Source organism: Escherichia sp. HH41S, assembly GCF_009820115.1.
In the GTDB taxonomy this organism is placed as follows: Bacteria; Pseudomonadota; Gammaproteobacteria; order Enterobacterales; family Enterobacteriaceae; genus Escherichia; species Escherichia coli_F.
Genome location: NZ_VNXE01000020.1, coordinates 115,343 through 214,896, shown reverse-complemented (window position 1 = coordinate 214,896; position 99,554 = coordinate 115,343). Strand labels below are relative to the sequence as shown.

The 99,554-nt window shown below is 52.2% G+C and carries 94 protein-coding genes (1 of these 94 cut by a window edge); 42 read left to right on the top strand and 52 right to left on the bottom strand.

Translation table 11 applies throughout. The annotated features are described in order from the left end of the window. Window positions 1-126: 126 nt before the first annotated feature. The 5 genes from FQZ95_RS06110 to FQZ95_RS06090 all read right to left on the bottom strand — a co-directional run bounded on the left by FQZ95_RS06110 (window position 127) and on the right by FQZ95_RS06090 (window position 5,699). Window positions 127-1,011, bottom strand: a complete 885-nt coding sequence (locus FQZ95_RS06110) for a LysR family transcriptional regulator (protein ID WP_032184818.1) — start codon at window positions 1,009-1,011, stop codon at window positions 127-129. Between the two features lie 74 nt (window positions 1,012-1,085). Further along, on the bottom strand, window positions 1,086-2,342 hold the full coding sequence (locus tag FQZ95_RS06105) for a nucleoside permease (RefSeq protein ID WP_105271492.1): 1,257 nt from the start codon (window positions 2,340-2,342) through the stop codon (window positions 1,086-1,088). A 57-nt stretch (window positions 2,343-2,399) separates the two neighbouring features. Beyond that, window positions 2,400-3,233 (bottom strand): xanthosine phosphorylase, encoded by an 834-nt coding sequence (gene xapA / locus FQZ95_RS06100; RefSeq protein ID WP_105271491.1) that lies wholly within the window; start codon window positions 3,231-3,233, stop codon window positions 2,400-2,402. 228 nt (window positions 3,234-3,461) lie between these two features. Further along, window positions 3,462-4,391, bottom strand: a complete 930-nt coding sequence (locus FQZ95_RS06095) for a nucleoside 2-deoxyribosyltransferase (protein WP_000013329.1) — start codon at window positions 4,389-4,391, stop codon at window positions 3,462-3,464. 54 nt (window positions 4,392-4,445) lie between these two features. Next, a complete protein-coding gene (locus FQZ95_RS06090) occupies window positions 4,446-5,699 on the bottom strand; it encodes a nucleoside permease (RefSeq protein WP_021521569.1) in 1,254 nt (417 codons plus the stop codon). A gap of 256 nt (window positions 5,700-5,955) precedes the next feature. Between FQZ95_RS06090 and FQZ95_RS06085 the strand changes: the two genes are divergently transcribed. Together FQZ95_RS06085 and FQZ95_RS06080 are read left to right on the top strand one after the other, a co-directional pair. Next, complete coding sequence (locus FQZ95_RS06085; RefSeq protein WP_160529995.1) at window positions 5,956-6,723, top strand: nucleoside-specific channel-forming Tsx family protein; 768 nt, start codon at window positions 5,956-5,958, stop codon at window positions 6,721-6,723. Between the two features lie 238 nt (window positions 6,724-6,961). Then, on the top strand, window positions 6,962-7,960 hold the full coding sequence (locus FQZ95_RS06080; protein WP_000765604.1) for a bile acid:sodium symporter family protein: 999 nt from the start codon (window positions 6,962-6,964) through the stop codon (window positions 7,958-7,960). On the opposite strand, the gene FQZ95_RS06075 is transcribed toward FQZ95_RS06080, so the two are convergent. The 3 genes from FQZ95_RS06075 to zipA all read right to left on the bottom strand — a co-directional run bounded on the left by FQZ95_RS06075 (window position 7,957) and on the right by zipA (window position 11,261). Further along, window positions 7,957-8,175, bottom strand: a complete 219-nt coding sequence (locus FQZ95_RS06075) for a DUF3820 family protein (protein ID WP_000410201.1) — start codon at window positions 8,173-8,175, stop codon at window positions 7,957-7,959. The two genes, FQZ95_RS06080 and FQZ95_RS06075, sit on opposite strands and share 4 nt — an antisense overlap. 1 nt (window position 8,176) lies before the next feature. Then, entirely contained in the window at window positions 8,177-10,192 is a 2,016-nt protein-coding gene (ligA, locus tag FQZ95_RS06070; RefSeq protein WP_000443686.1) for an NAD-dependent DNA ligase LigA, read from the bottom strand. Between the two features lie 70 nt (window positions 10,193-10,262). Continuing rightward, window positions 10,263-11,261: a cell division protein ZipA gene (gene zipA / locus FQZ95_RS06065; RefSeq protein WP_001353054.1), complete on the bottom strand. Its 999-nt coding sequence runs from the start codon at window positions 11,259-11,261 to the stop codon at window positions 10,263-10,265. 229 nt (window positions 11,262-11,490) lie between these two features. On the opposite strand from zipA, the gene cysZ reads away from it, so the two are divergent. From cysZ to crr, 5 genes are all read left to right on the top strand, one after another. Next, window positions 11,491-12,252, top strand: coding sequence for a sulfate transporter CysZ (gene cysZ, locus FQZ95_RS06060; RefSeq protein WP_000254839.1), 762 nt, complete (start codon window positions 11,491-11,493; stop codon window positions 12,250-12,252). Between the two features lie 184 nt (window positions 12,253-12,436). Beyond that, window positions 12,437-13,408, top strand: coding sequence for a cysteine synthase A (gene cysK, locus FQZ95_RS06055; RefSeq protein WP_000034402.1), 972 nt, complete (start codon window positions 12,437-12,439; stop codon window positions 13,406-13,408). Between the two features lie 383 nt (window positions 13,409-13,791). Beyond that, the gene (gene ptsH / locus FQZ95_RS06050; RefSeq protein ID WP_000487600.1) at window positions 13,792-14,049 is read left to right on the top strand and encodes a phosphocarrier protein Hpr; all 258 of its coding nucleotides are present in this window, start codon (window positions 13,792-13,794) and stop codon (window positions 14,047-14,049) included. 44 nt (window positions 14,050-14,093) lie between these two features. Continuing rightward, the gene (gene ptsI / locus FQZ95_RS06045) at window positions 14,094-15,821 is read left to right on the top strand and encodes a phosphoenolpyruvate-protein phosphotransferase PtsI (protein WP_000623136.1); all 1,728 of its coding nucleotides are present in this window, start codon (window positions 14,094-14,096) and stop codon (window positions 15,819-15,821) included. 40 nt (window positions 15,822-15,861) lie between these two features. After that, window positions 15,862-16,371 (top strand): PTS glucose transporter subunit IIA, encoded by a 510-nt coding sequence (crr, locus tag FQZ95_RS06040; protein ID WP_000522247.1) that lies wholly within the window; start codon window positions 15,862-15,864, stop codon window positions 16,369-16,371. 42 nt (window positions 16,372-16,413) lie between these two features. On the opposite strand, the gene pdxK is transcribed toward crr, so the two are convergent. Further along, the gene (gene pdxK, locus FQZ95_RS06035) at window positions 16,414-17,265 is read right to left on the bottom strand and encodes a pyridoxine/pyridoxal/pyridoxamine kinase (RefSeq protein ID WP_032303495.1); all 852 of its coding nucleotides are present in this window, start codon (window positions 17,263-17,265) and stop codon (window positions 16,414-16,416) included. Window positions 17,266-17,369: 104 nt separating this feature from the next. Between pdxK and FQZ95_RS06030 the strand changes: the two genes are divergently transcribed. After that, the gene (locus FQZ95_RS06030) at window positions 17,370-17,738 is read left to right on the top strand and encodes a YfeK family protein (RefSeq protein ID WP_000719933.1); all 369 of its coding nucleotides are present in this window, start codon (window positions 17,370-17,372) and stop codon (window positions 17,736-17,738) included. A 2-nt stretch (window positions 17,739-17,740) separates the two neighbouring features. Here the strand turns inward: FQZ95_RS06030 and cysM are convergent, their stop codons facing one another. The 7 genes from cysM to murR all read right to left on the bottom strand — a co-directional run bounded on the left by cysM (window position 17,741) and on the right by murR (window position 24,679). Continuing rightward, on the bottom strand, window positions 17,741-18,652 hold the full coding sequence (cysM, locus tag FQZ95_RS06025) for a cysteine synthase B (protein WP_105271485.1): 912 nt from the start codon (window positions 18,650-18,652) through the stop codon (window positions 17,741-17,743). Window positions 18,653-18,786: 134 nt separating this feature from the next. Continuing rightward, window positions 18,787-19,884 carry a sulfate/thiosulfate ABC transporter ATP-binding protein CysA gene (gene cysA / locus FQZ95_RS06020; RefSeq protein ID WP_000021028.1) on the bottom strand — a complete coding sequence of 366 codons (1,098 nt, stop codon included), beginning with the start codon at window positions 19,882-19,884 and terminating at the stop codon, window positions 18,787-18,789. Further along, on the bottom strand, window positions 19,874-20,749 hold the full coding sequence (cysW, locus tag FQZ95_RS06015; RefSeq protein WP_000852696.1) for a sulfate/thiosulfate ABC transporter permease CysW: 876 nt from the start codon (window positions 20,747-20,749) through the stop codon (window positions 19,874-19,876). Before cysW ends, cysA begins: the two co-directional genes overlap by 11 nt. After that, complete coding sequence (gene cysT / locus FQZ95_RS06010; protein ID WP_000458406.1) at window positions 20,749-21,582, bottom strand: sulfate/thiosulfate ABC transporter permease CysT; 834 nt, start codon at window positions 21,580-21,582, stop codon at window positions 20,749-20,751. The genes cysW and cysT overlap by 1 nt, the downstream gene beginning before the upstream one ends. Further along, the gene (cysP, locus tag FQZ95_RS06005) at window positions 21,582-22,598 is read right to left on the bottom strand and encodes a thiosulfate/sulfate ABC transporter substrate-binding protein CysP (protein WP_046081659.1); all 1,017 of its coding nucleotides are present in this window, start codon (window positions 22,596-22,598) and stop codon (window positions 21,582-21,584) included. The genes cysT and cysP overlap by 1 nt, the downstream gene beginning before the upstream one ends. A 303-nt stretch (window positions 22,599-22,901) precedes the next feature. Beyond that, window positions 22,902-23,693, bottom strand: coding sequence for an SDR family oxidoreductase UcpA (gene ucpA / locus FQZ95_RS06000; RefSeq protein ID WP_000517442.1), 792 nt, complete (start codon window positions 23,691-23,693; stop codon window positions 22,902-22,904). Between the two features lie 128 nt (window positions 23,694-23,821). Continuing rightward, a complete protein-coding gene (gene murR / locus FQZ95_RS05995) occupies window positions 23,822-24,679 on the bottom strand; it encodes an HTH-type transcriptional regulator MurR (protein ID WP_032184830.1) in 858 nt (285 codons plus the stop codon). Between the two features lie 163 nt (window positions 24,680-24,842). Here murR and murQ point away from each other — a divergent pair, with 163 nt between their 5' ends. The 3 genes from murQ to pbp4b are packed head-to-tail and all read left to right on the top strand — an operon-like array spanning window position 24,843 to window position 28,474. After that, a complete protein-coding gene (murQ, locus tag FQZ95_RS05990; RefSeq protein WP_160529994.1) occupies window positions 24,843-25,739 on the top strand; it encodes an N-acetylmuramic acid 6-phosphate etherase in 897 nt (298 codons plus the stop codon). A gap of 3 nt (window positions 25,740-25,742) precedes the next feature. Next, window positions 25,743-27,167, top strand: a complete 1,425-nt coding sequence (murP, locus tag FQZ95_RS05985; protein WP_160529993.1) for a PTS N-acetylmuramic acid transporter subunit IIBC — start codon at window positions 25,743-25,745, stop codon at window positions 27,165-27,167. A gap of 2 nt (window positions 27,168-27,169) precedes the next feature. Next, window positions 27,170-28,474 (top strand): penicillin binding protein PBP4B, encoded by a 1,305-nt coding sequence (gene pbp4b, locus FQZ95_RS05980; RefSeq protein WP_160529992.1) that lies wholly within the window; start codon window positions 27,170-27,172, stop codon window positions 28,472-28,474. Between the two features lie 57 nt (window positions 28,475-28,531). Here pbp4b and yfeX read toward each other — a convergent pair whose 3' ends face one another. The 4 genes from yfeX to FQZ95_RS05960 all read right to left on the bottom strand — a co-directional run bounded on the left by yfeX (window position 28,532) and on the right by FQZ95_RS05960 (window position 31,024). After that, a complete protein-coding gene (yfeX, locus tag FQZ95_RS05975; RefSeq protein ID WP_001295462.1) occupies window positions 28,532-29,431 on the bottom strand; it encodes a porphyrinogen peroxidase in 900 nt (299 codons plus the stop codon). 95 nt (window positions 29,432-29,526) lie between these two features. Beyond that, a complete protein-coding gene (locus tag FQZ95_RS05970; protein ID WP_000838945.1) occupies window positions 29,527-30,102 on the bottom strand; it encodes an RpoE-regulated lipoprotein in 576 nt (191 codons plus the stop codon). 60 nt (window positions 30,103-30,162) lie between these two features. Then, a complete protein-coding gene (locus FQZ95_RS05965; RefSeq protein WP_039020930.1) occupies window positions 30,163-30,612 on the bottom strand; it encodes a DUF2919 domain-containing protein in 450 nt (149 codons plus the stop codon). Further along, on the bottom strand, window positions 30,599-31,024 hold the full coding sequence (locus FQZ95_RS05960) for a GNAT family acetyltransferase (RefSeq protein ID WP_105277655.1): 426 nt from the start codon (window positions 31,022-31,024) through the stop codon (window positions 30,599-30,601). The genes FQZ95_RS05965 and FQZ95_RS05960 overlap by 14 nt, the downstream gene beginning before the upstream one ends. Before the next feature lie 213 nt (window positions 31,025-31,237). On the opposite strand from FQZ95_RS05960, the gene amiA reads away from it, so the two are divergent. From amiA to FQZ95_RS05940, 4 genes are all read left to right on the top strand, one after another. Next, entirely contained in the window at window positions 31,238-32,107 is an 870-nt protein-coding gene (gene amiA, locus FQZ95_RS05955; protein ID WP_097483046.1) for an N-acetylmuramoyl-L-alanine amidase AmiA, read from the top strand. Between the two features lie 3 nt (window positions 32,108-32,110). Further along, the gene (gene hemF, locus FQZ95_RS05950; protein ID WP_160529991.1) at window positions 32,111-33,010 is read left to right on the top strand and encodes an oxygen-dependent coproporphyrinogen oxidase; all 900 of its coding nucleotides are present in this window, start codon (window positions 32,111-32,113) and stop codon (window positions 33,008-33,010) included. Window positions 33,011-33,147: 137 nt separating this feature from the next. After that, window positions 33,148-34,410, top strand: coding sequence for a DUF1963 domain-containing protein (locus FQZ95_RS05945; RefSeq protein ID WP_088541231.1), 1,263 nt, complete (start codon window positions 33,148-33,150; stop codon window positions 34,408-34,410). 40 nt (window positions 34,411-34,450) lie between these two features. Then, on the top strand, window positions 34,451-34,768 hold the full coding sequence (locus tag FQZ95_RS05940; RefSeq protein WP_032184838.1) for a hypothetical protein: 318 nt from the start codon (window positions 34,451-34,453) through the stop codon (window positions 34,766-34,768). 76 nt (window positions 34,769-34,844) lie between these two features. Here the strand turns inward: FQZ95_RS05940 and eutR are convergent, their stop codons facing one another. From eutR to maeB, 18 genes are all read right to left on the bottom strand, one after another. Next, complete coding sequence (eutR, locus tag FQZ95_RS05935; RefSeq protein WP_088541229.1) at window positions 34,845-35,897, bottom strand: HTH-type transcriptional regulator EutR; 1,053 nt, start codon at window positions 35,895-35,897, stop codon at window positions 34,845-34,847. A 45-nt stretch (window positions 35,898-35,942) separates the two neighbouring features. Continuing rightward, the gene (gene eutK / locus FQZ95_RS05930) at window positions 35,943-36,443 is read right to left on the bottom strand and encodes an ethanolamine utilization microcompartment protein EutK (protein WP_001295463.1); all 501 of its coding nucleotides are present in this window, start codon (window positions 36,441-36,443) and stop codon (window positions 35,943-35,945) included. A gap of 12 nt (window positions 36,444-36,455) precedes the next feature. Beyond that, complete coding sequence (gene eutL / locus FQZ95_RS05925; RefSeq protein WP_088541228.1) at window positions 36,456-37,115, bottom strand: ethanolamine utilization microcompartment protein EutL; 660 nt, start codon at window positions 37,113-37,115, stop codon at window positions 36,456-36,458. Window positions 37,116-37,124: 9 nt separating this feature from the next. Next, on the bottom strand, window positions 37,125-38,012 hold the full coding sequence (gene eutC / locus FQZ95_RS05920) for an ethanolamine ammonia-lyase subunit beta (RefSeq protein ID WP_032303506.1): 888 nt from the start codon (window positions 38,010-38,012) through the stop codon (window positions 37,125-37,127). A 20-nt stretch (window positions 38,013-38,032) separates the two neighbouring features. After that, window positions 38,033-39,394 carry an ethanolamine ammonia-lyase subunit alpha gene (eutB, locus tag FQZ95_RS05915; RefSeq protein WP_000769961.1) on the bottom strand — a complete coding sequence of 454 codons (1,362 nt, stop codon included), beginning with the start codon at window positions 39,392-39,394 and terminating at the stop codon, window positions 38,033-38,035. A gap of 11 nt (window positions 39,395-39,405) precedes the next feature. Further along, window positions 39,406-40,809 carry an ethanolamine ammonia-lyase reactivating factor EutA gene (gene eutA, locus FQZ95_RS05910; protein WP_088541227.1) on the bottom strand — a complete coding sequence of 468 codons (1,404 nt, stop codon included), beginning with the start codon at window positions 40,807-40,809 and terminating at the stop codon, window positions 39,406-39,408. Beyond that, window positions 40,806-42,032, bottom strand: a complete 1,227-nt coding sequence (gene eutH / locus FQZ95_RS05905; RefSeq protein WP_000512386.1) for an ethanolamine utilization protein EutH — start codon at window positions 42,030-42,032, stop codon at window positions 40,806-40,808. The genes eutA and eutH overlap by 4 nt, the downstream gene beginning before the upstream one ends. Before the next feature lie 416 nt (window positions 42,033-42,448). Next, entirely contained in the window at window positions 42,449-43,636 is a 1,188-nt protein-coding gene (eutG, locus tag FQZ95_RS05900; protein WP_047643791.1) for an ethanolamine utilization ethanol dehydrogenase EutG, read from the bottom strand. Further along, entirely contained in the window at window positions 43,626-44,462 is an 837-nt protein-coding gene (eutJ, locus tag FQZ95_RS05895; RefSeq protein ID WP_088541225.1) for an ethanolamine utilization protein EutJ, read from the bottom strand. Before eutJ ends, eutG begins: the two co-directional genes overlap by 11 nt. A 10-nt stretch (window positions 44,463-44,472) precedes the next feature. Continuing rightward, window positions 44,473-45,876: an aldehyde dehydrogenase family protein gene (locus FQZ95_RS05890; protein WP_160529990.1), complete on the bottom strand. Its 1,404-nt coding sequence runs from the start codon at window positions 45,874-45,876 to the stop codon at window positions 44,473-44,475. An 11-nt stretch (window positions 45,877-45,887) separates the two neighbouring features. After that, complete coding sequence (gene eutN / locus FQZ95_RS05885; protein WP_000762196.1) at window positions 45,888-46,175, bottom strand: ethanolamine utilization microcompartment protein EutN; 288 nt, start codon at window positions 46,173-46,175, stop codon at window positions 45,888-45,890. Between the two features lie 105 nt (window positions 46,176-46,280). Continuing rightward, window positions 46,281-46,574 carry an ethanolamine utilization microcompartment protein EutM gene (gene eutM, locus FQZ95_RS05880; RefSeq protein WP_000387713.1) on the bottom strand — a complete coding sequence of 98 codons (294 nt, stop codon included), beginning with the start codon at window positions 46,572-46,574 and terminating at the stop codon, window positions 46,281-46,283. A gap of 38 nt (window positions 46,575-46,612) precedes the next feature. Continuing rightward, window positions 46,613-47,629 carry a phosphate acetyltransferase gene (pta, locus tag FQZ95_RS05875; RefSeq protein ID WP_160529989.1) on the bottom strand — a complete coding sequence of 339 codons (1,017 nt, stop codon included), beginning with the start codon at window positions 47,627-47,629 and terminating at the stop codon, window positions 46,613-46,615. Then, entirely contained in the window at window positions 47,626-48,429 is an 804-nt protein-coding gene (gene eutT / locus FQZ95_RS05870) for an ethanolamine utilization cob(I)yrinic acid a,c-diamide adenosyltransferase EutT (RefSeq protein ID WP_105271474.1), read from the bottom strand. The genes pta and eutT overlap by 4 nt, the downstream gene beginning before the upstream one ends. Continuing rightward, a complete protein-coding gene (eutQ, locus tag FQZ95_RS05865) occupies window positions 48,426-49,127 on the bottom strand; it encodes an ethanolamine utilization acetate kinase EutQ (protein WP_000733930.1) in 702 nt (233 codons plus the stop codon). The genes eutT and eutQ overlap by 4 nt, the downstream gene beginning before the upstream one ends. Next, window positions 49,102-49,581 (bottom strand): ethanolamine utilization acetate kinase EutP, encoded by a 480-nt coding sequence (gene eutP / locus FQZ95_RS05860; protein ID WP_032184851.1) that lies wholly within the window; start codon window positions 49,579-49,581, stop codon window positions 49,102-49,104. Before eutP ends, eutQ begins: the two co-directional genes overlap by 26 nt. 12 nt (window positions 49,582-49,593) lie before the next feature. Then, window positions 49,594-49,929 (bottom strand): ethanolamine utilization microcompartment protein EutS, encoded by a 336-nt coding sequence (eutS, locus tag FQZ95_RS05855; protein WP_000356956.1) that lies wholly within the window; start codon window positions 49,927-49,929, stop codon window positions 49,594-49,596. Between the two features lie 291 nt (window positions 49,930-50,220). After that, on the bottom strand, window positions 50,221-52,500 hold the full coding sequence (gene maeB, locus FQZ95_RS05850; protein WP_000342645.1) for an NADP-dependent oxaloacetate-decarboxylating malate dehydrogenase: 2,280 nt from the start codon (window positions 52,498-52,500) through the stop codon (window positions 50,221-50,223). A 287-nt stretch (window positions 52,501-52,787) separates the two neighbouring features. On the opposite strand from maeB, the gene tal reads away from it, so the two are divergent. Both tal and tkt read left to right on the top strand, forming a co-directional pair. After that, on the top strand, window positions 52,788-53,738 hold the full coding sequence (gene tal, locus FQZ95_RS05845) for a transaldolase (RefSeq protein ID WP_001003725.1): 951 nt from the start codon (window positions 52,788-52,790) through the stop codon (window positions 53,736-53,738). A gap of 19 nt (window positions 53,739-53,757) precedes the next feature. Then, window positions 53,758-55,761 (top strand): transketolase, encoded by a 2,004-nt coding sequence (gene tkt, locus FQZ95_RS05840; RefSeq protein ID WP_160529988.1) that lies wholly within the window; start codon window positions 53,758-53,760, stop codon window positions 55,759-55,761. 128 nt (window positions 55,762-55,889) lie between these two features. Here tkt and FQZ95_RS05835 read toward each other — a convergent pair whose 3' ends face one another. The 3 genes from FQZ95_RS05835 to aegA form a co-directional block, all read right to left on the bottom strand. Next, the gene (locus FQZ95_RS05835; RefSeq protein WP_115739217.1) at window positions 55,890-56,933 is read right to left on the bottom strand and encodes a DUF1176 domain-containing protein; all 1,044 of its coding nucleotides are present in this window, start codon (window positions 56,931-56,933) and stop codon (window positions 55,890-55,892) included. Between the two features lie 125 nt (window positions 56,934-57,058). Further along, complete coding sequence (nudK, locus tag FQZ95_RS05830) at window positions 57,059-57,634, bottom strand: GDP-mannose pyrophosphatase NudK (RefSeq protein ID WP_160529987.1); 576 nt, start codon at window positions 57,632-57,634, stop codon at window positions 57,059-57,061. Between the two features lie 67 nt (window positions 57,635-57,701). Then, window positions 57,702-59,681 carry a formate-dependent uric acid utilization protein AegA gene (gene aegA, locus FQZ95_RS05825; RefSeq protein ID WP_160529986.1) on the bottom strand — a complete coding sequence of 660 codons (1,980 nt, stop codon included), beginning with the start codon at window positions 59,679-59,681 and terminating at the stop codon, window positions 57,702-57,704. A gap of 205 nt (window positions 59,682-59,886) precedes the next feature. On the opposite strand from aegA, the gene narQ reads away from it, so the two are divergent. Both narQ and acrD read left to right on the top strand, forming a co-directional pair. After that, window positions 59,887-61,587 carry a nitrate/nitrite two-component system sensor histidine kinase NarQ gene (gene narQ / locus FQZ95_RS05820; protein ID WP_160529985.1) on the top strand — a complete coding sequence of 567 codons (1,701 nt, stop codon included), beginning with the start codon at window positions 59,887-59,889 and terminating at the stop codon, window positions 61,585-61,587. Between the two features lie 163 nt (window positions 61,588-61,750). Next, on the top strand, window positions 61,751-64,864 hold the full coding sequence (acrD, locus tag FQZ95_RS05815; RefSeq protein ID WP_160529984.1) for a multidrug efflux RND transporter permease AcrD: 3,114 nt from the start codon (window positions 61,751-61,753) through the stop codon (window positions 64,862-64,864). A 98-nt stretch (window positions 64,865-64,962) separates the two neighbouring features. On the opposite strand, the gene ypfM is transcribed toward acrD, so the two are convergent. Next, entirely contained in the window at window positions 64,963-65,022 is a 60-nt protein-coding gene (ypfM, locus tag FQZ95_RS05810) for a protein YpfM (protein WP_001386977.1), read from the bottom strand. A gap of 380 nt (window positions 65,023-65,402) precedes the next feature. On the opposite strand from ypfM, the gene FQZ95_RS05805 reads away from it, so the two are divergent. The 3 genes from FQZ95_RS05805 to FQZ95_RS05795 are packed head-to-tail and all read left to right on the top strand — an operon-like array spanning window position 65,403 to window position 67,118. Beyond that, window positions 65,403-65,759: an ArsC family reductase gene (locus FQZ95_RS05805; RefSeq protein WP_000258228.1), complete on the top strand. Its 357-nt coding sequence runs from the start codon at window positions 65,403-65,405 to the stop codon at window positions 65,757-65,759. A gap of 3 nt (window positions 65,760-65,762) precedes the next feature. Then, window positions 65,763-66,890 carry a succinyl-diaminopimelate desuccinylase gene (dapE, locus tag FQZ95_RS05800; RefSeq protein WP_001277784.1) on the top strand — a complete coding sequence of 376 codons (1,128 nt, stop codon included), beginning with the start codon at window positions 65,763-65,765 and terminating at the stop codon, window positions 66,888-66,890. Between the two features lie 27 nt (window positions 66,891-66,917). Further along, the gene (locus FQZ95_RS05795; RefSeq protein WP_000383836.1) at window positions 66,918-67,118 is read left to right on the top strand and encodes a YpfN family protein; all 201 of its coding nucleotides are present in this window, start codon (window positions 66,918-66,920) and stop codon (window positions 67,116-67,118) included. Window positions 67,119-67,212: 94 nt separating this feature from the next. On the opposite strand, the gene ypfH is transcribed toward FQZ95_RS05795, so the two are convergent. The 6 genes from ypfH to dapA form a co-directional block, all read right to left on the bottom strand. Further along, entirely contained in the window at window positions 67,213-67,914 is a 702-nt protein-coding gene (gene ypfH, locus FQZ95_RS05790) for an esterase (RefSeq protein ID WP_000679813.1), read from the bottom strand. Between the two features lie 73 nt (window positions 67,915-67,987). Continuing rightward, window positions 67,988-70,003, bottom strand: a complete 2,016-nt coding sequence (gene tmcA, locus FQZ95_RS05785; RefSeq protein WP_160529983.1) for a tRNA cytosine(34) acetyltransferase TmcA — start codon at window positions 70,001-70,003, stop codon at window positions 67,988-67,990. A gap of 14 nt (window positions 70,004-70,017) precedes the next feature. Then, window positions 70,018-70,881 carry a KPN_02809 family neutral zinc metallopeptidase gene (gene ypfJ, locus FQZ95_RS05780; RefSeq protein ID WP_001267498.1) on the bottom strand — a complete coding sequence of 288 codons (864 nt, stop codon included), beginning with the start codon at window positions 70,879-70,881 and terminating at the stop codon, window positions 70,018-70,020. Between the two features lie 167 nt (window positions 70,882-71,048). After that, the gene (gene purC / locus FQZ95_RS05775; protein ID WP_001295467.1) at window positions 71,049-71,762 is read right to left on the bottom strand and encodes a phosphoribosylaminoimidazolesuccinocarboxamide synthase; all 714 of its coding nucleotides are present in this window, start codon (window positions 71,760-71,762) and stop codon (window positions 71,049-71,051) included. A gap of 212 nt (window positions 71,763-71,974) precedes the next feature. Continuing rightward, window positions 71,975-73,009, bottom strand: coding sequence for an outer membrane protein assembly factor BamC (bamC, locus tag FQZ95_RS05770; protein WP_160529982.1), 1,035 nt, complete (start codon window positions 73,007-73,009; stop codon window positions 71,975-71,977). A gap of 16 nt (window positions 73,010-73,025) precedes the next feature. Then, window positions 73,026-73,904, bottom strand: coding sequence for a 4-hydroxy-tetrahydrodipicolinate synthase (dapA, locus tag FQZ95_RS05765; RefSeq protein ID WP_001592471.1), 879 nt, complete (start codon window positions 73,902-73,904; stop codon window positions 73,026-73,028). A 145-nt stretch (window positions 73,905-74,049) separates the two neighbouring features. Between dapA and FQZ95_RS05760 the strand changes: the two genes are divergently transcribed. The 14 genes from FQZ95_RS05760 to focB all read left to right on the top strand — a co-directional run bounded on the left by FQZ95_RS05760 (window position 74,050) and on the right by focB (window position 88,974). Continuing rightward, the gene (locus FQZ95_RS05760) at window positions 74,050-74,622 is read left to right on the top strand and encodes a glycine cleavage system transcriptional repressor (protein WP_000176186.1); all 573 of its coding nucleotides are present in this window, start codon (window positions 74,050-74,052) and stop codon (window positions 74,620-74,622) included. After that, window positions 74,622-75,092 carry a thioredoxin-dependent thiol peroxidase gene (bcp, locus tag FQZ95_RS05755; protein ID WP_001068682.1) on the top strand — a complete coding sequence of 157 codons (471 nt, stop codon included), beginning with the start codon at window positions 74,622-74,624 and terminating at the stop codon, window positions 75,090-75,092. Before FQZ95_RS05760 ends, bcp begins: the two co-directional genes overlap by 1 nt. Window positions 75,093-75,344: 252 nt before the next feature. After that, window positions 75,345-75,962: a hydrogenase 4 subunit HyfA gene (gene hyfA / locus FQZ95_RS05750; protein WP_160529981.1), complete on the top strand. Its 618-nt coding sequence runs from the start codon at window positions 75,345-75,347 to the stop codon at window positions 75,960-75,962. Then, entirely contained in the window at window positions 75,962-77,980 is a 2,019-nt protein-coding gene (gene hyfB, locus FQZ95_RS05745) for a hydrogenase 4 subunit B (protein ID WP_160529980.1), read from the top strand. The genes hyfA and hyfB overlap by 1 nt, the downstream gene beginning before the upstream one ends. 10 nt (window positions 77,981-77,990) lie before the next feature. Further along, window positions 77,991-78,938, top strand: coding sequence for a hydrogenase 4 subunit HyfC (hyfC, locus tag FQZ95_RS05740; protein WP_001354813.1), 948 nt, complete (start codon window positions 77,991-77,993; stop codon window positions 78,936-78,938). 16 nt (window positions 78,939-78,954) lie between these two features. Beyond that, a complete protein-coding gene (gene hyfD, locus FQZ95_RS05735) occupies window positions 78,955-80,394 on the top strand; it encodes a hydrogenase 4 subunit HyfD (RefSeq protein WP_160529979.1) in 1,440 nt (479 codons plus the stop codon). A gap of 11 nt (window positions 80,395-80,405) precedes the next feature. Next, on the top strand, window positions 80,406-81,056 hold the full coding sequence (gene hyfE, locus FQZ95_RS05730) for a hydrogenase 4 membrane subunit (RefSeq protein WP_000147995.1): 651 nt from the start codon (window positions 80,406-80,408) through the stop codon (window positions 81,054-81,056). A gap of 4 nt (window positions 81,057-81,060) precedes the next feature. Then, window positions 81,061-82,641 (top strand): hydrogenase 4 subunit F, encoded by a 1,581-nt coding sequence (hyfF, locus tag FQZ95_RS05725; protein ID WP_032184866.1) that lies wholly within the window; start codon window positions 81,061-81,063, stop codon window positions 82,639-82,641. Next, window positions 82,631-84,346, top strand: a complete 1,716-nt coding sequence (hyfG, locus tag FQZ95_RS05720) for a hydrogenase 4 catalytic subunit HyfG (RefSeq protein ID WP_001102310.1) — start codon at window positions 82,631-82,633, stop codon at window positions 84,344-84,346. The genes hyfF and hyfG overlap by 11 nt, the downstream gene beginning before the upstream one ends. Window positions 84,347-84,355: 9 nt before the next feature. Then, window positions 84,356-84,901: a hydrogenase 4 subunit H gene (gene hyfH / locus FQZ95_RS05715; protein WP_000916074.1), complete on the top strand. Its 546-nt coding sequence runs from the start codon at window positions 84,356-84,358 to the stop codon at window positions 84,899-84,901. Next, window positions 84,898-85,656, top strand: a complete 759-nt coding sequence (gene hyfI / locus FQZ95_RS05710) for a hydrogenase 4 catalytic subunit HyfI (protein ID WP_000075545.1) — start codon at window positions 84,898-84,900, stop codon at window positions 85,654-85,656. Before hyfH ends, hyfI begins: the two co-directional genes overlap by 4 nt. Continuing rightward, on the top strand, window positions 85,649-86,062 hold the full coding sequence (gene hyfJ / locus FQZ95_RS05705; RefSeq protein WP_160529978.1) for a hydrogenase 4 assembly chaperone HyfJ: 414 nt from the start codon (window positions 85,649-85,651) through the stop codon (window positions 86,060-86,062). The genes hyfI and hyfJ overlap by 8 nt, the downstream gene beginning before the upstream one ends. A 29-nt stretch (window positions 86,063-86,091) precedes the next feature. Then, entirely contained in the window at window positions 86,092-88,104 is a 2,013-nt protein-coding gene (gene hyfR / locus FQZ95_RS05700; protein WP_001251517.1) for a DNA-binding transcriptional regulator HyfR, read from the top strand. A 21-nt stretch (window positions 88,105-88,125) separates the two neighbouring features. Then, on the top strand, window positions 88,126-88,974 hold the full coding sequence (focB, locus tag FQZ95_RS05695) for a formate transporter FocB (RefSeq protein WP_105288168.1): 849 nt from the start codon (window positions 88,126-88,128) through the stop codon (window positions 88,972-88,974). Window positions 88,975-89,010: 36 nt separating this feature from the next. Here the strand turns inward: focB and FQZ95_RS05690 are convergent, their stop codons facing one another. Continuing rightward, entirely contained in the window at window positions 89,011-90,072 is a 1,062-nt protein-coding gene (locus tag FQZ95_RS05690; RefSeq protein ID WP_000892044.1) for an AI-2E family transporter, read from the bottom strand. 212 nt (window positions 90,073-90,284) lie between these two features. Between FQZ95_RS05690 and bepA the strand changes: the two genes are divergently transcribed. Both bepA and arsC read left to right on the top strand, forming a co-directional pair. Then, on the top strand, window positions 90,285-91,748 hold the full coding sequence (gene bepA, locus FQZ95_RS05685; protein ID WP_000489665.1) for a beta-barrel assembly-enhancing protease: 1,464 nt from the start codon (window positions 90,285-90,287) through the stop codon (window positions 91,746-91,748). Window positions 91,749-91,768: 20 nt separating this feature from the next. Next, window positions 91,769-92,128, top strand: a complete 360-nt coding sequence (gene arsC / locus FQZ95_RS05680; protein ID WP_073519558.1) for an arsenate reductase (glutaredoxin) — start codon at window positions 91,769-91,771, stop codon at window positions 92,126-92,128. Between the two features lie 105 nt (window positions 92,129-92,233). On the opposite strand, the gene FQZ95_RS05675 is transcribed toward arsC, so the two are convergent. From FQZ95_RS05675 to upp, 3 genes are all read right to left on the bottom strand, one after another. Beyond that, window positions 92,234-92,935, bottom strand: a complete 702-nt coding sequence (locus FQZ95_RS05675) for a DnaA inactivator Hda (RefSeq protein ID WP_001307333.1) — start codon at window positions 92,933-92,935, stop codon at window positions 92,234-92,236. Window positions 92,936-93,029: 94 nt separating this feature from the next. Further along, window positions 93,030-94,319: a uracil permease gene (gene uraA, locus FQZ95_RS05670; protein ID WP_000198328.1), complete on the bottom strand. Its 1,290-nt coding sequence runs from the start codon at window positions 94,317-94,319 to the stop codon at window positions 93,030-93,032. A gap of 85 nt (window positions 94,320-94,404) precedes the next feature. Further along, window positions 94,405-95,031 (bottom strand): uracil phosphoribosyltransferase, encoded by a 627-nt coding sequence (gene upp, locus FQZ95_RS05665; RefSeq protein WP_001295473.1) that lies wholly within the window; start codon window positions 95,029-95,031, stop codon window positions 94,405-94,407. 325 nt (window positions 95,032-95,356) lie between these two features. On the opposite strand from upp, the gene purM reads away from it, so the two are divergent. The 4 genes from purM to ppx form a co-directional block, all read left to right on the top strand. Then, window positions 95,357-96,394, top strand: a complete 1,038-nt coding sequence (gene purM / locus FQZ95_RS05660; RefSeq protein ID WP_001295474.1) for a phosphoribosylformylglycinamidine cyclo-ligase — start codon at window positions 95,357-95,359, stop codon at window positions 96,392-96,394. Next, a complete protein-coding gene (gene purN / locus FQZ95_RS05655; protein WP_088541209.1) occupies window positions 96,394-97,032 on the top strand; it encodes a phosphoribosylglycinamide formyltransferase in 639 nt (212 codons plus the stop codon). The genes purM and purN overlap by 1 nt, the downstream gene beginning before the upstream one ends. A gap of 171 nt (window positions 97,033-97,203) precedes the next feature. Then, on the top strand, window positions 97,204-99,270 hold the full coding sequence (gene ppk1, locus FQZ95_RS05650; RefSeq protein ID WP_000529576.1) for a polyphosphate kinase 1: 2,067 nt from the start codon (window positions 97,204-97,206) through the stop codon (window positions 99,268-99,270). 4 nt (window positions 99,271-99,274) lie between these two features. Then, window positions 99,275-99,554 carry the beginning of an exopolyphosphatase gene (ppx, locus tag FQZ95_RS05645; RefSeq protein WP_032184874.1) on the top strand. The gene runs 1,262 nt beyond the window's last position, so only the first 280 of its 1,542 coding nucleotides appear in the window; its start codon is at window positions 99,275-99,277; its stop codon lies off the right edge, out of view.

The following is a 99,554-nucleotide window of genomic DNA, read 5'->3' as shown; positions in this document are numbered from 1 at the left end:
GGTCGTTAGCTCAGTTGGTAGAGCAGTTGACTTTTAATCAATTGGTCGCAGGTTCGAATCCTGCACGACCCACCAATGTAAAAAAGCGCCCTAAAGGCGCTTTTTTGCTATCTGCGATATTTTCTTTCATGCTATCAAAGCATTAACTAATCTCTCCAGCGCTGGTGTTGCCTGTTGCTGTTCATAAACAATATACAAGTCTGCTGGAATACGTTCCTCGAGTGGACGAAATACCACCCCCGGCCAGCTCATTTGGGCATAGCTATCTGCCATTAATGTTACACCCAGCCCCATACTGATCATCGCCAGTACGGTTTGCGGCTCTACGGCCTCGCGGACGATCATCGGTGAAAACCCCGCCTGCTGACAGACACGCTGTAAAAACGCCCAGTCGGAATGGACCGATGGCAGCGTCACAAAGTATTCATTGCGTAATGCCATTAACGGGATAGCGTTTTCGCAAGCCAGATAATGATCTTCCGGTATTGCCACCAGAAACGATGATTCGTGTAATCGCAGGCTGGTAAATCCTACTGTTGGTTCAATCGCCATCCGCCAGATACCAGCGTCCAGTTCCCGCCGCTCAAGCAACGCCATTTGCATCCCTGGGGATTTTTCACGAAATGAGACATGAACATTAGGGCACTCTTTCAAAAACCGCCGCATTGCCGGACGCATTCGCCCCCACATCGCGGTTCCCACCACGCCCAGCTCAATACGCCCTGCTTCACCACGACCAATCTGTTCTACTCGAGCCAGCGCCTGGCTGGCGTTAGCCAGCAATCGACGTGACTCTTCCAATAAAATTTTTCCTGCATGAGTGAGCGCCACACTGCGCGAATGCCGAACGAACAGCAAAGTGCCCAACTGTTGTTCCAGATCTTTGATATGAATACTTAATGGCGGTTGCGACATATTCAGCCGCGCAGCGGCCCGCCCAAAGTGAAGTTCTTCTGCGACCGCAAGAAAATAGCGCAATAACTTGAGATCAATACGATGTGTACTTTCCATAATTATTGCGCTCCATACGGTATGGGTAAGGCTGCAAACTTAGCACATTGCAATCAAGGAAAACCCTGTTTACATCAGTGAGCCAATGATTTCTGTGCCATTTTTTCAGGTTCATGTTTATAACGGAAGAACAGGGCAAAAATCACCGCCAAGGCCAGTGCATACGCAGCAAATACCAGCCAGATGGTTTGCCAGTCTTTAACACCATCAACCGTGAAATAGTCAACCGCCATGCCACTCAGAAGAGAACCAACCCACGCCCCAACGCCATTGACCATGGTCATAAATAATCCCTGGGCGCTGGCGCGGATCCTGGAGTCCACTTCTTGCTCGACAAACACTGAACCGGAAATATTGAAAAAGTCGAACGCGCAGCCATACACAATCATCGACAGCAGCAATAATACAAAGCCACCTGGTGACGGATCTCCAAAAGCAAAGAATCCAAAACGTAATGTCCACGCTACCATACTCATCAACATGACGGTTTTGATGCCAAAACGCTTCAGAAAGAAAGGAATAGTCAGAATGAAGCCGACTTCCGCCATTTGTGATACCGAGAGCAGAATGGAAGGATATTTCACCACGAAGCTATCAGCAAACTCAGGGTTGCGGGCAAAATCATGCAGAAAAGGATTACCAAAAACGTTAGTAATTTGCAGGACCGCCCCTAATAACATGGCAAATAAAAAGAAAATCGCCATACGTGGATTTTTAAATAACACAAACGCATCCAGACCTAATTTACTGGAAAGCGTCGTACTGGCCTTATGTTCCGCCACTGGAATTTTCGGTAACGTTAACGCATAGACCGCTAGCACTAGAGATGCTCCGGAGGCGATATACAACTGCACACTGCTTAACTCCAGATGCAATAAACTCACCAGCCACATTGCGACAATAAATCCCACGGTACCATAAACACGGATTGGCGGAAAACTGGTGACCGGATCTAATCCGGCCTGCGCCAAACACGAATAGGAAACACTGTTGGATAACGCAATCGTGGGCATGAAAGCCATCGCGTTAAGCAACATCACCCAGAACATCATATTCGGTTCAGTTACAGAGGCGGCATAAAAAAGCACCCCGGCACAAATTAAGTGACACAGCATATAGGTACGTTCAGCCCGTAACCATTTATCGGCAATAATGCCCATAACGGCTGGCATAATAATGGCCGCAATACCTTTAGAACTGTATGCCATACCGACATCAGCCCCGGTAAAATGTAAGGTGTTTATCATGTAAGAGCCGAGGGTAACTAACCAACTCCCCCAGATAAAGTATTGTAAGAAAGACATTACCTTTAAACGCGTTGCGATATTCATTTTTTATTTCCTTATCGCAGTGAGATGGCCCCATCCGCGAGGCCATTTTTATTGTTTTCAGGCGATTTTGCGTAAGAATCCGCAAATCAGATTAATAAAGTTTTGCCGTGATAACTCCGCTGCAGCCAGGGTTTGGGCATGCGACAATTTCACATCACTTAAGCCTTCTGCCATATTGGTTATTGCGGACACGGCAACGACTTTCATTTCGCAATGACGTGCGCTAATCACTTCAGGCACTACAGACATACCCACAACATCGCCACCAATCAGCTGCATCATGCGAATTTCTGCCGCCGTTTCGAAGTTCGGCCCCGGATAAGAAACAAAAACCCCTTCTGTCAGCGGAAAACCTCCTTCCTGCGCGACGGTTTGTAAAACGGCGCGGTAATCAGCATCGTAAGCATTCGCTAATGAAAAAAAGCGTTCGCCAAAACGCTCATCATTAAGGCCTGTCATCGGTGTGCCTGGCATCGTATTAATGTGATCTTTCAGCGCAACCAGACTACCCGCACCGACTTCTGGACGAAGCGAACCTGCAGCGTTGGTGCAGAACAACAATTCACAGCCCAACAACTTGAACGTGCGAATAGCATCAGTCATGACTGTCATTCCCCGGCCCTCATAAAAATGACCGCGACCTTTCATGCAGGCTACAGGCACACCAGAGAGCACTCCGAGGACCAACTCTCCTGCATGGCCATGTACGGTGCTCACCGGAAACCCCGGCAAATCGCTATAAGAAATGGCAACAGCATCTTCTATTTGTTCAGCTAACGCTCCCAGCCCCGATCCCAAAATAAACACCACGCGTGGGGTAAAATCTGGTTTATGTCGACGAATGATATCTGCGCAATACCACGGGTTTTGTGAAAAATGAGGTTGGGTCATGGAAAGTCCTTATAATATGCATTATTCGTAAGATATGAGTCGCATCTTTTTATAACGAGAAAAAGTCGCGAGTGACCAATACATTTTCCTGTGATATTCAATATGATTTTGAAATCGATCATATCGTTCCCCAGCAGAGAAATATAACGGCCGTATAATTTTCTTTGGAGGTTAACCAAAAGCTGATTATCAGGCAATCACTCACCTGATAATCAGTAAAATTAACTATTATTTTTCTGTGTTACCAATCAATGTTTCAAGCTCCGCAAATGAATGCGCCACCGTTGACGACCAGGTAATCATTAAATTCAAATAATCTGTCGCGAGCGCAGATTGATACTTTTGTTGCTTGCTACAATAAACTATCGATTGCTGTCCTAATGCATAGGCAATACCATTCATAATACCGGTGTCGACATTCGGCTCGAAGGTATCGGAATAAAAGATGGCCTGTCTGGATTTTCTTAAGTTATCAATATCAGTCGCAATATCATTCATATTGTCGCCAACGATGAAAGTCTTACCTGCACTAATGATCGCATCTTTGATTTTCTCCAGTAAGCCCCGAGAGGGTTCGGTATACATAAAGTTAGGATCAAGATAATAGTCATACTCAATCGGCAATGGCGTAATCGGTACAGCGGGAGTAATCGTCGTGCCGAAGTCGGCGATTAAATTTTGTTGAAGAATTTGCAACGCACGCTTGATGATATCGTTGGTTTGTTCACGATAGTTGCTGATGCTAGCATCGGAATCTGACACCGAAACCACTTTTGCCACATAATTCATCAGCTTACTTATAGGGTAAAACTCTGAAGAATTCCCCGCTGCCCATATAAGAAAGTCTGTCGTTACCAAGTGAACAGGCATCCCTAAAGCCCATGCATAGCCTACTTCCCATGCACAACCGGAATCATAGGTTCCACCATCGAAATAACCGATAACCCCAACACTATTGTCCATATTCGCGACATCATTAACAAAAATCTCTTCTTCACTGGAGGCACCGGCATCATCACGATATGGAAGAAAAGTATGGATCAGGGGCGGCAACAGCCCCTCGTCAATCCATTGATCAATGATATCATTTAAATTCAAAGCATCTAATCGCCAGGGTGCACAATAAACCCGACACTGGTTATACAATTGATTTGCCATAATATCCTCCTTTGCTAATCCTATAAAACATTATTAATTTTGATAAATTCCGTATCAGGCGAAATGACCGGATGTTGTCGGGTTACTGTTGTGTTTATATTTAAACAACACCATAAATGCGAGAGCCAGAACCAGTGAATATCCGGCAAATACCAGCCAAATGGTTGACCACTGTGGATTGCCATCCGTTGTTAAATAATCGACGACTTTACCACTGATAAAACCGCCCAGAATACAACCAAAACCATTGGCCATCATCAGGAAAACGCCCTGAGCGCTGTTACGAATCGATGGATCAACTTCTTGTTCAACAAATACCGAGCCAGATATATTGAAGAAGTCAAAAGCACAGCCATAAACAATCATCGAAAGAATTAACAGAATGGTACCGCCGAATGAAGGATCGCCATAAGCGAATAAACCAAAACGCAGCGTCCAGGCCACCATGCTCATCAGCATGACATTTTTGATACCGTATTTTTTCAGGAAAAAGGGAATGGCAAGAATGAAGCAGACTTCGGATATCTGAGAAATTGATAACAAAATAGAAGCATGAGTTACAACAACGCTATTGGCAAACTCTGGAACACTCTCAAAACTGTGGAGAAATGTATTACCAAACATCCCGGTAATTTGTAGTTCTGCCCCAAGCAGCATGGCAAAGATAAAGAAAATCGCCATTTTGCTGTTCTTAAACAGTGCAAATGCACGCAGTCCGAGCACGTCTATCATTCCTTGCGCCTGGTTAGATTTCGCCACTGGTACAGTCGGTAATGTCAACGTGAACAGGCTCAAGCCTAACGAAGCTGCCGCGCCGATATACAATTGCATATGACTTAATTCAAAACCTGCCAAACTCACCGCCCACATCGCGACAATAAATCCAATCGTGCCCCAAATACGGATTGGTGGAAATTCTGTCACAATATCCATCCCCGCAGTTTGTATGCGGTAATAGGAAATTGTATTACTCAAACCGAGCGTTGGCATATACACGAGAGAGTTAAGTAAAATGACAATGAACATTGCCGAAGGCGTGGTAACCGATGCAGCGACAAATAATGTTATCGCGCCAAATAAATGACAAGCGGCATATATCCATTTAGCACTAATCCATTTATCGGCCACGATACCAAATAACGTTGATGTTATTAATGCTGCAATACCCAAGGTACTATAGACTGCACCAATATCCTCGCCTTTAAAACGCAGCGTGATAAACATATAGGAACCGAATGTATTGAGCCAACTTCCCCACAAAAAGAATTGCAGAAATGAAAGTACTTTTAATTGTAGTTTTAGATTCACCATCTTCTCCTTCGACTTTGAGCCCCCTTTAAATAACCGGAAATTCATCACATTTACCAATACTTTTTACCACGGATATCAATTGCAATTTGATATCAATCCTGAACACATTCAGATCGACACCCTATCATTACGTGATAATTATGTATTGGTTAGAGATGTCATAAATCTAATAAAATAGACATGCCAAATAATTACAGCATAAATATGTAAGCATATCACATTCATTAAATTTATTACTTAAGTGGAACATACTATGAAAAAACAGCTTCTTGCATTAAGCCTTGGTCTGGTTCCCATGGCTTTTCCGCAAATGTCTTATGCCGAGTTTAAAGGGGGCTTTGCTGACATTGGTCTGCATTATCTTGACTGGACATCCCGCACGACAGAGAAAACCAGTAATAAGTCCCATAAAGATGATTTTGGCTATCTGGAATTAGAAGGTGGTGCTAACTTTAGTTGGGGAGAAATGTACGGGTTCTTCGATTGGGAGAACTTCTATAATGGCCGACATTCAAAATCTGGCAGTGAACAACGTTATACTTTTAAAAGTACCAACCGCATTTATCTTGTTGATACAGGACTGAATCTTTATCTTCACGCTTACGGGACTTACGGTTCACCTGAACGTGTTAACTTCTATGATGATACATTCCTTTACGGGCTTGGATACAATTTTACGGGAAATGGTTACTGGTTTAAGCCATTCTTCGCGAAACGTTACACCGATCAAACCTATTATACCGGTGACAATGGCTATGTTTTGGGCTGGGTTGCCGGATACAGTTTCACGCTTGGTAGCGAAAAATTCAGCCTGACTAACTGGAATGAATACGAATTTGACCGCGACGCTACATATGCAGCAGGTAATGGCGGAAAAGAAGGTATAAACGGAGCAGTAGCGTTTTGGTGGAATGCGACACCGCATTTTACGGCAGGGATTCAATATCGCTACGCAGATAATAAACTGGGTGAAGCCTTCCTCCAGGATGGCATTATTTATTCAATAAAATATCAGTTCTAAACCTGCGTTGATAACACTAAAACGGCTACGGTCGTCAGCAATAATATTACAGCGGTCATCAAGCGCACTCATTGACCGCCCTTATTTGATTCGTTCGGATTTGCTTGCCCAACTCAGCCCGCCAGTCGAAGCGAGCCCCCACTCACTCTCCATTATCGCGCACAAATTGTTAAGCAATTCAGTTTTATTTATCAATCAGAAGAACGCACAATGAAAGCATCGTTCATCTGGAGTCTTTATGAAACTTTTTCGTATCCTCGATCCTTTCACCTTAACCCTGATCACGGTGGTGTTGCTGGCCTCTTTCTTTCCGGCCAGGGGCGATTTCGTTCCCTTCTTTGAAAATCTGACTACCGCAGCTATTGCTCTGCTGTTCTTTATGCACGGCGCGAAGTTGTCGCGTGAGGCGATTATTGCTGGCGGTGGTCATTGGCGACTGCATTTATGGGTGATGTGTAGCACCTTCGTGCTGTTCCCAATTTTGGGCGTGCTGTTTGCCTGGTGGAAACCGGTAAATGTCGACCCGATGCTCTACTCCGGTTTTCTCTACTTGTGCATTCTTCCTGCTACCGTGCAGTCTGCAATCGCCTTCACGTCAATGGCGGGCGGTAACGTCGCGGCGGCGGTTTGTTCTGCGTCAGCATCCAGCCTGCTGGGGATTTTCCTTTCACCGTTGCTGGTTGGCCTGGTGATGAATGTTCACGGTGCAGGGGGCAGCCTTGAGCAGGTAGGTAAGATAATGCTGCAACTGCTGCTGCCATTTGTGTTGGGGCATCTTTCCCGGCCGTGGATTGGTGACTGGGTGTCGCGTAATAAAAAATGGATTGCGAAAACTGACCAGACGTCCATTCTGTTGGTGGTTTATACGGCATTCAGCGAAGCCGTCGTTAACGGTATCTGGCACAAAGTTGGCTGGGGATCATTGCTGTTTATCGTGGTGGTCAGTTGCGTTCTTCTGGCTATCGTGATTGTAGTTAACGTCTTTATGGCACGCCGACTAGGCTTCAATAAGGCAGATGAAATTACTATCGTCTTTTGTGGTTCGAAAAAGAGTCTGGCAAATGGCATCCCGATGGCAAACATTCTGTTCCCCACATCGGTGATCGGTATGATGGTGCTGCCTCTGATGATTTTCCATCAGATCCAATTGATGGTCTGTGCGGTGCTGGCGCGTCGATACAAACGCCAGACCGAACAGTTACAGGCGCAGCAGGAAAGCAGCGCCGATAAAGCTTAAAGTGGGCGTTTCAGGGGCTGGACCAGTTGCGTCAGCCCCTCGGTTTTAATCAGCAGCGTGATTTGCATTAGCTCACCGAGCTTCCCTGCCGGGAACTCATCTTTGCGGGCAAACCACAGAAGATACTCCTCCGGCAGGTCGATTAAGCGACGCCCTTTGTATTTGCCAAACGGCATTATCGTATTGGCTATTTCAATCAGCTGCTCTTTTTCCATCTCAGCTACCCAGCAAACGCAGCATTTCCGTTTCGTCGATGACTTCAATGCCCAGTTCCTGCGCCTTCGCCAGTTTAGATCCTGCAGCTTCACCCGCTATCACCAGATCGGTTTTCTTCGACACGCTGCCCGCGACTTTCGCGCCCAGTTCGACCAGTCGAGCTTTAGCGTCATCACGCGACATCTGGCTTAAGCTGCCCGTAAGCACCACGGTTTTACCAGCAAACGGGCTGTCAATCTCTTCCGCGTTAATCACCACCGGCGCAGGCCAGTGAACGCCTTCCGCCAACAGCTCGCTGATGACATTGCGGTTGCTTTCTTCGGCAAAGAAGTTGTGAACGTGGGAGGCAACGACAATGCCAACATCAGGCACCTTTTGCAGCTCTTCAATCGAAGCGGCTTCCAGCGCTTCCAGCGTGCCGAAATATGCCGCCAGACCTGCTGCGGTGGCCTCGCCGACTTCACGGATGCCAAGTGCATAGAGGAAGCGGGCAAAGGTGGTTTCTTTCGCTTTTTCCAGCGCGTTAACCACATTTTGTGCCGATTTCGGCCCCATGCGCTCCAGTCCGGTCAGTTTGCCTGCGGTGAGTTTGAACAGATCCGCCGGGGTATGGACATATTCTTTTTCAACCAGTTGATCGATGATTTTGTCGCCCATACCGTCAACGTCCATCGCACGGCGGGAAACAAAGTGTTTCAGCGACTCTTTACGCTGAGCACCGCAAATCAGGCCACCGGTACAGCGGGCAACCGCTTCACCTTCCACACGCTCGACGTCAGAACCACATACCGGACAATGCGTCGGGAATACAACCTCACGGGTATCTTCCGGGCGTTCAGAAAGCACGACGTTAACCACCTGCGGGATCACGTCGCCAGCGCGGCGAATCACCACTTTATCGCCAATGCGTAAACCAAGACGTTCGATTTCGTCAGCATTATGCAGTGTAGCGTTACTCACCAGCACACCAGCAACATGGACTGGTTCAAGACGCGCAACAGGCGTAATCGCGCCAGTACGCCCAACCTGAAACTCGACGTCACGCACAAAGGTCATCTGTTCCTGCGCCGGGAATTTAAACGCTACCGCCCAGCGCGGGGCTCGCGCGACAAAGCCAAGCTGCTCCTGCTGTGCCAGAGAGTTGACCTTAATTACCACGCCGTCGATATCAAAGCCCAGCGTCGGGCGGTCTTCTTCCACTTTGTGGTAGAACGCCAGCACTTCTTCCGCCGATTCACAAAGCGTTACTCGATCGCTGACCGGCAAACCCCACTTTTTAAATTGCAGTAAACGGCCAAGATGAGTATCCGGCAGCTCGCCACCTTCCAGAACACCGACGCCATAGCAGAAAAAAGTGAGCGGTCGCTTCGCTGTAATACGCGGATCAAGCTGACGCAGTGAACCTGCAGCCGCATTACGCGGGTTAGCAAACACTTTCCCGCCTGTGCGTCGCGCATCTTCGTTGATCTTTTCGAAGCCGGCCTGCGGCAGGAACACTTCACCACGAACTTCCAGACGCGCCGGGATATTCTCGCCGTGAAGCTTCAGCGGAATGGCGCGAATAGTACGCACGTTTGATGTAATGTCTTCGCCGGTAGTGCCATCGCCACGGGTCGCGGCACTGACTAAAACGCCATTTTCATACAGAATGCTGACGGCAAGACCATCCAGTTTCAGCTCACAGCACCAGGTCACTTTTTCGTTGCTTTTCAGACGGTCCTGTACGCGTTTGTTGAAAGCAAGAAAGCTTTCTTCATCAAAGACGTTATCCAGCGACAACATGGGCACTTCATGGCGGATCTGGCTGAAAGCCGCCAGCGGCGCTGCACCTACACGTTGGGTAGGCGAATCAGGCGTAATTAGTTCTGGATGTTTGGTTTCCAGCTCGCGCAGTTCACGCATCAGCCTGTCATATTCAGCGTCGGGAATTTCCGGCGCATCCATCACATGATAAAGATATTCATGATGGCGAAGCGTCGTTCGCAGTTCTGTCAGTTGTTGTTCGATTGATTCCATATCGCACCATCAATGCTAAAAACCCCCGACAAGCGGGGGTTCGAAGAGGAGTTAATTTGCCTTAAGTGTATCAGGCGTTGGCGTCTTTGACTTCGCGGATGATGTCCTGGTACTCGCGCAATTTCTGCGGAGTCATCATACGGCGCTGATCGTCAAGCACTACACCGCCCACTTCATCGGCAATATGCTGCGCAGATTGCAGCATCAGCTTAAAGTTCTGCAGCTCGTCACCGTAAGACGGTACCTGCATAAAGATAGTGACACCCGGAGTAGTGAAATCCTTCATTTCAGGATCGAAGGTGCCCGGTTTCACCATATTCGCCAGGCTGAATAACGCCGGGCCACTTCCATCCGGGCTAAGATGACGATGGTAAATATTCATATCGCCAAAAATGAAGCCCGCTTGTTGAATGCTGTTAAGAAGCAGTTCACCGTTTAGCTCGCTACCGTGATGCGCCGCGACGTTCATGATGATCACTGCTTCTTTGCGCTTCGGCTTATCCACAACTGGAGTCGGTTCCGCGACAGGCTCAGGCTGTGGTGCCGCTACGGGTTCTGCAGGCTGGAAAGCCTGTTGTGCCGGTTGCGGTGCTGAATGCACTGGCTGCGGCGCTGACGCGACCTGTGGCGAAACTGGCTGCTGCAACGGCTGTTCAGGCTGAGGCTGATAGGCAGGCTGCTGCACGGGTTGCTGCACCGGCTGCGTTGGACGCGGAGCATGTTGCGGCGGTACCTGCGCTTCAGGCGGCTGCTGGACCGGTTGACGCGGCTGCGCAGACGCATAAGGCGGTTGGTACTGGTGTTGCGGCGACGGACGAGCAGCCTCATGCTCCTGGGCGTTAGCCGGGGCATGATTCACGCGGTGAACACGAACCTCACCAACGCCCTCATCATCTTCGACATCCTCGTCATAAGAATCGTCGTCACGTTTTGACTTCATTCGTTTTAATGGCCGATCGCGGAACATAGAAGATCGTTCTTTACGGCTGGTCCAGAAACCATGTACCAGTAAAGCGATTATGGCGATCGCGCCAACAATGATTAATATCAGACGCAAATCCTGCATCATTATATTCTCTGTTGTTCTAACACCTTGCCACCACGGCAAACATTTACTCACTAAGAGTATTTGCCGATTACCTCAAGTGCAAGTGCACTATTAACTTTCACAGCACAAAGATAGATGAAATCGTGCTTTTTGCTGTTTTTTCGAACATATCCTAACTGTCCATTGCGCAATTACCCGGTAAAATACGCAGAATTTTCCTGGGATTGGTCAAAAGGAGCTCATCCTGATTATGGTTTCATCATTCACATCTGCCCCACGCAGCGGTTTTTACTATTTTGCGCAAGGCTGGAAGCTCGTCTCGCAACCTGGGATTCGGCGTTTCGTTATTTTACCGCTGCTGGTCAATATTTTGTTGATGGGGGGCGCATTCTGGTGGCTCTTTACGCAACTCGATGTCTGGATCCCGACTCTCATGAGTTATGTTCCGGACTGGTTACAATGGCTGAGCTATCTGTTGTGGCCCCTGGCTGTCATCTCTGTGCTGTTAGTGTTTGGCTATTTCTTCTCAACGATTGCTAACTGGATTGCTGCTCCGTTCAACGGTTTATTGGCTGAACAACTGGAAGCAAGACTGACTGGCGCTACACCGCCAGATACCGGAATTTTCGGTATCATGAAAGATGTGCCGCGAATCATGAAACGCGAATGGCAAAAATTTGCCTGGTATCTGCCGCGCGCAATTGTATTGCTAATTCTTTACTTCATCCCTGGCATTGGGCAAACCGTCGCACCGGTACTGTGGTTCCTGTTTAGCGCCTGGATGTTAGCCATCCAGTATTGCGATTACCCCTTCGATAACCACAAAGTGCCGTTTAAAGAGATGCGCACCGCCCTGCGCACACGCAAAATCACCAATATGCAGTTTGGTGCTTTAACCAGCCTGTTTACGATGATCCCGCTGCTTAATCTGTTCATTATGCCCGTTGCCGTTTGTGGCGCGACGGCGATGTGGGTCGATTGCTATCGCGATAAACACGCGATGTGGCGGTAACAATCTACCGGTTATTTTGTAAACCGTTTGTGTGAAACAGGGGTGGCTTATGCCACCCCTTATTCCATCTTGCATATCATTATTTCCCTTCTGCATATAGATATGCTAAATCCTTACTTCCGCATATTCTCTGAGCGGGTATGCTACCTGTTGTATCCCAATTTCATACAGTTAAGGACAGGCCATGAGTAAGATTTTTGAAGATAACTCGCTGACTATCGGTCACACACCGCTGGTTCGCCTGAATCGCATCGGTAACGGACGCATTCTGGCGAAGGTGGAATCTCGTAACCCCAGCTTCAGCGTTAAGTGCCGTATCGGTGCCAATATGATTTGGGATGCCGAAAAGCGCGGCGTGCTGAAACCAGGCGTTGAACTGGTTGAACCAACCAGCGGTAATACCGGGATTGCACTGGCCTATGTGGCTGCCGCTCGCGGTTACAAACTCACCCTGACCATGCCAGAAACCATGAGTATTGAACGCCGCAAGCTGCTGAAAGCGTTAGGTGCAAACCTGGTGCTGACCGAAGGTGCTAAAGGCATGAAAGGCGCAATCCAAAAAGCAGAAGAAATTGTCGCCAGCAATCCAGAGAAATACCTACTGCTGCAACAATTCAGCAATCCGGCAAACCCTGAAATTCACGAAAAAACCACCGGTCCGGAGATCTGGGAAGATACCGACGGTCAGGTTGATGTATTTATTGCTGGTGTTGGGACTGGCGGTACGCTGACCGGCGTCAGCCGCTACATTAAAGGCACCAAAGGCAAGACCGATCTCATCTCTGTCGCCGTGGAGCCAACCGATTCTCCGGTTATCGCCCAGGCGCTGGCAGGTGAAGAGATTAAACCTGGCCCGCATAAAATTCAGGGGATTGGCGCTGGTTTTATCCCGGCTAACCTTGATCTCAAGCTGGTCGATAAAGTCATTGGCATCACCAATGAAGAAGCTATTTCTACCGCGCGTCGTCTGATGGAAGAGGAAGGTATTCTTGCAGGTATCTCTTCTGGAGCGGCTGTTGCTGCAGCGTTGAAACTACAAGAAGATGAAAGCTTTACCAACAAGAATATTGTGGTTATTCTACCGTCATCGGGTGAGCGTTATTTAAGCACCGCATTGTTTGCCGATCTCTTCACTGAGAAAGAATTGCAACAGTAATGCCAGCTTGTTAAAAATGCGTAAAAAAGCACCTTTTCAGGTGCTTTTTTGTGGCCTGCTTCAAACTTTCGCCCCTCCTGGCATTGATTCAGCCTGTCGGAACTGGTATTTAACCAGACTAATTATTTTGATGCGCGAAATTAATCGTTACAGGAAAAGCCATAGCTGAATCGATTTTATGATTTGGTTCAATTCTTCCTTTAGCGGCATAATGTTTAATGACGTACGAAACGTCAGCGGTCAACACCCGCCAGCAAAGGACTGTATTGCGCTCTTCGTGCGTCGCGTCTGTTAAAAACTGGCGCTAACAATACAGGCTAAAGTCGAACCGCCAGGCTAGACTTTAGTTCCACAACACTAAACCTATAAGTTGGGGAAATACAATGTTCCAGCAAGAAGTTACCATTACCGCTCCGAACGGTCTGCACACCCGCCCTGCTGCCCAGTTTGTAAAAGAAGCTAAGGGCTTCACTTCTGAAATTACTGTGACTTCCAACGGCAAAAGCGCCAGCGCGAAAAGCCTGTTTAAACTGCAGACTCTGGGCCTGACTCAAGGTACCGTTGTGACTATCTCCGCAGAAGGCGAAGACGAACAGAAAGCGGTTGAACATCTGGTTAAACTGATGGCGGAACTCGAGTAATTTCCCGGGTTCTTTTAAAAATCAGTCACAAGTAAGGTAGGGTTATGATTTCAGGCATTTTAGCATCCCCGGGTATCGCTTTCGGTAAAGCTCTGCTTCTGAAAGAAGACGAAATTGTCATTGACCGGAAAAAAATTTCTGCCGACCAGGTTGATCAGGAAGTTGAACGTTTTCTGAGCGGTCGTGCCAAGGCATCAGCCCAGCTGGAAACGATCAAAACGAAAGCTGGTGAAACGTTCGGTGAAGAAAAAGAAGCCATCTTTGAAGGGCATATTATGCTGCTCGAAGATGAGGAGCTGGAGCAGGAAATCATAGCCCTGATTAAAGATAAGCACATGACAGCTGACGCAGCTGCTCATGAAGTTATCGAAGGTCAGGCTTCTGCCCTGGAAGAGCTGGATGATGAATACCTGAAAGAGCGTGCGGCTGACGTACGTGATATCGGTAAGCGCCTGCTGCGCAACATCCTGGGCCTGAAGATTATCGACCTGAGCGCCATTCAGGATGAAGTCATTCTGGTTGCCGCTGACCTGACGCCGTCCGAAACCGCACAGCTGAACCTGAAGAAGGTGCTGGGTTTCATCACCGACGCGGGTGGCCGTACTTCCCACACCTCTATCATGGCGCGTTCTCTGGAACTGCCTGCTATCGTGGGTACCGGTAGCGTCACCTCTCAGGTGAAAAATGACGACTATCTGATTCTGGATGCCGTAAATAATCAGGTTTACGTCAATCCAACCAACGAAGTTATTGATAAAATGCGCGCTGTTCAGGAGCAAGTGGCTTCTGAAAAAGCAGAGCTTGCTAAACTGAAAGATCTGCCAGCTATTACGCTGGACGGTCACCAGGTAGAAGTGTGCGCTAACATCGGTACGGTTCGTGACGTTGAAGGTGCTGAGCGTAACGGCGCTGAAGGCGTTGGTCTGTATCGTACTGAGTTCCTGTTCATGGACCGCGACGCGCTGCCCACTGAAGAAGAACAGTTTGCTGCTTACAAAGCAGTAGCTGAAGCGTGTGGCTCACAAGCGGTTATCGTTCGTACCATGGACATCGGCGGCGACAAAGAGCTGCCATACATGAACTTCCCGAAAGAAGAGAACCCGTTCCTCGGCTGGCGCGCTATCCGTATCGCGATGGATCGTAAAGAAATCCTGCGCGATCAGCTCCGCGCTATCCTGCGTGCCTCTGCTTTCGGTAAATTGCGCATCATGTTCCCGATGATCATCTCTGTTGAAGAAGTGCGTGCACTGCGCAAAGAGATCGAAATCTACAAACAGGAACTGCGCGACGAAGGTAAAGCGTTTGACGAGTCAATTGAAATTGGCGTAATGGTGGAAACACCGGCTGCCGCAACAATTGCACGTCATTTAGCCAAAGAAGTTGATTTCTTTAGTATCGGCACCAATGATTTAACGCAGTACACTCTGGCAGTTGACCGTGGTAATGATATGATTTCACACCTTTACCAGCCAATGTCACCGTCCGTGCTGAACTTGATCAAGCAAGTTATTGATGCTTCTCATGCTGAAGGCAAATGGACTGGCATGTGTGGTGAGCTTGCTGGCGATGAACGTGCTACACTTCTGTTGCTGGGGATGGGTCTGGACGAATTCTCTATGAGCGCCATTTCTATCCCGCGCATTAAGAAGATTATCCGTAACACGAACTTCGAAGATGCGAAGGTGTTAGCAGAGCAGGCTCTTGCTCAACCGACAACGGACGAGTTAATGACGCTGGTTAACAAGTTCATTGAAGAAAAAACAATCTGCTAATCCACGAGATGCGGCCCAATTTACTGCTTAGGAGAAGATCATGGGTTTGTTCGATAAACTGAAATCTCTGGTTTCCGACGACAAGAAGGATACCGGAACTATTGAGATCATTGCTCCGCTCTCTGGCGAGATCGTCAATATCGAAGACGTGCCGGATGTCGTTTTTGCGGAAAAAATCGTTGGTGATGGTATTGCTATCAAACCAACTGGTAACAAAATGGTCGCGCCTGTAGACGGCACCATTGGTAAAATCTTTGAAACCAACCACGCGTTCTCTATCGAATCTGATAGCGGCGTTGAGTTGTTCGTTCACTTCGGTATCGACACTGTTGAACTGAAAGGCGAAGGCTTCAAGCGTATTGCTGAAGAAGGTCAGCGCGTGAAAGTTGGCGATACTGTGATTGAATTCGATCTGCCGCTGCTGGAAGAGAAAGCCAAGTCTACCCTGACTCCGGTTGTTATCTCCAACATGGACGAAATCAAAGAACTGATCAAACTGTCCGGTAGCGTGACTGTGGGTGAAACTCCGGTTATTCGCATCAAGAAATAATTCTTGCCGCAGTGAAAAATGGCGCCGATGGGCGCCATTTTTTTATGCTTCCGTCAGGGGCGGCAAAATCAATTCATCACTACCATGCTGCTGGGTATAGCGCATCACCTGCAGCACGCGTAATCCCGCGCTATGTACCGCGTCAGTTAATTCCTTACCTTTCAACAAGCCACTGATAAGCTGGGCGCAAAACAGATCGCCTGTTCCTTTAAGATCCGTCTTTACCCGAGAATGGGAAATGACATTCACGCTGTCGGCACTGACCACCACCACCTGCATCTCCTGATTTTCTTCGTTACCGGAGGCGCTGGTAATGACCACCCATTTTAAGGTGTCTGAAAGCAAACTTTTTGCTGCGGCAATGGCACTGTCGAGATCGCGGCAATCTTTACCGGTCAGGATTTCCAGCTCAAAGATATTAGGCGTAATACCCTGCGCCAGAGGCAGTAAATATTGTCGGTATGCCTCAGGAAGGTCAGGTTTGACATAAATTCCGCTATCAATATCGCCAATCACCGGATCGACCATAATCAATAAGTCAGGATGGTCTTTGCGTAGCGCAGTCAGCCACTCGGCAAGGATTTTGATTTGCGATGCCGTTCCCATATAGCCCGTGGTGACAGCGCGCAGCTGGCGCAGCGCATCACGCTCCTGAAGCGCACGCAAATAACCGCTAAACCATTCGTCCGGAATCGCACCACCGTAGAAAGTGTCATAATGCGGCGTATTGCTCAGCAATACCGTCGGCACGGCAAAGACATTCAGGCCGTTCTGTTTGATAGCAGGCACGGCAATGCTGTTGCCTACGCTGCCGTACACTACCTGCGACTGCACGGCGACGATATCCGCCTGCAATGCCCTGCTCTTATCGTTAAACAACAACAAACTACTCATTTAATTTTTTCTCCTTGCCGATGATCCTCATCGTATTCCAACCGAAACTTTACCTGATTCTGGCAGTCAAATCGGCTATCACAAAACAAGGATAAGGTAATTCAATGAAGAAAATCATTTGTCTTTTAATAACGCTGCTAATGACACTCCCCGCTTACGCGAAGTTAACCGCCCACGAAGAAGCCCGCATCAACGCCATGCTGGAGGGATTAGCACAGAAAAAGGATTTGATATTTGTGCGCAACGGCGATGAACATACCTGCGATGAAGCGGTTTCCCATTTGCGTCTGAAGCTGGGCAATACCCGTAATCGCATTGATACTGCTGAGCAATTTATTGATAAGGTTGCTTCGTCATCATCGATTAGCGGGAAGCCGTATATCGTGAAGATGCCCGGTAAGAGCGATGAAAACGCGCAACCTTTTTTACATGCGTTAATTGCGCAGACGGATAAAACGGTGCCTGCACAATAATCTTAAATCCCCGCCCCCTGACTAAAGTGCTCTTCCCCAAACACCCCGGTAGAAAGGTAGCGATCGCCGCGATCGCAGATGATCGCCACCACTACAGCGCCGGGGTTGGCTTTTGCCACCCGCAGTGCTCCGGCAACCGCGCCACCGGAACTTACACCGCAGAAAATCCCTTCCCGCACTGCCAGTTCGCGCATGGTGTTTTCCGCATCACGCTGATGAATATCCAGAACCTCATCCACCAGCGAAGCGTTGAAGATGCCTGGCAGATATTCCTCAGGCCAGCGACGAATGCCGGGAATGCTGCTGCCCTCTTCCGGCTGCAGACCAACAATGGTCACCAGTTTGGATTGCTCGCGCATAAAGCGCGACACGCCGGTAATCGTACCGGTCGTCCCCATGCTGGAGACAAAATGGGTAATGCGACCGCCGGTTTGCTGCCAGATTTCCGGCCCGGTGGTGGTGTAATGCGCATAAGGATTATCGGGATTATTAAACTGATCGAGCAGCTTGCCTTCGCCACGATTCGCCATCTCCAGCGCCAGATCGCGCGCACCTTCCATGCCCTGCTCTTTGGTGACCAGAATCAGCTCCGCACCGTAGGCACGCATCGCCGCGCGACGCTCCTGGCTCATGTTATCGGGCATCAGCAATTTCATGCGATAGCCTTTTAGCGCAGCGATCATTGCCAGCGCAATCCCGGTGTTACCACTGGTGGCTTCGATTAACACATCACCCGGTTTAATTTCCCCGCGCTTTTCCGCCTCGACGATCATCGAAAGCGCCGCACGATCTTTCACCGAACCGGCCGGATTATTGCCTTCCAGCTTTAACCACACTTCACTGCCGTTATCCGGCCCCATTCGTTGTAATTTCACCAGAGGCGTATTGCCTATTGTTTGTTCTAATGTACTCACGATCTCTGTCCATACGTGGTGTTGCCTGATGCGACGTTTACGCGTCTTATCAGGCCTACAGGTTACAAAACCTTGCCATTAAAAAGCCCGGATCGCGGGAAGCGCCTCCGGGCGTTTAACATTCACTCAACCTATCAGGCGCTTTGTGCGAGGGCAAGTTCCTCATCGCGGGTTTCAATACGCTCGTCGCCGTTATACAGCCGCGCATGTTGCAGCCCGACGAACAAACGATCGCCGCGTACCGGCGCATCATCGCCACGCATCACCACGGTGAGCGGATCTTCATACCACCCCAGCGGCTGCACGACTAATTGGGTGTAGTGGCCTTTCGGGCTGGCTTCCAGCACCTGTACCGGCAGCGGCGAATCGAGGCTGGTGCGGCGGCTGATATCCACTTCCCACGGGCGCAGGAAGAGATCCACCGGCCCCTGGTACGCAGGGGTATATCCCAGCGGCCAGCGATGTGCGCCAACGTGGAACTGCCCGCCGCGAATCGTTCCCTGCAAGCGGTTTACTTCGCCCATAAACTCCAGCACAAAACGGGTCGCCGGTTCGCGCCAGACCTGATCGGGTTCATCAGCCTGTTCGATATTGCCCTGGCTCATCACCACCACACGATTGGCGACTTCCATCGCCTCTTCCTGGTCATGGGTCACGAACACACTGGTGAATTTCAGCTCTTCATGCAACTGACGCAGCCAACGACGCAGCTCTTTACGCACCTGCGCATCCAGCGCGCCAAACGGTTCATCAAGCAGCAGAATTTGCGGTTCCACAGCCAGCGCCCGCGCCAGCGCCACACGCTGTTTCTGACCGCCGGAAAGCTGCGCCGGATAACGATCCGCCAGATGGGCAAGCTGGACCATTTCCAGCAATTTTGTCACTTTCGCTTTGATGGCTGCGGCATTCGGGCGCTCGCGACGCGGCAGCACCGTCAGGCCAAAGGCGATATTGTCGAACACCGTCATATGGCGGAACAGCGCGTAATGCTGAAACACGAAACCGACTTTACGATCGCGTGCATGCAGGCGGCTGACGTCGGTGCCGTGGAAACGAATATGCCCGCTGGTTTGATGCTCCAGCCCGGCGATAATCCGCAGCAGCGTGGTTTTCCCGGAACCGGACGGCCCCAGCAATGCGACCATCTGACCAGAAGGAATATCCAGTGAGATATCGTTCAGCACCTGGGTGCGACCAAACGACTTCTTAATATTGGCAATCTCAATGCTCATGATGCTCCTCCTGTTGCGCGCGTTTTTCCTGATTCTCCAGGCGCCACTGCAACATACTCTTTAAAAACAGGGTGATAATCGCCATCAGCGTCAACAGCGCCGCGGCGGTAAAGGAGCCGACGGTGTTGTAGTCCTGCTCCAGCAATTCAATCTGTAACGGCAGCGAAAGTGTTTCGCCGCGAATCGAGCCGGAAACCACCGACACCGCGCCAAACTCGCCAATCGCGCGGGCGTTGGTCAGCACCACGCCATAAAGCAGCGCCCAGCGGATGTTCGGCAGCGTGACGCGGCGGAACATCTGCCAGCCAGACGCGCCAAGCAAAATCGCCGCTTCGTCTTCCTGGCTTCCCTGACTTAACATCACCGGCACCAGCTCGCGCACCACAAACGGACAGGTCACGAAGATGGTGACCAGCACCATTCCCGGCCAGGAGAACATAATTTGCAGATTATGTTCATCCAGCCAGCCGCCGAGCGGGCCGTTAGAGCCGTAGAAAAGCAGATAGACCAGACCGGCAACCACCGGCGACACGGCAAACGGAATGTCCAGCAGCGTCAGCAGCAACTGGCGTCCGGGGAAGTTAAAGCGCGTCACCAGCCAGGCCAGCAGAATCCCAAACACCAGGTTTACCGGTACGGCAATCAGCGCGATCATCACCGTCAGCCAGATGGCGTGCAGCATGTCCGGGTCGGCCAGATTCTGTAACACCGGCATCAGCCCTTTGCTGAATGCCTGCACGAAAATGTAAATCATCGGCACCAGCAGGATGAACGCCGAAACCAGCATTCCGGTGCCAATCAAAAACCATTTGCCCCAGTTAATCGGGCGCGCGTCATAACGCTTCAACTGTGTCACTTCCGCCATTAATGACCTACCACACGCCGACCAAAGCGACTTTGCAGAGTGTTAATTGAGAACAGCAGCAGCAGGGATGCCGCGAGTATCACCGAAGCAATTGCGCTCGCCGCCGGGTAATCAAACTCCTGTAAGCGAACAAAAATCATCAGCGACGTCACTTCCGTCTTCCAGGCGATGTTCCCGGCGATAAAAATCACCGCACCAAACTCACCGAGACTACGGGTAAACGACAGCGCCACGCCCGCCACCAGCGCCGGAGAAAGCTCCGGCAGCACCACTTTGCAGAAACTCTGCCAGCGCGTTGCGCCGAGCGTTTCCGCCGCTTCTTCATATTCCGGGCCTAACTCTTCCAGCACCGGCTGAACGGTACGCACCACAAATGGAATACTGGTAAAGGCCATCGCCACCGCAATCCCCAGCCAGGTATAGGTGACTTTGATATCAAACTTCGCCAGCCATTCACCGTAAAAACCGTTCACGGAAAAGAGCGAGGCCAGCGTCAAACCGGCGACTGCCGTTGGCAGCGCAAAGGGTAAATCCATCAGCGCATCAAGCAGCGTGCGGCCCGGAAAGCGATAGCGGGTTAAGATCCACGCCATCAGCAAACCGAAAACGCCGTTAAAAATTGATGCCACAAACGCTGACAGCAGCGTCACTTTGTAGGCCGCGACCACCTGCGGGTTGGTGATCACCTCCCAATACTGCGCCCAGCTCATCTGAGCCAGTTGCATCACCAGTGCGGAGAGCGGCAGCAGCAAAATCAGGCACACAAACAGCAGACTGGTGCCGAGGCTTAAGGTAAAGCCCGGCAGCACGCGTCTTGATGAAACTGCAAACATTAATTACGCCCCGCCGCTAACAGCTTGTCTAACTCGCCGCCGCTGGTGAAGTGGGTTTTCATCACTTCCGGCCAGGAGCCAAATTTGTCTTCCACGCGGAACAGTTCGGTCTGCGGGAATTTGTCTTTCAGTTTGTCCATGACTTCCGGGTTATTTACGCGGTAGTAATAGTCGGTGATGATGGTTTGCGCCTGCGGGCTGTAGAGCCAGTTCAGGTAAGCTTTTGCTGCTTTTTCCGTACCGTTGGCCTGCACGTTTTTATCGACCCACGCCACCGGGAATTCCGCCAGAATATTGGTTTTCGGAATCACCACTTCAAAGCCTTGCGCTTCATACTGTTTGCGAATGTTGTTCACTTCCGATTCAAAGCTAATCAGTACATCGCCCAGCCCGCGCTCGGCAAAAGTGGTGGTCGCGCCACGACCGCCGGTGTCGAACACTTCAACGTTTTTCAGGAACTGAGTCATAAACTGTTCGGTTTTGGCTTTATCACCACCGTCAGCTTTATCCGCTGCGCCCCACGCGGCTAGATAGGTGTAACGCGCGTTACCGGAGGTTTTTGGGTTCGGGAAAATCAGCTTCACGTCGGAGCGCACCAGATCGTTCCAGTCGTGGATATTCTTCGGGTTTCCCTTACGCACCAGGAAGCCCATGGTCGAGTAAAACGGCGAGCTGTTATTCGGCAGGCGCGACTGCCAGTCAGCCGGGATCAGCTTGCCTTTATCATGCAGGATCTGCACGTCGGTCACCTGGTTATAAGTGACAACGTCTGCTTTTAAGCCCTGCAAAATCGCCAGCGCCTGTTTTGATGACCCGGCATGAGATTGTTTAATCGTTAGCTTGTCGCCACCGTTATCTTTCGCCCACTGCTGCTCAAACGGGGTATTCAGGGCGGCAAAGAGCTCGCGGGAGACGTCATAAGAACTGTTCAGCAGTTCCGTTGCCTGTACATGGCCCGCCAGCAGCAGAGAAGCGACCAGCGCGAGTGAGTTCTTTTTCAGTAAGTTAACGGCCATTGCGCACCCTTATTAATTAAATGACTTTCTATTAGTCATCATATTTATAACGGACGTGAAAGGAGTAACGGTTTTATATACCGTTTGGTGATTTGGAAGTTGAAAAGGGAATAAGAACTTGGTTCAACAGGCGTAATTGTTGCAGTCAGTTTGGACACGAACAGCGCGGAGAAACCGGAGCGTACACATAGTACGTGAGGATTTCGAGCACTGCCAGGGGCCAAAATGACAAATAAAATAGCCTGGTGAACTTAGTTCAAGACGAAATCCTCCCCACACATGCAGGGAGGAAACAGAGGTGAATCAGATGCCGACGCTAACCGTCTCCGGCAGTGTGCTGCCGCCATCAATCACATTCTGTGTACCGGTTAAATAGCTGGATTCATCGGATGCGAGGAAGGCCGCCAGTTCGCCAACTTCCAGCGGATCGGCGAGGCGACGCAACGGGATTGCTTTCGCCATTTCAGTCAGCACCGATTCCGGATCCTCCGGGTTCGACTGACGCGCGATGCTTTCCGCCATTGGCGTGCGAACATATCCTGGGCAGATGGCGTTAACGCGAATACCAGACTGCGCGTACTCCACCGCCAGCGATTTAGTCAGGCCAACAATCGCCGCTTTCGTTAAGGCATACGCCGTTTCGCCCGGATCGGCCACCATATCGCCAGTGACCGAAGACATCATCACAATGCGACCATCTTTGCGGGCAATCATCTCCGGCAGCACCGCCTTTGTGACGTTCCATACGCCTTTTATATTGATATCAATATGGAAATCGCGATCTTCATCGCTCATATCGAGGAAACTGCCCAGACGACAAACGCCTGCGTTATTCACCAGGATATCAATGCGCCCTTCTTTTTCCTTTGCGCGCTTGATAGCTGCGGCTACCGATGCCGGGTCACGCACATCGGCGACAACCGCCGTACAGCGATGACCACGACCACACAGTTCGTCCGCCAGCTTTTCGATCTCAGGGGAGATATCCAGCAAGATTAGGTTTGCGCCATGACGCGCAAAAGTTCTGGCAATTCCTTCGCCAATTCCCTGCAATGCGCCCGTAATCAGTGCTGTCTTGCCCGTGAGTTTACCCATTTTAATGCTCTCCTTGTTAATACAGAGCGTTACACTCCATTCCCTCTGAAAATACAGGATAAACAAAATATTGCTGCGGATCAGCTCACTAATTCAGGAAAATCTCAATCCAGTCGCTGCTTTATGCATCATTTCAGGCGTTGTGTTAGCTCACTGCTGCGCTCAATCATTTTCAATGACTCGACATCATTAAGTTGTACCAGCCCAACAAACAGTAAATCGGTAACCGAATTTTGCGCCGTGCGGGTGGACATCGACGAGCTACGCCATTCGGTTTCACCAGAAACGGTATCGAGGGTGAAATGTGCCAACCGCCGCAGCGGAGAGTCAGTCAGTGAAGTAATGGCAATCACCGTTGCCCCCTGCTTTCGCGCTGCCTCGGCGCATAGCAAAATCTCTTTTTTACTGCCGCTGTAAGAGATAGCGATTTGTACATCACCTTTTTTCAACGCCTGGGAAACGGTAGCTTGTACGTGCGTGTCGGCTTCACAGGCCACGCGATAACCAATTTTCATCAGTTTGAATGAAAGATCGCGCCCCACCAGCGCCGACCCGCCCAGGCCTGTTATCTGGATAAACGGCGCTTTACTGATGACCTCAATGATTTTTTGCAGCCGCGCGTAATCGAGTAAGGCGCAGGTTTGCTCCAGTGCCAGCTCTTTTTCGCGATTCAGTTTGCGGGCAATCACTTCCAGCGAATCATCACTGGTAATCGAACTATGCAAGTGCAGTGCCGTGGCATTCGTTTTCTCCCGGCTGGCACTGTATTCGCCAATTAACGCCATACGCAATTCAGTAAATCCTTGCGCGCCGAGCTTCTGGGCAAACTTCACAATACTCGACTGGCTGATGCCGAGCTGTTTCGCCATCTTGCGCGAAGAGACGGATTTCAGCTCACTCACTTTAGCCTGCAGAAAGTCAGCTATTTTTTTCTCGTTCTCGGTAAATTCACTTTCTGCATTGCGTATTTTCGTCAGGTACAACATCTTCCACTCTCCTGGGCTGGCAGCAAAAATTCCGCTTAAGTTCTTATGACGCTCTTCACACTCTGCGAGTGTAGACTCAATGATTCCTTTAAGTCTGTCAATTCGGGATATATGATTCCATCCATCTGCAATTATTTGATCGTAAATAGTAAGGTCACCACCGATGCAACTTGAAAAGATGATTACCGAAGGCTCGAATGCCGCTTCGGCTGAAATTGACCGCGTATCAACGCTGGAAATGTGCCGGATTATCAACGATGAAGATAAAACCGTACCACTTGCCGTTGAGCGTGTACTGCCGGATATCGCCGCAGCGATCGATGTTATCCACGCCCAGGTAAGCGGCGGCGGTCGACTGATTTACATCGGTGCGGGGACTTCCGGTCGTCTGGGTATTCTTGATGCCAGCGAATGTCCGCCGACCTACGGCGTCAAACCGGGCCTGGTGGTTGGTTTGATTGCTGGCGGTGAATATGCCATTCAGCACGCGGTGGAAGGCGCAGAAGATAGCCGGGAAGGTGGTGTTAACGATCTAAAAAATATCGGCTTAACCGCACGGGATGTGGTGGTTGGCATTGCTGCCAGTGGTCGCACGCCGTATGTGATTGCCGGGCTGGAATACGCACGCCAACTCGGTTGCCGCACAGTGGGCATTTCCTGTAATCCGGGGAGCGCCGTTTCAACCACCGCTGAGTTTGCTATTACTCCGGTGGTTGGGGCCGAAGTGGTCACTGGTTCTTCGCGAATGAAAGCAGGCACAGCGCAGAAACTGGTGCTCAACATGCTCTCCACCGGGTTGATGATTAAATCCGGCAAAGTGTTCGGTAACCTGATGGTTGATGTCGTCGCCACCAACGAAAAATTGCATGTGCGCCAGGTCAATATCGTTAAAAACGCCACCGGATGTAACGCCGAACAAGCGGAAGCGGCGTTAATTGCCTGCGAGCGCAACTGCAAAACGGCCATTGTGATGGTGCTGAAAAATCTCGATGCCGCAGAAGCAAAAAAACGCCTGGATCAACACGGCGGCTTTATTCGTCAGGCTTTAGACAAGGAATAACCCATGGCCAAAGAGATCAGCAGTGAACTTCTGAACACCATTCTTACCCGTGTCGGCGGACCGGGGAATATCGCCAGTTGTGGTAACTGTATGACGCGCCTGCGTCTGGGTGTACATGACAGTTCACTGGTTGATCCCAATATCAAAACGCTGGAAGGCGTGAAGGGCGTCATTTTGACCAGCGATCAGGTACAGGTCGTTTTTGGACCAGGTAAAGCGCATCGTGCCGCCAAAGCGATGAGCGAACTGCTGGGCGAAGCCCCGGTACAGGATGCCGCAGAAATCGCCGCTCAGAATAAACGCCAGTTAAAAGCCAAACAAACCTCCGGCGTGCAACAGTTTCTTGCCAAATTCGCCACTATCTTCACGCCGCTGATCCCCGGTTTTATTGCTGCGGGTCTGTTGCTGGGGATAGCGACGTTAATTGCCACCGTGATTCACGTTCCGGCAGATGCTCAGGGAACGCTACCCGATGCGCTGAATTTTATGAAGGTGTTCAGCAAAGGTTTGTTCACTTTCCTGGTGATTCTGGTGGGCTATAACGCTGCCCAGGCATTTGGCGGCACGGGCGTCAATGGCGCAATTATCGCCGCGCTCTTTTTGCTCGGTTATAACCCTGCTGCCACCACCGGTTACTACGCCGGTTTTCACGATTTCTTCGGTCTGCCCATCGATCCGCGTGGCAATATTATCGGCGTGTTGATTGCCGCCTGGGCCTGCGCCCGCATCGAAGGCATGGTGCGCCGCTTTATGCCAGACGATCTCGACATGCTGTTGACCTCGTTAATCACTCTGCTGATCACCGCCACACTGGCGTATTTGATCATTATGCCGCTGGGTGGCTGGTTATTCGAAGGCATGTCGTGGCTATTTATGCACCTGAACAGTAATCCGCTCGGTTGTGCAGTTTTAGCAGGGCTATTCCTGATCGCCGTGGTGTTTGGCGTGCATCAGGGCTTTATTCCTGTTTACCTGGCCTTAATGGACAGCCAGGGATTCAACAGCCTGTTCCCCATCCTTTCAATGGCAGGCGCGGGCCAGGTGGGTGCGGCGCTGGCGCTCTACTGGCGGGCGCAACCGCACAGTGCATTACGCAGTCAGGTCCGCGGGGCAATTATTCCCGGCCTGCTGGGCGTTGGCGAACCGTTAATTTACGGCGTCACCCTACCCCGCATGAAACCGTTTGTTACCGCCTGTTTAGGTGGCGCGGCGGGCGGTTTGTTTATCGGCCTGATAGCCTGGTGGGGCCTGCCGATGGGCTTAAACAGCGCCTTTGGGCCGTCTGGCCTGGTGGCGCTGCCGCTGATGACATCCGCGCAAGGCATCCTTCCGGCAATGGCGGTTTACGCTGGCGGGATTCTGGTGGCATGGGTTTGTGGGTTTATTTTCACCACACTCTTTGGCTGCCGTAACGTCAATCTGGACTGATTATGAAACGGACAATGCTCTATTTTTCTCTGCTGGCTGTCAGCTGTAGCGTCAGCGCCGCAAAATACCCTGTTCTGACAGAAAGTTCGCCAGAGAAAGCAGGGTTTAACGTCGAACGGCTTAATCAGATGGATCGCTGGATAAGCCAGCAAGTTGATGCCGGTTATCCCAGCGTTAACCTGCTGATCATTAAAGATAATAAGATTGTGTATCGCAAAGCCTGGGGCGCGGCGAAAAAGTACGATGGCAGCGTGTTAATGAAGCAGCCAGTAAAAGCAACCACCGAGACGCTGTATGACCTGGCCTCAAACACAAAAATGTACGCCACTAACTTCGCCCTACAAAAGCTAATGAGCGAAGGCAAACTACATCCTGACGATCTGATTGCGAAATATATTCCGGGATTTGCCGACAGTCCAAATGACACCATCAAAGGCAAAAACACGCTGCGGATTTCTGATCTGCTGCATCACAGCGGCGGTTTCCCGGCGGACCCGCAATACCCAAATAAAGCCGTCGCGGGCGCGTTATATTCCCAGGATAAAGGCCAGACGCTGGAAATGATCAAGCGCACGCCGCTGGAATATCAGCCCGGCAGCAAACATATCTACAGCGATGTCGATTATATGCTGCTTGGATTTATCGTCGAGTCAGTTACTGGTCAGCCGCTTGACCGCTATGTTGAAGAGTCGATTTATCGCCCGCTCGGCCTGACGCATACGGTGTTTAATCCGCTGCTGAAAGGCTTTAAACCACAGCAAATTGCCGCCACGGAACTGAACGGCAATACCCGCGATGGCGTGATTCACTTCCCGAATATCCGCACCTCCATTCTCTGGGGTCAGGTGCACGATGAAAAAGCATTCTATTCGATGGGCGGCGTTTCCGGGCACGCAGGTTTGTTTTCCAATACCGGCGATATTGCGGTGTTAATGCAAACGATGCTGAACGGCGGCGGCTATGGTGATGTGACGCTGTTCAGTGCGGAAACGGTGAAGATGTTCACCACCAGCTCAAAGGAAGACGCCACTTTTGGCCTCGGCTGGCGCGTGAATGGTAATGCCACCATGACGCCGACGTTTGGCACGCTGGCAAGCCCGCAAACCTACGGTCACACGGGCTGGACCGGGACGGTGACCGTTATCGATCCTATCAATCATATGGCGATTGTGATGTTAAGCAACAAGCCACATTCGCCAGTTGCCGATCCACAAAAAAATCCCAATATGTTCGAAAGCGGTCAGCTACCGATTGCAACTTATGGTTGGGTGGTGGATCAGGTGTATGCGGCGTTAAAGCAGAAGTAATAAAAAGGCCAGCCAGTTGTGTTACTGGCTGGCCTTTAATCATTGAATCAGAAGCGCTTACAGCGCCATCAGTTTGTCCAGCGACGGCGCGAAATAATAGCCGCCAGTGACTGGTTTGGTGAAACGCAACATCGCATCACGCTTACCATCGGTATCGCCAAACATACTCAGCAGTTGCTGCTCAATGTTATGTAAACGCGCGCAGTAGGCACAGAAATACAGACCGTGCGTGCCGCTGGCAGTGCCGTATGGCAGGCTCTGGCGAACAATCTTCAGTCCTTTGCCATCTTCTTTCAGATCAACGCGGGTCAGGTGAGAGGTTTCCGGACGCTCGTCGCCGTCGATCTCTTCGTTATCTTCTTTGGTGCGCCCGATCATCATCTCCTGATCGTGAACGCTCATCCGGTTGAGCTGCTTCAGGTTGTGCTCCCAACGCTGCACAAATACATAGCTGCCGCCCGCATCCACGCCGTCTTTGATAACCGCCACTTCGCGGCGCGTCTCTTCACCCGCCGGGTTTTCAGTACCGTCAACGAAGCCGCTCAGGTCACGCTCTTCAACCCAACGGAAGCCGTGAATCTCTTCTTTCACTTCAATGCAGTCACCAAAGGCTTCCATTGCCGCCTGAGCGACAGAGAAGTTTACGTCGTGACGCAGAGAAAGAATGTGGATCAACACATCGAACTGGGTGGTCGGCGCAAGGCCTTTACCGTAGCCCGGAAAATCTTTCAGCTCTTCGGCCCCAACGCCGCCGCTCAGAGCGCGCCAGGTGTTGTTACCAAAGGCAACCACCGCACCAAGATGCGCGTCCGGGAATTTCGCTTCAAAAGTTGCCAGTTTGTCGGCAAATGTTTTACTGGCCGCACGCAGGGCGTCAACTTCCCCTTTCACGTTGGCTTCGATCCAAATCGCCGCGCGGCAATGTTCTGGCAAAATGCCACTCTGAACCTGAGACATTGTTCCTCCTGAAAATAAGAATGCCACGCAATCCGTGGCATTGTTGGGCGCTATTTTACGTGTTTTTTTGCGGCGGCGGTTTGTTCAGACGCAAATTAACGCCGCCAGATAATTTTACTGACTTTCCAGTTTTTCAGGGTATCGTCCGAAGGCATTAACCCTTCAGGACCACTCCATTCCCCGCTGAACTGGTAGCTAATATGTTGACTGCCTTCGGCTTTACATTCGACGGCACGATTATCATCACCATCAGCTTTTTGGCAATTGCCAAATGCTTTGCTGTAAAGGTCGCTAAACGGTGTACCGATTTTAACACCGGTGTCAGCAGGAATATCGCTATCCAGCACATCAATGCGGCTGATCGTGCCCTGATCGCCGTTAATTACCATCGCCACGTTGTCGCCTTTCATCACTTCAAAAAAGCGCACCACGTTGCCGTTCGCGGTTTTCATTCCGCTGCGCAGGCGATAATCACCATCAAGCGCATCGGCAATAGCTTGTTCTTGCAGTGGTGTGGACGCCGTTAATTCACCCACGCCCTGCTCGCTCACTTTGGTGGACGACCCAAACCAGTTCCACGGATTAGCGGCAGACCAGTTAACTGACGACATCGTTGAACAGCCGGTCAGCATCAACGGCATAGCGCATAACATTAAACGCAGCGATTTCATGTCACTTCCTTTGGTTATTCAATAACGTTGCTTGGAGTGCGAATTTGCAAAAAAGTGCCGTTATTCTTTCTCAACCACAAAACAAGCGCGTAAACGTCGATTGGTCAAAAGCCAAATTAACGCCACAATATCCGCCACTACCAGCGCCAGACCGATACCGCTAACGGATTCACCGTTCAGCCACAACCACGGTTGCCAGCAAAGCAAAACAAGCTGCGCCAACAGCAACAGAAAATAGAGTACATACCAGATGCGAGGAAACGTAGCCCGCCGACCGCTCAACAAAAACGCCAGCACCGCAGGAATGCCAGGAATTAACCCCAGCCAGAAATTATCGTGATCGGGATAAAACAGATTCAACAGCGCAGTACCCTGCTCACGCGACGCACCGGCAATGACAAACAGCACCCAGGTTCGCGCCTGAAGCAATAGCACAAGCCAGAAGAGAAAAGGTAAACGCAGGCGTCCGTGCGCATCATAATGGGCAGGATGAAACTCAGTACTCTTCATCTTCAATCAAACGCTTACCCAGACTCAGCACGTCGGCGTGTTCATATCCAAGGCGTTCATACATTCCGAGCACCATGTCGTTATCTTCCGGCACATTGATCTGAATTTTCGGGCAGCCGCGAGCAATCAGCTTTTTCTCCAACCGATTAAGCAACGCATTAGCAATCCCACGCCCACGAAACTCAGGATGCACGCCAAGATAATAAGCGGATCCGCGATGCCCGTCATAACCGCCCAGCACCGTTCCGACCACTTCACCGTTCACCTCAGCGACCAGAAACAAACTGACGTCATGGTTCATCTTACGCTCGATGTCCATTTCCGGATCGTTCCACGGACGCAGCAAGTCGCAACGCTCCCAAAGGGTGATGACCTCTTCGAAATCTTCCTGGCGAAATACGCGTATCTCCATGGTATTGGTTACCTTTTTGCGGGTTAAAAGGCTGATTATGGCGTGAACGGTCGAATTAGCCAATATCTGACGAAAATCGGTTGAAAAAGTGGCATAATGGGGAGTTGTCAACTATTGAAATGAAAAGTAAAACAATTCTCAACAGCAAACGGTCGTAACGGATTACGCGATACGATATAACATCTGGAACTTTATTATTACAACTCAGGCCGTATGAGCACTTTTAAACCACTAAAAACACTCACTTCGCGCCGCCAGGTGCTGAAAGCCGGATTGGCTGCCCTGACGTTGTCAGGAATGTCGCAAGCCATCGCCAAAGAAGAACCTTTAAAAACCAGTAACGGACACAGTAAGCCGAAAGCCAAAAAAAGCGGCGGCAAACGTGTCGTTGTTCTCGATCCAGGCCACGGCGGAATTGATACCGGAGCGATTGGTCGCAATGGATCGAAAGAAAAACATGTGGTGCTGGCGATTGCCAAAAACGTCCGTTCCATATTGCGTAATCATGGCATTGATGCGCGTTTAACGCGTTCTGGCGATACGTTTATCCCGCTGTACGATCGCGTTGAAATCGCCCATAAACATGGCGCTGACCTGTTTATGTCAATTCACGCCGACGGCTTTACTAACCCGAAAGCTGCCGGTGCTTCGGTATTTGCTCTCTCTAACCGCGGCGCAAGTAGCGCAATGGCGAAATACCTGTCTGAACGCGAAAACCGCGCTGATGAAGTTGCCGGTAAAAAAGCGACTGACAAGGATCACCTATTGCAGCAAGTGCTGTTTGATCTGGTGCAAACCGATACCATTAAAAACAGCCTGACGCTTGGCTCGCATATTCTGAAAAAGATTAAGCCGGTGCATAAGCTGCACAGTCGCAATACCGAACAAGCCGCGTTTGTAGTGTTGAAATCGCCATCTGTTCCTTCGGTGCTGGTGGAAACTTCTTTTATCACCAACCCGGAAGAAGAGCGGCTGTTAGGCACGGCGGCATTTCGCCAGAAAATCGCCACAGCCATTGCCGAAGGCGTGATCAGTTATTTCCACTGGTTCGACAACCAGAAAGCACATTCGAAAAAGCGATAAGTGATGAAACCCGACGCACACCAGGTTAAACAGTTCCTGCTCAACCTTCAGGATACAATTTGTCAGCAGTTGACCGCTGTCGATGGCGCAGAGTTTGTCGAAGATAGCTGGCAGCGCGAAGCTGGCGGCGGCGGACGTAGCCGGGTGTTGCGTAATGGTGGTGTTTTCGAACAGGCGGGCGTCAACTTTTCACATGTCCACGGTGAGGCGATGCCTGCTTCCGCCACTGCTCATCGCCCGGAACTTGCCGGACGAAGTTTCGAAGCGATGGGCGTTTCGCTGGTAGTGCATCCGCATAACCCGTACGTTCCCACCAGCCACGCGAATGTGCGCTTTTTTATTGCCGAAAAACCGGGTGCCGATCCCGTCTGGTGGTTTGGCGGTGGATTCGACTTAACCCCTTTCTATGGCTTTGAAGACGATGCTATTCACTGGCACCGCACCGCCCGTGACCTGTGCCAGCCATTTGGCGAAGACGTTTATCCGCGTTACAAAAAGTGGTGCGACGAATACTTCTACCTCAAACATCGTAACGAACAACGCGGTATTGGCGGGCTGTTCTTTGATGACCTGAACACGCCAGACTTTGATCACTGTTTCGCCTTTATGCAGGCGGTAGGTCACGGCTACACTGACGCTTATTTACCGATTGTTGAACGACGCAAAGCGATGGAATACGGCGAGCGCGAGCGCAATTTCCAGCTCTACCGTCGCGGTCGCTATGTCGAGTTCAACCTGGTCTGGGATCGCGGAACGCTGTTTGGCCTGCAAACTGGCGGGCGCACCGAGTCTATCCTGATGTCAATGCCGCCGCTGGTACGCTGGGAGTATGATTATCAGCCAGAAGCAGGCAGCCCGGAAGCGGCGTTAAGTGAGTTTATTAAGGTCAGGGATTGGATTTAATATCATGAAAATAAAAGAAAAATAACCCTATGTTTGTGGCTTGAAATTAATTCTGTTTAATTTGTGTGCCATAGTGACACCCTAATATCTAATAATAATCTCTTTCGACTTAATATCCTCAGGCAAGGAGCGCCTCTATGACTCACCGTATTCCCTGTAAAAGCCCCGCTTGTACATCAACCATTCTTCCGGAAACCGCGGCGCGTACTAACGGATACTGCATGCCCTGCGTTCAGGCACAACAGCAGCGTGAGCACGACGAATATATCAAGAAAAACAAAAAGATCGTGAATGCGTTTGCAGGGTTAAGCGATCCGGTTGTCATGCTGAAATTAATTCACCAACCGCGGAAATTCGATGCGTTAATCGACTGGACTCCCTGCCCCGTTCCCACAGATGCCCTGTATCAACAACTGACCACCGATCAAGCGCAGCTGATGGCTGATTACGCCACAGAACGCTTTGCATCTGGTGAATATAAACTCGCTCAGGAGATTTGGCTTTGTCTGGCAGCATTTACCCAGGCCAATCTGGATGCGTATTTCAGAGAATGGATCTCTTATGATGATTTGGACGCTTATTCTCCCCTGCCTTTCCACCGCGCCCCAGCGGATGTTCGCGATACGCTGTTAGAACGGGTTGAGGTTGATGCAGAAAACAGAAATTGTATTCTGCAATGTCTGGCATGGATTGGGGATGACGTTGTTGTTGAACGTTTTGCCTACTGGCGCAATAACCCGCCGCTGTGGCGCAGTTCACTTTACATCGCGCCAGAAGAATATGCGCATGAGGCCGGTTGGGAGTTAACCGCTGAAGGGCAGAGACGTAATCTCTATTTTCCTCACTGTTTTCATCTGGAGATGAAAAACACCGGGTGTTGCGAAGCTTTGCTTGTTGTTGATGAACGCAACGATACCTGTCCAAATTGCGCATTGCCACTAACAAATCTTTTCGACGTTGACCTGAAGGCAACGGGTCTTAGCGATAACGGCAGTTTTCGCGTCGTGACTTGCGAATGTTGCACCGCCTACAGCACCATTTTCGGCTACATGGACTCAAAGGGTAACGCTCATTTGTCTGCAAAAAATATCCCGCCTGCCTGGCTGCCGGATGATGTATCGGAATGGCGTCGACTCCCTGTAAACAGCATGAGACAGGGAAACCTTAGGTCACCGTTATTTGCCGCAGACCCATTTTTACCTGTCTCTTTCTCGCAACTTGGCGGGCATCCAACCTGGATTCAGGACGCGGAATATCCTCTCTGTCCGCAATGTTCCCACACAATGATGTTTCTTGCGCAACTGGATTATGCCGATATTGAACAATATGGCGAAGGGATAATTTACGCGTTTATCTGCCCGGATTGCCGGACAACGGCGACGTCTTATCAGCAATCTTAGAAATTATTTTGCGCCAGTTTGCTCACGGGAGCATTTAAAAATGTCAGACACATCACATAAAGAAAGTAAATGGCACCCTCATCTGGATATGAGTTTTTTGGGATGTGTGCTGGCATTTGCTATAGAAGTTTATTTTGAAGAACACATTTTTATTCCCCACGGTGGAGGAGCAAGTTTTGGATTGATAGCACTCATCGTTATTAATTTTATGACTATCCCGGTAGTGATCGTGGTAACAACACTATTTTGCTATTTATTTAAAATTTCGCGAAAGCGCGTAAATTGTATGTTGGTATTCCTGCTGGCGTGTATTTTGACAATTGTCGGTTTGTTTATCGCCTATCCCGTTGGGCAATAAAATACATAGCAATTCAACGTAATTTGTAACTTCACTATTGGCCGGATTAAACACCATCCTCATCCGGCCCTCACCCTCACTCCAGTTCCTGCATCCGCTGATGCAGCGTCAGTGAAGGCTTTTCTGCAAACAATTGCTGATAATCCGTGGCAAACTGCCCAAGATGCCAGAATCCCCACTGCATGGCGGCGTCTTTTACCGTCATACTTTGCGACCACGGGCTAATCAGTTCACGGCGAACGGCGTTCAGGCGAATGCGTTTCAGCCACGCATTCGGACCAATGCCTAAAATAGCGTGAAATGCGTTTTGTAACGTGCGGCGGCTGACATGCAGTTGATTGCACAAATCCAGCACGGTTACCGGTTCGGACATATTCTCCAGCACATATTCACGCGCGCGGGTCAACAAGCGACGGTAACTCTGGTGGCTGATACTTTCCGCCGTCACCATTGGCTGCGCTTCTTCCAGCATCGCCCCCATCGCCATTAGCAAATTATCCCCCAGCACTTTTCGCACTGCAGGCTGATGGAGATTTTCCGGGTTCTCGCAAAATGTCGCCAGAGCCTGTTGGACAAAGCCCCACAGCGCGGCTTTATGCTGCTCTTTCACTTCCAGCGCCGACTGGTTACGTAACATATGCAGCACCCTTTCCGGGTTATGCAAAAAGTTAGCCTGCCGGGTGATGACATCTTCAGAAAGCACCACGCCAAGGATCGTGTAATCGTCCGGCGTACTTAATTCAAACTCGGTTCCTCCAGGGCGCGTCGCAATTTCTGCGCTTCCCAGACATTGCGAACCAATAAATCCCTGCTCACCGCGCGTCGCCGGAATGCCAAACCAGAACGAGTTCGGCCAGACCAGGCACGACTGACGCAGCGCCAGCCCCGTGTATTCACGGAAAACCTGAATATCATCGAGCAGTATTTCCGTAAATTCACCATGAAACTTGCCCGGATGCAGCTGATCGTAAATCTGCTGCCAGGCGGTAATCGTCAAAGCATGTTCATAGACATCCGTTGTCTGTCGTTGATGAACATTATCCACTTCGACCTTCGGCGTGAGCTTCAGGTTTTCGGGTAAGGGTTCATGATAAAGATGGTGCAAATTGGCTGTACGGGTCTTTTTCATGATGTTAATGCCGGGTGTTGTAGGACACCCGGCACCTCCGACAGGTTAATGGGGCTTGAGACGATAACGACTACTGCGTTTACGTAACGTCCCGGCAGAAAAGAGCTGTTCGAGCGCATTTCTGGCTTTTTCCAGCGGCCAGCCAAAGTGGGCAGCCACTTCTCCGGCCGTCATTCCCTGACGTACTGATGTTAACAGCGCCAACAACTCGTCAGCAGATTCCGCGACGATAACTGGCGCGTCGGGTTCCTTTACGGGTTGCTTCGGCTGGCGGTTAAAGCCAGTAACCAGCCACTGGGTGTCATCGTCTGGCCGACCGATCTCCTTACGGCTGATGACACGCCCGGTACGCATCGCGGCAGCACAACCTGCGTCCAGCGCCGCACGACACGCCGCCAGATCGCCTTCCACCACCAGCGTTAGGCGACCAGGGTCAAGCACTTCGTGACTGAGCAGACGAACGTTAGCTGCTTTGAGCATGGCATCAGCTGCATCTATCGCGGCAACCATGCCGTCCACTTCCAGCAATCCCAGTGCATTGATCATCGGCAACCTCCGTTACGCACGCTGGATTGGATTACGCGCGATTTCCAGCACTGCATCGGTAAAGGCGTTACAGGCTGCTTTACACGCGGCCTGGCTACCGGTTAAAAATGCTGCCGAGTAGTTGGTTTCAGACGGTGGCGGGACATAGGTCACCAGCTGCACGTCGGCAGATTTCAACGCTGCATCAATGCCGTAGGTCGCTTCCAGCGGCGGTGCCACCAGATACGCCAGCGGATCGCCAAGCGTGATCCCGGCGGTTGATGAGAGATAAGAACCGGTACGCGAAACTACATGTGCCAGGAATGCCGTATCTTGCGCGTCATTAGCCCACTGGAAAGCCGCGCCATTTTCAATATGCGCAACCATCGCATCCAGACCAGCACGCACTTCCGCCGGGTTTGGCCCACCAAGCATAATCAGCACCTCACCGGCAGTCGGTGACGGCCCGTGTGCAGCTCCCGCATACAGCGAGCGACCATACACGACTTCAACCATCGCCTGCTTGGTCGCTTCGTCAGCCGCAATGTAGGTGACGTCATCGGAATCAGCAGAAATCAGCCCGAGGCTGCGAATATGCGGCGGCAATTTCAGTTCACGCGCAAATTCGGCGTTAACAGAGGCAATCACCCGCATGGCGGTTACCGACGGTCGAATCAAATCTAAAGCTGGCATGATGCCTCCTTATCGGGTCATGTTGATGCCGGATGCTTTCTGCTCCAGCATACGTTTCGCCAAATCCACAATGACGGCTGCGGCTTCAACCGGCGGCGTGCCGCCCTGGTGAATGTTAGAGATACAGGTGCGATCGGCCTCAACGGTGGTTGCCATACGCGGCGAGTAAACGGCGTAGCAGGAGAGGCTTTCTGACTGCCCCAACCCCGGACGTTCACCCACCAGCAGGATCACCACTTTCGCGCCAAGAAGTTCGCCAATCTGATCTTCAATCTTCACGCGACCGTAACGCACAAAGAACGGTGTGCCGACTTTCAACCCGGCCTGTTTCAGGCCCGCCATCAGCGGTGGCAGAATCTCTTCATAGTTCACGGTGATCGCATCAGTAGATAGACCATCGGAAATAACCACCTGTACGTCCGGATTAGCAACACACTGCGCTTTCAGCGCTTCAACAGCCTCTGCACACAAGCGGCGGCCCATATCCGGGCGAGTCAGATAGAGATTTTTGTCGCTAATTTCAGAGCGGACCTCCAGCAAGCCCTGCGCTTTCACCCACTCTTCCGGCACTTCTTTCAGTACGGTGTCTTTCGAACGAGAGTGATCGGCCAGGAAACGCAGCAACGCCTGGGTACGCGGACGCGGACCAGCACGACCGGTACAGACGCGAGCCACGGTGCTGCGGCGCAGTTCTGTTAATACGTCTGCGCGATGCGGGTTTTCAACGCCAATCCACGCTTTTGCTTCCGCGGAACCTAAATCCAGCGCGCAGCTTTCCGAGGTCATCGGTGCTGCACAGGTGGTAGTGGCGCATTTTGCTTCTGACGGCGCGGGGGCCGCTTGTCCCATTGACGCCATCACGCTGCGTACAATTTCTTCAATCTGTTTTTGATCCATGATGTGTTATCTCCGCGTCATCAGAAGAACAGTGACGGATCGCCCGCCCGTTTGGTCAGGCGACCGTTTGCCATAATGCCCATGCTTTCCAGCCAGCGTTCAAACTCCGGTGACGGGCGCAGGTTGAGTAACTGACGCACAGTGGCGGTATCGTGGAATGCGGTGGTCTGGTAGTTGAGCATGATGTCATCACCCAGCGGCATCCCCATGATGTAGTTGCAGCCTGCGGTGGCGAGCAGGATCATCAGGTTTTCGTTGAGGTTCTGGTCAGCGTCAGCGTGGTTGGTGTAGCAGCAGTCACAGCCCATAGAAATGCCGCTCAGCTTGCCCATAAAGTGATCTTCTAAGCCCGCACGGATAATCTGCCGGTCGTTGTAGAGATACTCTGGCCCAATAAAGCCCACTACGGTGTTGACGATAAACGGATCGTAATGACGTGCCAGCCCGTAGTTACGCGCTTCCATCGTTACCTGATCTGCGCCGAAGTTAGCGCCCGCCGATAGCGCAGAACCCTGCCCGGTTTCGAAGTAGAGGCAGTTTTCCCCGGCGATACGGTTGAACTCCGCGCCCACTGCGCGTGCTTCATCGAGCATCGCCAGCTCCACGCCAAACTCTTTCAGCCCTTTTTCGCTGCCGCAGATACTCTGGAAAATCAGCCCGCCTGGTGCGCCACGACGGATCGCTTCAATTTGGGTGGTGACGTGCGCCAGCACGCAGCCCTGGGTTGGAATGTTGAATTTGTCGATCACGCCATAGATGGTATCCAGCACGCGGCTTAAGTTTTCCACGTCGTCAGTCACCGGGTTAACGCCGATCACCGCATCGCCCACCCCGAAAGAAAGCCCTTCGTAGATTTGCGCGGCGATACTTTGCACGTCGTCGCGGGTATCGTTTGGCTGCAAACGGGCGCTGAAGGTGCCCGGAATACCAATAGTTGTATTGGCCTTTTTGATTACCGGCATTTTCTTCGCGCCGTAGATCAGGTCCGCGTTAGAGCAAATCTTCGCTACCGCCGCGACCACTTCCGAGGTCAGCCCTTTGCGGGTAAAAGCAATGTCGTCAACGCTGGTTTCATCACTCAGCACATACTCACGCAGTTCGCTGATGCTCCAGTTTTTAATCTGGTTGTAGGCCGTTTCGTTAACGTCGTCCTGAATCAGTCGCGTCACGCAGTCATCTTCATAGGCAATCACCGGATTATTGCGGATGTCCGCTACGGTCATTTCCGACAACACCTGCTTTGCAGCCACGCGCTCCTGTGAGCTTGCCGCTGCAACGCCCGCCAGCACATCCCCCGAACGCAGTTCGTTGGCTTTAGCCAGCACCTCTTTTACATCCTTAAACTGATATACATTGCCGAACAATGTGGTCTTTAGTTTCATAAGTCGTTCCCTCAGGAAGGAAATGCGAGTGATTTCACCGTCACCGGCACAACCGATCCGCCAAAAAGAGGCGTACCAATGTCGATATAGTCCCCCGCGCGGACAATCACTTCGTCAATGACTGCCAACGGGAGTTGTTGTAGCTGTGGGCGCAACAACATGCCCAGAGCTTTACCAAAGTCCTGCCCGGCCACCACCAGCAGGGGATGCGGATTCGGAAAACGCGTGACGAAATCGACCAGCGCGTTGATGACCGTCAGTACCGCGGCGTAACGCACAGGCAGCGAGGCGGGAAGCGCCAGCACGTACGCGTCAGTTTTGGGGCAAAGATCCAGCTGAATCAGCGCCTGTTGCCAGGCACTCACCAGATCCGTTTCATCAATTGGGATCGCCACCGGCAAATTGCGCAGCGGCAGTTGTACGCCCTCCAGCCAGATTGTGCTGCCAGAGAGCGAAAGGGTATGTGCACCCGCGCCAATCACCGTGGCGCGTACGGTTTGCGCCGGAAACTGCACGTTCATCTCACGCAGGCGCGGATGGTCATGCAGCGCCGTTGCCAGAAGCGGGCCGATATCGGCAAAACAGAACGGGTCGGCGGGCTGGTGGCGATAACATTCGCCCACGCCGCCAGAAAGCGTAATGATTTCGGGCGTAACACCTGCGGGCAGCAAACCGGTTTGCATCAATGCCTGCGCGAGCGGCGAGAGCGTTCCGTCAATCACTTCGACAATCAGCTCTGCCATCCGGCGGGTAACCTGCACCAGCTGTGCGCCGGTCAGCGAACGGGCGTCAGTGCCTGCACCGAAGCACTCATCCACAATCATCTGCCCCGGTATATGAGCGTAAACCACGCGTCCCTGGCTGTCGGTTTCCAGCAGACGACCGCCGACGTTGAGGCAAGCGGTGCCGCTGATTTTTCCGGCATCGAACAGGGCGTAGTTCGCGGTGCCACCGCCGATATCGATATTCAGTACCCGACACAGCCGTTGTTCAGAAAGGGTTTGCGCCCCGGCACCGTGACCGGCGATCACGGATTCGAGATGCGGCCCGGCGCTGGCGACGACAAAATCGCCAAGCGACTGGGAGAGCGTCATCACCGCAGGGCGAGCATTGCGGGTTTTCGCGCTTTCACCGGTGATGATGATGGCACCAGAATCAACGCTTTCCGGCGCAATGCCCGCTGCCTGATATTGCTCGAGGATTAAGGTTTTCAGTTCCGCTTCTTTTAAACCGCCCTGTTTATCGACAGGGGTAAAGAACACCGGGCTTTGCCAGCTAATTTCGCGTTTGATGAATTCGTAGCGCGGCACCTGCGACACCGCCGCACGGTTAACCAGCTCCAGGTGGGAGAAGATCACCTGGGTGGTGGTAGTGCCGATATCGATACCGACGCTCAGTAGCTGGCGAGTGTTCACGATTGTGCCTCCGCTTCGGTTTTAGCCGCGGTCGCGTCTTCTTTTGGCACCAGCATCATCGCCACGCCAATCGCCGTTACGCCGCCGATCAACTTGCCGACAATCATCGGGAAGATCATGGCGTTCATGTTGGCAGCGGCGAAGCCTAAGTGGTCACCCAGGGCGAAAGCAGCGGAAACGGCGAAGGCACAGTTGATCACTTTGCCGCGGGTATCCATCTGCTTCATCATGCCAAACATCGGGATGTTGTTGGCAAGCGTTGCCACCATGCCGGCTGCCGCGATGTTGTTCATATTCAGCACTTTACCGACGCTCATCAGCGGTTTTTCAAACCAGCGGGTCAGCAGCAGCACCATCGGATACGCCCCTAACAGCACGCAGGAGATAGAACCGATAACTTCAATGGCGCGCATCACTTCACCGGGTTTATCGCCAGGGGCCATGAAGATCGGATCCAGACCGGGGATCAGTTCCCAACCGAGCAGGAATTTCACTACCGCAGCGGCAAGACCGAGGGTGATCAATGCAACGAGGAACTTGGCGAAGATCTGGAAGCCGTTGATCATTTTTTCCGGGATGAATTTCAGCCCCAACGCCACCAGTACCGCGACGATAAGTACCGGGATCATGTTCATCAGGATCAGGGCAAAGGTGAATTCCACTGGCTGACCGTTGATCTGCACACCGGAATACATAGCCACCAGACCACCGGCAATACAGCCAATCGGAATGGTCACAATGCCCGCCAGCACGCCGAGCGCCAGATAACGACGGTCAGAAGGTTCGATAATGCCGAGCGCCACCGGAATGGAAAACACAATCGTTGGCCCCATCATCGATCCGAGAATTAACCCAGAGTATAGCCACGCTGCCACATCGCCGCCCGCCAGCTCTTTGGCGAGGAAGAAGCCGCCCATGTCGCACGCCAGCAGTGTTCCGGCGAACATCGATGGGTTAGCACCGAGCATTTCGTAAACCGGGATAATCACCGGCCCGAGTACGTGGGCCAGTACCGGTGCCAGCGCGGTCATACCAACCATCGCCAGGCCCAGTGCGCCCATTGCCATAAAGCCTTCTTCGAACTGGCCGCCGGATCCTTCGATACTTTTACCGAACTTACCGAGGAAACGAGCAGAACCGCCGAACTGCGACAGGATCCTGTCTACGGCAGCTATCAGCATAAAGAACATCATGATGTACATGATGATTTCGTTAATTCCCATCGCCTTTACTCCCTGTTAGTTGTTATTTATTGGCGGATGCGGCGTAAACGCCTTATCCGCCCTACATGTGCAATCCCGTAGGCCGGATAAGACGCGGCAAGCGTCGCATCCGGCACTTGCACCGCGCCATTGGCGGATGCGGCGTGAACGCCTTATCCGCCCTACATGTGCAATCCCCCAGGTCGGATAAGACGCGGCAAGCGTCGCATCCGGCACTTGCACCGCGCCATTGGCGGATGCGGCGTGAACGCCTTATCCGCCCTACATGTGCAATCCTGTAGGCCGGATAAGACGCGACAAGCGTCGCATCCGGCACTTGTACCGCGCCATTGGCGGATGCGGCGTGAACGCCTTATCCGCCCTACATGTGCAATCCCCCAGGTCGGATAAGACGCGACAGGCGTCGCATCCGGCATTTATTGCGCCGCCGCGTACAGGCCGACGATCTGCTCCAGGCTGGCAGTACGCGGGTTGCTGCGCAGACAAATATCTTCCAGCGCGGCCTGCGCCCATGCGCCGTAATGCGCAGATGCCGCACCAACATCGCCCAGTCGTTTACCAATCCCGACTTCCGCAATCAGCTCACTTACCGCGTTAATAGCATCACGATCGTCGGATTTTTTAGTTCGCAGCGCCCGACCAATCTGACTAAAGCGTTCGCGACAGACCATCCGGTTAAACTCCATCACCGTGGGCAGCAGCATGGCGTTCGCCAGTCCGTGCGGAATATGCAGCGCCGCCCCCGGCTGATGCGCCATCGCGTGACATAACCCAAGTCCGGCACTGGAAAATGCCATTCCCGCCATGCATGAAGCCAGCAACATACTCTCGCGCGCGGCAAGGTCGTGACCGTAGCCCACTGCTTTCGGCAGTGATTTGCCAATCATCGCAATGGCACCAATCGCCAGACTGTCGGTAAACGGTGTAGCGTTCAGCGCGCTGTACGCTTCAATGGCATGAGTTAACGCGTCGATACCGGTCATTGCCGTGACATGCGACGGCACACCTTCGGTCAGCGCGGCATCGAGAATCGCCACATCCGGCATCAACGAGGCATGTGCTAACACCTGCTTGCGCCCGCTCACCGCGTCGATAATCACCGTTACATTGGTGGTTTCAGAGCCGGTTCCGGCGGTAGTTGGAATGGCAATCAGCGGCAGACGCGGTTGCAGAACGCTGGTTTCAGACATTTCTGCCAGCGTGCTGTCGGGGTTCGTCACCAGCAACGCAACGGCTTTTGCCGCATCCAGCACCGAGCCACCGCCAAACGCGATCACCCCGTCACAGCCTGATTCGCGCAATTGCGCCACGGCGGCACACACGTCGGTGATGCACGGTTCGCCCACCGGACATGGCCAGAGCGTCATGGCGATGCCTTTAACGGCCAGGCTACGCGTCAGCCCAGCGGTCATCCCCGCCTGATGCAAAAAGCTGTCTGCCATCACGAACAGATGTTTCAGCCCACGCGTTTGTGCTTGCTGTCCGCAACTGCTCACCGCGCCCGGACCGCAAAGCGTCACCGGTGGAACGCTAAATGTTTTTACCCGTTGCAGATTCAGGGTATCGAACGCCTGAAAGAGCGCGGTCTGCAATTCATTTTGCATAGATCCCCTCCGCTTTCTCTCGCCCGCTACTGGCGATCGCCAGCGGGGTCATAAACAAACTGTGCTGCGGTAGATGCACCTGTAACGCCGGGAATTGTTTGCAAAACAGTTCCGCCACGCCCGGTTGCATACAGGAGCCGCCCGCCAGCCATAAATCAGTAATGCCCTGCCCTTCAATATGCCGGGCAACAATGTCCGCCATTTTTTCGTACACCGGCTTCACCGCAGGCCAAATCTCGTCACCGTGACCGCGCTTGTACTGCTCTGCCTCTTCCAGCGAAATACGGCGATTTCCGGCGAGAGTCAGAGAAATGTGATGTCCGCCGGTCGCTTCATCCGCTGAATAAGTCACCTTGCCCTTTTTCACGATGGCAATTCCGGTAGTGCCGCCGCCAATATCCACTACACCGGCGTTGTCCAGTTGCAGTAGATCCGCGACTGCGGTTGGCTCATCCAGCACATGGCTCACTTCCAGCCCGGCAGACTCCAGCACATTGATGGAAATACGCGGATCCGTACCTGGTGGAAATGAAGTCGCCGCACGGCTAAAACGGCGACCAAATTGCTGCTCGAGGGTATCGAGATGGCGACGAACAATCGTAACTGCACCGAAGAAATCCCAGACGATGCCGTCGCGGACCACATCGGCCCAGTCGAGGCATACCGCCACCGGCTGACCGTCGCCGTCGACAACCATCGACACCACATCGCAGGTGCCCAGATCCACCCCTAACCACAACGGAGACTCCGTGGTGGCGGGCGTCTGGTTACACAGCGTTGCCGCCGTTTGCAGACGCGGGGTAAGCCATTGTTCGTCGTGCGCCATCGGTTACTCCTTAAACAATGCGAAACGCATCGACTAATACACAGCGACGCAGACGGACAAACGTACGCGCGCTGGTTACCCCTTCACCGGTTGGCGTGGTGATGGTCATCGTGGTCCAGCCTTCCCCGCCCAGCCCCAGCCCGGCAATGCACGGTCCGTTCTTAACGAAAATACTGGTATCAATGGCGTTCGCCATTTGGTTCATGTTCTCGATATTGCGCGAGTGCATTGCCGCCGTGTGGTGGCAACCGCCTTCCAGTTTCACCGCCAGCGCAATGGCATCCGCCACGTTGGCGACGCGCACGACTGGCAGCACTGGCATCATCAGTTCGGTCACGGCAAACGGATGTTCTGCGGGGGTTTCTACAAACAGCAAGCGCGTTTCTTGCGGCACGTTCAGGCCGATTGCCGCCGCGATTTTCGCCGCATCGCGACCCACCCAGTCACGGCTGACGGTGCCTTTTCCGCACTCATCGATATTTTTCAGCAACACCGGTTGTAACTGCTGTGCCTGTTCTGCGGTCAGTTTCACCGCATGCTGGCCTTCCATCAGACGCATTAGTTCATCGGCTACGCTATCAACAACAATCAGCACCTTTTCATCGGCACAAATGATGTTGTTATCGAAAGAAGCGCCTTTGACGATAGACTGAGCGGCACGGGCGAGGTCGGCGGTTTCATCCACCACCACCGGCGGGTTGCCAGCACCTGCGGCAATCAGACGTTTATTGGTGTGTTTGCGCGCCGCTTCCACCACCGCTTCGCCGCCGGTCACCACCAACAGACCGATGCCCGGAAACTTGAATAAGCGTTGCGCGGTTTCGATATCTGGATTTGCCACAGTAACCAGTAAGTTTTCCGGCCCGCCTGCGGCAACAATCGCCTGGTTGAGCAACGTAATAGCCCGTTGAGAGACTTTTTTCGCCGCCGGATGCGGGGCAAAAATGACGCTGTTGCCCGCGGCAATCAGGCTGATGGCGTTATTAATTACGGTTGCCGCCGGGTTAGTGGAAGGCGTCACCGAAGCCACCACGCCCCAGGGCGCGTTTTCAATTAAAGTCAGGCCGTTGTCACCGGTCAGCACCTGTGGAGAGAGGCACTCAACGCCTGGCGTACCGCGTGCCTGAGCGACGTTTTTGGCAATTTTATCTTCTACGCGGCCCATACCCGTTTCACTGACGGCAAGTTCCGCTAAATCTCTGGCGTGTTTTTCGCCTGCTTCACGAATGGCAGCAATGGCTAACTGGCGCATTGCCACGCTTTTTAACCCTTGCTGGGCAATTTTGGCCGCCGCAACGGCGTCATCCAGGGAAGCAAAAACGCCCATCTCATGAACGGCGGCGGGCGACGTGTCACTGCTTTGCATTTTCAGCAGTACCGCTTTCACCACCTGTTCAATATCCTGTTGATTCATGATGTTCTGCCTTATTTGTGGAAAATTACCTGACCGCCAGAGACCACCTCATCGACAATGCCAATTACGCACAGATCGACCGGTGACGTTTCGCTTTTATGCGCCTGGCGGGCGGAACTGCCACTCACCAGCAACACCCACTCCCCGGTTCCCGCGCCAATATTGTCGATGGCGACGGCGCATTGCCCGTCAGGATTACCTTGTGGATCAATCATTTCCACCATCAGCAATTTGTCATGCGCCAGTCCGTGATGGCGTACGGTACAAACAATTTGTCCAGTGACGACTGCCAGTTTCATACCCGCCTCCGTGGCGTATTTCAGGTAAAAGCTCTCCTTACCCTCCGCGGAAGGTAAAAGAAAACGGAGAGAGCGTGACGCCCGGATCGACGTCACACAGGGTGATTACAGGTTGCTGCTATCGCCTTTCAGGCCGATCGGGAAGACCTCTTCCAGATCGCCGTGCGGACGCGGAATAACATGTACGGATACCAGTTCACCGATACGCTGTGCCGCTGCGGCACCGGCATCGGTCGCGGCTTTACAGGCTGCAACATCACCGCGAACCATGGCTGTACACAGGCCGCCACCAATCTGCTTAACACCAACCAGTTTGACGCGCGCAGCTTTCACCATCGCATCAGAAGCCTCAATCAGTGCAACCAGGCCCCGGGTTTCGATCATTCCTAATGCTTCCATTGTGCTTTCCTCTTTATCAGGGTCCAGAACGGGACCGTTCATTCAACCAGTGTTTGTAAACTGCTTTCGCGGTTCACTTCTGTCTGACGCGGCACAGCTGCCACCAGCGCCAGCTCGATAATTTCCTGCACGCTACAACCACGAGAGAGATCGTGCATCGGCGCGGCAAGTCCTTGTATCAATGGCCCGACGGCACGATATCCGCCAAGTCGTTGTGCGATTTTGTAGCCAATATTTCCCGCCTCCAGCGACGGAAAAACCATCACATTGGCTTTGCCCTGTAGCGGGCTGGCTGGCGCTTTTTGCGCCGCCACTTCCGGCACAAAGGCGGCGTCAAACTGCAACTCGCCATCGACGACCAGCTGCGGTGCGCGCTCACGGACGATTTCTGTCGCTTGCTGCACGTTGGCAACGCAGGGGTGACGGGCGCTGCCGTTACTGGAAAACGACAACATCGCCACGCGCGGCTCTTCTCCGGTGATGGCTCGCCAGGTTTCGGCGCTGGCAAGCGCGATATCCGCCAGTTGTGCCGCCGTCGGCTGTGGCACTACGCTGCAATCGGCAAAGCCCAACGCTGGACCGCTGTACTGTGGCAGCATCAGGAAAATGGAGGAGAGCGTTTTACAGCCTTGCTGCAAGCCGATAATGCGTAATCCGGCACGCAGCACATTCGCCGTGGAAGAGAGGTTGCCCGCGATACAGACATCCGCTTTACCGGCGCTGACCATTGCGGCGGCGAACATCAGCGGATCGGTAAGTTTTTCCAGCGCATCCGGCGGCGTTTTTTCGCCCGCGCGGGCCAGCCAGCGATGAGCAAATTCTTCCCGCATTGCGAGGTTGCTATGAGGATCAATCACCAGTAGCCCGTCCATCGCCACGCCGTGGCTGAGCGCAAACTGGCGAAGTTCAAACGGATTGGCGATAAGAACGGGCGTCGCCAGACTTTGTTGATACAGATATTGCGCGGCTTTCAGCACGCGTTGGTCTAACGCATCAGGAAAAACCACTCTGGCGGGCGCTCGCAACGCCAGTTCACGACAACGTTCAATAATCATTGCGTTTCCCCCAGTCGTTGTTGGATCTGCTTCACCGTTAGCGGCTGCTTCGTTACGCTCAAAATCATCATCACGTAAACCGTGCTGGAAAGGCGGTTCAGCGCCTGCAAGATGTCCGGGCGTAATACTTCAAAACTACGGGTAATAAACACCTGCGCCGCGACGGTTTCGGTTTCCCGCACTTTGGTGCGTAGCAGATTCAGCAACGCCGCATCGCGTCCGTGGCTGGCTTCCGGCACCAGATGATCGTGACCAAGATAGCGCAGCGGCTGGTGAGAAAGCCGATGCAGATCTTCGTCAGAAAGCCCGACAATCGCCTGGCAGGCCAGCGGTTCCCCCAGCGCATCGGCGCGCATAATGTTGCCAAGACGCGAGCGGATGTCCGCAAGCCACGGCTGCCACGGTTCTGCCAGTTCAATTTGCAGCCACACTGCCAGCGCAATGGTGCTGTCGAGAACAGCGCGAAAACCCAGACGCGGATCGCTTTTGGCGACCATTTTTTCCGCCGACAGGTGAGTCAGCGTGTCCGGCTTTTTCGCCACTGGCTGGTGACACAGTTCGCAGCACGCCTGCGGATGTTCATCACTACTGGTCAGCACGTGAACGGGCTGTAGCTGCTGCTGTTCATCGTCAACAAACAGGCGGCCCTGCTCGTCAATAAACTTGATGCGCAGATGGCGGCTTTCCAGTAACTCCCGGGCAGAGGGCGTCAGGCGACTGTCCGCAGGGAGATGGATCTCTGCGCCTTCGCTGAGCGTATGGTTCGCTCTTAGCCATGCTTCGGTGATGAAATCTTTCATAGGGATTGCCAGTTAGCCGGCCAGGCGACATACAGGAATTTCACACTGGATGTCGTACCAAATTCGATGCTGGAACCTTTCGGGATAAACATCACGTCGCCTGCTTTAGCGATCATGGTTTCGCCTTCATGGCGAACATGAAGCTCCCCTTCCAGTACCATGTCGATTTCGTCGTAGTTCAGGGTCCACGGGAAGAAGGCGTTCTCCCACTGCATAAAACCGGCGGCCATGCTGCTGCCGTCGTCTCCGGTCACGAGATCAGTCAAGCCTACGCAGTGCGGTTCCGCGCCATCGAAACGACCAAACTTCACGCTGCTGCCATCAATAACTTTGATGCCGCCTTTGCCGGTCACCGATTTAAAACTCGGCTGCATTGCCCCCTGCTCCAGCGACTGTTTTTCCTTCATCACTTTTTCCATCAGCTGCGCGACCAGGCTTTCGGTAAACTGGCCTTCCGGCAGCTGGGCGATGATGGTTTCGCGGATACGCTGGCTTTCAGTTTTATCGGCAGGCACGCTGACGGGAACAGATGCCGCTACTGGCGTCGATTCAGTGCATTCGGTGATGGTAAACCCCAGCAAGTCCGCCACTTCGCGGGCTTCCGGGGTAATAATGCTGGCGCGCAGAACCACAGACATTGCCTGTTCGCCGCGCGCATGTGCTTCACGAATATCATTCGCTGTGATGAGTTTTTTCACCTGCTTCCTCCTGTTCGGTGAGAGATGCCAGATAATTCACCAGTTGCTGCACGCTTTGCGGGTCGTGGCTGTTTAGCTCGAAAATCGGCTCTTCAAAACCAGTTTCAAGCAATAACTTTCGCGTTGCTGCGACGTCAGCATCCGGCATGTCCGTTTTACTGATGACGGCGATTTGCCGTTTGCTGGCACCAATATCCAGCAACCCGGCAGGCAATCGGCTTTCCGGGTCATTCGCGCCGTGGACATAAATCAGCATGTCCACATCCTGTAGCGTGGTAATTAAGGCGTGATACCAGCGGGGATGGCTAAAATATTCACCCGGCGTATCAATATCGCCCTTATCATTAAATTCCACGGCCTGTGTTTTTCTGGCGAGGGTATAATTCCCCTGCAACGCATTAAATAACGTTGTTTTTCCTGCCCCGACGGTACCCACAAACGCAATTCGTTTCATGAATGCCTCGTATTAACTTTTGGTCATTTCACAAAGCGTATAATTTAATAAGCGACCTAAACCACTGACGGTTTGTGATAACGCTTCTTCTACTGCACCCACCGAGCCATAAATCACCAGCGCGCCGCTAAAACGGTCGAGAAAACCGATATGCACATCGGCGGCTTTCAGCGCTAAATCACCGGCGATCATCGCCGTTTCGCCGGGTGTTAGCGTCATAATGCCGATTGCGCCCGCATCCGGAACGCCGATTTTCTTCGCCAGTTCCTCGCCGGGATGCGCGATGAGATGCGCCAGTGTGACCTGTTTGCCGGGCACAAATTCCTGAATGATGCGTTCTTTATCCATGAGTCGCCGCCTGTGAAAAACTTGCGTGTATCGTGACAATTTTTCGTCAGAGTAAATAACAAAATTCGGCAAGCGCGTTTAAAAGGTGAGGTAGATCACTAAGAATGGAGAGATATTTACTGTGATGCATAAACTTTCATATGCAACGCATGAATATAAATAAAATAATATCGAGATAGTTTATATGCTGCTTTTTTATTACTCGAAAACTTAGTAATAAGCTTTACTAATATATTGCAGTAAAACCGCTTACCCTGAATATTCAGGGTAAGCGTGAGAGTTAAGAATGAATTACAGCGGTTGGGTTTGCGCTTCAACCACGGCCAGCGCCACCATGTTGACGATACGACGTACGGATGCGATTGGTGTTAACACGTGAACCGGTTTCGCCACACCCATCAGCACCGGACCGACAGTCACACCTTCCGAGCTGGAAACGCGCAGTAAGTTGTAACTAATACGGGCAGCTTCCATGTTCGGCATCACCAGAATATTGGCGGAACCTTTCAAAGGGCTGTCCGGCATACGATCGCTGCGAATCGCTTCCACCAGCGCTGCATCGCCGTGCATTTCACCATCAATCATCAGTTCTGGCGCACGCTCCCTGACCAGTTCCAGCGCTTGACGCATTTTGCTCGACGACGGGCAGTCAGAAGAACCAAAGTTGGAGTGTGACAACAGAGCCACACGCGGCTCAATACCAAAACGACGAACAGTTTCTGCCGCCATCAAGGTGATCTCCGCCAGCTCTTCTGCGTCTGGCTCGTCATTGACGTAGGTATCGGCAATAAAAGTGTTACCACTCGGCAATAGCAGCGCGTTCATTGCACCTGCGGTGTGAACGCCATCGCGATAACCAAAGACATTTTTCACCACGCTGAAGTGTTCATGATAATCACCCACCGTACCGCAAATCATTGCATCGGCTTCGCCACGCTGAACCATGATCGCGCCGATCACTGTCGGGTTACTGATCAGCGCCCGCTGTGCCTGCTCCTGAGTTACACCACGGCGCTTCATGATCTGGAAGTATTCGGTCCAGTATTCTTTAAAACGCGGATCGGATTCGTTATTGACGATCTCAAAATCAACGCCCGCTTTGATCTGCAAGCCCAGTTTTTGAATGCGCATTTCGATCACGTTCGGACGACCGATAAGGATCGGTTTCGCCAGTCCCAGAGTCACCAGTTCCTGAGTAGCATGCAGAACGCGAGCCTCTTCCCCTTCCGGCAAAACAACGCGCTTCGGCGCTTTGCGGGCCTGGGAGAAAATCGGCTTCATAAACAGGTTGGTTTTGTAAACGAACTCAGTCAGCTTGTCGATGTAGACGTCGAAATCAGCAATCGGACGCGTCGCCACACCCGACTCCATCGCCGCTTTAGCGACCGCAGGAGCGATCTTAACGATCAAACGCGGATCAAACGGTTTTGGAATGATGTATTCCGGACCGAAGCTCAGATCTTGATCGCCATACGCCGAAGCAACGACTTCGCTCTGTTCCGCATGGGCCAGTTCTGCAATCGCGCGTACCGCCGCCAGTTTCATTTCCTCGTTGATGGCTGTTGCACCAACGTCCAACGCGCCACGGAAGATGAATGGGAAGCAAAGCACGTTATTAACCTGGTTCGGGTAGTCGGAACGGCCGGTACAGATGATGGCATCCGGACGCACTTCTTTCGCCAGCGGCGGCAGAATTTCTGGTTCCGGGTTCGCAAGCGCCAGGATCATCGGCGCACGAGCCATTTTCTTAACCATTTCCTGGGTCAGCACTTTCGGGCCGGAACAGCCCAGGAAAATATCCGCGCCTTCAATTACATCATCGAGGGTACGTTTGCCGTCATCTACCACCGCATATGCGGCTTTGGTTTCCGCCATATTTGGCTCACGGCCCTGATAGATAACGCCTTTTGAATCACAAACCACGATGTTATGTTTTTGCAGCCCCAGCGCCACCAGCAGGTTCATACAGGCAATTGCTGCTGCACCCGCGCCGGAAACCACCATCCGCACGTCGGAGATGTTTTTCTCCACCACGCGCAATCCGTTGAGGATGGCTGCAGTGCTGATAATTGCCGTGCCGTGCTGATCGTCGTGGAATACTGGAATATTCATCCGCTCGCGCAGTTTCTGTTCAATATAGAAACATTCTGGCGCTTTAATGTCTTCGAGGTTGATGCCGCCGAAGGTCGGTTCGAGCGCAGCGACGACTTCAATAAATTTGTCCGGGTCAAGTTCATCAACTTCAATGTCAAATACATCAATCCCGGCGAATTTCTTAAACAGAACGCCCTTGCCTTCCATCACCGGTTTGCCTGCCAGCGCGCCAATGTTGCCTAACCCCAGCACCGCCGTACCGTTAGAGATCACCGCCACCAGGTTACCACGAGCGGTATATTTGTAGGCTTTTAACGGGTCTTTTTCGATTTCTAGACAAGGTGCGGCAACGCCTGGTGAGTAGGCCAGCGCCAGATCGCGCTGCGTTGCCAGAGGCTTGGTTGGAGAAACCTGGATTTTCCCTGGAACTGGAAATTCATGGAAATCAAGTGCACTTTGTTTTAACTGGTCATCCATTTGGTTGTTCCTTTCACGTAACGTTCACAAATAAAGTGTGTGAGCAACAGCCTTGCCCACAACGTGGCGCACATTATTACCTTGCCGGAGCCTACAGACTTTGAGCAAGTCCAAACTCTCACCATTAACATAATGTTTTGGTAATAATCCTATAACACTGATGTTACCTGCTTAATCCAGCAATACCATGCCTGTCTGCTATGCTTTTTTGATGCGTTTAGCGAAATTTCTCAGAAGTGTGAATTAACGCACTCATCTAACACTTTACTTTTCAAGGAGTATTTCCTATGAACGAGTTAGACGGCATCAAACAGTTCACCACTGTCGTGGCAGACAGTGGTGATATTGAGTCCATTCGCCATTATCATCCCCAGGATGCCACCACCAATCCTTCGCTGTTACTCAAGGCTGCCGGATTATCACAATATGAGCATTTAATAGACGATGCTATCGCCTGGGGTAAAAAAAATGGCAAGACCCAGGAACAACAGGTGGTCGCTGCATGTGACAAACTGGCGGTCAATTTCGGTACTGAAATTCTCAAAATCGTACCCGGTCGCGTGTCAACAGAAGTTGATGCACGCCTCTCTTTTGATAAAGAAAAAAGTATTGAGAAGGCGCGCCATTTGGTGGACTTGTATCAGCAACAAGGCGTTGAGAAATCACGTATTCTGATCAAGCTGGCTTCAACCTGGGAAGGAATTCGCGCGGCAGAAGAACTGGAAAAAGAAGGTATTAACTGCAACCTGACGCTACTGTTTTCTTTTGCTCAGGCGCGGGCCTGTGCAGAAGCAGGCGTTTTTCTGATTTCGCCGTTTGTCGGGCGTATTTATGACTGGTATCAGGCGCGTAAGCCGATGGACCCGTATGTGGTGGAAGAAGATCCGGGCGTTAAGTCAGTGCGCAATATCTACGACTACTATAAGCAACACCACTACGAAACCATTGTAATGGGCGCGAGCTTCCGTCGCACCGAACAAATCCTCGCCTTAACCGGCTGCGATCGACTGACTATTGCGCCGAATTTGCTGAAGGAGTTGCAGGAAAAAGTTTCTCCAGTAGTGCGTAAATTAATCCCGCCTTCTCAGACGTTCCCACGCCCAGCCCCGATGAGCGAAGCGGAGTTCCGTTGGGAGCACAATCAGGATGCAATGGCAGTAGAAAAACTCTCTGAAGGCATCCGCCTGTTCGCCGTTGATCAACGCAAACTGGAAGATCTTCTTGCCGTCAAACTATAAACCAGCCACGGAGTGTTATATGTCCCGAAAAGACCTTGCCAATGCGATTCGCGCGCTCAGTATGGATGCGGTGCAAAAAGCCAATTCTGGTCATCCCGGCGCGCCGATGGGCATGGCCGATATTGCCGAAGTGCTGTGGAACGATTTTCTTAAACATAACCCCACCGATCCAACCTGGTATGATCGCGACCGCTTTATTCTCTCCAACGGTCACGCGTCGATGCTGCTCTACAGTTTGCTTCATCTGACCGGTTACGACCTGCCGCTGGAAGAGCTAAAGAACTTCCGTCAGTTGCATTCGAAAACCCCTGGTCACCCGGAGATTGGCTATACGCCTGGTGTTGAAACCACCACCGGTCCACTTGGACAAGGTTTGGCGAACGCGGTCGGACTGGCGATAGCAGAACGTACACTGGCGGCGCAGTTTAACCAGCCGGATCATGAAATTATCGATCACTTCACCTATGTGTTTATGGGCGACGGCTGCCTGATGGAAGGTATTTCTCACGAAGTCTGTTCGCTGGCGGGCACGCTGGGGCTGGGCAAGCTGATTGGTTTTTACGATCACAATGGTATTTCCATCGACGGTGAAACCGAAGGCTGGTTTACCGACGATACGGCAAAACGTTTTGAAGCCTATCACTGGCATGTGATCCATGAAATCGACGGTCACGATCCGCAGGCGGTGAAGGAAGCGATTCTTGAAGCGCAAAGCGTAAAAGATAAGCCATCGCTGATTATCTGCCGTACGGTGATTGGCTTTGGTTCACCGAATAAAGCAGGTAAAGAAGAGGCGCACGGCGCACCGCTGGGTGAAGAAGAGGTGGCGCTGGCTCGACAGAAACTGGGCTGGCACCATCCGCCATTTGAGATCCCCAAAGAGATTTATCACGCCTGGGATGCCCGCGAAAAAGGCGAAAAAGCGCAGCAGAGATGGAATGAGAAGTTTGCCGCGTATAAAAAGGCTCATCCGCAACTGGCAGAAGAGTTTACTCGCCGGATGAGCGGTGGTTTACCGAAAGACTGGGAGAAAACGACGCAGAAATATATCAATGAGTTGCAGGCGAATCCTGCGAAGATCGCTACCCGTAAGGCTTCGCAAAATACGCTTAACGCTTACGGGCCAATGCTGCCTGAACTGCTTGGCGGTTCGGCGGATCTGGCTCCCAGTAACCTCACCATCTGGAAAGGTTCTGTATCGCTGAAGGAAGATCCGGCGGGCAACTATATTCACTACGGGGTGCGTGAATTTGGTATGACCGCTATCGCCAATGGCATTGCGCACCACGGCGGCTTCGTGCCGTATACCGCGACGTTCCTGATGTTTGTTGAATACGCTCGTAACGCCGCGCGGATGGCGGCACTGATGAAAGCGCGGCAGATTATGGTTTATACCCACGACTCAATTGGCTTAGGGGAAGATGGTCCGACCCACCAGGCCGTTGAGCAACTGGCCAGTCTGCGCTTGACGCCGAATTTTAGCACCTGGCGACCGTGTGATCAGGTGGAAGCTGCGGTGGGCTGGAAGCTGGCGGTCGAGCGTCACAACGGGCCGACGGCGCTGATCCTCTCAAGACAGAATCTGGCCCAGGTGGAACGTACGCCAGATCAGGTAAAAGAGATTGCCCGCGGTGGTTATGTGTTGAAAGACAGCGGCGGCAAGCCGGATATTATTTTGATTGCCACTGGTTCAGAGATGGAAATCACCTTGCTAGCAGCGGAGAAATTAGCGGGAGAAGGTCGCAATGTACGCGTAGTTTCCCTGCCCTCGACCGATATTTTCGACGCCCAGGATGAGGAATATCGGGAGTCTGTGTTGCCTTCTAACGTTGCGGCTCGCGTGGCGGTGGAAGCAGGCATCGCCGATTACTGGTACAAATATGTTGGTCTGAAAGGGGCAATTGTCGGGATGACGGGTTATGGGGAATCTGCTCCTGCGGATAAGCTGTTCCCGTTCTTTGGCTTTACCGCCGAGAATATTGTGGCAAAAGCGCATAAGGTACTGGGAGTGAAAGGTGCCTGATGGTGATCGCCGGATGCTGATTGCCGGATGCTGATTGCCGGATGCGACGCTGACGCGTCTTATCCGGCCTACCGCGTCTTATCCGGCCTGGCGCGTCTTATCAGGCTGACATGTTCCCGCTATTATGTTTAACGGGTGATCCACAACGTGGGCCAGGCGTCTGGTCCATGCCAGTTATCGCAGGTGGGTTCTGCAGCGTAACGCACCAGGCGAAAACGCTGACCGTCAAAGCGCCAGCGCGCCTGAATGCCACAATCGCTTAATCCGCGCCCTTTCGCTAAGGTCACCAGTTCACGCGATTTTTCATCGAATGTTGCGTTCATCAGTTCCAGTTCATTGGTCTCCTGACCGTTGTTGAACGGTAAACGCAACCGTACCGGGCGCGAGGCCAGTGGCTTTTTACGCGACACAATCCACGCAAGATCAATGGTGTTATACGCGCCTGCTTCACAGCTAATCATCATTAATGCTTTATCGTCGGTCAGCGCCGTAACGCTCACTTCACGACGCAACGGATCAAGCGAACAGCGCAGACCATTCATCCGCCAGTTACCGTAATCCAGCAAATCGTTACGTTCTTCACGAGAAAGAGGGGTCGGCGTCGGGTTCACTACCGCGACCTCTTTTAGCGCAGGTGCTGGCGGTACGCTGAGCGGCGGTTCGTCCCCTTTCTTTATCCAGGCGGTTTCACTGCCGAGGCGCTTTTGCTGAGCATCTATAAACAACAACGCCGCTTTTAAGCCACTCAGAGAAATGGTCTGATTGCCGTCGCGTAAGGTGATCGCCTTCCCTTCCTGAATCATCTGCAAAAACGCGGTGATGGTTGCCGTATCATCGGTTACTAATAACCATGGTGAAATCCGCCACTTGTCACCACTTAACGCCAACGGCTCGCCATCTAACAGCAGCCGTGGCGCTATCTCCCCTTCTGACGCATCCGGCGACTTCAACCCGCCGCGCTCAATACGTAAAACGGCATCGGTATGCGCCCCGGCGCTGCGGCTCAGGGTCATCACCAGTCCATTATGATTGCCCGTATTGCGCGCCACACAGAAATTTTGATTATTACAGGTGACCTGCCAGTCGGAAAATGCCCGTTGCGCTGGTGCCGCCCACACCAAAGACGTCGGCAATAAAGCGAAAAAAAAGAGAAGAAAAATGCGATAGCGCATGGACGGTACGACCCCAGAAGTTCAAACAAACAGCACAAGTCGTATCTTCGTTGCGCAGGTAGCGCGGCTCAATCGGATTTATCGGATTGAGCCAATAATAAACAACGAAATATTATTGTTATTTTTCAGTCCATTAAATGTGATGTTTGCAAATAGTTAAGCAATAACACCGTCTTACCGTCACGTATTTCGCCGCTTTTGATCATCTCCAGCGCCCGGCTGAACGGCAGCTCGAGCACTTCAATATCTTCATCTTCGACACCACCGCCCGCATTAGCGCGCTGGCTGTCACTGTATTCGGCGATAAAAAAGTGGATTAGCTCAGTCACGCCGCCTGGCGACATATACAGTTCAAATAATTTGCGGACTTCGCCAACTTCATACCCCGTCTCTTCAATCGCTTCTTTGCGAATACACACTTCCGGTTCGTCGTTATCCAGCAGCCCGGCGCAGGTTTCAATCAGCTGCCCGCTTTCATTGCCATTAACCCAGGTAGCGACGCGGAACTGACGAATCAGAACCACGGTCTTTTTCTTCGCGTTGTACAGGAGGATCGTCGCACCATTACCGCGATCGTAAACTTCACGTTTATGGCGGATAACTTCGCCATCTTTTCGCGTGAGATCGTAAGTTATGTTGTGCAGGGTGAAATAGTTATCGGAGAGAATTTTGTCTTTGATGAGGGTGATTTGTTGCGTCATACCGACTCCACAGCGCGAAATGAACAATTATCTTACGCTGTGAAGCCGGATTTGTCTGCGCAGGCTATTAGTGAGATTTGACTGATTTTATCCCCAGCCAGTCAATGATCCCCTGTGCCGCATGACGTCCTTCTGCCATTGCGGTAACCACCAGATCCGCACCACGCACGGCATCGCCACCTGCGAAGATTTTCGGATTCGTGGTCTGGTAACGGTACTGGCTTTCAACGTCCGCTACGATGCGGCCCCATTTATCTACCGTTACACCGTGCGACTCCAGCCACGGCATACCATGAGGATTAAAACCAAATGCCATGATCACCGCATCGGCTGGCATCACAAACTCACTGCCTTCCACCGGCACCGGACGCCGACGCCCCTGGGCATCCGGCTCGCCAAGACACGTACACAGGAAACGAATTCCGCAAACATGACCTTGCTCATTCAGCTCAAGCGCCACCGGCTGGACGTTAAATTCGAAGTTTGCCCCCTCTTCGCGGGCGTTCTTCACCTCCTTCTTCGAGCCAGGCATGTTAGCTTCATCACGACGATAAGCACAGGTGACGTTACTCGCGCCATGGCGCAGCGCGGTACGCACACAGTCCATCGCGGTGTCGCCACCGCCCAGTACCACGACATTGAGTCCGGCGGTATTGATAAACGGCTCTTCAGGTAACTCTTCAAGTCCCATCACCTGTTTAGTGTTGGCGATGAGGAATGGCAGCGCGTCATAAACGCCCGGCGCATCTTCATTAGGTAAACCCGCTTTCATGGAACGGTAAGTGCCTACGCCAACGAAGACCGCGTCGTATTGTTCCAAAAGCGAATCCAAAGAGACATCTTTACCCACTTCACAATTGAGTTCGAAGTGAATCCCCATCGCGCTGAAGATTTCCCGGCGACGCGCCAGCAGGGACTTATCCAGTTTGAAAGAAGGAATGCCGAAGGTGAGCAGGCCACCGATTTCTGGATGGCGATCATACACCGTCACCTCCACGCCATTGCGGATCAGAACATCCGCACAGGCTAGCCCTGCCGGACCTGCACCGATAATCGCCACCCGCTTATCCACTTTGGTGACATGGCTTAAGTCAGGACGCCAACCTTTCGCCAACGCCTGATCCGAAATGTAGCGTTCGATGTTGCCGATAGTTACCGCTCCGTGCTCATCGCGAATGGTGCAGGCTCCTTCGCACAGACGGTCTTGCGGACAAACGCGTCCGGTAATTTCTGGCAGGGTGTTGGTCTGGTGAGAAAGCTCGACGGCGGCGTCGATATTTCCGGCTTTCACCAGCTCTATCCACTGCGGAATGTGGTTATGCAGAGGGCAGGTCCATTCACAAACGCTGTGCTCGCCGCACTTCAGGCAACGCGAGGCTTCCCGTTGTGCCTGGTCGGCGCGAAATGGCAGATAAATTTCATCAAAACCAGTTTTGCGCGCTTCAATCGCCAGTTTATCCGGCTCGCCTCGCGCGGGGGTTGCCTGCATTTGCTCGACTTTACTCATCGCCGGCATTTCTGGTGCCCCAGTACTGGCATGCCACGGTTGATGCTCCTGACGTGCGGTGCGCAGGCGGCGAGATTTCGCTATGCCGGAAAGTGCGGCGTCAGTGACCAGTTGCAGAGCGTCCGCCGGACAATTCTCGACACAGGCAGGACCACTTTCGCGACCTGCACAAAGGTCGCATTTATGCGCCGTGGCTTTAACTTTGCCTGCCGCGACGGGTGTCAGGACGATTTGCATCGTACCAAATGGACAAGCTACCACGCAGGATTTACAGCCAATACACTTTTGCTGATTGACCTGAATGCTGTCATCAACATGGCTGATCGCGCCATTAGGGCAACTACGGGCGCAGGGCGCATCTTCGCAATGGTGACAGGTCACCGCACTACGTTGCTGCTGATGTTTGATAACCGTAATTCGGGGATGAAAATGGTGTTGGCTCAGGACATGTTGCTCATCATTGTGAGCCATGACACAGGCGATTTCACAAGCATGACAACCCAGACATTGCTGACTGTTGGCCATAATAAAACGATTCATAACGACCTTCTTTTTTGGTTGTAAAAACCTTATTCTTTATATGAGTGTTGTTATTACCCGACTTACAGGGGAATCGGCAATGTTCATGTGCCCAGAATAAGTCACTATTTCGCTATAAACTGTGGCAGATCAAATAATCCCATCACTGATTAAATTGCATTTCAGCAAACTGGAACATTAATGATTTTATGTGGAGAAGACGCGTGTGATTGTTAAACGCCCCGTCTCGGCCAGTCTGGCCCGGGCCTTTTTTTACATTGTGCTGCTGTCGATTCTTTCCACGGGTATCGCTCTGCTAACGCTGGCGAGCAGTTTGCGCGACGCTGAGGCTATCAATATTGCCGGATCGTTGCGTATGCAGAGTTACCGCCTGGGCTACGACTTGCAAAGCGGCAGTCCACAACTCAATGCGCATCGCCAGCTGTTCCAACAGGCACTGCACTCACCGGTGTTAACCAATCTCAACGTCTGGTATGTGCCAGAGGCAGTAAAAACCCGCTATGCGCATCTGAATGCCAACTGGCTGGAGATGAATAATCGGCTCAGCAAGGGCGATTTGCCGTGGTATCAGGCCAATATTAATAATTATGTTAATCAGATAGACCTGTTCGTGCTGGCTTTACAGCACTACGCCGAACGCAAAATGCTGCTGGTGGTGGCGATCTCCCTGGCTGGCGGCATCGGTATTTTCACGCTGGTCTTTTTTACTCTGCGCCGCATACGCCATCAGGTGGTTGCCCCGCTGAATCAGCTGGTTACCGCCAGTCAGCGTATTGAACACGGCCAGTTCGATTCGCCGCCGCTGGATACCAGTCTGCCCAATGAGCTGGGACTGTTGGCCAAAACCTTTAACCAGATGTCGAGCGAGCTGCATAAATTGTATCGTTCGCTGGAAGCTTCAGTAGAAGAAAAAACCCGTGATCTCCACGAGGCCAAGCGTCGCCTGGAGGTGTTGTATCAGTGTTCGCAGGCGCTGAACACCAGCCAGATAGATGTGCATTGTTTCCGCCATATTTTGCAGATTGTTCGCGACAATGAAGCGGCTGAATATCTGGAATTGAATGTCGGTGAAAACTGGCGGATTAGTGAAGGGAAACCAAACCCCGAATTGCCGATGCAGATTTTACCGGTAACGATGCAAGAGACGGTTTACGGCGAACTGCACTGGCAAAATAGCCACGTGTCATCATCAGAACCGCTGCTTAACAGCGTTTCGTCGATGCTGGGGCGCGGTTTGTACTTTAATCAGGCGCAGAAGCATTTTCAGCAGTTACTGTTGATGGAAGAACGTGCCACCATCGCACGGGAATTACATGATTCGCTGGCCCAGGTGCTTTCTTACTTACGTATCCAGTTGACGTTACTTAAACGTTCGATACCGGAAGATAACGCCACCGCACAAAATATCATGGCCGATTTCTCCCAGGCATTGAATGATGCTTATCGACAGTTACGCGAGCTGTTGACCACGTTCCGCCTGACGCTGCAGCAAGCGGATCTTCCCTCCGCGTTGCGGGAAATGCTGGATACGTTACAAAATCAAACCAGCGCAAAACTGACTCTCGACTGCCGTCTGCCAACACTGGCGCTGGATGCGCAAATGCAGGTGCATTTGTTGCAAATTATTCGCGAAGCGGTACTCAATGCGATGAAGCACGCCAACGCCACCGAAATTGCCGTCAGCTGCGTCACCGCGCCGGACGGCAATCACACAGTCTATATCCGTGATAACGGGATTGGCATCGGAGAACCGAAAGAACCCGAAGGTCACTATGGTCTGAATATTATGCGCGAACGCGCGGAACGACTGGGTGGAACGCTGACTTTTTCACAACCTTCCGGTGGCGGCACGTTAGTAAGTATTAGCTTTCGCTCTGCGGAAGGTGAGGAAAGCCAGCTAATGTAATGCCACCTACTGACCAAAGAATACTTGCACTTAAGGTTCAGTATAAAAGGGCATGATAATTTACATTAACTCCTTTTTTTCTCCACGATTGGTCCGTACCTTGCCGCTACATTGAAGCAAGGCATGCCAACAACGATACGCAGAAACACGAGGTCCTCTTTTAATGGCGAATTTCTTTATTGATCGCCCCATTTTTGCCTGGGTGCTGGCAATCCTGTTGTGTCTGACAGGAACCCTGGCGATTTTCTCATTGCCCGTTGAACAATACCCGGATCTTGCACCGCCTAATGTGAGAGTAACCGCTAACTATCCCGGCGCATCGGCTCAGACGCTGGAAAACACCGTGACCCAGGTTATCGAGCAAAATATGACCGGCCTCGATAATCTCATGTATATGTCGTCTCAAAGCAGTGGCACCGGTCAGGCATCTGTCACCTTAAGTTTTAAAGCGGGCACCGATCCGGACGAAGCAGTGCAGCAAGTACAAAACCAGCTGCAATCAGCCATGCGAAAGTTGCCGCAGGCGGTGCAAAATCAGGGCGTGACGGTGCGTAAAACCGGCGATACCAACATTCTTACCATTGCCTTCGTCTCTACCGATGGTTCGATGGATAAGCAGGATATTGCCGATTACGTTGCCAGTAATATTCAGGACCCATTAAGCCGCGTGAATGGCGTCGGGGATATCGATGCCTATGGTTCGCAATATTCAATGCGTATCTGGCTGGACCCGGCGAAACTCAACAGTTTTCAGATGACGGCTAAAGATGTCACTGATGCCATTGAGTCACAGAACGCGCAGATTGCGGTTGGGCAACTTGGTGGTACGCCTTCCATCGATAAGCAGGCGCTCAACGCCACCATTAACGCCCAGTCACTGCTGCAAACACCAGAACAGTTCCGCGATATCACCTTACGGGTGAATCAGGACGGCTCAGAAGTAAGGCTGGGCGATGTCGCCACCGTCGAAATGGGGGCAGAGAAATACGATTATCTCAGCCGCTTCAACGGTAAGCCAGCCTCCGGGCTGGGGGTAAAACTGGCCTCCGGCGCGAACGAAATGGCAACAGCGGAGCTGGTACTCAATCGTCTCGACGAACTGGCGCAGTACTTCCCACATGGACTGGAATACAAGGTGGCATATGAAACCACCTCATTTGTTAAAGCCTCCATTGAAGACGTGGTGAAAACGCTGCTGGAAGCTATCGCCCTGGTTTTCCTCGTTATGTATCTGTTCTTGCAAAACTTCCGTGCCACGCTGATACCAACTATCGCCGTGCCGGTGGTGTTGATGGGAACCTTCTCCGTACTTTACGCCTTCGGTTACAGCGTCAACACCTTAACCATGTTCGCGATGGTGCTGGCGATCGGTCTGCTGGTGGATGACGCCATCGTGGTGGTGGAAAACGTCGAACGTATTATGAGTGAGGAAGGACTCACTCCTCGCGAAGCCACACGTAAATCGATGGGGCAGATCCAGGGGGCACTGGTCGGGATTGCGATGGTGCTTTCGGCGGTATTTGTACCAATGGCCTTCTTCGGCGGCACCACCGGTGCCATCTATCGCCAGTTCTCTATTACCATTGTTGCGGCGATGGTGCTGTCAGTACTGGTAGCGATGATCCTCACTCCGGCTCTGTGTGCCACGCTACTTAAGCCACTGAAAAAGGGTGAGCATCACGGGCAAAAAGGCTTTTTTGCCTGGTTTAACCAGATGTTTAACCGCAACGCCGAACGCTACGAAAAAGGGGTGGCGAAAATTCTCCACCGTAGCCTGCGCTGGATTGTGATTTATGTCCTGCTGCTTGGCGGCATGGTGTTCCTGTTCCTGCGTTTGCCGACGTCGTTCTTGCCACTGGAAGACCGGGGCATGTTTACTACCTCGGTACAGTTGCCCAGCGGTTCAACTCAGCAACAGACCCTGAAAGTCGTTGAGCAAATCGAGAAGTATTACTTCACCCATGAACAAGACAATATCATGTCGGTGTTTGCCACCGTTGGTTCTGGCCCCGGGGGGAACGGGCAAAACGTGGCACGAATGTTTATCCGCCTGAAAGACTGGAGCGAACGCGACAGTAAGACCGGCACCTCGTTTGCCATTATCGAACGTGCAACGAAGGAATTTAATAAGATTAAAGAAGCTCGCGTTATCGCCAGCAGCCCGCCAGCAATTAGCGGCCTTGGCAGTTCTGCGGGTTTTGATATGGAGTTGCAGGACCACGCTGGTGCGGGTCACGATGCGCTGATGGCAGCACGTAACCAGTTGCTGGCTCTGGCGGCGGAAAATCCGGAGTTAACCCGTGTACGCCATAACGGCCTTGACGACAGTCCGCAGTTGCAGATTGATATCGATCAGCGTAAAGCTCAGGCGCTGGGCGTTGCTATCGACGATATTAACGACACGCTGCAAACCGCGTGGGGTTCAAGCTATGTGAATGACTTTATGGATCGCGGTCGAGTGAAGAAAGTCTATGTGCAGGCCGCTGCGCCATATCGCATGCTGCCAGATGACATCAATCTCTGGTATGTACGAAATAAAGATGGTGGCATGGTCCCCTTCTCTGCTTTCGCGACCTCACGCTGGGAAACAGGCTCGCCGCGTCTGGAACGCTATAACGGTTATTCAGCGGTAGAGATTGTCGGGGAAGCCGCGCCGGGGGTCAGCACCGGTACGGCAATGGATATTATGGAATCGTTAGTGAAGCAGTTGCCAAGCGGCTTTGGTCTGGAATGGACGGCGATGTCGTATCAGGAGCGACTCTCCGGCGCGCAGGCTCCGGCGCTGTATGCCATTTCATTGCTGGTGGTATTCCTGTGTCTGGCAGCGCTGTATGAAAGCTGGTCGGTGCCGTTCTCGGTAATGCTGGTCGTGCCGCTGGGCGTTATCGGCGCGCTGCTGGCAACCTGGCTGCGCGGGCTGGAAAACGACGTTTACTTTCAGGTAGGCCTGTTAACGGTGATTGGTTTATCGGCGAAAAACGCCATCCTGATCGTCGAATTTGCTAACGAGATGAACCAAAAAGGCCACGACCTGTTTGAAGCGACGCTCCACGCCTGCCGTCAGCGTTTACGTCCGATTCTGATGACCTCTCTGGCCTTTATCTTCGGCGTATTGCCAATGGCAACCAGCACAGGGGCCGGTTCCGGTGGCCAGCATGCGGTGGGTACTGGCGTAATGGGCGGGATGATTTCGGCCACGATTCTGGCTATTTACTTCGTGCCGCTGTTCTTTGTGCTGGTGCGCCGCCGCTTCCCGCTGAAGCCACGCCCGGAATAAGCAATTAAAAAGGCGACATACCAATGTGTCGCCTTTTTCAACTTTCCGATAAAGAACCTGTTCAGCAGGTACTTTCTGTTTGTACTTTGTCTCAGGAATTACTTACGAAGCATAACTTCGATAAAGTCTTTCCAGTTCCCCAGTTCACGTTCAATCATAACAACCTCTCTTATAATTATGGGTATTCTACGGAAACAATATACCGTGGTGAAGCTAATTTACTCGATTGCTGCGATGACTACCTCCGGGGGACAAACTTTATGTAAATACTATGGTCCTGCAGTAATGATTTGTATGTGATACACAGCAACATTTCGAGATATTCATACGGAATCTAGTACTGGTTTAATTCTGTTTAAAATACAGGCAGATAACAAGATGAATATTCTTAATGCTTACGTTAAAAATGTTTAATATTATTTAATAGTTGTTAATTTGAATACTTCGATAATGTTATATTTCTTGATAATCATTTGCAGGCAAAATGTTTTCACCCTTAAATGAGTATTTATTCTCATAAATCGAAAAAGGATTCACTATGGTTACTCTTTACGGCATTAAAAATTGTGACACCATTAAAAAGGCTCGCCGTTGGCTGGAAGCCAATAACATCGCCTATCGTTTTCATGATTACCGCATTGATGGGCTGGACAGCGGATTATTGAACGGTTTTATCAACGAATTAGGCTGGCAAGCGTTACTCAACACCCGTGGTACAACCTGGCGTAAACTGGACGAAACCACCCGCAATAAAATCACCGATGCGGCCTCTGCGGCGGCATTAATGACTGAAATGCCTGCAATTATCAAACGCCCATTGCTCTGTGCGCCCGGGAAGCCTATGCTGCTGGGTTTCAGTGATTCCAGTTATCAGCAATTTTTCCATGAGGTGTAGTCTATGTCGTGCCCGGTTATTGAGCTGACCCAGCAGCTTATTCGCCGCCCATCCTTAAGCCCTGATGATGCGGGATGTCAGGCAATCATGATCGAACGTCTGCAGGCGATCGGTTTTACCGTTGAACGCATGGACTTTGCCGATACGCAAAACTTTTGGGCGTGGCGTGGGCAGGGCGAAACGTTAGCCTTTGCCGGACATACCGACGTGGTACCGCCTGGCGACGCCGACCGTTGGATTAATCCGCCGTTTGAACCAACCATTCGTGACGGCATGTTGTTCGGGCGTGGTGCGGCAGATATGAAAGGCTCACTGGCGGCGATGGTGGTAGCAGCAGAACGTTTTGTCGCGCAACATCCCAACCATACAGGTCGACTGGCATTTCTGATCACTTCTGATGAAGAAGCCAGTGCCCACAACGGTACGGTAAAAGTCGTCGAAGCGTTAATGGCGCGTAATGAGCGTCTCGATTACTGCCTGGTCGGCGAACCATCGAGCATCGAAGTGGTTGGTGACGTGGTGAAAAATGGTCGTCGCGGATCGTTAACCTGCAACCTCACCATTCATGGCGTGCAGGGGCATGTAGCCTACCCGCATCTGGCTGACAACCCGGTACATCGCGCAGCACCTTTCCTTAATGAATTAGTGGCTATTGAGTGGGATCAGGGTAATGAATTCTTCCCGGCGACCAGTATGCAGATTGCCAATATTCAGGCGGGAACGGGCAGTAACAACGTTATTCCGGGTGAACTGTTTGTGCAGTTTAACTTCCGCTTTAGCACCGAACTGACGGATGAGATGATCAAAGCGCAGGTGCTTGCCCTGCTTGAAAAACATCAACTGCGTTATACGGTGGATTGGTGGCTTTCCGGGCAGCCATTTTTGACCGCGCGCGGCAAACTGGTGGATGCGGTCGTTAACGCGGTTGAGCACTATAATGAAATTAAACCGCAGCTACTGACCACAGGCGGAACGTCTGACGGGCGCTTTATTGCCCGCATGGGGGCGCAGGTGGTGGAACTCGGGCCGGTCAATGCCACTATTCATAAAATTAATGAATGTGTGAACGCTGCCGACCTGCAGCTACTTGCCCGTATGTATCAACGTATCATGGAACAGCTCGTCGCCTGATGAGTGGTTCTGCAAGAGGAAATAAGCATGGACTGGCTGGCTAAATATTGGTGGATTCTGGTGATTGTCTTTTTGGTAGGCGTCCTGCTGAACGTGATTAAAGATCTCAAGCGCGTCGACCATAAGAAATTTCTCGCCAACAAACCGGAGCTTCCCCCGCATCGTGATTTCAACGATAAGTGGGACGATGACGATGACTGGCCGAAAAAGGATCAACCGAAGAAGTAAGCTAAGTGGCCGGATAAGGCGTTAATGCCGCATCCGGCAATGGTGAACGATGCCTGATGCGACGCTCACGCGTCTTATCAGGCCTACCAGGCTATTATTGCATCATTTCAATTACATCATCATCGCCAGGTTTGCCACCACTTAGCGCTTCGTCGAAATAATGTTTCGGAATGGTATAACGCAAGTGATCCAGGGCAAATTGCATACTGCGATTGTCGATTGCATGGCCTAAATCCTCCACAATATCCAGCGTCACATCACCACCTGCACTGATTAACGCTTCCTGCGCCGCAACCGCATGCGCCAGATCGATAACCGGATCTTCACCGCCATGAATCAAGTGAATTGTCGTGGCTGTAGACGCGGTTTCCGGCAAGCTGGCGTAACGTCCGTTAAAGGCAATGACGCGCGAAGCAAGACCCGGTTCGGCTTTAATGCTCTCCAGTGCCATAATCGCGCCTTGTGAGAAACCGATTAGCGCCGTGGCGTTAGCCCCTACTCCGCTCTGTTTCTGCCAGTAGCGCACCGTCTCAATAAACGTCGGCATGATGGCATCCACACGCGCCTGGCGATTATCTTCCGTAATACCCTGCACCGAAAACCACTGACGCCCCGCCGGATTACCGCTCGGCTCCGCGCCACCGACGCTCACCACCAGTGCATCAGGAAACAGCGGCGCAAACCAGCTGCCGATCTCACCCATCGCTACCGGGTTATCCCCGACACCGTGGAAAAGCAGTAACAACTGTTGTGCAGGTTTATCCGGGCTTTGAACAACAAAATGGTCATGTTTCATGGCGAACTCCTTAACTGATGTCATTAATTTTACGCCGCTGACTCACAATGACCATGGGAGAAAATTGAAGGAGTCAGTGAAAAAATTGCCATTGCGTTATGCGATCGCGCAGACGCTCAGTGCGAACATTATCAAGTGCGAACAGCGCCTGCGCGGCCTCTTCTCGCTGACGGGCCAGTAACATCTTGCGGCCTGAAAGTTTAAGTGTGGTACATAACTGCGCGTCACTGGCGTTTTTCTGTAAACGACCACGCAGCGCCGGTAATGCCAGTTCACTGGTTTGTAGCAGACGCGTTAAGCAACCTAACGACGTTAATAGCGGACGATGAGCGAAAGCAAAACCGGCCAGTTCAAGCCAGTCGTCCTCAGAAAGGACGGCATCATTTCGTGGATCGACGGGGAGCCTTTCGCCATTCCACTGCGTGAGAGCATGCGCATCGCGACGTAAACGGTAATGCTCATGTTCCGCCAGCTGTTTACCCGCTTCACTCATAGGTAACAGCGCCATCGCCGTATAGCAACCGCTGCTGGCTTCACGATGATTACCCATTCGCACCAGCACAAAACCGCAGCGTTGCCAGAAACGCCATAACTCCTCGGTGTAACCAAAACTCACCGAAAGATAGTCGAGGTCATGCGTATAGTTTAAAGCACGGGCAATAAGCTGTTGCCCAACGCCTTCACGCTGACGAGCTGGATGAACAGCTATCCTGCTGACACGTCGTCCGCGCAATGTCGCTGCCAGTGGATTGCTGCCGTGCGCCGCCAGCGACTGGGCCACCAGATTACCGCGCGGGCGACGAAAACCTGCCCATACCGCCTGGCTGAGTTCTTGAGATAATCCGCCCTCCTCGACCAGCCACAGCGCCCCGGCGATCTCGTTTTCACAAGCCGCCTGGAAAAAATGTTGCCCAGGTACATCCATCATGCGGCGTAAATCCAGCGGCGAGGTCCGGTAGTGCGCGCCAGACAATAGCTGATATACCTTTAACGGTGTATCCGGATCGCTTCGCCATAAGGTCTGTTCAAAAGCGGAAATGACGATGTCACCTTGTGGTTCGTGAGTGAAGTTTTCATCGTCAAAAACCAGTGCCTCGCTGACCATTTTTTCCAGCGGGCATCCCTGCGCCCAGCGGATCGGCTGTTGCAATTCGAAACGGTGTAAATGCGGGAAACGCGCACAAAATTTCAGCAAAAAACCACGTCCGGTACCTTCGTAGCCCTGCACCGTAGTGGTTAACAACGTTCGAGGAAAACGCGATACCAGTTGATGCAACAACGGCGCAGGTATGGCTGCGGCTTCATCGACCACCAGCCAGTCGGCTTGCTCATCGCTGGCTAACAAGGCATCCGGCGCAATAAAGCGAAACTTTTCGCCCGCAAATTGTGCCAGTACATCCGTTGCCGCTTTTGCAGGCGCGGTGACAATCGCACTGCCCGCAATACGAGAAATGAGTTGCCCTGCCAGCGCCGACTTACCGCGCCCACGCGCAGCAGTTACCGCTGACACACCCGGCGGCATGGTGAGTAGCTGCTGTAAGAGTTGCTGTTGTTCTGGTTGTGGTGCGCCAGTCGCGGGTTGCCAGTCAGTACGGGGAATAAAATGCGTCAACGTGAACGGCTGGTTTTGCCGCCAGAGGATAGCGTCGTGATCCGCCGTAAGTACGCGTTTGAGGTGCCGGACAAAATGCGGCGTGGCAATAGGGTCAAGGCAATCACTCCAGCGCAGCGAATCGGCATCAGGTTGGTTTTCCCACTCTTCCCATACAGGGAGTAACAACACCAGCCAGCTTCCCGCTTTCAACGTTCCGCTAAGTGCCGCAAAGGCAGCGGCATCAAAGCCCTGGCGGGCGTCGAATACCGCATGCCGGAACTCGCGCCCAAGTAAAGTTTGTAGCGCCGAGGGAGTACAGTGGTTTTCAGCGACTGGCTGCGGTGAAACCCACAACCAGTCGCCAGGTAAAGCATCACGCAACTTAAGCGCACAGTTAAAGCACCAACGTTCTTCCCCGCTCAACACCAGCAAGCGGCGGATCCCTTCACGTTTCATTTGCGCTGTTAATGGGTGAAGCGCAGTCAGTTCAGCCATCCCTGCCCCGAAAGTTAAATGCTTTTACCAAAAGTATTGCATTGTGCCGGATCGCCGCTGTCGAAACCACGTTTAAACCAGCTGTAGCGTTGCTGAGAAGTGCCATGAGTGAAACTGTCTGGTACGACTCGCCCCTGACTTTGCTGCTGTAAACGGTCATCGCCGATGGCCTGCGCCGCATTCAGCGCTTCTTCCAGATCGCCGGTTTCCAGAACGCCTTGCTGCTGCATGCTATGCCCCCAGACACCGGCAAAACAGTCGGCCTGGAGTTCCATACGCACAGATAAGCGGTTTACTTCCGCCTGCGTCGCGTTTTGTTGCAGTTGACGGACTTTCGGCTCGATGCCTAACAGTTTCTGCACATGATGACCGACTTCATGGGCGATAACGTACCCCTGGGCAAAATCGCCATCCGCGCCAAGTTTGTCTTTCATGTCATCATAGAAGGAGAGATCGATATAAACCGTGCCATCCGCCGGGCAATAGAACGGTCCCATAATGGACTGGCCCGCCCCGCAGCCGGTGCGCGTCATTCCACGGTACATGACCAGCTTCGGTTGCTGATAGGTTTTACCCATCTTCTCGAATTGCTGTCCCCAGGTGTCTTCCGTGGTTGCCAGAATCACCGAGGTGAATTTTGCGGCTTCGTCTTCATTAGGGCTAATTGACCGCGTTGATTGTTGTTGGGAAACCGGCTGTCCGGTCATCAATCCGGTTAAATCAACGCCATAGTAGCCTGCAACCAGCACGACTATCAGTAAAATCAGCCCGCCTTTACCGCTTGGCAGACGGAAACCGGGACCGCCCATTGACGGACCACCGGAGCTATTGCGCCTGTCTTCAACATTGTCACTTTCACGTCGCCCTTGCCAACGCATAGATACCTCAACAATATATTCATTATAGAAATGATCGTAGGTGGTTCAGAGGAAGATTACCACAGGAAAGCGGGATGAAATGGCGGAGGAATGAGCGTTCAATGCACATCTTATGAGAGCGGTTGTCTTGCCGTGCCAGCAGCACGGCAAGATGATGAATAGAAAAATCAGTCCAGCTGTACACCCAGGCGGCGGGCAACGGCTTCATAGGCTTCGATCAGGCCACCGAGGCTCTGGCGGAAACGGTCTTTATCCATTTTCTCCAGCGTTTCTTTGTCCCACAGGCGGCTGCCGTCCGGGGAGAACTCATCGCCCAGAACCACTTCGCCTTTGTACAGACCAAACTCCAGCTTGAAGTCGACCAGAATGAGACCAGCATCATCGAACAGTTTTTTCAGCACGTCGTTCGCTTTGTAGGTTAGCTCTTTCATACGCGCCAGATTCTCTTTGCTCACCCAGCCAAAGGTTTCGCAGTAAGATTCGTTGACCATCGGATCGTGCATGGCGTCGTTTTTCAGGAACAGATCGAACAGCGGCGGGTTCAGCTCAATACCTTCTTCGATTCCAAGACGTTTCACCAGAGAGCCAGCAGCACGGTTACGCACGACACACTCAACCGGCACCATATCCAGCTTTTTCACCAGACATTCGGTATCGGAGAGCAGACGCTCCATTTGAGTCGGGATACCCGCTTCAGCCAGTTTGCTCATAATGAAGTAGTTGAACTTGTTGTTCACCATACCTTTGCGATCAAACTGCTCAATGCGCGCGCCATCCCCTGCTGACGTATCATTGCGGAATTCGAGCACCAACAGGTCCGGGTTTTCCGTGCTGTATACGGTTTTCGCTTTACCACGATACAACTCAGCTTGTTTTTGCATCTTTATCACTCCTGGGTGTGAATTAACGTTTTAAAATCTTTTGCTGTCTGATGTGCCGGATGTTTTGTCGAATGCGGCAAGAACGCCTTATCCGACCTACGTCCGACAAACAAATTTCGTGCGAATTACCGCTAAAATCGCGTTTTTCTGCCGACGCACACGTTTGCGTATCATATCAGAAAAAAGGGCCGGATGACTCCAGCCCTGTATTTTTACTTGCTAAACGCAGCCTGGAAGACAGCTACCAGTGCGTCGTTCTGACTCTGAGTCAGAGTATGACCTTTCGGATCGATGAACTGTAGGCTGCTGCGGTTATCTAAATCGCCAACCTGCAGTTTATAGTCACCGGATGCCAGGCCTGGATCGCTCGCGCCCAGCTCCTGCCAGTCGCTGTCAGACAGCGGCTTGTAAGTTACGGCCATGTTGCCCTGCGAACGGGTGCTGTCGGTCACTTTCATGCCCACTTTTTCCAGCACCGCTGGCAGACGTTGCCAAACCACATTGAACGGCCCGCGTACGACCAGCATCGGTAAACCGGTGTCATCAGCTGCACTTTGTACATCCATAGTGGTGGAGGCACGATTTTGCGCAGCGTTCGCGGCGTCAGTGGCAGATTTATCCAGACCGGCGGAAATAACGTTCATCATCTCCGTGCTGTAACGCTGCATGGAAGCCGCGTCTGCAACCGGTTTGCCCGCCTGTTCCAGGTTCAGCAGTTTAACCGTAACCGCCTGCTGATAACCCTGCGGCTTAACAGAGATTTGATAACGACCACGATACTGCTCGTCTTCGTCCAGACGGTTCCATTGTACCCAATCGGTGGTCAGCGTCTGACCCGCATCATCACGTTGGGTGATGGTGTAGTTTTTCGCCTGCAGCACGCTAACCACCTGCGGCCACAGAGTATTGCCACGACCATTTTCCACCAGCAATGAAGCGGTATCGCCCGTGAACTGGGTACGCGCGCCAGAAACCAGTGCCAGCGGCTGGGCTGGTGGACGAATGTCCAGCGCCTTACCGACAGCACCACTACCGTTGGTCACCGGGATTGCATAATCACCGGAGGTCACCGGCAAAATCATTCCAGCCGGGGCATGAAGCTCCGCAAGCGGTGCTGCTTCCAGGTAGGATTCATCACCACTGACCTGGCGCTTATAGCGTGAGTCAGAACTACAGGCTGCGAGTAATAAAACAAGCGAAACACCCGCAACCTTTGCCAGGCGCGACTTTTGAACAGAGTAAGCCATCAAATCTCCCTAAACTTTACAGCAAACCGGCATGCTTAAGCGCCGCTCTGACCGTCTCACGACCACTGTCGGTGATTGGTGTCATTGGCAGGCGCAGCGTATCGGTCGCCACAAGACCCAATTCCTTACATGCCCATTTCACCGGGATTGGATTGGGTTCGACAAATAGTTTGTTGTGTAATGGCATCAGACGCTGATTAATAACGCGTGCCTCGGCAAAATGCCCTTCTGCCGCCAGTTTGCACATCTGGGCCATATCACGCGCTGCGACGTTAGCCGTAACGGAAATAACCCCATGACCGCCTAATTGCATGAAGTCCAGCGCGCTCGCATCATCGCCGCTCAGCAGAACAAAATCATCTGAAACCAGCTCTTTGATCTGGTTTACACGCGTTAAGTTCCCTGTAGCCTCTTTGATTCCGATAATATTTTTTACTTTCGCCAGACGGCCCACCGTTTCCGGGAGCAGATCGCAGCCAGTACGGGACGGCACATTATACAGAATTTGCGGCAGGTCAGTATGCTCAGCGATGGCTTTGAAATGCTGATACAAACCTTCTTGCGACGGACGATTGTAGTAAGGGGTTACCGTCAGACAGCCGACGATACCACTGTCATTGAAACGCTGCGTCAGGCTAATGGCTTCCGTAGTGGCATTAGCGCCGGTCCCTGCAATTACCGGAATGCGCCCGTCAGCCAGCTCCAGCGTCATCATCACCACATCAGCATGTTCGTCATGATTTAAGGTAGCGGACTCGCCAGTGGTGCCAACAGAAACGATCGCCGAAGTACCGCTGGCGACATGATAATCAATCAGTTTTTTCAAGCTAGCCCGACAGACATTACCTTTTTCATCCATCGGAGTAACAATCGCGACAATACTTCCCGTGAACATGGGCCATCCTCTGTGCAAACAAGTGTCTCAATGGTACGTTTGGTATGGCATTAAAAGCAAGCAGACAGAACCGTTCTGATTGTTGTATGCATGTTTTTTTTATGCTTTCCTTAAGAACAACTCACCCCTTAAAGGAATAACCAGTTTGACACTGTCATCGCAACATTATCTGGTGATCACTGCGTTGGGTGCCGATCGCCCTGGAATTGTGAACACCATCACCCGTCATGTCAGTAGTTGCGGCTGTAATATCGAAGACAGTCGCCTGGCAATGCTGGGAGAAGAGTTCACGTTTATCATGCTGCTTTCCGGTTCATGGAATGCCATCACTCTGATTGAATCAACGTTACCGTTGAAAGGTGCCGAACTGGATCTTTTAATCGTGATGAAGCGCACGACGGCGCGTCCGCGTCCGCCAATGCCGGCATCTGTCTGGGTTCAGGTCGATGTGGCAGACTCCCCGCATTTAATTGAACGCTTCACGGCACTTTTCGACGCGCACCATATGAACATTGCGGAGCTGGTGTCGCGCACGCAACCTGCTGAAAATGAACGGGCTGCACAGTTGCATATTCAGATAACCGCCCACAGTCCCGCCTCTGCGGATGCAGCAAATATTGAGCAAGCGTTTAAAGCCCTATGTACAGAACTCAATGCACAAGGCAGTATAAACGTCGTCAATTATTCCCCACATGATGAACAGGATGGAGTTAAGTAATGAATCCACTGAAAGCCGGTGATATCGCACCGAAATTTAGCTTGCCGGATCAAGACGGAGAACAAGTTAATTTGACCGACTTCCAGGGACAGCGTGTTCTGGTTTATTTTTACCCAAAAGCCATGACTCCCGGCTGTACCGTACAGGCCTGCGGCTTACGCGATAACATGGATGAATTGAAAAAAGCGGGCGTTGATGTGCTGGGTATCAGCACCGATAAACCCGAAAAACTCTCCCGTTTTGCGGAAAAAGAGCTGCTTAACTTTACGCTCCTGTCTGATGAGGACCACCAGGTGTGCGAACAATTCGGCGTCTGGGGTGAAAAGTCCTTCATGGGCAAAACCTACGATGGTATTCATCGCATCAGCTTCCTGATTGACGCTGATGGCAAAATCGAACATGTCTTTGACGATTTCAAAACCAGCAATCACCACGACGTTGTGCTGAACTGGCTGAAAGAACACGCCTGATTACTTCGCTCCATTCAGTGCTGGCTGCGCTTGCGGCCAGCACACCTCACTTCTCGTGATCAAGATCACATTCTCGCTTTCCCCTGCGACACGGGTGTCGAATCCATTTATTGCTGAACGTTAATGACCATCATTTTTGTACCGTTCAGAATTCAGTTAACACATAACTTATTGAATATATTAAATTAATCAGACTGGCATCCTTTATGCAATATGAAATGCAATGTTTCATATCATTTTCAAGGAGCCGACATGAACCGCTTTGTGGTGGCCGAACCACTGTGGTGTACAGGATGTAATACCTGTCTCGCTGCCTGTTCGGACGTGCATAAAACGCAAGGTTTACAGCAACACCCGCGCCTGGCCCTGGCGAAGACGTCAACACTCACTGCCCCTGTCGTGTGTCATCACTGTGAGGAAGCCCCTTGCCTGCAGGTCTGCCCGGTCAATGCCATCTCCCAGAGAGATGATGCGATCCAACTCAACGAAAGCCTCTGTATTGGCTGCAAGCTTTGCGCCGTGGTCTGCCCATTTGGCGCAATCAGCGCTTCAGGAAGCCGTCCGGTGAATGCCCCTGCGCAATATGTTTTTCAGGCTGACGGCTCACTCAAAGACGGCGAAGAAAACGCGCCGACCCAACATGCTTTGCTGCGCTGGGAACCGGGTGTCCAGGCCGTCGCGGTGAAATGCGACCTGTGTGATTTCTTGCCAGAAGGTCCGGCCTGCGTTCGCGCTTGCCCGAATCATGCGTTACGGCTGATCACCGACGATAGCCTGCAACGTCAGATGAAAGAAAAACAGCGCCTTGCCGCAAGCTGGTTTGCCAATGGCGGGGAGGATCCCCTTTCCCTCACTCAGGAGCAACGCTAATGGATGCCCTGCAATTATTAACCTGGTCGCTGATCCTCTATCTGTTTGCCAGTCTGGCTTCGCTGTTTTTACTCGGTCTGGACAGACTGGCTATTAAGCTTTCCGGCATCACATCGCTGGTGGGCGGCGCGATTGGCATCATCAGCGGAATTACGCAATTACATGCAGGCGTAACTTTAGTCGCCCGTTTTGCCACGCCTTTTGACTTTGCCGATTTAACCCTGCGAATGGATAGCCTCTCGGCATTTATGGTGCTGGTTATCTCCTTGCTGGTGATGGTTTGTTCGCTCTATTCATTGACTTATATGCGCGAATACGAGGGCAAAGGCGCGGCGGCGATGGGCTTCTTTATGAATCTTTTCATCGCATCGATGGTTGCCCTGCTGGTGATGGACAACGCTTTTTGGTTCATCGTGCTGTTTGAAATGATGTCGCTGTCTTCCTGGTTTCTGGTCATTGCCAGGCAGGATAAAACGTCAATCAACGCTGGCATGCTCTACTTTTTTATCGCCCACGCCGGATCGGTGCTGATTATGATTGCCTTCTTGCTGATGTGGCGCGAAAGCGGCAACCTCGATTTTGCCAGTTTCCGCACGCTTTCACTTTCTCCGGGGCTGGCGTCGGCGGTGTTCCTGCTGGCCTTCTTCGGTTTTGGCGCGAAAGCCGGGATGATGCCGTTGCACAGCTGGTTGCCGCGCGCTCACCCTGCCGCACCATCGCACGCTTCGGCGTTGATGTCTGGCGTAATGGTCAAAATCGGTATTTTCGGCATCCTGAAAGTGGCGATGGATCTGCTGGCGCAAACGGGTTTGCCGCTGTGGTGGGGCATTCTGGTGATGGCAATCGGCGCAATCTCCGCGCTCCTGGGCGTGCTGTATGCGCTGGCGGAACAGGATATCAAACGGCTGCTGGCCTGGAGTACCGTCGAAAACGTCGGCATTATTTTGCTGGCGGTCGGTGTGTCCATGGTCGGTCTGTCACTGCACGACCCGCTGCTCACCGTGGTTGGACTGCTCGGCGCACTGTTTCATCTGCTCAACCATGCGCTGTTCAAAGGGCTGCTATTTCTCGGCGCGGGTGCGATTATTTCGCGTTTGCATACCCACGACATGGAAAAAATGGGGGCACTGGCAAAACGGATGCCGTGGACAGCCGCAGCATGCCTGATTGGTTGCCTCGCGATATCAGCCATTCCTCCGCTGAATGGTTTTATCAGCGAATGGTACACCTGGCAGTCGCTGTTCTCACTAAGTCGTGTGGAAGCCGTAGCGCTACAACTTGCGGGTCCTATTGCTATGGTGATGCTGGCAGTCACTGGTGGGCTGGCAGTAATGTGCTTCGTCAAAATGTACGGCATTACTTTCTGTGGTGCGCCGCGCAGTACACACGCTGAAGAGGCACAGGAAGTGCCAAATACGATGATCGTCGCCATGCTAGTGCTCGCGGCACTCTGCGTATTCATTGCGCTTAGTGCCAGTTGGCTGGCACCGAAGATAATGCACATTGCCCATGCGTTTACCAATACCCCTCCCGTCACTGTCGCCAGCGGAATAGCACTTGTACCCGGCACGTTTCATACACGGGTCACTCCCTCATTACTGTTGCTGTTACTACTGGCGATGCCTTTGCTGCCTGGCCTTTACTGGCTGTGGTGTCGTTCGCGCCGCGCAGCGTTTCGTCGCACAGGAGATGCCTGGGCATGCGGCTACGGCTGGGAAAATGCGATGGCCCCGTCAGGCAATGGCGTGATGCAGCCGCTGCGTGTGGTCTTTTCTGCGCTATTTCGTCTACGACAACAGCTCGACCCTACGCTGAGGCTGAACAAAGGTCTCGCGCACATCACCGCCAGGGCTCAGAGCACAGAACCCTTTTGGGATGAGCGGGTGATCCGCCCCATCGTGAGCGCCACCCAACGGCTGGCCAAAGAAATACAGCATCTGCAAAGCGGCGACTTTCGTCTCTATTGCCTGTATGTGGTCGCCGCACTGGTTGTGCTGCTAATCGCTATTGCCGTCTAAGGAAATCACCATGAGACAAACTCTTTGCGACGGATATCTGATCATTTTTGCGTTAGCACAGGCCGTGATTCTGCTGGCGCTAACCCCGCTTTTTACGGGGATTTCCCGGCAGATACGCGCGCGTATGCACTCCCGTCGCGGACCGGGGATCTGGCAGGATTATCGCGATATCCACAAACTGTTTAAACGCCAGGAAGTTGCGCCGACATCTTCAGGTCTGATGTTCCGCCTGATGCCGTGGGTATTAATCAGCAGCATGCTGGTGCTGGCGATGGCCCTACCACTATTTATTACTGTTTCCCCTTTTGCGGGCGGCGGCGATCTGATCACCCTTATCTATCTTCTTGCCCTGTTTCGTTTTTTCTTTGCTCTTTCCGGGCTGGATACCGGAAGTCCGTTTGCGGGTGTCGGTGCCAGTCGCGAGTTGACGCTCGGCATTCTGGTCGAACCCATGCTCATTCTCTCACTGCTGGTATTGGCGCTGATAGCGGATTCCACGCATATCGAGATGATCAGCAAGACGCTGGCGACGGGCTGGAACTCGCCGCTAACCACCGTACTGGCGTTACTGGCCTGTGGTTTTGCCTGCTTCATTGAGATGGGAAAAATTCCCTTTGATGTTGCTGAAGCAGAACAGGAATTACAGGAAGGCCCGCTGACCGAATATTCCGGTGCCGGGCTGGCGTTGGCGAAATGGGGGCTGGGGCTGAAACAGGTCGTGATGGCAGCACTGTTTGTGGCCCTGTTTCTGCCCTTTGGGCGCGCGCAAGAGCTTTCTCTCACCTGCCTGCTGACTTCACTTGTCGTTACGCTGCTCAAGGTTTTGCTGATTTTTGTTCTGGCCTCTATCGCAGAAAACACGCTGGCACGCGGGCGTTTTTTACTCATTCACCATGTGACCTGGCTTGGCTTCAGCCTTGCTGCGCTTGCCTGGGTCTTCTGGTTAACCGGTCTGTAAGGAGCACTGACGGAATATGGAAAATCTTGCTCTGACGACGTTATTGCTGCCTTTTATCGGCGCACTGGTCGTTTCGTTTTCGCCACAACGTCGGGCCGCCGAATGGGGGATTTTGTTCGCCGCGCTGACCACGCTGTGTATGTTGTCGCTGATCTCCGCGTTTTATCAGGCCGATAAAGTTGCCGTCACGTTGACGTTGGTCAACGTGGGAGATGTGGCGTTGTTTGGCCTGGTCATTGATCGCGTGAGTACGCTGATTCTGTTTGTGGTGGTGTTCCTCGGTTTGCTGGTCACGATCTACTCCACGGGTTATCTGACGGATAAAAATCGCGAACACCCGCATAACGGCACGAATCGTTATTACGCATTTTTGCTGGTTTTTATCGGCGCGATGGCGGGACTGGTACTCTCCTCGACGCTGCTCGGTCAGTTGTTGTTTTTTGAAATTACGGGCGGCTGCTCCTGGGCGTTGATCAGTTATTACCAGAGCGATAAAGCGCAGCGTTCAGCACTAAAAGCGTTGCTTATCACTCATATCGGTTCGTTGGGGTTGTATCTTGCCGCCGCCACGCTGTTTTTGCAGACCGGAACGTTTGCGCTCAGCGCGATGAGCGAGTTACACGGCGACGCACGCTATCTGGTTTATGGTGGCATCCTGTTTGCCGCGTGGGGAAAATCGGCCCAGCTACCGATGCAAGCGTGGCTACCGGATGCAATGGAAGCGCCAACACCGATCAGCGCCTATCTCCACGCCGCATCGATGGTGAAAGTGGGCGTTTACATTTTTGCCCGCGCCATTATCGACGGCGGCAATATCCCGCATGTGATTGGCGGCATTGGCATGGTCATGGCACTGGTCACCATTCTTTACGGCTTCCTGATGTATTTGCCGCAGCAGGATATGAAGCGGTTGCTGGCCTGGTCGACCATCACTCAACTTGGCTGGATGTTCTTCGGCTTGTCGCTCTCCATCTTCGGCTCGCGGCTGGCACTGGAGGGCAGCATCACCTACATCGTCAACCACGCGTTCGCTAAAAGCCTGTTTTTCCTTGTAGCAGGTGCGCTGAGTTACAGCTGCGGCACGCGCTTGTTGCCGCGTCTGCGTGGCGTATTGCACACCCTGCCGTTGCCAGGCGTGGGTTTCTGCGTGGCCGCGCTGGCGATTACTGGCGTGCCGCCGTTCAACGGCTTCTTCAGTAAATTCCCACTGTTTGCTGCCGGTTTTTCGTTGTCAGTGGAGTACTGGATCCTGCTGCCCGCCATGATTCTGCTGATGATTGAATCGGTCGCCAGTTTCGCCTGGTTTATTCGCTGGTTTGGTCGCGTCGTGCCTGGCAAACCGAGCGAAGCCGTCGCCGATGCCGCACCGCTGCCAGGATCAATGCGCCTGGTGTTGATTGTACTGATTGTGATGTCGCTGATTTCCAGCGTATTCGCCGCGACCTGGTTGCAGTAAGGAGATGATGAATGACCGGTTCTATGATCGTAAATAATCTGGCGGGACTGATGATGCTGACATCGCTGTTTGTGATTAGTGTCAAAAGCTATCGTCTGTCATGCGGATTTTACGCCTGCCAGTCGCTGGTGCTGGTGTCTATTTTCGCCACCCTCTCGTGCCTGTTCGCCGCAGAGCAACTGCTGATCTGGTCCGCCAGCGCCTTTATCACCAAAGTACTGATGGTACCGTTAATCATGATTTACGCTGCACGAAATATTCCCCAGAACCTCCCGGAAAAAGCGTTATTTGGTCCGGCAATGATGGCATTGCTCGCGGCATTAATTGTCCTGCTTTGCGCATTTGTCGTTCAGCCCGTGAAGCTACCGATGGCTACCGGGCTGAAACCGGCGCTGGCGGTGGCGTTAGGTCATTTTCTGCTTGGCCTGCTGTGCATTGTCAGCCAGCGCAATATCCTGCGGCAAATTTTTGGTTACTGCCTGATGGAAAACGGCTCCCATCTGGTGCTGGCGCTTCTTGCCTGGCGTGCACCGGAACTGGTGGAAATTGGTATCGCTACCGACGCCATCTTCGCCGTCATTGTGATGGTGTTACTGGCAAGAAAAATATGGCGTACCCACGGCACGCTGGACGTGAACAACTTGACCGCGCTGAAGGGATAATGAGATGAGTTATTCTGTGATGTTCGCTTTACTCCTGCTCACGCCGCTGCTTTTTTCGCTGCTCTGTTTTGCCTGCCGGAAACGGGGACACTCTGCGACTCGCACGGTGACAGTACTACATAGCTTAGGGATCACACTGCTGCTGATTCTGGCACTGTGGGTGGTCCAAACTGCCGCTGATGCGGGAGAAATATTCGCTGCGGGACTGTGGCTTCATATTGATGGTCTGGGCGGTTTGTTCCTCGCCATTCTTGGTGTGATTGGCTTTCTCACCGGTGTTTACTCGATTGGCTACATGCGTCATGAAGTGGCTCACGGCGAGCTTTCACCCGTTACGCTGTGCGATTACTACGGTTTCTTCCATCTGTTTTTGTTCACCATGCTGCTGGTTGTTACCAGCAATAACCTGATTGTGATGTGGGCGGCAATCGAAGCCACCACCTTAAGCTCGGCGTTTCTGGTAGGCATTTACGGTCAGCGTTCATCTCTGGAAGCTGCATGGAAGTACATCATTATTTGTACTGTTGGTGTCGCTTTTGGTCTGTTCGGTACCGTGCTGGTATACGCCAACGCCGCCAGCGTTATGCCGCAGGCAGAAATGGCGATATTCTGGAGCGAGGTTCTTAAGCAATCGTCCTTGCTTGACCCAACATTAATGCTGTTGGCCTTTGTGTTTGTGCTAATTGGCTTTGGCACCAAAACCGGGCTATTTCCCATGCACGCCTGGCTGCCGGATGCTCACAGTGAAGCGCCGAGTCCGGTCAGCGCCCTGCTCTCCGCCGTATTGCTGAACTGCGCGCTATTGGTGCTGATTCGCTATTACATCATTATTTGCCAGGCCATCGGCAGCGATTTCCCCAACCGGTTGTTGCTCATCTTCGGCATGTTGTCGGTTGCCGTGGCGGCATTTTTCATTCTGGTACAGCGGGACATTAAGCGTCTGCTGGCGTACTCCAGCGTGGAGAACATGGGACTGGTCGCGGTGGCGCTAGGCATTGGCGGGCCGCTGGGAATTTTTGCTGCGCTGCTGCACACCTTAAACCACAGTCTGGCAAAAACGCTGCTGTTCTGCGGTTCCGGCAATGTACTGCTCAAGTACGGCACGCGCGATCTCAACGTCGTCTGCGGAATGCTCAAAATCATGCCATTTACCGCCGTGCTGTTTGGCGGCGGTGCGCTGGCGCTGGCCGGGATGCCGCCCTTCAACATTTTTCTTAGCGAATTTATGACCGTTACAGCCGGACTGGCTCGTAATCACCTGTTGATTATCGTCCTGCTGTTATTGCTGTTAACGCTGGTGCTGGCGGGCCTGTTACGGATGGCTGCGCGGGTGTTAATGGCGAAACCGCCGCAGGCCGTTAACCGGGGTGAACTTGGCTGGTTGACCACCTCGCCAATGGTGATTCTGCTGGTCATGATGCTGGCGATGGGAACGCATATTCCACAACCTGTCATCAGGATCCTGGCGGGCGCTTCCACTATAGTCCTCTCAGGGACGCACGACCTGCCTGCACAACGTAGCACCTGGCATGATTTTTTGCCTTCAGGCACCGCATCTGTTTCGGAGAAACACAGTGAACGTTAATTCATCGTCAAATCGTGGCGAAGCGATTCTCGCCGCCCTGAAAACGCAGTTCCCCGGCGCGGTGCTGGATGAAGAGCGACAAACGCCTGAACAGGTCACCATTACGGTGAAAATAAATCTGCTGCCTGACGTTGTACATTATCTTTATTATCAACATGATGGCTGGCTTCCGGTCCTGTTTGGCAACGACGAGCGGACACTTAACGGTCATTACGCGGTTTATTATGCCCTTTCAATGGAAGGGGCCGAAAAATGCTGGATCGTGGTGAAGGCACTGGTCGATGCCGACAGTCGGGAGTTTCCGTCAGTCACACCGCGCGTCCCTGCCGCGGTCTGGGGCGAGCGAGAAATTCGCGATATGTACGGGCTGATTCCGGTTGGCCTGCCGGATCAGCGTCGCCTGGTGTTGCCCGATGACTGGCCGGAAGATATGCATCCGCTGCGCAAAGACGCGATGGATTATCGACTGCGCCCTGAACCGACGACTGATACCGAAACGTATCCGTTTATCAACGAGGGCAACAGCGATGCGCGGGTGATCCCTGTTGGCCCGCTGCATATCACCTCCGATGAACCAGGCCACTTCCGCTTGTTTGTGGATGGCGAGCATATTGTCGATGCTGATTACCGCCTGTTTTATGTCCATCGCGGCATGGAGAAACTGGCAGAAACGCGGATGGGCTACAACGAAGTGACCTTCTTGTCGGACCGCGTGTGTGGGATTTGCGGTTTTGCCCACAGTGTGGCCTATACCAACTCGGTTGAAAATGCACTGGGGATTGAGGTGCCGCAACGAGCGCATACTATTCGCTCGATTCTGCTGGAAGTCGAACGGCTGCATAGTCATTTGCTCAACCTTGGCCTCTCCTGCCATTTTGTTGGTTTTGATACCGGTTTTATGCAATTTTTCCGCGTGCGGGAAAAGTCGATGACGATGGCGGAATTGCTGACCGGGTCGCGTAAAACCTACGGTCTGAATCTGATTGGTGGTGTTCGCCGCGATATTCTCAAAGAGCAACGTCTGCAAACGATGAAACTGGTGCGCGAGATGCGCGCCGACGTGTCGGAGCTGGTAGAGATGCTGCTTGCCACGCCGAATATGGAACAACGCACTCAGGGCATTGGCATTCTCGACCGACAAATCGCCCGTGATTATAGCCCCGTAGGGCCGCTGATCCGTGGCAGTGGTTTTGCCCGTGATTTGCGCTTTGATCACCCCTACGCCGACTACGGAAATATTCCAAAAACGCTGTTTACCTTTACCGGCGGCGATGTCTTCTCCCGCGTGATGGTCCGTGTCAAAGAGACGTTTGATTCGCTGGCAATGCTGGAATTTGCCCTCGACAACATGCCGGATACCCCACTGCTGACCGAAGGCTTTAGCTATAAACCTCACGCATTCGCGCTGGGCTTTGTTGAAGCGCCACGCGGTGAAGACGTGCACTGGAGCATGCTCGGCGATAACCAAAAATTGTTCCGCTGGCGCTGTCGTGCCGCCACCTACGCCAACTGGCCAGTGCTGCGTTACATGCTGCGCGGCAATACCGTTTCTGACGCACCGCTGATTATCGGTAGCCTTGATCCCTGCTACTCCTGTACCGACCGTGTGACGCTGGTTGATGTGCGCAAGCGCCAGTCAAAAACCGTGCCGTATAAAGAGATCGAACGCTACGGCATTGATCGTAACCGTTCGCCGCTGAAGTAAGGACAGAAAATGCTGAAGTTACTGAAAACTATTATGCGCGCCGGAACCGCGACGGTGAAATATCCCTTCGCGCCACTGGAGGTCAGCCCAGGCTTTCGCGGGAAACCTGACCTGATGCCCAGCCAATGTATTGCCTGCGGTGCCTGCGCCTGTGCTTGTCCGGCAAATGCGCTGACTATCCAGACCGACGACCAGCAAAATACGCGCACCTGGCAGCTCTATCTGGGGCGTTGTATTTACTGCGGACGTTGTGAAGAAGTGTGCCCGACCAGAGCCATTCAGCTTACCAATAACTTTGAACTGACCGTCACCAATAAAGCCGATCTCTATACCCGCGCGACGTTCCATCTACAACGTTGCAGCCGTTGCGAACGCCCGTTTGCCCCGCAAAAAACCGTCGCACTGGCTGCAGAACTGTTGGCACAGCAACAAAATGCACCACAAAACCGCGAAATGTTGTGGGCGCAAGCGAGCGTCTGCCCGGAATGCAAACAACGCGCGACGCTGATCAACGACGACACAGATGAACCGCTGGTGGCTAAGGAGCAGCTATGAGTCCAGTGCTTACGCAACATGTCAGCCAGCCCATCACGCTGGACGAACAAACGCAAAAGATGAAGCAGCATTTGTTACAGGATATCCGTCGCTCGGCCTACGTTTATCGCGTCGATTGCGGCGGCTGCAACGCCTGCGAAATCGAAATTTTTGCCGCCATCACACCAGTATTCGACGCAGAACGTTTTGGCATTAAGGTTGTTTCATCACCTCGTCACGCCGATATTTTGTTATTTACTGGCGCAGTCACCCGGGCGATGCGTATGCCTGCACTTCGGGCATATGAGTCTGCCCCCGATCATAAAATCTGTGTTTCCTACGGCGCGTGCGGTGTCGGCGGCGGTATTTTCCACGATCTTTACAGCGTCTGGGGCGGCAGCGACACCATTGTCCCCATTGATGTTTGGATCCCCGGCTGCCCGCCAACACCGGCCGCCACCATTCACGGTTTCGCCGTGGCGCTCGGTTTGCTACAACAGAAGATTCACGCGGTGGATTATCGCGATCCCACCGGGGTGACCATGCAACCGCTGTGGCCGCATATCCCGCCATCACAGCGTATCGCCATTGAGCGAGAAGCGAGGCGGCTGGCGGGCTATCGTCAGGGGCGAGAAATTTGCGATCGGCTCCTGCGCCATTTAAGCGACGATCCTACAGGAAATCGGGTTAACACCTGGTTGCGCGAAGCCGACGATCCGCGTCTCAATAGTATCGTTCAGCAACTCTTTCGCGTTCTCCGGGGGTTACATGGCTGAGGAGTGCGGGGAAATTGTTTTCTGGACGCTGCGAAAAAAATTTATCGCCAGTAGCGACGAGATGCCGGAACACAGCTCCCAGGTAATGTATTACTCGTTGGCTATCGGTCATCACGTTGGCGTGATTGATTGTCTGAATGTCGCCTTCCGCTGCCCACAGACGGAATACGAAGATTGGCTTGCACAGGTCGAAGAGGAGCAAGCCCGACGTAAGATGCTGGGGGTGATGACCTTTGGTGAGATTGTTATTGACGCCAGCCACACCGCCCTGTTGACCCGGGCATTCGCGCCACTGGCAGATGACGCGACGTCTGTGTGGCAGGCGCGTAGCATTCATTTCATTCATCTGTTGGATGAAATTGTGCAGGAACCGGCCATCTATCTGATGGCCAGAAAAATTGCGTGAGAAGGATTTCTCATTAATAAGGACTGTTGATGGCTATGTCAGACGAGGCGATGTTTGCCCCGCCACAAGGAATAACAATTGAAGCGGTAAACGGAATGCTCGCGGAGCGGTTAGCGCAGAAACACGGCAAGGCGTCTTTATTACGCGCCTTCATCCCGCTGCCGCCGCCGTTCAGCCCGGTACAACTTATTGAACTGCATGTTCTCAAAAGCAACTTCTATTACCGCTACCATGATGATGGCAGCGATGTGACGGCAACAACAGAGTATCAGGGCGAGATGGTCGATTATTCGCGCCACGCCGTCCTTCTCGGCAGTAGTGGAATGGCGGAGCTACGCTTTATTCGCACCCACGGCAGTCGTTTTACTCCCCAGGATTGCACACTGTTTAACTGGCTGGCACACATAATCACTCCGGTTCTGCAATCATGGCTCAATGATGAAGAACAGCAGGTGGCGCTGCGTTTGCTGGAGAAAGATCGCGATCATCATCGGGTACTGGTGGATATCACTAATGCAGTGTTGTCACATCTTGATCTCGACGATCTGATCGCTGACGTCGCTCGTGAGATCCATCATTTTTTCGGTCTGGCTTCAGTCAGTATGGTACTGGGCGATCATCGAAAGAACGAGAAGTTCAGCCTGTGGTGCAGCGATCTTTCTGCCTCACATTGTGCGTGTCTGCCACGCTGTATGCCTGGCGAAAGTGTATTGCTGACACAAACGCTACAAACCCGACAACCGACCTTGACGCACCGTGCAGACGATCTGTTTCTCTGGCAACGCGACCCGTTATTACACTTACTTGCATCTAACGGCTGCGAATCTGCGCTCCTTATACCGCTCACCTTTGGCAACCATACACCGGGTGCATTGTTGCTGGCGCATACCTCTCCCACTCTCTTTAGTGAGGAAAACTGCCAGCTACTACAACATATTGCCGATCGCATCGCTATTGCCGTTGGCAATGCCGATGCCTGGCGCAGCATGACCGATTTGCAGGAAAGCTTGCAGCAAGAAAACCACCAGCTTAGCGAGCAGCTCCTTTCGAATCTGGGCGTCGGTGACATTATCTACCAAAGCCAGGCAATGGAAGATTTACTCCAGCAGGTAGATATTGTGGCGAAGAGCGACAGTACGGTGTTGATTTGTGGTGAAACCGGAACCGGCAAAGAGGTGATCGCCAGGGCGATCCATCAACTGAGCCCGCGACGCGACAAGCCGCTGGTCAAAATCAACTGCGCCGCTATCCCCGCCAGTCTTCTGGAAAGTGAGTTATTCGGTCACGACAAAGGGGCATTTACTGGCGCGATTAACACTCATCGTGGTCGTTTTGAAATTGCCGATGGCGGCACGTTATTTCTCGATGAAATTGGCGATCTGCCGTTAGAACTTCAGCCCAAACTGCTACGCGTATTACAGGAGCGGGAAATTGAGCGTCTCGGTGGGAGTAGAACGATCCCGGTGAATGTCAGAGTCATTGCCGCCACCAACCGTGATTTGTGGCAAATGGTAGAAGATCGCCAGTTTCGCAGCGATCTCTTTTATCGACTTAACGTCTTTCCACTGGAATTGCCGCCGCTACGCGACCGTCCGGAAGATATCCCTCTTTTAGCAAAACATTTTACACAAAAAATGGCTCGCCATATGAATCGCACAATTGATGCCATTCCAACAGAAGCGCTACGCCAGTTGATGTCGTGGGACTGGCCGGGCAACGTGCGCGAGCTGGAAAACGTGATTGAGCGAGCGGTATTACTGACTCGCGGTAACAGTCTGAATTTACATCTTAATGTCCGCCAAAGCCGTTTACTGCCAACGTTAAATGAAAATTCGGCGCTTCGCCGTTCAATGGCGCAGTTGCTGAACCCGACGACGCCAGAAAACGACGAAGAAGAACGTCAGCGCATTGTTCAGGTATTGCGAGAAACCAATGGCATTGTTGCCGGGCCCCGTGGCGCGGCGACGCGATTAGGGATGAAGCGCACCACGCTGCTATCACGAATGCAGCGGCTGGGGATCTCGGTTCGCGAGGTGTTGTAATCTGTTTTTGCAGGAGTATGCATGAGAAACAAACTCTCTTTCGACTTGCAGTTGAGCGCCAGAAAAGCGGCAATCGCTGAACGGATTGCCGCCCATAAAATTGCCCGCAGCAAAGTGTCGGTCTTTTTAATGGCGATGTCCGCAGGCGTGTTTATGGCGATCGGATTTACTTTTTACCTTACCGTTATCGCCGATGCCCCGTCTTCACAGGCATTAACCCATCTGGTGGGTGGCCTTTGCTTTACACTCGGCTTTATTTTGCTGGCGGTTTGCGGCACCAGCCTGTTCACCTCGTCGGTAATGACGGTGATGGCAAAAAGTCGGGGCGTTATTAGCTTGCGAACATGGCTGATTAATGCACTTCTGGTGGCCTGCGGTAATCTGGCAGGTATTGCCTGTTTCAGTTTGTTAATCTGGTTTTCCGGGCTGGTGATGAGTGAAAACGCGATGTGGGGAGTCGCGGTTTTACACTGCGCCGAGGGCAAAATGCATCATACATTTACTGAATCAGTCAGCCTCGGCATTATGTGCAATCTGATGGTTTGTCTGGCGCTGTGGATGAGTTATTGCGGACGTTCATTATGCGACAAAATCGTCGCCATGATTTTGCCCATCACCCTGTTTGTCGCCAGTGGCTTTGAGCACTGTATCGCCAATTTGTTTGTGATTCCGTTCGCCATTGCCATTCGCCATTTCGCCCCTACCTCCTTCTGGCAACTGGCGCACAGTAGCGCAGACAATTTTCCGGCACTGACGGTCAGCCATTTTATTACCGCCAATCTGCTCCCGGTGATGCTGGGTAATATTATCGGCGGTGCAGTGCTGGTGAGTATTTGTTATCGGGCTATTTATTTACGTCAGGAACCCTAAAAATCAGCCCGGCGAAACAGTTCGTCGGGCTGAAGATTATTCTTGCGCGATTTGCCCATCGGGCCAGGCGTGAATCACGGCTTTGATCAGCGTCGCCAATGGAATGGCGAAGAATACGCCCCAGAATCCCCACAAACCACCGAAGATCACTACTGATAAAATAATGACCAGCGGATGCAGGTTAACCGCTTCGGAGAACAACACAGGTACTAACAGGTTGCCGTCCAGCGCCTGAATGATCAGATACACCGCGAAGCAGCTCCAGAATTCCGTGCCAGCACCAAACTGGAATAGCGCCACGCCAACCACCGGAATGGTCACCACAAATGCACCAATGTACGGAATAAGTACCGAGAAGCCGACCAGCACCGCCAGCAGCAACGAATAGTTCAGACCGAAGAGTAAGAACCCCAGCCAGGTGGCAATCCCCACCACGATCATCTCCAGCACTTTCCCACGGATATAGTTAGTGATTTGCTGATTCATCTCCTTCCACACCTGGCCTGCCAGACCACGGTTACGCGGCAGCACCCGACGAACGGCGTTCAGCATCTGCTCTTTGTCTTTCAGCAGGAAGAAGACCATCAATGGTACCAGCACCAGATAGACGGCAATGGTCAGCAAACCGACCAGCGAGGCGAGGGAAATTTTCACCACCGAATCGCCCATGGTCAGCATCCGACTGCGCATATTTTCGGCCATTGCATCAATAATGCCCGCATCCATCAACGCCGGATAGCGGCGCGGCAACGTGGCGGCAAAGTCAGAAAGCTTATTGAGCATCCCCGGCATATCGCGAATTAAGTAGATGCCCTGCTGCCAGGCGATAGGCAGTACCACGAACGCCATCAATAGCAATATACCGACGAAAACCACCAATACAATCGACGTCGCCCAGCGGCGGGAGCAGCCAATAGATTGCAGGCGCACGGTTGGCCATTCCAGCAAATAGGCCAGCACAATAGCCACCAACAGCGGAGCAAGCAGGCCACTAAAGAAAAAAATAATGCCAAATCCGGCAACTAAAATAACCAGCAAGGCAATCGCTTCCGGGTCGCTAAAACGGCGGCGATACCATTGCATCAACATTTCGAGCATAAAGACCTTCCCTGAACCTCAAGAGCGGGATTGTGATCCGCAATTGTATCGAAATGTCACAAAAAAGACTTCGCTTTTTATGACGGATTCAGGAAACTGAAAAGTCATTTGAGTGGGCTAATCTTCGCCGTTACACTCAAAGGCGGCGCGGTGGGAACGATATTTCACAGTATCGGTCAAATGACTATCTCCAGAAACACAGGACAGAGGTTATGTTCAGGCAGTTGAAAAAAAACCTGGTTGCTACCCTCATTGCTGCTATGACTATCGGTCAGGTAGCCCCGGCGTTTGCCGATAGCGCAGACACCTTGCCGGATATGGGAACCTCCGCAGGAAGCACGCTTTCCATTGGTCAGGAAATGCAGATGGGCGACTATTATGTCCGCCAATTACGCGGCAGTGCGCCGTTAATTAATGACCCGTTGTTAACGCAGTACATTAATTCGCTGGGGATGCGTCTGGTTTCGCATGCCAATTCGGTTAAGACGCCGTTCCATTTCTTTTTGATCAATAACGACGAAATTAACGCCTTTGCTTTCTTTGGCGGCAACGTGGTGCTGCACTCTGCCCTGTTCCGTTATTCCGATAACGAAAGCCAACTGGCTTCAGTTATGGCGCACGAAATCTCCCACGTCACCCAACGTCACCTGGCACGAGCGATGGAAGATCAACAGCGCAGCGCGCCGCTGACCTGGGTCGGCGCGTTAGGTTCTATTTTACTGGCGATGGCCAGTCCGCAGGCGGGGATGGCAGCGCTGACCGGTACACTGGCGGGAACGCGCCAGGGGATGATCAGCTTCACCCAGCAAAATGAACAGGAAGCGGATCGCATTGGTATTCAGGTACTGCAACGCTCAGGATTCGATCCGCAGGCGATGCCGACCTTCCTCGAAAAATTGCTCGATCAGGCGCGTTACTCCTCGCGTCCGCCGGAAATTTTATTGACTCACCCATTGCCGGAAAGTCGTCTGGCAGATGCCCGCAACCGTGCTAATCAGATGCGCCCGATGGTGGTGCAGTCGTCGGAGGATTTCTATCTGGCGAAAGCGCGCACACTGGGGATGTATAATTCCGGACGTAATCAGCTCACCAGTGATTTGCTGGATGAATGGGCGAAAGGAAACGTTCGTCAGCAACGAGCGGCGCAATATGGTCGTGCTTTACAGGCGATGGAAGCCAATAAATACGACGAAGCGCGTAAAACGCTGCAACCGTTACTGGCGGCAGAACCTGGCAACGCATGGTATCTCGATCTGGCTACCGATATCGATCTTGGGCAAAACAAAGCCAATGACGCTATCAATCGCCTGAAAAATGCCCGCGATTTGCGCACCAATCCGGTGTTGCAGCTCAACCTGGCGAACGCTTATCTGCAAGGGGGGCAACCACAGGAAGCGGCCAATATTCTGAATCGCTACACTTTTAACAATAAAGATGACAGCAACGGCTGGGATTTACTGGCACAGGCGGAAGCCGCACTAAATAACCGCGATCAGGAACTGGCAGCGCGAGCAGAAGGTTATGCGCTCGCCGGGCGACTCGATCAGGCCATTTCCCTGTTGAGCAGCGCCAGTTCGCAGGTGAAATTAGGCAGCCTGCAACAAGCACGTTACGATGCGCGCATCGACCAGTTGCGCCAGCTGCAGGAACGCTTTAAGCCTTATACCAAGATGTAATTCGCATTAAAGGAAGAACCATGACCAAACAGGTAAAAATCTACCATAATCCACGCTGTTCAAAGAGCCGGGAAACGCTGAACCTGCTGAAAGAAAACGGCGTGGAGCCAGAAGTGGTGCTCTACCTTGAGACACCCGCCGATGCGGCAACGCTGCGCGATTTGCTTAAAATGCTGGGGATGAATAGTGCCCGTGAGTTGATGCGCCAGAAAGAGGATCTTTATAAAGAGCTGAACCTGACTGACAGTTCGCTTAGCGAAGAGGCGCTGATTCAGGCAATGGTGGATAATCCGAAGCTAATGGAGCGCCCGATTGTGGTCGCGAATGGCAAAGCGCGAATTGGTCGTCCACCGGAGCAGGTGCTGGAAATCGTGGGTTAAGAAGTGCTCCATCGCTAGTTGAAGCACATTGCCGGATACGACGCTTGCCGCGTCTTATCCGGCCTACGAATACAATGGGCGCGCATCCGACGATAAACGTCTTGTCTACAGTTTCAGAATTTCTTTCACAAACGGAATGGTCAGCTTACGTTGCGCGGTAATCGACGCACGATCCAACTGATCCAACGTCATAAATAACGTGCGCATTTCTCTGTCGAGCCGCTTCAGCAAGAAACGCCCCACATCTTCCGGCAGTTCAAAACCACGCAAACGCGCGCGTAACTGTAGCGCCTGCAACTTATCTTCATCAGAAAGTGGCTGCAATTTGTAGATCTGCCCCCAGTCGAGTCGCGACGCGAGATCCGGTAATCCCAGATTCAACTGCCGCGGTGGACGATCGCCGGTGATTAACAACCGTGTTTTACCCGATTCCAGAATTCGATTGTAGAGATCGAAAATCGCCATCTCCCACAACTCATCGCCTGCAATACACTCAATGTTGTCGATACAGACCAGCGACAAATGCTCCATACCGTCGAGCACTTCCGGAACAAACCAGGTGCGTTTATCCAGCGGGACATAGCCCACCGCATCGCCACGCTGCGACAATTCCGCGCAAGCCGCGTGCAGCAGATGGCTGCGCCCCGCGCCTTCGCGTGCCCAGAGATAGATGTAACCGCTATGTTCCTGACGCAGCACGTTTTGCAGCGCGGCCAGTAAAGAGGAGTTATCCCCCGGCCAGAAACTTGCAAAGGTTTCGTCGTCAGGAAGATAAAGTGGCAAAGAGAGCTGTGCCGGTGTGTTCAGAGATACCTCAACCAGGATTTCACAAAATCGCGAGAAGTTTACCACAGAATCCCATGATGTTTGAACCGGGCAGCAACACTGCCCGGTCGGTACATTATTTGTCTGTTATATCCGCGTCTTCTGCGTCCAGCACCACTTCTTCAGGGCGCAGCACACTAATCAGTTTGAAGATCAAACTTAAGCCGATACCGACGATGGTCGCCAGCGCCATACCTTTCAGCTCCGCCGCGCCGATGTTTACCTTCGCGCCACTGACACCGATGATCAAAATGACAGAAGTCAGGATCAGGTTCTGTGCTTTGTTGTAATCCACTTTCGATTCGATCAAAACACGAATACCGGAAGCACCGATAACACCATAAAGCAGCAGCGAAACGCCGCCCATCACCGGCAATGGGATCATCTGGATAGCAGCAGCCAGTTTACCGACGCAGGAAAGCAGGATAGCGAAAATCGCCGCCCCACCGATAACCCAGGTACTGTAAACGCGGGTGATCGCCATAACGCCAATGTTTTCCCCGTAGGTGGTGTTTGGCGTGGAGCCAAAGAAGCCGGAGATCACGGTCGACAAGCCGTTAGCAAACATCGAACGGTGCAGACCTGGATCGCGCAGCAGATCTTTTTTGACGATATTAGCCGTTACTACCAGGTGCCCTACGTGTTCGGCAATAACCACTAACGCCGCTGGCAGAATAGTCAGAATGGCAAACCACTCGAAGCGCGGCGTATAGAGAGTTGGCAGCGCAAACCAGTGAGCATTAATAATCGGCGTGGTATCGACAATTCCCATTGCGAAAGAGAGCGCGTAGCCCACCAGCACGCCAATTAAAATCGGGATAATTGCCAGGAAACCACGAAACAGCACGGAACCTAAAACCGTGACTGCCAGCGTGGTAATGGAGATAATGATGGTTTTGGAGTCTGGCGTTTGCCCTTCAGCCGGGAGTAAACCTGCCATACCGGCAGCTACGCCCGCCAACTCCAGACCGATGACAGCAACGATTGCGCCCATTGCCGCAGGTGGAAACAGCACGTCCAGCCAGCCGGTCCCCGCTTTCTTCACGATAAAAGAAACCAGGCAGAACAGCACGCCGCACATAATAAAGCCGCCCAGCGCGACTTCATAACCCAACGGCAACAGTAACAATACTGGCGAAATAAAGGCAAAACTTGAACCAAGATAAGCCGGGATTTTCCCTTTACAGATGAAGAGATACAGCAGCGTTCCTATACCGTTAAATAACAGTACAGTCGCCGGGTTAATATGAAATAAGACGGGCACCAGGACGGTTGCACCAAACATGGCGAACAAATGTTGCAAACTAAGCGGGATTGTCTGTAAAAGTGGCGGTCTTTCACTCACCCCGATAGCACGGCGCGTCATAGTATTATCCTCTGTATTATGTGTTATAGGCGCTTTACTCAAAAAAAAGCCGACTCTTAAAGTCGGCTTTAATTATTTTTATTCTTTATTTCGTACCAAAGATTTTATCACCGGCATCGCCGAGGCCCGGAATAATGTATCCGTGCTCGTTCAGTCCCTGGTCAATCGATGCAGTATACAGTTCGACGTCCGGGTGCGCTTTTTCCAGCGCAGCAATACCTTCTGGCGCAGCTACCAGTACCAGCACTTTAATGCTGCTGCAGCCTGCTTTTTTCAGCAGGTCGATGGTCGCGATAACGGAACCGCCGGTTGCCAGCATTGGGTCAACGATCAGCGCCATACGCTCATCGATGTTTGAAACCAGTTTCTGGAAGTACGGTACCGGCTCCAGCGTTTCTTCATTACGGTACATGCCGACAACGCTGATGCGCGCGCTCGGAACGTTTTCCAGCACACCGTCCATCATCCCCAGACCGGCACGTAAAATTGGCACCACGGTAATTTTCTTACCTTTGATCTGATCGATTTCTACCGGGCCGTTCCAGCCTTCGATAGTTACTTTTTCCGTTTCGAGGTCGGCGGTCGCTTCGTAAGTCAGCAGGCTACCCACTTCGGAAGCGAGTTCGCGAAAGCGCTTGGTGCTGATATCTTGCTCACGCATCAGTCCCAGCTTGTGTTTGACGAGTGGGTGTTTGACTTCCACGATCTTCATACTCTTTCTCCTTTGAGGGGCAGCCACAAAAAAAATCGACGGATTATACCTCCTTTCTTCAAGGCGGCAATATTATTTTCGTTGACTTTAGTCAAAATGATAACGGTTTGAGATAAAGTTATTTTGTATTCAAATGGTTATGAAAGAAGATTATTCCATCCGAAAACGATCCTTTGCCCTGGTACAAGTATTCTTTCGCCGCGCGCCTGGGGAAAAGACGTGCAAAAAGGTTGTGTAAAGCAGTCTCGCAAACGTTTGCTTTCCCTGTTAGAATTGCGCCGAATTTTTATTTTTCTACCGCAAGTAACGCGTGGGGACCCAAGCAGTGACCGATAAAACCTCTCTTAGCTACAAAGATGCCGGTGTTGATATTGACGCGGGTAATGCTCTGGTTGGAAGAATCAAAGGCGTAGTGAAGAAAACGCGTCGTCCGGAAGTGATGGGCGGTCTGGGCGGCTTCGGTGCGCTGTGTGCATTGCCGCAAAAATATCGTGAACCCGTGCTGGTTTCCGGCACTGATGGCGTTGGCACCAAGCTGCGTCTGGCGATGGACTTAAAACGTCACGACACCATTGGTATCGATCTGGTCGCCATGTGTGTTAACGATCTGGTAGTACAAGGCGCGGAACCCCTCTTTTTCCTCGACTATTACGCAACCGGAAAACTGGATGTTGATACCGCTTCAGCGGTGATCAGCGGCATCGCTGAAGGTTGTCTGCAATCGGGCTGTTCGCTTGTGGGTGGCGAAACGGCAGAAATGCCGGGGATGTATCACGGTGAAGATTACGATGTCGCTGGTTTCTGCGTTGGCGTGGTAGAAAAATCAGAAATCATCGACGGCTCTAAAGTCAGCGATGGCGATGTGCTGATTGCACTCGGCTCCAGCGGTCCGCACTCGAACGGCTATTCGCTGGTGCGCAAAATTCTTGAAGTCAGCGGTTGTGATCCGCAAACCACCGAACTTGATGGTAAGCCATTAGCCGATCATCTGCTGGCACCAACCCGCATTTACGTGAAGTCCGTGCTGGAGTTGATTGAAAAGGTCGATGTGCATGCTATTGCGCACCTGACCGGCGGCGGCTTCTGGGAAAACATTCCGCGCGTATTGCCAGATAATACCCAGGCAGTGATTGATGAATCTTCCTGGCAGTGGCCGGAAGTGTTCAACTGGCTGCAAACGGCAGGTAACGTTGAGCGCCATGAAATGTATCGCACCTTCAACTGCGGCGTCGGGATGATTATTGCCCTGCCTGCTCCGGAAGTGGACAAAGCCCTCGCCCTGCTCAATGCCAACGGTGAAAACGCGTGGAAAATCGGTATCATCAAAGCCTCTGATTCCGAACAACGCGTGGTTATCGAATAATGAATATTGTGGTGCTTATTTCCGGCAACGGAAGTAATTTGCAGGCAATTATTGACGCCTGCAAAACCAATAAAATTAAAGGCACCGTACGGGCAGTTTTCAGCAATAAGGCCGACGCGTTCGGCCTTGAACGCGCCCGCCAGACGGGTATTGCTACCCATACGCTCATCGCCAGCGCGTTTGACAGTCGTGAAGCCTATGACCGGGAGTTAACTCATGAAATCGACATGTACGCACCCGATGTAGTCGTGCTGGCTGGTTTTATGCGCATTCTCAGCCCGACATTTGTCTCCCACTATGCCGGGCGCTTGCTGAACATCCACCCTTCTCTGCTGCCAAAATATCCCGGTTTGCACACCCATCGTCAGGCGCTTGAAAATGGCGATGAGGAACACGGCACATCGGTGCATTTCGTCACCGATGAACTGGATGGTGGCCCGGTTGTTTTACAGGCTAAAGTTCCGGTATTTGCTGGTGATACTGAAGATGAAATTACCGCCCGCGTGCAAACTCAGGAACACGCTATTTATCCACTGGTGATTAGCTGGTTTGCCGATGGTCGTCTGAAAATGCACGATAACGCCGCGTGGCTGGATGGTCAACGTCTGCCGCCGCAGGGCTACGCTGCCGACGAGTAATGCCCCCGTAGTTAAAGCGCCAGCTCTGCCGCTGGCGTTTTTCATTTCACCTGTAAATCGCAAGCTCCAGCAGTTTTTTTCCCCCTTTTCTGGCATAGTTGGACATCTGCCAATATTGCTCGCCATAATATCCAGGCAGTGTCCCGTGAATAAAACGGAGTAAAAGTGGTAATGGGTCAGGAAAAGCTATACATCGAAAAAGAGCTCAGTTGGTTATCGTTCAATGAACGCGTGCTTCAGGAAGCGGCGGACAAATCTAACCCGCTGATTGAAAGGATGCGTTTCCTGGGGATCTATTCCAATAACCTTGATGAGTTCTATAAAGTCCGCTTCGCTGAACTGAAGCGACGCATCATTATTAGCGAAGAACAAGGTTCCAACTCTCATTCCCGCCATTTACTGGGCAAAATTCAGTCCCGGGTACTGAAAGCCGATCAGGAATTCGACGGCCTCTACAACGAGCTGCTGCTGGAGATGGCGCGCAACCAGATCTTCCTGATTAATGAACGACAGCTCTCCGTCAATCAACAAAACTGGCTGCGTCATTATTTTAAGCAGTATCTGCGTCAGCACATTACGCCGATTTTAATCAATCCTGACACTGACTTAGTGCAGTTCCTGAAAGATGATTACACCTATCTGGCGGTGGAAATTATCCGTGGCGATACCATCCGTTACGCGCTGCTTGAGATCCCATCAGATAAAGTGCCGCGATTTGTGAATTTACCGCCAGAAGCGCCGCGTCGACGCAAGCCGATGATTCTTCTGGATAACATTCTGCGTTACTGCCTTGATGATATTTTCAAAGGATTCTTTGATTATGACGCGCTGAATGCCTATTCAATGAAGATGACCCGCGATGCCGAGTACGATTTAGTGCACGAGATGGAAGCCAGCCTGATGGAGTTGATGTCTTCCAGCCTGAAGCAGCGCTTAACCGCAGAACCGGTACGTTTTGTTTATCAGCGCGATATGCCCAATGCGCTGGTTGAAGTATTACGTGAAAAACTGACTATTTCCCGCTACGACTCCATTGTCCCCGGCGGTCGTTATCACAATTTTAAAGACTTTATTAATTTCCCCAACGTCGGCAAAGCCAATCTGGTTAACAAACCATTGCCGCGTTTACGCCATATTTGGTTCGATAAAGCCCAGTTCCGCAACGGTTTTGATGCCATTCGCGAACGTGATGTGCTGCTCTATTATCCTTATCACACTTTTGAGCATGTACTGGAACTGCTGCGTCAGGCTTCGTTCGACCCGAGCGTACTGGCGATTAAGATTAACATTTACCGCGTGGCGAAAGATTCACGCATCATCGACTCGATGATCCACGCCGCGCACAACGGTAAAAAAGTGACCGTGGTGGTTGAGCTACAGGCGCGTTTTGACGAAGAAGCCAACATTCACTGGGCGAAGCGCCTGACCGAAGCAGGCGTGCACGTTATCTTCTCTGCGCCGGGGCTGAAAATTCACGCCAAACTGTTCCTGATTTCACGTAAAGAAAACGGTGAAGTGGTGCGTTACGCACACATCGGGACCGGGAACTTTAACGAAAAAACCGCGCGTCTTTATACTGACTATTCGTTGCTGACCGCTGATGCGCGCATTACCAACGAAGTACGGCGTGTGTTCAACTTTATTGAAAACCCATACCGTCCGGTGACATTTGATTATTTAATGGTGTCACCACAAAACTCCCGCCGTTTGTTGTATGAGATGGTGGACCGCGAGATCGCCAACGCGCAGCAAGGGCTGCCCAGCGGTATCACTCTAAAGCTAAATAACCTTGTCGATAAAGGTCTGGTCGACCGTCTGTATGCGGCTTCCAGCTCCGGCGTGCCGGTGAATCTGCTGGTTCGTGGAATGTGTTCGCTGATCCCTAATCTGGAAGGCATTAGTGATAACATCCGTGCTATCAGTATTGTTGACCGTTACCTTGAACATGACCGGGTTTATATTTTTGAAAATGGCGGCGATAAAAAGGTTTATCTTTCTTCCGCCGACTGGATGACGCGCAATATTGATTATCGTATTGAAGTAGCGACGCCACTACTCGATCCACGCCTGAAGCAGCGAGTACTGGACATCATCGACATTTTATTCAGCGATACGGTCAAAGCGCGTTATATCGATAAAGAACTTAGTAATCGCTACGTTCCCCGCGGTAACCGCCGCAAAGTGCGGGCGCAGTTGGCGATTTACGATTACATCAAATCCCTCGAACAACCTGAATAACCCTATGCCAATACACGACAAATCCCCTCGTCCGCAGGAGTTTGCTGCGGTCGATCTTGGTTCAAACAGTTTCCACATGGTTATTGCCCGTGTGGTGGATGGCGCTATGCAGATTATTGGTCGCCTGAAACAGCGGGTCCATCTGGCAGACGGTCTGGGGCCAGATAATATGTTGAGTGAAGAGGCAATCACACGCGGATTGAACTGCCTATCGTTGTTTGCTGAACGCTTGCAGGGATTTTCGCCTGCCAGCGTTTGTATTGTTGGCACCCATACGCTGCGTC

Excerpts from the sequence above, each read along its gene's own strand:
- eutB (WP_000769961.1), bottom strand. The coding sequence starts at position 39,394 with ATGAAACTAAAGACCACATTGTTCGGCAATGTATATCAGTTTAAGGAT.
- eutS (WP_000356956.1), bottom strand. The coding sequence starts at position 49,929 with ATGGATAAAGAACGCATCATTCAGGAATTTGTGCCCGGCAAACAGGTC.
- FQZ95_RS06075 (WP_000410201.1), bottom strand. The coding sequence starts at position 8,175 with ATGGAAAAAGAGCAGCTGATTGAAATAGCCAATACGATAATGCCGTTT.
- FQZ95_RS06095 (WP_000013329.1), bottom strand. The coding sequence starts at position 4,391 with ATGGCAAATCAATTGTATAACCAGTGTCGGGTTTATTGTGCACCCTGG.
- purN (WP_088541209.1), top strand. The coding sequence starts at position 96,394 with ATGAATATTGTGGTGCTTATTTCCGGCAACGGAAGTAATTTGCAGGCA.
- hyfD (WP_160529979.1), top strand. The coding sequence starts at position 78,955 with ATGGAAAATCTTGCTCTGACGACGTTATTGCTGCCTTTTATCGGCGCA.
- eutM (WP_000387713.1), bottom strand. The coding sequence starts at position 46,574 with ATGGAAGCATTAGGAATGATCGAAACCCGGGGCCTGGTTGCACTGATT.
- dapA (WP_001592471.1), bottom strand. The coding sequence starts at position 73,904 with ATGTTCACGGGAAGTATTGTCGCGATTGTTACTCCGATGGATGAAAAA.
- pta (WP_160529989.1), bottom strand. The coding sequence starts at position 47,629 with ATGATTATTGAACGTTGTCGTGAACTGGCGTTGCGAGCGCCCGCCAGA.
- hyfJ (WP_160529978.1), top strand. The coding sequence starts at position 85,649 with ATGGCTGAGGAGTGCGGGGAAATTGTTTTCTGGACGCTGCGAAAAAAA.
- crr (WP_000522247.1), top strand. The coding sequence starts at position 15,862 with ATGGGTTTGTTCGATAAACTGAAATCTCTGGTTTCCGACGACAAGAAG.
- hyfF (WP_032184866.1), top strand. The coding sequence starts at position 81,061 with ATGAGTTATTCTGTGATGTTCGCTTTACTCCTGCTCACGCCGCTGCTT.
- eutL (WP_088541228.1), bottom strand. The coding sequence starts at position 37,115 with ATGCCAGCTTTAGATTTGATTCGACCGTCGGTAACCGCCATGCGGGTG.
- FQZ95_RS05960 (WP_105277655.1), bottom strand. The coding sequence starts at position 31,024 with ATGGAGATACGCGTATTTCGCCAGGAAGATTTCGAAGAGGTCATCACC.
- yfeX (WP_001295462.1), bottom strand. The coding sequence starts at position 29,431 with ATGTCTCAGGTTCAGAGTGGCATTTTGCCAGAACATTGCCGCGCGGCG.
- murR (WP_032184830.1), bottom strand. The coding sequence starts at position 24,679 with ATGTTGTACCTGACGAAAATACGCAATGCAGAAAGTGAATTTACCGAG.
- tkt (WP_160529988.1), top strand. The coding sequence starts at position 53,758 with ATGTCCCGAAAAGACCTTGCCAATGCGATTCGCGCGCTCAGTATGGAT.
- ptsH (WP_000487600.1), top strand. The coding sequence starts at position 13,792 with ATGTTCCAGCAAGAAGTTACCATTACCGCTCCGAACGGTCTGCACACC.
- ptsI (WP_000623136.1), top strand. The coding sequence starts at position 14,094 with ATGATTTCAGGCATTTTAGCATCCCCGGGTATCGCTTTCGGTAAAGCT.
- FQZ95_RS05940 (WP_032184838.1), top strand. The coding sequence starts at position 34,451 with ATGTCAGACACATCACATAAAGAAAGTAAATGGCACCCTCATCTGGAT.
- ppk1 (WP_000529576.1), top strand. The coding sequence starts at position 97,204 with ATGGGTCAGGAAAAGCTATACATCGAAAAAGAGCTCAGTTGGTTATCG.
- ligA (WP_000443686.1), bottom strand. The coding sequence starts at position 10,192 with ATGGAATCAATCGAACAACAACTGACAGAACTGCGAACGACGCTTCGC.
- arsC (WP_073519558.1), top strand. The coding sequence starts at position 91,769 with ATGACCAAACAGGTAAAAATCTACCATAATCCACGCTGTTCAAAGAGC.
- hyfA (WP_160529981.1), top strand. The coding sequence starts at position 75,345 with ATGAACCGCTTTGTGGTGGCCGAACCACTGTGGTGTACAGGATGTAAT.
- nudK (WP_160529987.1), bottom strand. The coding sequence starts at position 57,634 with ATGACGCAACAAATCACCCTCATCAAAGACAAAATTCTCTCCGATAAC.
- murP (WP_160529993.1), top strand. The coding sequence starts at position 25,743 with ATGGCCAAAGAGATCAGCAGTGAACTTCTGAACACCATTCTTACCCGT.
- FQZ95_RS05945 (WP_088541231.1), top strand. The coding sequence starts at position 33,148 with ATGACTCACCGTATTCCCTGTAAAAGCCCCGCTTGTACATCAACCATT.
- pbp4b (WP_160529992.1), top strand. The coding sequence starts at position 27,170 with ATGAAACGGACAATGCTCTATTTTTCTCTGCTGGCTGTCAGCTGTAGC.
- eutJ (WP_088541225.1), bottom strand. The coding sequence starts at position 44,462 with ATGGCGCACGACGAACAATGGCTTACCCCGCGTCTGCAAACGGCGGCA.
- FQZ95_RS05965 (WP_039020930.1), bottom strand. The coding sequence starts at position 30,612 with ATGAAGAGTACTGAGTTTCATCCTGCCCATTATGATGCGCACGGACGC.
- maeB (WP_000342645.1), bottom strand. The coding sequence starts at position 52,500 with ATGGATGACCAGTTAAAACAAAGTGCACTTGATTTCCATGAATTTCCA.
- hyfH (WP_000916074.1), top strand. The coding sequence starts at position 84,356 with ATGCTGAAGTTACTGAAAACTATTATGCGCGCCGGAACCGCGACGGTG.
- zipA (WP_001353054.1), bottom strand. The coding sequence starts at position 11,261 with ATGATGCAGGATTTGCGTCTGATATTAATCATTGTTGGCGCGATCGCC.
- aegA (WP_160529986.1), bottom strand. The coding sequence starts at position 59,681 with ATGAATCGTTTTATTATGGCCAACAGTCAGCAATGTCTGGGTTGTCAT.
- eutG (WP_047643791.1), bottom strand. The coding sequence starts at position 43,636 with ATGCAAAATGAATTGCAGACCGCGCTCTTTCAGGCGTTCGATACCCTG.
- FQZ95_RS06085 (WP_160529995.1), top strand. The coding sequence starts at position 5,956 with ATGAAAAAACAGCTTCTTGCATTAAGCCTTGGTCTGGTTCCCATGGCT.
- ypfJ (WP_001267498.1), bottom strand. The coding sequence starts at position 70,881 with ATGCGTTGGCAAGGGCGACGTGAAAGTGACAATGTTGAAGACAGGCGC.
- ypfH (WP_000679813.1), bottom strand. The coding sequence starts at position 67,914 with ATGAAACATGACCATTTTGTTGTTCAAAGCCCGGATAAACCTGCACAA.
- cysK (WP_000034402.1), top strand. The coding sequence starts at position 12,437 with ATGAGTAAGATTTTTGAAGATAACTCGCTGACTATCGGTCACACACCG.
- bamC (WP_160529982.1), bottom strand. The coding sequence starts at position 73,009 with ATGGCTTACTCTGTTCAAAAGTCGCGCCTGGCAAAGGTTGCGGGTGTT.
- FQZ95_RS05795 (WP_000383836.1), top strand. The coding sequence starts at position 66,918 with ATGGACTGGCTGGCTAAATATTGGTGGATTCTGGTGATTGTCTTTTTG.
- FQZ95_RS06030 (WP_000719933.1), top strand. The coding sequence starts at position 17,370 with ATGAAGAAAATCATTTGTCTTTTAATAACGCTGCTAATGACACTCCCC.
- eutR (WP_088541229.1), bottom strand. The coding sequence starts at position 35,897 with ATGAAAAAGACCCGTACAGCCAATTTGCACCATCTTTATCATGAACCC.
- eutC (WP_032303506.1), bottom strand. The coding sequence starts at position 38,012 with ATGGATCAAAAACAGATTGAAGAAATTGTACGCAGCGTGATGGCGTCA.
- hyfB (WP_160529980.1), top strand. The coding sequence starts at position 75,962 with ATGGATGCCCTGCAATTATTAACCTGGTCGCTGATCCTCTATCTGTTT.
- acrD (WP_160529984.1), top strand. The coding sequence starts at position 61,751 with ATGGCGAATTTCTTTATTGATCGCCCCATTTTTGCCTGGGTGCTGGCA.
- FQZ95_RS05890 (WP_160529990.1), bottom strand. The coding sequence starts at position 45,876 with ATGAATCAACAGGATATTGAACAGGTGGTGAAAGCGGTACTGCTGAAA.
- hyfC (WP_001354813.1), top strand. The coding sequence starts at position 77,991 with ATGAGACAAACTCTTTGCGACGGATATCTGATCATTTTTGCGTTAGCA.
- pdxK (WP_032303495.1), bottom strand. The coding sequence starts at position 17,265 with ATGAGTAGTTTGTTGTTGTTTAACGATAAGAGCAGGGCATTGCAGGCG.
- cysP (WP_046081659.1), bottom strand. The coding sequence starts at position 22,598 with ATGGCCGTTAACTTACTGAAAAAGAACTCACTCGCGCTGGTCGCTTCT.
- hyfE (WP_000147995.1), top strand. The coding sequence starts at position 80,406 with ATGACCGGTTCTATGATCGTAAATAATCTGGCGGGACTGATGATGCTG.
- FQZ95_RS06110 (WP_032184818.1), bottom strand. The coding sequence starts at position 1,011 with ATGGAAAGTACACATCGTATTGATCTCAAGTTATTGCGCTATTTTCTT.
- xapA (WP_105271491.1), bottom strand. The coding sequence starts at position 3,233 with ATGACCCAACCTCATTTTTCACAAAACCCGTGGTATTGCGCAGATATC.
- uraA (WP_000198328.1), bottom strand. The coding sequence starts at position 94,319 with ATGACGCGCCGTGCTATCGGGGTGAGTGAAAGACCGCCACTTTTACAG.
- bepA (WP_000489665.1), top strand. The coding sequence starts at position 90,285 with ATGTTCAGGCAGTTGAAAAAAAACCTGGTTGCTACCCTCATTGCTGCT.
- hyfI (WP_000075545.1), top strand. The coding sequence starts at position 84,898 with ATGAGTCCAGTGCTTACGCAACATGTCAGCCAGCCCATCACGCTGGAC.
- eutK (WP_001295463.1), bottom strand. The coding sequence starts at position 36,443 with ATGATCAATGCACTGGGATTGCTGGAAGTGGACGGCATGGTTGCCGCG.
- focB (WP_105288168.1), top strand. The coding sequence starts at position 88,126 with ATGAGAAACAAACTCTCTTTCGACTTGCAGTTGAGCGCCAGAAAAGCG.
- eutP (WP_032184851.1), bottom strand. The coding sequence starts at position 49,581 with ATGAAACGAATTGCGTTTGTGGGTACCGTCGGGGCAGGAAAAACAACG.
- tal (WP_001003725.1), top strand. The coding sequence starts at position 52,788 with ATGAACGAGTTAGACGGCATCAAACAGTTCACCACTGTCGTGGCAGAC.
- FQZ95_RS05835 (WP_115739217.1), bottom strand. The coding sequence starts at position 56,933 with ATGCGCTATCGCATTTTTCTTCTCTTTTTTTTCGCTTTATTGCCGACG.
- tmcA (WP_160529983.1), bottom strand. The coding sequence starts at position 70,003 with ATGGCTGAACTGACTGCGCTTCACCCATTAACAGCGCAAATGAAACGT.
- upp (WP_001295473.1), bottom strand. The coding sequence starts at position 95,031 with ATGAAGATCGTGGAAGTCAAACACCCACTCGTCAAACACAAGCTGGGA.
- cysA (WP_000021028.1), bottom strand. The coding sequence starts at position 19,884 with ATGAGCATTGAGATTGCCAATATTAAGAAGTCGTTTGGTCGCACCCAG.
- purC (WP_001295467.1), bottom strand. The coding sequence starts at position 71,762 with ATGCAAAAACAAGCTGAGTTGTATCGTGGTAAAGCGAAAACCGTATAC.
- cysZ (WP_000254839.1), top strand. The coding sequence starts at position 11,491 with ATGGTTTCATCATTCACATCTGCCCCACGCAGCGGTTTTTACTATTTT.
- eutH (WP_000512386.1), bottom strand. The coding sequence starts at position 42,032 with ATGGGAATTAACGAAATCATCATGTACATCATGATGTTCTTTATGCTG.
- FQZ95_RS05690 (WP_000892044.1), bottom strand. The coding sequence starts at position 90,072 with ATGCTCGAAATGTTGATGCAATGGTATCGCCGCCGTTTTAGCGACCCG.
- FQZ95_RS05970 (WP_000838945.1), bottom strand. The coding sequence starts at position 30,102 with ATGAAATCGCTGCGTTTAATGTTATGCGCTATGCCGTTGATGCTGACC.
- murQ (WP_160529994.1), top strand. The coding sequence starts at position 24,843 with ATGCAACTTGAAAAGATGATTACCGAAGGCTCGAATGCCGCTTCGGCT.
- dapE (WP_001277784.1), top strand. The coding sequence starts at position 65,763 with ATGTCGTGCCCGGTTATTGAGCTGACCCAGCAGCTTATTCGCCGCCCA.
- eutN (WP_000762196.1), bottom strand. The coding sequence starts at position 46,175 with ATGAAACTGGCAGTCGTCACTGGACAAATTGTTTGTACCGTACGCCAT.
- cysW (WP_000852696.1), bottom strand. The coding sequence starts at position 20,749 with ATGGCGGAAGTGACACAGTTGAAGCGTTATGACGCGCGCCCGATTAAC.
- FQZ95_RS06080 (WP_000765604.1), top strand. The coding sequence starts at position 6,962 with ATGAAACTTTTTCGTATCCTCGATCCTTTCACCTTAACCCTGATCACG.
- amiA (WP_097483046.1), top strand. The coding sequence starts at position 31,238 with ATGAGCACTTTTAAACCACTAAAAACACTCACTTCGCGCCGCCAGGTG.
- bcp (WP_001068682.1), top strand. The coding sequence starts at position 74,622 with ATGAATCCACTGAAAGCCGGTGATATCGCACCGAAATTTAGCTTGCCG.
- ucpA (WP_000517442.1), bottom strand. The coding sequence starts at position 23,693 with ATGGGTAAACTCACGGGCAAGACAGCACTGATTACGGGCGCATTGCAG.
- hemF (WP_160529991.1), top strand. The coding sequence starts at position 32,111 with ATGAAACCCGACGCACACCAGGTTAAACAGTTCCTGCTCAACCTTCAG.
- cysT (WP_000458406.1), bottom strand. The coding sequence starts at position 21,582 with ATGTTTGCAGTTTCATCAAGACGCGTGCTGCCGGGCTTTACCTTAAGC.
- eutT (WP_105271474.1), bottom strand. The coding sequence starts at position 48,429 with ATGAAAGATTTCATCACCGAAGCATGGCTAAGAGCGAACCATACGCTC.
- hyfR (WP_001251517.1), top strand. The coding sequence starts at position 86,092 with ATGGCTATGTCAGACGAGGCGATGTTTGCCCCGCCACAAGGAATAACA.
- FQZ95_RS06105 (WP_105271492.1), bottom strand. The coding sequence starts at position 2,342 with ATGAATATCGCAACGCGTTTAAAGGTAATGTCTTTCTTACAATACTTT.
- FQZ95_RS05805 (WP_000258228.1), top strand. The coding sequence starts at position 65,403 with ATGGTTACTCTTTACGGCATTAAAAATTGTGACACCATTAAAAAGGCT.